Source organism: Pseudorhodoferax aquiterrae (assembly GCF_014652235.1).
Classification (GTDB): domain Bacteria; phylum Pseudomonadota; class Gammaproteobacteria; order Burkholderiales; family Burkholderiaceae_C; genus Pseudorhodoferax; species Pseudorhodoferax aquiterrae.
In genome coordinates this window covers 1-112,001 of the sequence record NZ_BMYK01000017.1, presented here as the reverse complement: position 1 = coordinate 112,001, position 112,001 = coordinate 1, and the positions used below count along the sequence as shown (strand labels likewise).

Annotated in this window: 104 protein-coding genes and 2 pseudogenes (1 of these 106 running past the window's edge); 57 read left to right on the top strand and 49 right to left on the bottom strand. The window is 71.1% G+C overall.

The window, feature by feature from the left end; translation table 11 throughout:
* A protein-coding gene (locus IE209_RS22355) for a sensor domain-containing diguanylate cyclase (RefSeq protein ID WP_189689117.1) crosses the window boundary here: on the top strand, positions 1-917 show its 3' portion. The gene continues 109 nt to the left of window position 1, outside the view; the window shows 917 of its 1,026 coding nt (coding positions 110-1,026); its start codon lies off the left edge, out of view; its stop codon occupies positions 915-917.
* 12 nt (positions 918-929) lie between these two features.
* Here IE209_RS22355 and IE209_RS22350 read toward each other — a convergent pair whose 3' ends face one another.
* Positions 930-1,907: a tripartite tricarboxylate transporter substrate binding protein gene (locus tag IE209_RS22350; RefSeq protein ID WP_189689116.1), complete on the bottom strand. Its 978-nt coding sequence runs from the start codon at positions 1,905-1,907 to the stop codon at positions 930-932.
* Between the two features lie 130 nt (positions 1,908-2,037).
* Here IE209_RS22350 and IE209_RS22345 point away from each other — a divergent pair, with 130 nt between their 5' ends.
* Complete coding sequence (locus tag IE209_RS22345; protein ID WP_189689115.1) at positions 2,038-2,796, top strand: SDR family NAD(P)-dependent oxidoreductase; 759 nt, start codon at positions 2,038-2,040, stop codon at positions 2,794-2,796.
* A complete protein-coding gene (locus IE209_RS22340) occupies positions 2,793-3,578 on the top strand; it encodes an alpha/beta fold hydrolase (protein WP_189689114.1) in 786 nt (261 codons plus the stop codon). The genes IE209_RS22345 and IE209_RS22340 overlap by 4 nt, the downstream gene beginning before the upstream one ends.
* A gap of 1 nt (position 3,579) precedes the next feature.
* On the opposite strand, the gene IE209_RS22335 is transcribed toward IE209_RS22340, so the two are convergent.
* The 8 genes from IE209_RS22335 to imuA form a co-directional block, all read right to left on the bottom strand.
* The gene (locus IE209_RS22335; RefSeq protein ID WP_189689113.1) at positions 3,580-4,920 is read right to left on the bottom strand and encodes an NAD(P)/FAD-dependent oxidoreductase; all 1,341 of its coding nucleotides are present in this window, start codon (positions 4,918-4,920) and stop codon (positions 3,580-3,582) included.
* 73 nt (positions 4,921-4,993) lie between these two features.
* Positions 4,994-7,438 carry a TonB-dependent siderophore receptor gene (locus tag IE209_RS22330; protein WP_189689112.1) on the bottom strand — a complete coding sequence of 815 codons (2,445 nt, stop codon included), beginning with the start codon at positions 7,436-7,438 and terminating at the stop codon, positions 4,994-4,996.
* Positions 7,439-7,508: 70 nt separating this feature from the next.
* Positions 7,509-8,471, bottom strand: coding sequence for a FecR domain-containing protein (locus IE209_RS22325; protein WP_189689111.1), 963 nt, complete (start codon positions 8,469-8,471; stop codon positions 7,509-7,511).
* Positions 8,468-8,968, bottom strand: a complete 501-nt coding sequence (locus IE209_RS22320; RefSeq protein ID WP_189689110.1) for a sigma-70 family RNA polymerase sigma factor — start codon at positions 8,966-8,968, stop codon at positions 8,468-8,470. Before IE209_RS22320 ends, IE209_RS22325 begins: the two co-directional genes overlap by 4 nt.
* A gap of 57 nt (positions 8,969-9,025) precedes the next feature.
* Positions 9,026-9,901, bottom strand: a complete 876-nt coding sequence (locus tag IE209_RS22315; RefSeq protein WP_189689109.1) for a S1 family serine peptidase — start codon at positions 9,899-9,901, stop codon at positions 9,026-9,028.
* 75 nt (positions 9,902-9,976) lie between these two features.
* On the bottom strand, positions 9,977-13,285 hold the full coding sequence (locus IE209_RS22310; protein WP_189689108.1) for an error-prone DNA polymerase: 3,309 nt from the start codon (positions 13,283-13,285) through the stop codon (positions 9,977-9,979).
* Positions 13,278-14,573, bottom strand: coding sequence for a DNA polymerase Y subunit UmuC family protein (locus IE209_RS22305; RefSeq protein WP_189689107.1), 1,296 nt, complete (start codon positions 14,571-14,573; stop codon positions 13,278-13,280). Before IE209_RS22305 ends, IE209_RS22310 begins: the two co-directional genes overlap by 8 nt.
* Positions 14,545-15,276, bottom strand: a complete 732-nt coding sequence (gene imuA, locus IE209_RS22300) for a translesion DNA synthesis-associated protein ImuA (protein ID WP_189689106.1) — start codon at positions 15,274-15,276, stop codon at positions 14,545-14,547. Before imuA ends, IE209_RS22305 begins: the two co-directional genes overlap by 29 nt.
* Positions 15,277-15,689: 413 nt before the next feature.
* Here imuA and IE209_RS22295 point away from each other — a divergent pair, with 413 nt between their 5' ends.
* The 9 genes from IE209_RS22295 (at position 15,690) to rrtA (ending at position 26,473) form a co-directional block, all read left to right on the top strand.
* Complete coding sequence (locus IE209_RS22295) at positions 15,690-17,972, top strand: TonB-dependent receptor (RefSeq protein WP_189689147.1); 2,283 nt, start codon at positions 15,690-15,692, stop codon at positions 17,970-17,972.
* A gap of 58 nt (positions 17,973-18,030) precedes the next feature.
* A complete protein-coding gene (locus IE209_RS22290) occupies positions 18,031-18,711 on the top strand; it encodes a Fe2+-dependent dioxygenase (RefSeq protein ID WP_189689105.1) in 681 nt (226 codons plus the stop codon).
* A gap of 20 nt (positions 18,712-18,731) precedes the next feature.
* Positions 18,732-19,016, top strand: coding sequence for a PepSY domain-containing protein (locus tag IE209_RS22285; protein WP_189689104.1), 285 nt, complete (start codon positions 18,732-18,734; stop codon positions 19,014-19,016).
* Positions 19,000-19,545, top strand: a complete 546-nt coding sequence (locus IE209_RS22280) for a cytochrome b/b6 domain-containing protein (RefSeq protein ID WP_229882998.1) — start codon at positions 19,000-19,002, stop codon at positions 19,543-19,545. The genes IE209_RS22285 and IE209_RS22280 overlap by 17 nt, the downstream gene beginning before the upstream one ends.
* A 276-nt stretch (positions 19,546-19,821) precedes the next feature.
* A complete protein-coding gene (locus IE209_RS22275; RefSeq protein WP_189689103.1) occupies positions 19,822-21,984 on the top strand; it encodes a M14 family zinc carboxypeptidase in 2,163 nt (720 codons plus the stop codon).
* A 68-nt stretch (positions 21,985-22,052) separates the two neighbouring features.
* Entirely contained in the window at positions 22,053-23,855 is a 1,803-nt protein-coding gene (locus IE209_RS22270) for a hypothetical protein (protein ID WP_189689102.1), read from the top strand.
* 94 nt (positions 23,856-23,949) lie between these two features.
* Positions 23,950-24,843: a transporter substrate-binding domain-containing protein gene (locus tag IE209_RS22265; protein ID WP_189689101.1), complete on the top strand. Its 894-nt coding sequence runs from the start codon at positions 23,950-23,952 to the stop codon at positions 24,841-24,843.
* Between the two features lie 67 nt (positions 24,844-24,910).
* Entirely contained in the window at positions 24,911-25,816 is a 906-nt protein-coding gene (locus IE209_RS22260) for a transporter substrate-binding domain-containing protein (RefSeq protein WP_189689100.1), read from the top strand.
* 21 nt (positions 25,817-25,837) lie between these two features.
* Positions 25,838-26,473 (top strand): rhombosortase, encoded by a 636-nt coding sequence (gene rrtA, locus IE209_RS22255; RefSeq protein WP_189689099.1) that lies wholly within the window; start codon positions 25,838-25,840, stop codon positions 26,471-26,473.
* Here the strand turns inward: rrtA and IE209_RS22250 are convergent.
* Together IE209_RS22250 and IE209_RS22245 are read right to left on the bottom strand one after the other, a co-directional pair.
* Positions 26,439-27,812: a sigma-54-dependent transcriptional regulator gene (locus IE209_RS22250; RefSeq protein ID WP_189689098.1), complete on the bottom strand. Its 1,374-nt coding sequence runs from the start codon at positions 27,810-27,812 to the stop codon at positions 26,439-26,441. The genes rrtA and IE209_RS22250 overlap by 35 nt on opposite strands.
* Positions 27,813-27,822: 10 nt before the next feature.
* Positions 27,823-29,724, bottom strand: coding sequence for a sensor histidine kinase (locus IE209_RS22245; RefSeq protein WP_189689097.1), 1,902 nt, complete (start codon positions 29,722-29,724; stop codon positions 27,823-27,825).
* Positions 29,725-30,004: 280 nt separating this feature from the next.
* Here IE209_RS22245 and IE209_RS22240 point away from each other — a divergent pair, with 280 nt between their 5' ends.
* The gene (locus IE209_RS22240; RefSeq protein WP_189689096.1) at positions 30,005-32,011 is read left to right on the top strand and encodes a peptidase U32 family protein; all 2,007 of its coding nucleotides are present in this window, start codon (positions 30,005-30,007) and stop codon (positions 32,009-32,011) included.
* A 6-nt stretch (positions 32,012-32,017) separates the two neighbouring features.
* On the opposite strand, the gene IE209_RS22235 is transcribed toward IE209_RS22240, so the two are convergent.
* The gene (locus IE209_RS22235; RefSeq protein WP_189689095.1) at positions 32,018-33,193 is read right to left on the bottom strand and encodes an MFS transporter; all 1,176 of its coding nucleotides are present in this window, start codon (positions 33,191-33,193) and stop codon (positions 32,018-32,020) included.
* A gap of 142 nt (positions 33,194-33,335) precedes the next feature.
* Here IE209_RS22235 and IE209_RS22230 point away from each other — a divergent pair, with 142 nt between their 5' ends.
* The 14 genes from IE209_RS22230 to IE209_RS22165 all read left to right on the top strand — a co-directional run bounded on the left by IE209_RS22230 (position 33,336) and on the right by IE209_RS22165 (position 50,421).
* The gene (locus IE209_RS22230) at positions 33,336-34,130 is read left to right on the top strand and encodes an AraC family transcriptional regulator (RefSeq protein ID WP_189689094.1); all 795 of its coding nucleotides are present in this window, start codon (positions 33,336-33,338) and stop codon (positions 34,128-34,130) included.
* A gap of 119 nt (positions 34,131-34,249) precedes the next feature.
* Positions 34,250-35,383, top strand: a complete 1,134-nt coding sequence (locus IE209_RS22225) for a branched-chain amino acid ABC transporter substrate-binding protein (protein ID WP_189689093.1) — start codon at positions 34,250-34,252, stop codon at positions 35,381-35,383.
* Between the two features lie 187 nt (positions 35,384-35,570).
* Complete coding sequence (locus tag IE209_RS22220; RefSeq protein WP_189689092.1) at positions 35,571-36,506, top strand: 4-hydroxyproline epimerase; 936 nt, start codon at positions 35,571-35,573, stop codon at positions 36,504-36,506.
* Positions 36,507-36,513: 7 nt separating this feature from the next.
* Positions 36,514-37,617, top strand: a complete 1,104-nt coding sequence (locus tag IE209_RS22215; RefSeq protein WP_189689091.1) for an NAD(P)/FAD-dependent oxidoreductase — start codon at positions 36,514-36,516, stop codon at positions 37,615-37,617.
* Entirely contained in the window at positions 37,614-37,865 is a 252-nt protein-coding gene (locus IE209_RS22210) for a (2Fe-2S)-binding protein (RefSeq protein ID WP_189689090.1), read from the top strand. The genes IE209_RS22215 and IE209_RS22210 overlap by 4 nt, the downstream gene beginning before the upstream one ends.
* Entirely contained in the window at positions 37,862-39,145 is a 1,284-nt protein-coding gene (locus IE209_RS22205; protein ID WP_189689089.1) for an NAD(P)/FAD-dependent oxidoreductase, read from the top strand. The genes IE209_RS22210 and IE209_RS22205 overlap by 4 nt, the downstream gene beginning before the upstream one ends.
* An 80-nt stretch (positions 39,146-39,225) precedes the next feature.
* On the top strand, positions 39,226-39,795 hold the full coding sequence (locus tag IE209_RS22200) for an isochorismatase family protein (RefSeq protein WP_189689088.1): 570 nt from the start codon (positions 39,226-39,228) through the stop codon (positions 39,793-39,795).
* Positions 39,789-40,403: a DJ-1/PfpI family protein gene (locus IE209_RS22195; protein ID WP_189689087.1), complete on the top strand. Its 615-nt coding sequence runs from the start codon at positions 39,789-39,791 to the stop codon at positions 40,401-40,403. The genes IE209_RS22200 and IE209_RS22195 overlap by 7 nt, the downstream gene beginning before the upstream one ends.
* The gene (locus IE209_RS22190) at positions 40,400-41,395 is read left to right on the top strand and encodes a GlxA family transcriptional regulator (RefSeq protein ID WP_229882997.1); all 996 of its coding nucleotides are present in this window, start codon (positions 40,400-40,402) and stop codon (positions 41,393-41,395) included. The genes IE209_RS22195 and IE209_RS22190 overlap by 4 nt, the downstream gene beginning before the upstream one ends.
* Before the next feature lie 97 nt (positions 41,396-41,492).
* Positions 41,493-42,491, top strand: coding sequence for an alpha/beta hydrolase (locus IE209_RS22185; protein ID WP_189689086.1), 999 nt, complete (start codon positions 41,493-41,495; stop codon positions 42,489-42,491).
* Between the two features lie 10 nt (positions 42,492-42,501).
* Positions 42,502-43,983: a metallophosphoesterase gene (locus IE209_RS22180; RefSeq protein WP_189689085.1), complete on the top strand. Its 1,482-nt coding sequence runs from the start codon at positions 42,502-42,504 to the stop codon at positions 43,981-43,983.
* 488 nt (positions 43,984-44,471) lie between these two features.
* Positions 44,472-48,155, top strand: a complete 3,684-nt coding sequence (locus IE209_RS22175) for an alpha/beta fold hydrolase (RefSeq protein WP_189689084.1) — start codon at positions 44,472-44,474, stop codon at positions 48,153-48,155.
* Between the two features lie 415 nt (positions 48,156-48,570).
* Positions 48,571-49,356: a hypothetical protein gene (locus IE209_RS22170; protein ID WP_189689083.1), complete on the top strand. Its 786-nt coding sequence runs from the start codon at positions 48,571-48,573 to the stop codon at positions 49,354-49,356.
* Positions 49,357-50,421: a TAXI family TRAP transporter solute-binding subunit gene (locus IE209_RS22165; RefSeq protein ID WP_189689082.1), complete on the top strand. Its 1,065-nt coding sequence runs from the start codon at positions 49,357-49,359 to the stop codon at positions 50,419-50,421. It begins immediately after the preceding gene.
* A 47-nt stretch (positions 50,422-50,468) separates the two neighbouring features.
* Here the strand turns inward: IE209_RS22165 and IE209_RS22160 are convergent, their stop codons facing one another.
* From IE209_RS22160 to IE209_RS22150, 3 genes are all read right to left on the bottom strand, one after another.
* Positions 50,469-52,997 (bottom strand): ATP-binding protein, encoded by a 2,529-nt coding sequence (locus tag IE209_RS22160; RefSeq protein WP_189689081.1) that lies wholly within the window; start codon positions 52,995-52,997, stop codon positions 50,469-50,471.
* A 197-nt stretch (positions 52,998-53,194) separates the two neighbouring features.
* Entirely contained in the window at positions 53,195-53,818 is a 624-nt protein-coding gene (locus IE209_RS22155; RefSeq protein ID WP_189689080.1) for a c-type cytochrome, read from the bottom strand.
* Positions 53,815-55,029: a PQQ-dependent sugar dehydrogenase gene (locus IE209_RS22150; protein ID WP_189689079.1), complete on the bottom strand. Its 1,215-nt coding sequence runs from the start codon at positions 55,027-55,029 to the stop codon at positions 53,815-53,817. The genes IE209_RS22155 and IE209_RS22150 overlap by 4 nt, the downstream gene beginning before the upstream one ends.
* A 155-nt stretch (positions 55,030-55,184) precedes the next feature.
* Here IE209_RS22150 and IE209_RS22145 point away from each other — a divergent pair, with 155 nt between their 5' ends.
* On the top strand, positions 55,185-56,282 hold the full coding sequence (locus tag IE209_RS22145) for a metallophosphoesterase family protein (protein WP_189689078.1): 1,098 nt from the start codon (positions 55,185-55,187) through the stop codon (positions 56,280-56,282).
* Between the two features lie 445 nt (positions 56,283-56,727).
* A complete protein-coding gene (locus tag IE209_RS22140; protein ID WP_189689077.1) occupies positions 56,728-59,382 on the top strand; it encodes an AAA family ATPase in 2,655 nt (884 codons plus the stop codon).
* Positions 59,383-59,421: 39 nt separating this feature from the next.
* Here IE209_RS22140 and arsH read toward each other — a convergent pair whose 3' ends face one another.
* The 6 genes and pseudogenes from arsH to IE209_RS22110 all read right to left on the bottom strand — a co-directional run bounded on the left by arsH (position 59,422) and on the right by IE209_RS22110 (position 63,195).
* Positions 59,422-60,138: an arsenical resistance protein ArsH gene (arsH, locus tag IE209_RS22135; protein WP_189689076.1), complete on the bottom strand. Its 717-nt coding sequence runs from the start codon at positions 60,136-60,138 to the stop codon at positions 59,422-59,424.
* Positions 60,125-60,556, bottom strand: a complete 432-nt coding sequence (gene arsC, locus IE209_RS22130; RefSeq protein ID WP_189689075.1) for an arsenate reductase (glutaredoxin) — start codon at positions 60,554-60,556, stop codon at positions 60,125-60,127. Before arsC ends, arsH begins: the two co-directional genes overlap by 14 nt.
* A 20-nt stretch (positions 60,557-60,576) precedes the next feature.
* A pseudogene (locus IE209_RS22125) lies at positions 60,577-61,789 on the bottom strand (arsenic transporter).
* A gap of 75 nt (positions 61,790-61,864) precedes the next feature.
* Complete coding sequence (locus IE209_RS22120; protein WP_189689074.1) at positions 61,865-62,350, bottom strand: arsenate reductase ArsC; 486 nt, start codon at positions 62,348-62,350, stop codon at positions 61,865-61,867.
* A 1-nt stretch (position 62,351) separates the two neighbouring features.
* Positions 62,352-62,849, bottom strand: a complete 498-nt coding sequence (locus IE209_RS22115; RefSeq protein ID WP_189689073.1) for an arsenate reductase ArsC — start codon at positions 62,847-62,849, stop codon at positions 62,352-62,354.
* Between the two features lie 22 nt (positions 62,850-62,871).
* Positions 62,872-63,195 carry an ArsR/SmtB family transcription factor gene (locus IE209_RS22110; protein ID WP_056665711.1) on the bottom strand — a complete coding sequence of 108 codons (324 nt, stop codon included), beginning with the start codon at positions 63,193-63,195 and terminating at the stop codon, positions 62,872-62,874.
* Between the two features lie 163 nt (positions 63,196-63,358).
* On the opposite strand from IE209_RS22110, the gene IE209_RS22105 reads away from it, so the two are divergent.
* The 6 genes from IE209_RS22105 to IE209_RS22080 are packed head-to-tail and all read left to right on the top strand — an operon-like array spanning position 63,359 to position 66,846.
* Entirely contained in the window at positions 63,359-63,634 is a 276-nt protein-coding gene (locus IE209_RS22105; RefSeq protein WP_189689072.1) for a DnaJ domain-containing protein, read from the top strand.
* Positions 63,635-63,639: 5 nt separating this feature from the next.
* The gene (locus IE209_RS22100; protein ID WP_189689071.1) at positions 63,640-64,215 is read left to right on the top strand and encodes a hypothetical protein; all 576 of its coding nucleotides are present in this window, start codon (positions 63,640-63,642) and stop codon (positions 64,213-64,215) included.
* A gap of 1 nt (position 64,216) precedes the next feature.
* On the top strand, positions 64,217-64,966 hold the full coding sequence (locus IE209_RS22095; protein WP_189689070.1) for a hypothetical protein: 750 nt from the start codon (positions 64,217-64,219) through the stop codon (positions 64,964-64,966).
* Complete coding sequence (locus tag IE209_RS22090) at positions 64,966-66,180, top strand: hypothetical protein (RefSeq protein ID WP_189689069.1); 1,215 nt, start codon at positions 64,966-64,968, stop codon at positions 66,178-66,180. The genes IE209_RS22095 and IE209_RS22090 overlap by 1 nt, the downstream gene beginning before the upstream one ends.
* A 59-nt stretch (positions 66,181-66,239) precedes the next feature.
* Positions 66,240-66,515, top strand: coding sequence for a YlcI/YnfO family protein (locus IE209_RS22085; RefSeq protein ID WP_189689068.1), 276 nt, complete (start codon positions 66,240-66,242; stop codon positions 66,513-66,515).
* Between the two features lie 19 nt (positions 66,516-66,534).
* The gene (locus tag IE209_RS22080; RefSeq protein ID WP_189689067.1) at positions 66,535-66,846 is read left to right on the top strand and encodes a type II toxin-antitoxin system RelE/ParE family toxin; all 312 of its coding nucleotides are present in this window, start codon (positions 66,535-66,537) and stop codon (positions 66,844-66,846) included.
* A 3-nt stretch (positions 66,847-66,849) separates the two neighbouring features.
* On the opposite strand, the gene IE209_RS22075 is transcribed toward IE209_RS22080, so the two are convergent.
* The gene (locus IE209_RS22075; protein WP_189689066.1) at positions 66,850-67,992 is read right to left on the bottom strand and encodes a citrate/2-methylcitrate synthase; all 1,143 of its coding nucleotides are present in this window, start codon (positions 67,990-67,992) and stop codon (positions 66,850-66,852) included.
* Positions 67,993-68,101: 109 nt separating this feature from the next.
* Here IE209_RS22075 and IE209_RS22070 point away from each other — a divergent pair, with 109 nt between their 5' ends.
* Genes IE209_RS22070 through IE209_RS22055 form a run of 4 tightly spaced genes read left to right on the top strand, consistent with a single transcriptional unit; the run spans position 68,102 to position 71,841 of the window.
* Positions 68,102-69,055, top strand: coding sequence for a 2-hydroxyacid dehydrogenase (locus IE209_RS22070; RefSeq protein ID WP_189689065.1), 954 nt, complete (start codon positions 68,102-68,104; stop codon positions 69,053-69,055).
* Positions 69,056-69,080: 25 nt separating this feature from the next.
* Positions 69,081-70,046, top strand: a complete 966-nt coding sequence (locus tag IE209_RS22065) for a Bug family tripartite tricarboxylate transporter substrate binding protein (RefSeq protein ID WP_189689064.1) — start codon at positions 69,081-69,083, stop codon at positions 70,044-70,046.
* Positions 70,047-70,074: 28 nt separating this feature from the next.
* The gene (locus IE209_RS22060; protein WP_189689063.1) at positions 70,075-70,839 is read left to right on the top strand and encodes an SDR family oxidoreductase; all 765 of its coding nucleotides are present in this window, start codon (positions 70,075-70,077) and stop codon (positions 70,837-70,839) included.
* A gap of 27 nt (positions 70,840-70,866) precedes the next feature.
* Positions 70,867-71,841, top strand: coding sequence for a Bug family tripartite tricarboxylate transporter substrate binding protein (locus IE209_RS22055; protein ID WP_189689062.1), 975 nt, complete (start codon positions 70,867-70,869; stop codon positions 71,839-71,841).
* Between the two features lie 3 nt (positions 71,842-71,844).
* Here IE209_RS22055 and IE209_RS22050 read toward each other — a convergent pair whose 3' ends face one another.
* Positions 71,845-72,633: a TerC family protein gene (locus IE209_RS22050; RefSeq protein ID WP_189689061.1), complete on the bottom strand. Its 789-nt coding sequence runs from the start codon at positions 72,631-72,633 to the stop codon at positions 71,845-71,847.
* A 172-nt stretch (positions 72,634-72,805) separates the two neighbouring features.
* On the opposite strand from IE209_RS22050, the gene IE209_RS22045 reads away from it, so the two are divergent.
* The 4 genes from IE209_RS22045 to IE209_RS22030 all read left to right on the top strand — a co-directional run bounded on the left by IE209_RS22045 (position 72,806) and on the right by IE209_RS22030 (position 75,896).
* A complete protein-coding gene (locus IE209_RS22045; protein WP_189689060.1) occupies positions 72,806-73,924 on the top strand; it encodes a serine hydrolase domain-containing protein in 1,119 nt (372 codons plus the stop codon).
* Between the two features lie 51 nt (positions 73,925-73,975).
* Positions 73,976-74,368 carry a nuclear transport factor 2 family protein gene (locus IE209_RS22040; RefSeq protein WP_189689059.1) on the top strand — a complete coding sequence of 131 codons (393 nt, stop codon included), beginning with the start codon at positions 73,976-73,978 and terminating at the stop codon, positions 74,366-74,368.
* 47 nt (positions 74,369-74,415) lie between these two features.
* On the top strand, positions 74,416-74,769 hold the full coding sequence (locus tag IE209_RS22035) for a DUF1294 domain-containing protein (protein ID WP_229882996.1): 354 nt from the start codon (positions 74,416-74,418) through the stop codon (positions 74,767-74,769).
* Between the two features lie 170 nt (positions 74,770-74,939).
* On the top strand, positions 74,940-75,896 hold the full coding sequence (locus IE209_RS22030; RefSeq protein WP_229882995.1) for an AEC family transporter: 957 nt from the start codon (positions 74,940-74,942) through the stop codon (positions 75,894-75,896).
* Positions 75,897-75,899: 3 nt separating this feature from the next.
* On the opposite strand, the gene IE209_RS22025 is transcribed toward IE209_RS22030, so the two are convergent.
* Positions 75,900-76,829, bottom strand: coding sequence for a LysR family transcriptional regulator (locus IE209_RS22025; protein WP_189689143.1), 930 nt, complete (start codon positions 76,827-76,829; stop codon positions 75,900-75,902).
* A 106-nt stretch (positions 76,830-76,935) separates the two neighbouring features.
* On the opposite strand from IE209_RS22025, the gene IE209_RS22020 reads away from it, so the two are divergent.
* Positions 76,936-78,021 (top strand): tartrate dehydrogenase, encoded by a 1,086-nt coding sequence (locus IE209_RS22020; protein ID WP_189689057.1) that lies wholly within the window; start codon positions 76,936-76,938, stop codon positions 78,019-78,021.
* Between the two features lie 104 nt (positions 78,022-78,125).
* Positions 78,126-79,088 carry a Bug family tripartite tricarboxylate transporter substrate binding protein gene (locus tag IE209_RS22015; protein WP_189689056.1) on the top strand — a complete coding sequence of 321 codons (963 nt, stop codon included), beginning with the start codon at positions 78,126-78,128 and terminating at the stop codon, positions 79,086-79,088.
* 49 nt (positions 79,089-79,137) lie between these two features.
* On the opposite strand, the gene IE209_RS22010 is transcribed toward IE209_RS22015, so the two are convergent.
* Genes IE209_RS22010 through IE209_RS22000 form a run of 4 tightly spaced genes read right to left on the bottom strand, consistent with a single transcriptional unit; the run spans position 79,138 to position 80,145 of the window.
* Complete coding sequence (locus IE209_RS22010) at positions 79,138-79,350, bottom strand: hypothetical protein (RefSeq protein WP_189689055.1); 213 nt, start codon at positions 79,348-79,350, stop codon at positions 79,138-79,140.
* Between the two features lie 2 nt (positions 79,351-79,352).
* Positions 79,353-79,541, bottom strand: a complete 189-nt coding sequence (locus tag IE209_RS33970; protein WP_229882994.1) for a sigma factor-like helix-turn-helix DNA-binding protein — start codon at positions 79,539-79,541, stop codon at positions 79,353-79,355.
* Positions 79,517-79,939, bottom strand: a complete 423-nt coding sequence (locus IE209_RS22005) for an RNA polymerase sigma factor (protein WP_229882993.1) — start codon at positions 79,937-79,939, stop codon at positions 79,517-79,519. Before IE209_RS22005 ends, IE209_RS33970 begins: the two co-directional genes overlap by 25 nt.
* A complete protein-coding gene (locus IE209_RS22000; RefSeq protein WP_189689054.1) occupies positions 79,936-80,145 on the bottom strand; it encodes a YgaP-like transmembrane domain in 210 nt (69 codons plus the stop codon). The genes IE209_RS22005 and IE209_RS22000 overlap by 4 nt, the downstream gene beginning before the upstream one ends.
* On the opposite strand from IE209_RS22000, the gene IE209_RS21995 reads away from it, so the two are divergent.
* The gene (locus IE209_RS21995; protein ID WP_189689053.1) at positions 80,144-80,311 is read left to right on the top strand and encodes a hypothetical protein; all 168 of its coding nucleotides are present in this window, start codon (positions 80,144-80,146) and stop codon (positions 80,309-80,311) included. The two genes, IE209_RS22000 and IE209_RS21995, sit on opposite strands and share 2 nt — an antisense overlap.
* On the opposite strand, the gene IE209_RS21990 is transcribed toward IE209_RS21995, so the two are convergent.
* Complete coding sequence (locus IE209_RS21990; RefSeq protein ID WP_189689052.1) at positions 80,295-80,912, bottom strand: NAD(P)-dependent oxidoreductase; 618 nt, start codon at positions 80,910-80,912, stop codon at positions 80,295-80,297. The genes IE209_RS21995 and IE209_RS21990 overlap by 17 nt on opposite strands.
* A 123-nt stretch (positions 80,913-81,035) precedes the next feature.
* Here IE209_RS21990 and IE209_RS21985 point away from each other — a divergent pair, with 123 nt between their 5' ends.
* On the top strand, positions 81,036-81,983 hold the full coding sequence (locus tag IE209_RS21985; RefSeq protein WP_189689051.1) for a LysR family transcriptional regulator: 948 nt from the start codon (positions 81,036-81,038) through the stop codon (positions 81,981-81,983).
* A gap of 79 nt (positions 81,984-82,062) precedes the next feature.
* A complete protein-coding gene (locus tag IE209_RS21980; protein ID WP_189689050.1) occupies positions 82,063-82,647 on the top strand; it encodes an RBBP9/YdeN family alpha/beta hydrolase in 585 nt (194 codons plus the stop codon).
* Here the strand turns inward: IE209_RS21980 and IE209_RS21975 are convergent, their stop codons facing one another.
* The 8 genes from IE209_RS21975 to IE209_RS21940 form a co-directional block, all read right to left on the bottom strand.
* Complete coding sequence (locus IE209_RS21975; RefSeq protein ID WP_373305401.1) at positions 82,648-83,196, bottom strand: peroxiredoxin; 549 nt, start codon at positions 83,194-83,196, stop codon at positions 82,648-82,650.
* A 56-nt stretch (positions 83,197-83,252) separates the two neighbouring features.
* Positions 83,253-84,767, bottom strand: coding sequence for an L-piperidine-6-carboxylate dehydrogenase (gene amaB, locus IE209_RS21970; RefSeq protein WP_189689049.1), 1,515 nt, complete (start codon positions 84,765-84,767; stop codon positions 83,253-83,255).
* 63 nt (positions 84,768-84,830) lie between these two features.
* Entirely contained in the window at positions 84,831-85,700 is an 870-nt protein-coding gene (locus IE209_RS21965; RefSeq protein WP_189689048.1) for an ABC transporter permease, read from the bottom strand.
* Positions 85,697-86,563 carry an ABC transporter ATP-binding protein gene (locus IE209_RS21960; protein WP_229882992.1) on the bottom strand — a complete coding sequence of 289 codons (867 nt, stop codon included), beginning with the start codon at positions 86,561-86,563 and terminating at the stop codon, positions 85,697-85,699. Before IE209_RS21960 ends, IE209_RS21965 begins: the two co-directional genes overlap by 4 nt.
* Positions 86,564-86,570: 7 nt before the next feature.
* On the bottom strand, positions 86,571-87,584 hold the full coding sequence (locus tag IE209_RS21955; RefSeq protein ID WP_189689047.1) for an ABC transporter substrate-binding protein: 1,014 nt from the start codon (positions 87,582-87,584) through the stop codon (positions 86,571-86,573).
* Position 87,585: 1 nt separating this feature from the next.
* Positions 87,586-88,596 carry an ABC transporter substrate-binding protein gene (locus IE209_RS21950; RefSeq protein ID WP_189689046.1) on the bottom strand — a complete coding sequence of 337 codons (1,011 nt, stop codon included), beginning with the start codon at positions 88,594-88,596 and terminating at the stop codon, positions 87,586-87,588.
* 77 nt (positions 88,597-88,673) lie between these two features.
* Entirely contained in the window at positions 88,674-89,570 is an 897-nt protein-coding gene (locus IE209_RS21945) for a TauD/TfdA dioxygenase family protein (protein WP_189689045.1), read from the bottom strand.
* A gap of 165 nt (positions 89,571-89,735) precedes the next feature.
* A complete protein-coding gene (locus IE209_RS21940) occupies positions 89,736-92,369 on the bottom strand; it encodes an excinuclease ABC subunit UvrA (RefSeq protein ID WP_189689044.1) in 2,634 nt (877 codons plus the stop codon).
* 206 nt (positions 92,370-92,575) lie between these two features.
* On the opposite strand from IE209_RS21940, the gene IE209_RS21935 reads away from it, so the two are divergent.
* From IE209_RS21935 to IE209_RS21925, 3 genes are all read left to right on the top strand, one after another.
* Complete coding sequence (locus IE209_RS21935; protein WP_189689043.1) at positions 92,576-93,070, top strand: hypothetical protein; 495 nt, start codon at positions 92,576-92,578, stop codon at positions 93,068-93,070.
* On the top strand, positions 93,067-93,774 hold the full coding sequence (locus tag IE209_RS34375) for a cupin domain-containing protein (protein WP_308433205.1): 708 nt from the start codon (positions 93,067-93,069) through the stop codon (positions 93,772-93,774). Before IE209_RS21935 ends, IE209_RS34375 begins: the two co-directional genes overlap by 4 nt.
* Positions 93,775-93,847: 73 nt before the next feature.
* Positions 93,848-95,443: a rhodanese-like domain-containing protein gene (locus IE209_RS21925; protein WP_189689042.1), complete on the top strand. Its 1,596-nt coding sequence runs from the start codon at positions 93,848-93,850 to the stop codon at positions 95,441-95,443.
* Here IE209_RS21925 and IE209_RS21920 read toward each other — a convergent pair.
* Entirely contained in the window at positions 95,440-97,029 is a 1,590-nt protein-coding gene (locus tag IE209_RS21920; protein WP_229882991.1) for a gamma-glutamyltransferase family protein, read from the bottom strand. The two genes, IE209_RS21925 and IE209_RS21920, sit on opposite strands and share 4 nt — an antisense overlap.
* Positions 97,030-97,067: 38 nt before the next feature.
* A complete protein-coding gene (locus IE209_RS21915) occupies positions 97,068-98,048 on the bottom strand; it encodes a Bug family tripartite tricarboxylate transporter substrate binding protein (protein WP_189689041.1) in 981 nt (326 codons plus the stop codon).
* Positions 98,049-98,383: 335 nt separating this feature from the next.
* Here IE209_RS21915 and IE209_RS21910 point away from each other — a divergent pair, with 335 nt between their 5' ends.
* A complete protein-coding gene (locus IE209_RS21910; protein WP_189689040.1) occupies positions 98,384-99,055 on the top strand; it encodes a GntR family transcriptional regulator in 672 nt (223 codons plus the stop codon).
* 73 nt (positions 99,056-99,128) lie between these two features.
* Here the strand turns inward: IE209_RS21910 and IE209_RS21905 are convergent, their stop codons facing one another.
* Entirely contained in the window at positions 99,129-100,061 is a 933-nt protein-coding gene (locus tag IE209_RS21905) for a sterol desaturase family protein (protein WP_189689039.1), read from the bottom strand.
* A gap of 93 nt (positions 100,062-100,154) precedes the next feature.
* On the opposite strand from IE209_RS21905, the gene IE209_RS21900 reads away from it, so the two are divergent.
* From IE209_RS21900 to IE209_RS21885, 4 genes are read left to right on the top strand one after another with little or no spacing between them, the layout of a single operon-like run.
* Entirely contained in the window at positions 100,155-100,433 is a 279-nt protein-coding gene (locus IE209_RS21900; protein ID WP_189689038.1) for a VF530 family protein, read from the top strand.
* Positions 100,430-100,795, top strand: coding sequence for a TfoX/Sxy family protein (locus IE209_RS21895; protein ID WP_189689037.1), 366 nt, complete (start codon positions 100,430-100,432; stop codon positions 100,793-100,795). Before IE209_RS21900 ends, IE209_RS21895 begins: the two co-directional genes overlap by 4 nt.
* A gap of 5 nt (positions 100,796-100,800) precedes the next feature.
* On the top strand, positions 100,801-101,112 hold the full coding sequence (locus IE209_RS21890; RefSeq protein WP_189689036.1) for a hemagglutinin: 312 nt from the start codon (positions 100,801-100,803) through the stop codon (positions 101,110-101,112).
* Between the two features lie 25 nt (positions 101,113-101,137).
* A complete protein-coding gene (locus tag IE209_RS21885) occupies positions 101,138-102,181 on the top strand; it encodes a patatin-like phospholipase family protein (RefSeq protein ID WP_189689035.1) in 1,044 nt (347 codons plus the stop codon).
* Between the two features lies 1 nt (position 102,182).
* On the opposite strand, the gene IE209_RS21880 is transcribed toward IE209_RS21885, so the two are convergent.
* The 5 genes from IE209_RS21880 to IE209_RS21860 form a co-directional block, all read right to left on the bottom strand.
* Positions 102,183-103,001, bottom strand: a complete 819-nt coding sequence (locus IE209_RS21880) for a THxN family PEP-CTERM protein (RefSeq protein WP_189689034.1) — start codon at positions 102,999-103,001, stop codon at positions 102,183-102,185.
* 250 nt (positions 103,002-103,251) lie between these two features.
* Positions 103,252-104,112 carry a copper chaperone PCu(A)C domain-containing protein gene (locus tag IE209_RS21875; RefSeq protein ID WP_189689033.1) on the bottom strand — a complete coding sequence of 287 codons (861 nt, stop codon included), beginning with the start codon at positions 104,110-104,112 and terminating at the stop codon, positions 103,252-103,254.
* 16 nt (positions 104,113-104,128) lie between these two features.
* The gene (locus tag IE209_RS21870; protein WP_189689032.1) at positions 104,129-106,420 is read right to left on the bottom strand and encodes a TonB-dependent receptor; all 2,292 of its coding nucleotides are present in this window, start codon (positions 106,418-106,420) and stop codon (positions 104,129-104,131) included.
* Positions 106,421-106,505: 85 nt separating this feature from the next.
* Positions 106,506-106,871 carry a DUF2946 family protein gene (locus IE209_RS21865; RefSeq protein WP_189689138.1) on the bottom strand — a complete coding sequence of 122 codons (366 nt, stop codon included), beginning with the start codon at positions 106,869-106,871 and terminating at the stop codon, positions 106,506-106,508.
* A 195-nt stretch (positions 106,872-107,066) separates the two neighbouring features.
* Positions 107,067-108,254, bottom strand: coding sequence for an MFS transporter (locus IE209_RS21860; protein WP_189689031.1), 1,188 nt, complete (start codon positions 108,252-108,254; stop codon positions 107,067-107,069).
* A 213-nt stretch (positions 108,255-108,467) separates the two neighbouring features.
* Here IE209_RS21860 and IE209_RS21855 point away from each other — a divergent pair, with 213 nt between their 5' ends.
* Positions 108,468-109,040 carry a helix-turn-helix domain-containing protein gene (locus IE209_RS21855; RefSeq protein WP_373305400.1) on the top strand — a complete coding sequence of 191 codons (573 nt, stop codon included), beginning with the start codon at positions 108,468-108,470 and terminating at the stop codon, positions 109,038-109,040.
* Here IE209_RS21855 and IE209_RS21850 read toward each other — a convergent pair.
* From IE209_RS21850 to IE209_RS21835, 4 genes and pseudogenes are all read right to left on the bottom strand, one after another.
* Positions 109,037-109,711, bottom strand: coding sequence for an HAD family hydrolase (locus IE209_RS21850; protein ID WP_229882989.1), 675 nt, complete (start codon positions 109,709-109,711; stop codon positions 109,037-109,039). The two genes, IE209_RS21855 and IE209_RS21850, sit on opposite strands and share 4 nt — an antisense overlap.
* Positions 109,712-109,847: 136 nt before the next feature.
* Positions 109,848-111,002 carry a c-type cytochrome gene (locus tag IE209_RS21845; RefSeq protein WP_189689029.1) on the bottom strand — a complete coding sequence of 385 codons (1,155 nt, stop codon included), beginning with the start codon at positions 111,000-111,002 and terminating at the stop codon, positions 109,848-109,850.
* 3 nt (positions 111,003-111,005) lie between these two features.
* The gene (locus tag IE209_RS21840) at positions 111,006-111,797 is read right to left on the bottom strand and encodes an ABC transporter ATP-binding protein (protein WP_189689028.1); all 792 of its coding nucleotides are present in this window, start codon (positions 111,795-111,797) and stop codon (positions 111,006-111,008) included.
* Positions 111,791-111,952 (bottom strand): annotated as a pseudogene (locus IE209_RS21835) (ABC transporter permease); the annotation flags it as partial. The pseudogene IE209_RS21835 and the gene IE209_RS21840, both read right to left, overlap by 7 nt.
* Positions 111,953-112,001 lie beyond the last annotated feature (49 nt).

Here is a 112,001-nt window from a genome sequence, read left to right as displayed (position 1 = left end):
CGACCTACCTCACGACGGTGGACCTGCAGAACAGCGTGCAGCAGATCCTGTATGCGCGCAACGCCGGCACGATGCAGCTGCCCGAAGGCCTGTCCGTGCCCTGGGGCGATACGCTGTGCAAGCGCGCGCTGGACGCCAAGCTGCCCTTCGCCAACGACGTGGACCAGCGCTGGGGCGACTCCGCGGCGGCGCGCGCGCTCGGCATCCAGACCTACCTCAGCACGCCCGTGCGCAAGACCGACGGCGCGCTGTACGGCACCCTGTGCGCGGCCAGTGCGGCGCGGCATGAACTGCCGGCCAAGGCGCAGCGCATGCTGGCGCTGTTCTCCACGCTGATCGCGCAGCAGGTGGAACGCGAGGAACTGCTGCAAAAGCTCCTGCATGCGAACGCCCGCCTGACCGCGCTGGCCACGACCGACCCACTGACCCAGCTGGCCAACCGCCGCGCACTCAAGCAGGAGCTCCAGCGCCTGCTGGCGCTGGGCGTGCGGCAGGGCACGCCGGTGCTGGTGGCCTTCATCGACCTGGACGGTTTCAAGGCCATCAACGACACCCATGGCCATGACGCCGGCGACCAGTTTCTCGTCGCCCTGGCAGACCGGCTGCGCGCGGTGCAGCGCAAGGAAGACCTGGTCGCGCGCTGGGGCGGCGACGAGTTCGTGCTCGTCGGCCTGGGCCCGGAGCGCCCCGAGGAGCTGCCCGCCGCACGCGAGGCCTTGCAGCAGCGCGTGCTGCAGGCCACGGCGGGCGAGTACCGGCTCGACAAGATCAGGCTGCACTACCCCGGCGCCAGCGTGGGCGTGCTGGGCGTGCTGCCGGGCACGCAGGACGTCGATGCCGCGCTGCAGGCCGCCGACGCGCTGATGTACGGGGTCAAGCAGGCGCGCCGGGGCGCGGCGCACAGGCGGTCTGGCTGACCGCCGCGGGCCTCAATCCACGCGCGCACCCGAGTCCTTGACCACCTTGGCCCAGCGCGTGAGTTCGGCGTCGATGTGCGTGCCCAATGCCGCCGGCGTGGATCCGACCAGCTGGTAGCCGCTGGCCTCGAGCTGGGCGCGGATCTCGGGCTGCGCCACCACGGTGGCGATCTCGCGGCTGAGCCGCTCGGTGATCTCGGCCGGCGTGCCGGCCGGCGCCAGGATGGCGTACCAGCCATTGACCACGAAGTTGGGCACGCCGAGTTCCTGCATGGTCGGCACATCCGGCAGCATGGGCATGCGGCGCTCGCCGGTCACGGCCAGCGGGTGCAGCTTGCCGGCCTTCACGTGCGGCAGCGAGGTCGAGGCGCTGTCGAAGGCCAGGTCCACTTCGCCGCCCAGCAGCGCGTTGACCATGGGCGCGCTGCCCTTGTAGGGCACGTGCGTCATCTTCACGCCGGCCGCCGTGCTGAAGTACTCCGCCGCCAGGTGGCTGGTGTTGCCGTTGCCGGCCGAGGCAAACGTGATCTTGCCCGGGTTGGCCTTGGCCTGCGCGATGAGCTCGGGCACCGTGCGCGCCTTCAGCGCACTGCTGCCCGTGACCAGCAGGGGCAGGTTGGACACCAGCGAGACCGGCGCGAAGTCCTTGCGCGTGTCGTAGGGCAGCCTGGGATACAGACTTGCGTTGATGGCGTGCGCCGCCAGCACCATGATGAAGGTGTACCCGTCGGGCTTGGCGCGCGCGGCGTACTGCGAGGCCAGCGTGCCGCCCGCGCCGGGCTTGTATTCCAGCACCACGGGCTGGCCCAGGCGTTCCTGCAGCTTGATCGACAGCGGCCGGGCCACGAGGTCGGCGCTGCCGCCGGGCGGGTATGGAATCACCAACTGGACCGGTCGGTCGGGCCAGGCCTGGGCGAACGCGGACGGTGCCGTGGCGGCGCCGAGGGCGAGGCCGGCGGCGGTGATCAGGTGGCGGCGGAATGCGTTCATGGTGTGTCTCCTTGCGTCTCGGCGCTGCGGACGCGCAGCGCGTCGCGGCACAGTGTCGTTGCGGACGGCCTGCGGCGCTGTCACCACCGCGCTGGCCTAACATGTCCGCCTCCCCGCTCACGACCTTGCCATGACCCCCTCCTCCCACCTCACCATCCTGACCGGCGCCTCGCGCGGCATGGGCCTGGCCATGGCCCGGCAACTGCTGCAGGCGGGCCACCACCTGCTGTGCATCGCCCGCCAGGCCAACGCCGAGCTCGCGCAGCGGGGTGGCGTCCACTGCACGCAATGGCAAGCCGACCTGGCCGACGGGGCGGCCGTGGCCGCGCGCCTGGACCACTGGCTCAGCGGCCACCACGGCGCGCGCTGGGCCAGCGCCACGCTGATCAACAACGCGGGCGTGATTCCCGCGCTGGTGCCGCTCAGCGAGGCCGACCCGGCCGACCTGGCCCGCGCGCTGCGCGTGGGTCTGGAGGCCCCGATGCAACTCAGCGCAGCCTTCCTGGGCGCCACGGGCGGCTGGAGCGGCCAGCGCCGCGTGCTCAACATCTCCTCGGGCCTGGGCCGGCGCGCCCAGGCCTCGCAATCGGCCTACTGCGCGGCCAAGGCCGGCATGGACCACTTCACGCGCTGCCTGGCGCTGGACGAGGCGGGCAAGCCCAACGGCGCCAAGGTCTGCGCGCTGGCCCCCGGCGTGATCGACACCGACATGCAGGCCCAGCTGCGCGGCGCCGACGTGGCGCGCTTCCCGGACCAGGGCAATTTCGCCAAGCTGCACGCGGGCGGGCAGCTGACCTCGCCCGAGGAAGCCGCCGCGCGCGTGCTGGCCTACCTGGCGCGGCCGGACTTCGGCGCCAACCCCGTGGCGGACGTGCGCGATCCGGCATGAGCGGCGCGCAGGACCATGCCATCGCCACGCCGGCCGGCCGGCTGTTCGCGCGCAGCTGGACGCCCGAGGGCGCCGGCGACGCCGCGCCCGTGCTGCTGTTCCACGACTCGCTGGGCAGCGTGGACCTGTGGCGCGACTTCCCGGCCGCGTTGGCGCAGGCCACGGGCCGGCGTGTGGTGGCCTACGACCGGCTCGGCTTCGGCCGGTCCGACGCCTGCGGCGAGACGCTGACGCCGGCCTTCGTGCGCCACGAGGCGCAGGCCAACGTGCCGTCCCTGGCCGAACAGCTGGGCATGGCGCGCTTCGTGGCCTTCGGCCACAGCGTGGGCGGGGCCATGGCCGTGGAAACGGCGGCCGCGTTCGGCGAACGCTGCACGGCGCTGGTCACCGAGTCGGCCCAGACCTTTGCCGAGGACCGCACGCTCGAGGGCATCCGTGTGGCCAGGGCGCAGTTCGCCGAACCCGGGCAGCTGGACCGACTGGCCCGCTACCACGGCGACAAGGCGCGCTGGGTGCTCGCCGCCTGGACCGACACCTGGCTGTCGCCTGCCTTCGCGGACTGGTCCATCCACGGCGTGCTGCCGGCCGTGCGCTGCCCGGTGCTGGCCATCCATGGCGAGGACGACGAATACGGCTCGCCCGTGCACCCGCGCCGCATCGCCGCCGGCGTGTCCGGCCCGGCCGAGACGCTGCTGCTGCCCGGCTGCGGCCATGTGCCGCACCGCGAGCAACCGCAGCCGGTGCTGGCGGCCGTGGCGCGGCTGCTGGCCGGCGTCGGCTGAGCTACTTCGGTGGCGCCTGCACGTCGTGCACCACGCGTGCATGGCGGCGGAAGGTCCAGTAGGCACTGGCCCAGTCCATCAGCACGATGAGCCGGTTGCGAAAGCCGATCAGGAAGAAGATGTGCACGAACAGCCAGAACAGCCAGGCGAAGTAGCCCGAGAAGCGCAGCGGGCCGAACGGCGTGGGCACGTCGGCCACGGCCGAGTGGCGGCCGATGGTCGCGAGGTTGCCCCAGTCGCGGTAGCGGAACGGCTGGGTGGCTTGGCCCGCGATGCGCGCCAGCACGTTGGCCGCCGCGCAGCGCCCCATCTGCTTGGCACCCGGTGAGACGCCGGGCACCGGCTTGGGCGGCTGGCCCGGTACATGGCTCATGGCGGCCGCGAGGTCGCCGACCACGCTGATCTCGGGGTGACCCGGCAGGCTCAGGTCGGGCTGCACCTGCACGCGGCCCGCGCGGTCCAGCGTCGCGCCCGTAGCCCCCGCAACCAGCCGGCCCAGCGGCGAGGCTGCGACACCCGCGGCCCAGGTGATGCAGCGGCTCGCGATGCGCTCGGTGCGGGCCTGCGGCGTGTTGGCGTCGAGCGTGATGTCCAGCCCCTCGGCATCGATGCGCGTGACCAGCGCCGCCAGCCGCACGCGCACGCCGAGCGCCTGCAGCTGCTCGCGCGCGCGCTCGCTGAGCGCGGGCGGCATGGCCTGCAGCACGCGGGCGCCGCCCTCCACGAGCAGCACCTCGGCATCGGCCGGCGTGATGCGGCGGAACTCACCGGTCAGCGTGTGGCGCGCGATCTCCGCGAGCGTGCCGGCCATCTCCACGCCCGTGGGGCCGGCGCCGATCACGACGAAGGTCAGCAGCGCGCGGCGCCGGGCCGGATCGTGCTCGCGCTCGGCCGCCTCGAAGGCCAGGAGCACGCGGCGGCGGATCTCGAACGCATCGGCCAGGGTCTTGAGCCCGGGCGCGTGCACGGCCCAGTCGTCGTGGCCGAAATAGCTGTGCGTGGCACCGGCGGCCACGATCAGGTGGTCGTAGGCCAGGCGCTCGCCGTCGGCCAGCTGCACGCTGCGCGCCGCGGCGTCGATGCCGGTGACCTCGCCGAGCAGCGTGGTCACGTTGGGCTGGCGCCGGAACAGCAGCCGCGCCGGCGCCGCGATCGAGGGCGCGGCCAGGCCGGCCGTGGCCACCTGGTAGAGCAGCGGCTGGAACAGGTGGTGGTTGGTCTTCTCGACCACGGTCACGTCGACGGGCGCGCCGGCCAGCGCACGCGCGGCTTCCAGGCCGCCGAAGCCGCAGCCGACGATGACGACGCGCACCCGCGCGCCGGCAGGGGAAGGTGCTTGCATGCGCGGCATCATAGGCAGCGCCGCGCCGCCCGCCGCGCGCATGCCCATGCGGGCGGCGGGCCTTCGGCCCCGCTCAGAAGTCGTAGCGCGCGCTCAGGTTCACGCTGCGCGGCATGCCCCAGGTGTAGAACAGCCCCTGGCTCGTGAAGTTGGTGACGCCCGCGAAGTACTTCTTGTCGAAGGCGTTGTCCACGTTGAGCGTGAAGCTCAGGTGGCGGTCGAGCTGGTAGCGGGCCATGAGGTCGAACAGCCAGTAGGCGTCCTGGCGCAGCGTGGCCGTGCCGCGGCTGGTGGCGATGGCGCTCTGCCAGCGCATGCCGCCGCCCAGCGTGAGGCCTTGCAGCGCGCCACCGGCGAAGCGGTAGCTGCTGCCGAGCTTGAACTGGTGCCTGGGCGTGGTGGAGGCGCTGTCCAGGTTGCTGCTGTTCATGACCCAGCTGCCCTGGGCCTGCCAGCCGCGTGCGAGTTCGCCCGAGAGCTCGAGCTCGTAGCCGTGCCGCATCGCGCCCTGGACGGCCCGGTAGATGCTGTCGCCGTTGTCGTTCAGGCCCACTTCTTCGGCCGTGTTGTCGGTGCGCATCCAGAAGTGGGAGATGCTGGCGTTCAGGCGCCTGTCGAAGAGCTCGCCCTTGGCGCCGAGCTCGTAGGTCTTGCCCTCTTCGGGCGGCAGCGTGCGTTCGGCCGCGTCCTTCGCGCTCTGCGGCTTGTAGATGCTGGCGTAGCTGCCGTAGACCGACACGTTCGGGGCCACGTCGACGACCAGTCCGGCATAGGGCGTGACCACGCCGCGCTCGCGCATCTGGTAGTTGTACCAAGCGACATCGGTCACGTCGCGCTGCGTGTAGTTGCTGACGCGCGCGCCGACGATCAGCTTCACGGGGTCGGCCAGGTTGAAGCGGCCCGTGGCGTAGACGTAGCGGTTCTTGCGGCTGAACAGGTCGTTGGAATAGGCCACGCCGCGCCAGTCGGGCTCGGTGATGCCGCCGCCCTCGGCATAGACGATGCCGGCCGCCGCCAGCGAGGCGCCCGCGGCATTGCCGCGCAGCAGCGTGGTGCGCGCGCGCGCGCTGCCCATGCCCACGAGCAGATCGTGCGTGCGGCCGAACAGCTGGAACGGGCCCTGCACGTCCAGGCTGATGCTGTCGTTGCGGTCGTCGATGTCGGCATAGCGGCCGTACTGGACCTGGCCGGGCAGCGCGTACTGCAGGTAGCCGATCAGCAGCTCGGGTGTGTCCACCGTGTCGCGCGCCAGCTGCAACTTGGCCGTCCAGCCGCCGGCGAAGCGGTGCTCCAGCCGCGCGAACAGGCCCAGCGATTCCTGGTCGTAGCCGCCCCAGGAAGCGCCGTTGCTGTAAGAGCGCGAAGTCAGCGGCACGGCCACGCCGGCGCCCGAGTAGGCCTGGATCGGCGTGGTACCCGAGCTGCCGCGCAGCGTGCGTTGCTTGTAGGTCAGGCCACCGCTGAGCTGGGTGTCGGGCGTGAGCTCGGCCTCCAGCGTGCCGTACAGCGTGCTGTTGCGGTTGTGCTGCCGGTCGCGGAACGAATCCGCGTCCTTGTGCGCGGCCACCAGGCGGCCGCGCAGCGTGCCGGCGGCGTTGAGCGGGCCGCTGATGTCAGCGTCGGCCCGGGTGCTGCTCCAGCTGCCCACGCCGGCCTTGACGCTGGCCTGGAACTCACGCGTCGGGCGCTTGCGCACCAGGTTGATGGTGCCGCCGTAATTGCCGTCGCCGCTGACCAGGCCGGAGGAGCCCTTGAGCACCTCGATGCGGTCGATCTCGGCCATGTCGTCCAGCGTGTACAGGATGTGGGTGTTCCAGCCCCAGCCCGTGGACAGCAGGCGGTTGCCGTCGACCTTGAGGTTGGCCGTCGAACCGCGCACGTGGAAGGTGGTCATGTCGCTCTGGCGGCTCACGGTCACGCCGGGGGTCTGCACCATCGCGTCGGCCAGGGTCTCCAGATGGAAGTCGTCCATGCGCTGGCGCGTCATGACGGTGACCGACTGCGGCGTCTCGCGCAGCGTGAGCGCCAGGCCGGTGGCGGCGGCGCTGGGGCCGGTGGCGGTGTAGCTCTCCGTGCCCTCGGTGCGGCCGTCGCGCTCGGCCTGCGCGGTCACGCGCACTTCGGGCAGCGCGGTGCCAGCGGCACCGTTGGACGCGGGCGGGCGCACGGCGGCCGCCGGCCCGGCGGCGCGGCGCAGCGTCCAGGTGCCGTTGTCGGCCACCGCGGCCTGCAGGCCGGTGCCGGCCAGCAAGGCGGCCAGCGCCTGCGCGGGCGGCAGGCTGCCCTGCAGGCCGGGGCTGTCCAGGCCGCGCACGAGTTCGGGCTGGTAGGCCAGCAGCACGCCCGCGCTGCGCGCGAAGGTCGCCAGCGCCGCATCGAGCGGGCCGGCAGGGATGCTGTACGCCACGGGCCGGACTGCGGGAGCCTGGGCCCGGGCTGCGGGCGCTGCCAGCGGCCCGGTGATGGCGAATGCGGCCGCGAGTGCGGCGGAAAGCGTGGTGGCGGGAAATGCGTGCATGGTGCTCGGGACGGAGGAAGAAAAGGGGTTCTCCCCTCCTTGTCGCGTGAGACGCGAAAAGGTACAGACCCTAGGCCGGGCCGATGCGCACCCAGTAAGGCACCGGCACATGCACCTGCACCGGCAGCACCTGCACCAGGGCCTGCAGGATGCGGTCGGTGTCGGCCAGCGGAAACACGCCCGACAGGCGCAGGCCCGCCACCTCGGGCGCCAGCTGGACCAGGCCCGGGCGGTAGCGGCGCAACTCGTCGATGAAAGCGTCCAGCCGCATGTCGGAAGCCACCAGCACGCCGTCGGCCCAAGCCGGCGCCTGGGGTGGCGGCAGGGCCATGGGCGTGCCGCCGGCCGGCAGCCGGGCGGCCTGGCCGGCATCGATGCGCAGCACGGAGGCCGCGCCGCGCAACTCCACCGCGCCTTCGAACACCGCGACGCGCGTGGCCTCGCCGGCCGGGCCGTCGGTGTCGTGGCGCACCGTTAAGCGCGTGCCGAGCGCCTGCGCGCATCCGGCCGGCGTGTCGACCACGAAGGGGCGCGCGGGCACTTGCGGGTCGGGCGCCGTGGCGATCAGCAGCTCGCCGCTGTGCAGGCGCAGCCGGCGCAGCGTGGGACCGAAGTCGATGTCGAGCGCGGTGGCGGTGTTGAGCAGCAGTTCGGTGCCATCGGGCAGGTGCAGCCGGCGCTGCTCGCCCTTGGCCGTACGCAGCCCGGCCAGCCAGCCGCGCATGGCCATCTGCTCGCGGCCGGCATAGACCGCCAGGCCGGCCACGGCCAGCGCCGCCATGCCGCCCAATGCGCGGCGCCGGCCCGCGGCCCGCGCCGGACTGGCGATGGCGGCGGCCAGGCCCGGCGCACCCGTGCGCCAGCGCGCATCGGTGGCTTCGACATGGCGCCAGGCCTGCTCGTGCAGCGGATCGGCCGCTCGCCAGCGCTGCCATTGCGCGCGGCTGGTTTCGGTGGCCTCGCCGGACCACAGGTGCACCAGCCAGTCCACGGCGGCATCGACCACGGCCGCCGGCAGTGGCGGCGCCGTCATGGCGCGCCCTGCGGGAAATAGCACTGGCGCACCGCGCGCGCCATGTACTGCTTGACCGAGCTCAGCGAGACGCCCAGCCGCTCGGCGATCTGGGCATAGGACAGGCCGTCGAGCTGGGCCCACAGGAAGGCCTGGCGCACCTTGGCCGGCAGCCCGTCCAGGACGCGGTCGATCTCCAGCAGCGTCTCCAGCACGATGGCACGCTCCTCGGGCGAGGGCGCGAGGCACTCGGGCCGGTGGGCCAGCGCATCGAGGTAGGCGCGCTCGACCTCGCGCCGGCGCAGGTGGCTGACCATGACGCGCCGCGCCACGGTGGTCAGGAAGGCACGCGGCTCGCGGATGTCCTCCAGCACCTGGCGCGACTCGATCACGCGCAGGTAGGTGTCGTGCGCGAAGTCGGCCGCGTCGCCCGCATGGCCCAGCCGGCGCTGCAGCCAGGCGCGCAGCCAGCCGTGGTGCTGCTGGTAGAACTGGATCAGGGGCTGCTGCGGGTTCACTGGATGAGAAGAATTCTTATTCCTCTCATTGTAGGCCCCGCCCCGCGGGCGGTCTGCTCAGAACTTACTGACGAAGCCGTGGATCATCGCGCGCACCAGGGGCTCGAAGTCCAGGATCTTGTCGGTGCCCAGCACCACGCCCAGCGGCGCCGGCCCGGGCAGCGCAGGCGGCGGCACCGGCCGGCCCGCGCGCATGCGTCCGACCAGGGGCTCGACCCCGGTCTCGCCCTGCAGGTGGGCATGGCGCTGGGCGTACAGCACGCCCAGCAAGGCCACGCCGGGCGAGCGCTGCCCAGCGGCCCCCACTTCGCCGGCTTGCGCCGGCATGCACAGGAACACCGGCGCGCCACCCAGCCCGGGATGGCAGGGTGCATCGACCAGGAACACGGGCGCGCCGCCGTACGGCAGGTTGGCGTGGGTGGCGGTGATGCCCATGCGCGCCACGGGCTGCAGCTGCTGCGGATCCCACAGGCCGAGCGGATAGCCCAGCACGGCCACGGACTCCAGGTGCGCCAGTTCGGCACGCTGCTCGCGCGGCAGGATGGCCGAGCGCGACAGGTAGGTGATGTGGTAGTCGTCGCCCGCGGCCTTGATGGCCTGCAGGCTGGCCCCGGCGAAGATCAGCACCAGATCGACCGACGGGTCGGGATGCGGATGGCACTTGTCCTCGAAGTCGGGGATGCGGCATTCCAGCGGCTGGTGCGGCTGCAGCCGGCCGTCCGCGTCCTTGCGCGTGATGAAGAAGCGTCCGCTGCGCGCGCCCTGGACCACGTGGCGGCTGGTGATCAGGCAGGGGCTGCGCTTGCCGTTCTCCAGCAGGAAGGCGAAGAAGAAGCCGGTGCCGCACTGCACGCCGGTGGGCGTGTCGCACTCGATGCGCGCGACGCAGTAGCCCAGCTCCTCGGTCAGTTTCTGCGATCCGGCAAGTGGCATGGGGCTGCGCGCAACAAATGTGTCATCCGATGATTCGGATGCTAACCGAGCAGATGGGGCGGCACTTTCCGTTGTTCAGTGGAAATCCCTGCTGCGGCTGCGCAGCTGCCCGAGCCGGCCCAGCAGAGGCGTCAGATCGCGCAGCCGTTCGGCCACGAGGTGGCGCACCTGGCCGCCGCTGTCCACGTCGCGCTGCCACAGCCCTTCCACGGCCAGCAGGCGCGCCTTGAGCAGGGGCTCGCGCTGTTGCTCGCGCACGCGCTTCCAGACGATCACGTTGACGGGGCCGGTCTCGTCCTCCAGCGTCACGAAGATGGTTTCCTTGGCCGTGCCGGGCTGCTGGCGCACCGTGACCAGGCCGCAGGCGCGCACGCGCCGGCCGTGCGGCAAGGCGTTGAGCTGCTCGGCATTGAGGATGCGCCAGCGCGCCAGGCGCTCGCGCAACAGCGCCAGGGGATGGCGGCGCAGCGTGAGGCCGGTGGCGTCGTAATCGAACAGGATCTCCTCGCCCTCCCGGGCCGGCAGCAGCGCCAGCTGGGCCTCGTGCACGGGCGCGCCGCGCAGCAGGACCGGGGCGCGGTGGCGCGCAGCGGCCTCCCAGACCTGCTGGCGGCGGTGGCCGGCCAGGGAGTGCAGCGCATCGGCCGCGGCCAGCGCGTCGAGCTCGCGCCGGTCCAGCGCGGCGCGCAGCGCGAGGTCTTCGACATCGGCGAAGGCGCCGGCGGCGCGGGCCTGCACGATGCGGTCGGCCGCCGGCTTGTTGAAGCCCTTGACCAGGCGCAGGCCCAGGCGCACGGCGGGCTGGCCTTCGCTGGCGGGACGGGCGCGCACGCCGGGCGCGTCCTCTAGTGCGGCGTCCCAATCGCTGAACGACACATCGGCGGCGCGCACGTCGATGCCGTGGCGCACGGCATCCTGCACGAGCTGCGAGGGCGCGTAGAAACCCATGGGCTGGGAATTCAGCAGCGCGGCCAGGAAGGCGGCCGGCTCGTGGCACTTGAGCCAGCTGCTGGCGTAGGCCAGCAAGGCGAAGCTGTAGGCGTGGCTTTCGGGAAAGCCGTATTCGCCGAAGCCGCAGACCTGTTTGTAGATGCGTTCGGCGAATTCGGCGCTGTAGCCGTTGTCCAGCATGCCCTGCACCAGCTCGTCGTGCCAGGGCGTGATGTCGCCCTCCTTCTTCCAGGCCGCCATGGAGCGGCGCAGCTGGTCGGCCTTGCCGGGCGTGAAGCCGGCGGCATCGACGGCCAGCTGCATGACCTGTTCCTGAAAGATGGGCACGCCCAGCGTGCGCTTGAGGGCGGGCTCGAGCGCGGGTTTCTCATAGTGGATGGGTTCGCCCCTGTCGCGTTGCGCACGCGCCTTCAGGTAGGGGTGCACCATGCCGCCCTCGATCGGCCCGGGCCGCACGATGGCCACCTCGACCACGAGGTCGTAGAACACCCTGGGCTTGAGCCGCGGCAGCATGGACATCTGCGCCCGGCTCTCGATCTGGAACACGCCCACGGTGTCGGCCTGGCAGATCATGTCGTAGGTTTTCGGGTCGTCGATCGGGATGCCGGCCAGATCCCATTGCCGGCCGCGCAGCGGGTTCACGAAGTCCAGGCAGCGGCGCAGCGCGGTCAGCATGCCCAGGGCCAGCACGTCCACCTTCATGAGGCCCATGCGCTCCAGGTCGTCCTTGTCCCACTGGATCACCGAGCGGTCCTTCATGGCGGCCTTCTCGATGGGCACGAGGCTGGTGAGCCGGCCTTCGGTCAGCACGAAGCCGCCCACATGCTGGCTCAGGTGGCGCGGAAAGCCGCGCAGCTGCTCGGCCAGCAGCACCCACTGCAGCACGCGGCGCGGATCGATGCTCAGGCCCAGCTGGTCCAGAAGATCCGGCAGGCGTTCGTCGATCAGGCCTGGATCGAACCAGTGGTGCTCCTTGGCGAAGGCATCGACGAGTGCGGCCGGAATGCCCAGCGCCGCGCCCACATCGCGGATCGCACTGCGGCGCCGGTAGCTGATGACCACGGCGGCGATGGCGGCACGGTCCTGCCCGTACTTTCGGTAGATGTACTGGATGACGTCTTCACGGCGTTCGTGCTCGAAATCGACGTCGATGTCGGGCGGCTCGTGCATGCGCTCCTTGCTGATGAAGCGCTCGAGCAGCGGGCTGGAATGCTCCGGATTGGCCGCGGTGATGCCCAGGCAGTAGCAGACCACCGAGTTGGCGGCCGAGCCGCGGCCCTGGCACAGGATCCCTTGGCTGCGTGCGTGGCGCACGATGTCGTGCACGGTCAGGAAGAACATCTCGTAGCCGCAGTCGGCGATGAGCGCGAGTTCCTTCTCGACCAAGGCGCGGATGCTTTCGGGCATGCCATGGCGGTACCGCGCGCGCGTGGCTTCGGCATAGGTCAGTTCGCGCAGGGCCTGCGTGGGCGTGAGGCCCGGCGGCAGCACTTCCTTCGGATAGCGGTAAGCGATCTCCTTCAGATCGAAATTGCAGCGTTTGCGCACCGTCTCGGTCGCCGCCAGCAGCTCCTGCGGATAGACCTGCCTGAGCGTGACGCGCGAGCGCAGCCGCCGTTCGGCATTGGGTTCCAGCGCGAAGCCGCACTCGGCCACCGTCTTGCCCAGGCGCACGGCGGTCAGCACGTCGTGCAGCCGCTTGCGCGAGCGGGCGTGCATGAGCACGCCGCCGGCGGCCACCGGCGCCACGCCGGTCAGCACGGACAGCTGGCGCAGTTGCGACAGCCACAGCGCATCGTCGGCCGCGCCCACGAGTTCGACGGCCAGCCACAGGCGCTCACCGAACAGCGTGCGCAGGTGGCGCAGCGTGGCGCGCAGTCGCAGTGCGTCGGGTTCCGGATGGCGTTCGGGCACGCAGAGGATCTCGCAGTCGGCCAGCGACGCCCAGTCATCGTCCCAGCCGATGCGGTAGTCGCCCTTGTCCACGTCCTGGTGCCGGCGCGCATGCGAGATCAGTTCGCACAGCTGCCCCCAGCCCGCGAGGTCGTGCGGCAGCACCACGAGGCGGCAGCCGGGCAAGGCGAACGCGCTGCCGGGCACGAACGCGAAATCCCGCTTGTAGACCTGACCGGTCTTGCGCTGGGCCTCCTCCAGCATGGCCTCGTAATCCTGGAGCGCCATGTAGGCCCGCACCACGCCCGCCACGGAGCATTCGTCGGTCAGCGCCAGTCCGCGGTAGCCCAGGCGGTAGGCCTGCACCACGAGTTCGGCAGGGTGCGATGCGCCGCGCTGGAAGCTGAAATTGCTCAGGGCATGCAGCTCGGTGTAGTGGCCCAGCGGGTCGGCCAGCCCGGACACCGGCTGCGGCAAGGGCCATTTCCAGGGGGCGAGCTCCTCGTCCTTCTCCTGGGCATTGCGCGAGGGATCAGGCATAGGCGCCCTGCAGGAACCAGCGCGGTTCGGCCTGGCCGCTGTGCGGCCGCTCGCAGTACAGCCACAGCAGGCCGAGCTGCGCGCTGCGGGCCAGGCGGTAGTCGCGCACCGCGGGCTTGTCCGCTTCCAGGTCCCACCAGCCCGCCCCCTCCACGCGGCGCGGCCTGGCCAGCAGTTGCAGCGGGCCGTGGAACAGCGGCTGGCCCTGGGCGTCCATGTCCAGCGCCAGCGGCTCGCGCAGCAGCCAGGCCGGGTACAGCGCGGCATCGGGCGCGAGCTCCTCGGCGGGGGGCTGCGCCTGGTTGACAGGATCCTGCGCGGGCACCCAGCGCTGCATGCGCTCGGGCCGGTGGTCGGCCACGAGCCGCGGCACCAGCACGCGGTCCGCCCCCAGGCGCGCGGCCAGGCGCTCGACGAGCGCGTGCAGCGGCTCGCCGGTGTGCTGCTCCTCGGGCAGCAGGCTGGCGCTGGCGCCGGGCAGCGGCGCCACCTCCAGCGTGCGCAGGCGCAGGTGGTTGGCCGGCGCGGCCAGGCTCTGCTGCTGCAGATGCTCGTGCAGCAGCCGGCGCAGGTGCGCCATGTCCTGCGTGGGCCGGGCCGTGCGGATGGGCAGCCTGGCCTGGCGCGGCAGTTGGCGGCCGTCGATGCGGCGCAGGTCGTGCGTCCATTCCAGCTCCAGCGCCAGCACGCCGCGCTGGCCGGCGCGCAGCCAGGTGTGCAGCGCGTCCAGCAGGCGCTGGCCGGTCCACAGCAGTTCGGGCGCGGCGGTGGCGATGGCGGGCAGTTCCAGGTTCTGGTCGAACACGGGCGGCAGCCGGCACCAGTCGTACGCGGCCGGGCGCTCGCCGTAGGCCTGGTCCAGCGCCTCCAGCAAGGCGGCGCCGAAGCGGCGCGCCACGCCCGCCCGCGGCAGCGCGCGCAGTGCGCCGAAGCTGCGGCAGCCGGTGCGCTCGAGCACGGCAAGCGCTGGCGCGGCCGCCACAAGCGTGTCCAGCGGCAGGCCGTCCGGCACCTGCTGCGGCGGCGCACGGTGCTGGCATTTCAGCAGCAGCAGTGCCAGCGCGACCGGCGCCGTGCGGCCGCGCGCCCAGGCCCGGCAGGGTTGCAGGGCACCCGGCTGCAGCAGTTGCTGCAGCAGCGCGCGCAGGCCGCCCCACAGCCGCAGCGTGCTGGAGACCTCCAGCAGCACGCAGCCCTGCTCCACGGCCACGCGCGGCGTGAAGCGCAGCGCCTGCCAGCACCAGGCCTGCAGTTGCTCCTCAGGCGGTGACAGGGCGATCCAGGCCATGGCGGATCTCGGCCAGCACGGCCGGCGCAGCAGCAGGGACGCGCCGGCGCAGTGCCAGCAGCGCAGCCAATGCCGGCGCCTCGGCCGGCAACGCGAGCGGCCGGGCCATGGGCGGGCCGCGGCGCTTGAACACCAGCACCTGCAGCGGCGCCCCGCCCTCCAGCCGAAGCCGCAGCGGCGCGGGCGAGGATTCGGCCTGCGCCGCGGCCGGCCGGAAGCCGAACAGCGGCTTGCCATGGTCGAGCGCCGCCAGGTGCAGCCGGCGCAACCCGTCGGCCCGCACGCGCGGCAGCCAGGCCAGCACGGCCGGCACATCGGCGCAGCGCACGGCCTGCTCGGCAGCCCACAGCCGTGCCTTGTCTTCCTCGGCCCGCACCCACAGCAGCCGTGCCGCCGGCAGGCCCTGCGCAGCCAGTGCCGGCGCGAAGGGCTGCAGGCCCTCGGGCGCCCCGACCAGGGCCACGGGGCCGCGCGCGCTGGCAGCCAGGCGCGCCAGCGCGGGCAGCAGCAGCCGCCAGTCGTGGCAGGCCGGCCGGAGCTGCAGCAGCTCTGAAAGCCCCGCCGCTGGCCAGCCGCCGCCCGGAAGCTCGGCATCCAGCGCCGGGTGGCCGCTGGGCAACGCCGCGGCCGTGGCCTGGCCCAGCGCGTCGCCGCGCCAGACATCGGCCCGTTCCGGGAGGGAGGTGGACGGCATCGCAAACATGAATTACTGGTGATTTGTACAGCATTATGCGGCGACCGCCATCGCGGTCAAGCCGCCACAAGGTGTGGGGCGGATGACACACCTGGTCACGAATGGACCCGAAGACCGTACTGTGAAACATAGAATCGAATGAGAAATGTTCTTACTACGTTTGTCGCTGGCAAACCGCTGCATGCGGAATGCCGCGGCAACGGGGTAGTCGCTGCTGCGCGGGGGAGCGCAGCCCATTTCGAACCTGCGGGCCGGGCCATCGCACGCCCTGCCCCTGTCAACCACCGCATCGCACGACAACACGAACGCCCATGCACCGAGCCAAGCCGACCGCCAAGATTCCACGCAGCCTGCGCACCGCCGCCCGCCCTGCTGTCCTGTCCAGGGGACGTGCCGGCGTGGCCCTGGGCGTTTCCACCGCGATGCTGCTGCCGCTGGGAGCACTGGCGCAGACCGCCACCGCCAGCGGCGGCACGCTGAACGAAGTCAAGGTGCAGGCCACCAAGATCGACCCCAATCCCAATGCCGAGGTCGGCGCGCCCTACAAGGCCAAGACCTCGGCCGACACACGCCACACGCGCCCGCTGGCCGAGACGCCGCAGACCATCTCGGTCATCACCAAGAACGCCATCGACGATGCCGGCGTGACCGATCTGAAGCAGATCCTGGCGGCCCAGCCCGGCATCACGCTGGGCACGGGTGAGAATGGCAACGCCTTCGGCGACCGCTACATCATCCGCGGCCAGGAAGCCCGCAGCGACGTGTTCGTCGACGGCCTGCGCGACCCCGGCATGACCACGCGCGAGAGCTTCGCGATCGAGCAGATCGAGATCACCAAGGGCCCGAACTCCAGCTTCGCGGGCCGCGGCAGCGCCGGCGGCGCCATCAACGCCATCACCAAGCAGGCCACGCTGGACTACGACTTCGCGCGCGCCTCGGTCGGCCTGGGAACGGACAAGCACCGCCGGCTGACGCTGGATGCCAACAAAGGCTTCACCGATCAGTTCGCGCTGCGCGTCAATGCGCTGGTCGGCAGCGAGGGCGTGCCCGACCGCTCGCCCTCCAAGCGTGAACGCAACGGCCTGGCCCTGTCCGGCTTGTGGGAGGCCAGCGCCGACCTGTCGTTCACGCTCGACTACTACGGCTTGCGCGCCAAGGACAAGCACCCCGACCTGGGCAGCTACCTGACCGGCACCCTGCCCAACCGCTGGCCCGCCAGCGGTGTGCCGGTCTACGCCCAGTCGCAGGACTTCCTGAACTCCGACGTGGACACGCTGACGGCCCGCATCAAGTGGAAGCCGGCGCCCAACATGACCGTGAACAGCCTCACGCGCTACGGCGAGTCGAGCAACGGCTACCTGGTCACGGGCGCCAATGCGGCTACACGCTACGCCTCCCCTGCCGACCCCACAGGTTTCAACACCGCCTCGCTGAGCACGCACAACGGCTGGCAGGAGGTGAAGTACTTCGCGCACCAGACCAACCTGCGCTGGGACACCCAGCTCGCCGGCACCAAGAACGAGTTCATCTTCGGCCTGGAATACACCGACCACAAAGTCAAGCGCGGCAATTACACGAGCACCAACACCGGCGCCACGAACTGCTTCTCGCGCACCACACAGACGAATGCCACGACTGGCGTCGTCACCGTGACCAACACACCCGCCTACTGCATGTTCGACGCTGGCGGCAATCTCGTCGCCAACCTGAACAACCTGCTGGGTCGCAACATCACCAAGGGCGACTGGGGCAGCGACTGGCAGGTCAAAAGCTTCGCGCTCAGCGCCATGGACACCGTGGACCTGACCGACAAATGGACGGTGTTCGGCGGCGTACGCGCCGACTACACCGACTTCAGCCTGCTCACGCGCAACCCCACGACGGGCGCACAGACCGGCGACTACGCGTACAACAAGACACTCTTCAACGGCCACCTGGGCGTGACCTACAAGATCAACCCGATGGGCATCGTCTACGCGGCCTACGGCACGGCGCAAGACATCAACGGCGGCGAATCGGACACCGGAACCAGCAGCGGCTACGGTGGCCTGGTCACCTACAACGGCAACGCGGCCGGTGCCAAGCCCGAGACCTCGCAGAACTTCGAGCTGGGCACCAAGTGGAACCTGCTGGACGACAAGCTGCTGGCCACGGTCGCGTTGTTCCAGACCACCAAGAAGGACGTCATGGAAGGGGCCAATTACGACTCCCTGGGCACCTTCAACACCGGCAAGAACCGCGTGCGCGGCATCGAGTTCGGCCTGTCGGGCAACGTGACCGAGAAGTTCCAGGTGCAAGCCGGAGTGGCGATCATGAAGTCCAAGGTGCTGGAGTCGGCCACCGCGACCAACCTGACGCGCCCCCTGTCCAACTTCGCCGACCGCGCCGTCACCGTGCAGGGCAAGTACCAGCTGACGCCTGACCTCTCGGTCGGCGCCATCGCCCGCTACGAAAGCAGCCGCTGCGGTGGCCAGCCCGACACCGGTGCCGGCTTCAACGCCGCCGGACAGTGCTCGCAGCCCGTACCGTCGTTTACCGTCTACGACATGTTCGCCAGCTACCGCGTGAACAAGAACATCGATGTGCGCCTTAACGTGCTCAACGTGTTCGACAAGGACTACTACACCGCGGTCTACCGCTCTGGCGCCTTCCTGTACAAGGGCGACGCCCGCGCCGCCCGCGTGACGCTGGACTACTCGTTCTGACCCTGCACCGATGGAACAATGCCGGGCCCGCCCGGCATTTTTCGTTGGAGTCATCCGCATGCTTCTCGCCATCGACCAGGTCCTGAGCCCGGACGAAGTGCGCCAGTTCCGCACCCGCCTGGACGCGGCCGCCTGGCAGGACGGCGCCGCCACCGCCGGCAGCGCGGCGCGCCTGGTCAAGCACAACCAGCAGCTCGACGCGCAGGACTCGGTCGGCCTGCAACTGGGCGAACACCTGCTGCGCCGCCTGGCCGAAACGCCGCAGTTCGTCTCGGCCGCGCTGCCCAAGCGCATCCACCCGCCCCGGTTCAACCGCTACGCCGGCGGCGGCCAGTACGGCGCGCACGTGGACGCGGCCATCATGCAGTTGCCGGGCGGCCAGAGCCTGCGCACCGACCTGTCGGCCACGCTGTTCCTGGCCGAGCCCGAGGAGTACGAGGGCGGCGAACTCGAGATCGAGGACGCCTACGGCGTGCAATCGGTCAAGCTGGCCGCGGGCGACATGGTGCTCTACCCCTCCACCAGCCTGCACCGCGTGACGCCGGTGACGGCAGGCGCGCGCGTGGCGGCCTTCTTCTGGGTCGAGAGCCTGGTCGAGGACGACCGCGCGCGCACGCTGCTCTACGACCTCGACCAATCGATCCAGGAGCTCGGCGCCACGCTGTCCGCGCAGGACCCGCGCGTGCTCAAGCTCATGGGCATCTACCACAACCTGGTGCGGCGCTGGGCCGTCACCTGATCCCCGCGAAGGAGTTCTCCATGAAGTCTTCCATCACCCGCGCCCTGCCGCTGGCCCTGGCCATTCCCCTGGCACTCATGGCCGGCAATGCACTGGCCCACGGCAACGTGCAATGTCCCAAGTACCCCAAGGCCGAATGGCGCCCGCACACCGAACTGCAGGAAAAACTGGTCAAGGACGGCTGGACCGTGCGCCGCATGGAGAAGACCGACACCTGCTACGAGGTCTACGGCAAGGACCCGCAGGGCAAGCGCGTCGAGGCCTTCTTCGACCCCAAGACCTTCGAGCGTGTCGAAGAGAAGTGAGCTGAAGATCTGGGACTGCCCGGTGCGCCTGCTGCACTGGGCACTGGTCCTCTGTGTCACCACGGCCTGGTGGACCGGCGGGCGCACCGACGGCTGGCACGAAAACTTCGGCTACGCCGTGGCTGCCATCGTCGCGCTGCGGCTGGCCTGGGGCTGGGGCGCCAGCCGCCATGCCCGCTTCGCCCAGTTCGTGCGCGGGCCGCGCGCCACCTGGGCCTATGCCTTGAGCGTGTGGCGCGGCACCGCGCCGCGTTACCTCGGCCACAACCCGCTCGGCGGCTGGATGGTGCTGGCGCTGCTGGGCAGCTGCGCCGCACTGTGCCTGTCGGGCTGGCTCTACACCACGGACTGGCTGTGGGGCTACGGCTGGCTCTACTGGACGCACTTCGTGCTGGGCTGGTGGCTGGTCGGCCTGGTCGTGCTGCACCTGGCCGGCGTGGTGTTCACCAGCTGGCAGCACCGCGAGAACCTCGTGCGTGCGATGGTCACGGGACACAAGCCCGCACCCGGCGAGCACGACATCGCCTGACGGCCGGCCGAACGCGCCGTCGCCCCGCGTTCGGTTTCCCGAACACCGAACGCGGCATACCCCGCATCTGTCTCCTTGCAAAACAAGCACTTGCCGGCGTTCTTGCGCCGCGCAGGTGCTGGCACGTGAACTGCCTTGTGTTCCGTGTGCCCCTGGCCGCTGCCCTTCCAAGACGCAGCCGGGGTCGCCAAGAGCTCGAGGCCCGCACCGGCCTGCAGGCGCCGCAGCGCCTGCGGCGGGCGGTCCAAACGTCCACTGTTGAGGAGTTAGCGTTCGATGAAACGAATCCATCCGCCCCGCCTGACGCCGGTTGCAGCCATCGTGGCCTCCGTCGTCCTCGCCTGTGCCGCCGGGGTCATCCATGCCCATGGCGGTGACCCGGACCAGGTCTACGCGGTCAAGATCCCCTACGCCTCGCAGGACCAGCTGTCCCAGCTCACGGGCATGCTGGACCACCCCTACGTGGACCAGAAGACCCGCACCGTCCATGCCGAGGTCAGCGACGCGGAAATGCACGCGGTCGAGGCCCTGGGCATCGGCGTGCAGATCGACGTGGAGGAAACCCAGCGCATCAAGAGCTGGATCGATTCGCGCAGGCGCGACGAGGCGTCCGGCGCCATCAAGCGCTCCTCGCGCGACCAGCCTTCTTCGATCGCCGACGGCACCCACTCCTGCTACCGTACCGTCGAGCAGACCTACTCGACCTTCGACGAGCTCAAGACCAAGTACCCCGACCTTGTGCGGCTGGAGAACCTGGGGCCGGCCTGGATGAAGACGAAGATCAAGCCGGCACCCGATGTGGTCGGCGGCCAGTACGACAACTCCTGGTCCAGCTACGCCAGCCTGCTGGCCAAGTTCATTCCGGCCAGCCTGCTGCAGCGCTTCAACCTGTCGCTGTTCCCCGAGCAGCCGCACGACGTGCGCGCCATCGTGGTCGGCAACTTCAAGAAGCAGGAAGGCAAGGAGGTGCCGCGCATGGTCTGGACCGGCGGCATCCATGCGCGCGAGTACGCGCCGCAGGAAGTCGGCACCAAGTTCATCGAGTGGCTGCTGGACAACTACGGCAAGGACCCCAATGCCACGATGATGCTGGACAACAACCAGTACCACTTCATCATCCACAACCCCGACGGCCGCAAGCTGGCGGAGCAGGACATTGCCGCGCGCCAGCGCAAGAACACCAACTTCGAGACCGCGCTGTGCACCACGGGCACCACCGGCGCGCTGAACTCCGGCGTGGACCTGAACCGCAACTACCCGTTCGGCTGGGCCACCGGCGGCGCCGGCGGCTCGGACGGCAGTGTTTGTGGCCAGACCTACCGCGGCATCGGCCCGGCCTCCGAGCCCGAGACCCAGGCCGTGCTGGACTACGTGCGCGGCACCTGGAACCAGGCCCAGTGCCGCTGGGAAGGCGGCGCGCTGCCCGATGGTCGCCACAAGTGGGCCAAGGACCTGCAGGGCAACCCGATCGTCGGCACGCCAGGACCGTACTGCAACGAGGATAACCGTGACAACGGCGGTAAAGGCGAGCTCGACTGGCAGACCGGCGCGTCCGAGGACTATGCGGGCGGCATGTTCATCGACCTGCACAGCAACGCGCGCGCCATCCTGTGGCCCTGGGGCGTGGAGCGCACCGAGAACGGCTTCAACACCCACACGCCCAACAACAAGGGCATGGCCGTCATCGCCCAGCGCCTGGCCTACCACAACAACTACTCCTCGCAGCAACTGCTCAGCTACAACACCGAAGGCACGACCAAGGACGCGTTCTACGGTTTTCTGGGCGCGCCCTCGTACACGGTGGAAATGGGCCGCTCTTTCTACGAGGACTGCGGCGTGTTCGACCGCGAGACCTATCCGGAGAACTTCAACGGCTTCCACTACATGAGCCGCGCGCTGCACCGCGTCTACAAGCTCCCGTTCGGCCCCGACACGGTCGACGTGAAGGTCGAGCAGACCGCCGCCGTGCCCGCCGGCACCAAGGTCAACGTCTCCGCGCTGGTGGACGACAACCGCTACCGCTACAGCAACGCCGGCCAGTCCAACATCCTGCCGCCGCCCTACCCGGTGGTCTACAACATCAAGTCGGCGACGGTCTACATCGACCGCATGCCCTGGGAGCCGGCCAAGCCCAACGACTCGTTCACGATGACGCTGGAGACCTCCGACCAGGCGCGCTCCGACTTTCCGGATGCCACCAAGCGCGCTGTCGGCCAGATCGACACCTCGACCTTGACACCGGGCCGCCACATGGTCTACGTGCAGGGCACCAACAGCGACGGCAAGCCCGGCGCCGTGTCGGCCGCGTTCCTGGACATCGCCGAAGCCAAGAGCAGCGGCGGCGGCGGTGCCGTTGGCGGACTGGCCGCCGCCCTGGCCGGCCTGGCTGCCGTGGCCCTGCAACGTCGCCGCAAGCAGGCCGCGTCCAGCAGCCTCTGAGCCCCGTCCATGCGCCGGTCCCGCGCCGCGGGCCCGGCAGACCACCAGAACGATTTCGAGGACACCACATGCATTCCCGCAACACCTGCGCGCTCTCGGCCCTGGCCCTGGCCGCGTCCACCTTCCTGGTCGCCTGCGGTGGCGGCGGCGGCGATGACGAGCCCGCCCCGACCGAACGCCAGGTCACCGGCACCGTGCTCGACCGCGCGCTCAACAACGCGACCGCCTGCCTGGACCTGAACGACAACCGCGCCTGCGACGCCGGCGAACCCTCGGCCATGACCAGCAACGGCAGCTTCACGATCAGCACCACGCAGGCCGCCGACGCCATCGTGCTGGTGCAGGCGACCACCAGCAGCACCACCTCCGAAGGCCCGGTCGTCGCGCCCTACGTGCTGACCGCACCGCTGGGCCGCCATGCCGTGATCTCGCCCTACACCACGCTGCTGCAGTCCGAGGTCGACTCCGGGCGCTCGGCCAACGTGGCGCAGGCCGAAGAGACGCTGCTGTCTTTCCTGGTCGGCACGGCCGGCCAGGTCGGCGGCATCCAGCTCTACGACAACTACCAGGCCGCCGCCGACACCACGCCCAGCGCCGCCCAGCAGAAGATGCTGGCGCTGGGCCAGCTGCTCACGCGTGGTTTCGCCGAGACCGCGGCCAGCGTGGGCGGCGGCAGCCGCGCCGCCTTCGAGGCCTACAGCGCCGTGGCGCCGGGCTCGCTGCAGCAGCTGCTCTACCAGATCCCCACCACGCTGACGCCCGAGCAGCGCGAAGCGCTGTTCCTGGCCACGCGCGACAGCATGGTGCCCAGCGCCGCCACGCTGGCGGGCGTGGCCAAGGCCAAGGCCGCCACGGCGGCCCAGCCCATCGAAGGCGCCTGGGTGCGCACCGACGGCACGACGCGCGAGGTCTTCCTGTTCGGCGGCGACGGCACGTTCGTGCACCAGGTCGTGGCCACGCCGGTGGGCGCCGACTACGCCTTCGACAACGGCCTGGGCTACCGCTACGGCCGCTACAGCCTGAGCGGCTCCACGCTGACGCTGGAACTGATCGAGGCAGCCAATGCGCGCGGCCCGGCCGCCGGCACCCACAGCGCCACGGTCTCCGGCAACGCCATGACGCTGGACGGCACCACGCTGACCCGCGTGGCCAGCGCCAGCAACCCGCTGGTCGGCGGCTGGGTGCGGCCCCAGGGCCTCGCCCGGCCCGAATACATGGTGATGTTCGACGACGGCAGCTACGCCCACAGCGGCTTCTACTACCAGAACGACCGCCAGACCGGCAGCGCCACGGCGCTGGAAACGGCCCGCAACGTGGGCGTGCAGATCGGCAGCTACGCCGTCAGTGCCGGCAATGCCGACGTGGTGGAGTTCGGCGCCACCACCATCGACTTCAACGGCAACCTGTCGGTCCCCAGCAACCCGGGCGTGGCCCACATCCAGTCCGACGGCAGCATCTCGCTGTCGGGCCTGCGCCTGGTCAAGCTGGGCAGCACGCTGGGCGCGCAGGCGGTCACGGGCTTCAGCGAGGCCACGCGCTCGCGCATCTGGTCGGGCCGCTACTTCAGCCTGACCCAGGGCACGGGCGCCGGCGCGACCGTCCAGTACCTGTACGTGAAGGGACCGGGCACGGTGGTCGCATTCGACCGCCCCGCAGCGGTTAGCGCCGCTGCGTGCGTCACCAAGGACGCTCCGTTCACCAACATCGACCCGTCCGACGGCATCTTGAAGCAGCTCGTGCTCGGAACCGGCACCACCGGCACAGCCTACGCGCAGCGGCGCATGGTCTACGGCACGCCGGCCAGCTTCGTGACGATGCTGCCCATCGCCCGTCCGACCGACGCGACCGCGCGCTGCGTGGTGCCTTTCTGAGCGCCTGAGGACGCACCGCTTGCGCGGTGCCTGGCCCGGCCGGTGCGCAGCCTGCGCGCCGGCCGGGTATTCCGATCCGCTTTCACGCCCTTCCATGCGACCCACCACCCTGATTGCGCTGTTGCTGGCCACGGCGGCGCCGCTGTGCGCCGCGCCCGCGCAGGCCAGCGAGACGCTGCGCAAGATCCAGCAGACCGGCACCATCACGCTGGGGCATCGGCAGTCGTCCGTGCCCTTCTCCTACTACGACGCGCGCAAGCAGGTGGTGGGCTATGCGCACGACCTCTCCACGCTGGTCTCGCAGGCGATCCGGCGCGAGCTGCAGCTGCCGGCGCTGACCACCAAGCTGGTGCCGGTGACGGCGCAGAACCGCATCCCCATGGTGGTCAGCGGCAATGTGGACCTGGAGTGCGGCTCCACCACGCACAATCTGGAACGGGCGCGCCAGGTGCTGTTCTCCACCTCGTTCTTCGTCATCAGCACGCGGCTCATGGTGCACCGCGATGCCGGCATCCAGGACTTCAAGGACCTTGGCGGCAAGCGCGTTGTGGTGACGGCCGGCACCACCTCCGAGCGGCTGATCCGCACCTTCGCCGAATCCTCCGGGCTGAAGTTCCAGATCCTCACCGCGCGCGAGCACGAGGAATCCTTCGGCGCGCTGGAGCACGGCCAGGCCGACGCCTTCATGATGGACGACGCCCTGCTCTACGGCGAGCGCGCCAAGGCCCAGCAGCCGCTGGACTGGATCGTCGTCGGCCAGCCCATGACGCGCGAGGCCTACGGCTGCATGATGCGCAAGGACGATCTGCAGCTCAAGCGCATCGTCGATGGCGAGATCGCCCGGCTGATGCGCTCGGGCGAGCTGCTGGCGCTCTACCGCAAGTGGTTCGAGCGGCCCATCACCGCCAAGGGCCTGAACCTGAACTGGCCGCCGTCGCAAGACGTGCTGGAGCTGTTCGGCAACCCCAACGACAGGCCGCTGCAATGAGCCGTGGCCCCGTGTCCCCCGTTCTTTCCATCGGCGCGCCCGTGCGCCACCAACCCCAGAGGAAACCATGAAGCTCTCCACCCTCACCCTGGCCTGCGCCCTGCTGGCCGACGTGGCCGGCGCCCAGGCGCAGACCACCGACACGCTGGCCAAGATCAAGAGCTCCGGCACCATCGTGCAGGGCGTGCGCGAGTCCTCGGGCGCGCTGGCCTACACGCTGGGCACCGGCGTCTACACCGGCTTTCACTACGACGTGTGCAGCAACATCATCAGCGACGTGCGGCGCCAGCTCGGGCTGACCGAGCTCAGCATCCAGTACCAGCCGGTGACCTCGGCCAACCGCATCCCGCTGCTCAAGAACGGCACCATCGACATCGAGTGCGGCTCCACCACCAACGATGCCAACCGCGCCAAGGAAGTCGCCTTCGCCAACACGCTGTACGTGGAGGAAGTGCGCATCGCCGTGCGCGCCGACTCGCCGATCAAGTCCATCGCCGACCTCAACGACAAGACCGTGGTCACCACCACCGGGACCACCTCGGTGCAGCTGCTGCGCCAGAACAAGCGCGCCCAGGGCATGAACTTCCGCGAGATCGCGGGCAAGGACCATTCGGACAGCTTCCTGCTGCTGGAGTCCGGCCGCGCCGACGCCTTCGTGATGGACGGGCAGATCCTGGCCGGCAACATCGCGCGTTCCAAGAACCCCAAGGGCTACAAGCTGGTCGGCGAGCCGCTGTCGGTCGAGCCCATCGCCATCATGCTGCGCAAGGACGACCCGGCCTTCAAGAAGGCGGTGGACGCCAGCATCGCGCGCCAGGTGGCGGACGGCACCGTGGCCAAGCTCTACGACAAGTGGTTCGTGCAGCCGATCCCGCCGACCAACACCGCGCTGAACATGCCGGCCTCGGCCGCCACGCGCGCCGCCTGGGCCAATCTGAACGACAAGCCCAAGGAAGCCTACACCGTCGACTGACCCCGACACCGGAGCCCGCCCATGTCCACCGACCTTGCACGCGCCCGGCGGCGCACCCTCCTCACCGTGGCAGCGGCCGCCGTGCTGCTGGGCGCGTTGCAGGCGCTGCCCGAGGCCTGGCTGCAGGCGCTGCGCTACGAGCGCGGCGCCGTGCTGCAGGGCGAGCTCTGGCGTCTGTGGACCGGCCACTTGGTGCACCTGGGCTGGGCCCATTGGGCCCTCAATGCGCTGGGCCTGCTGGTCTATGCGCTGCTAGCGGATGCGCCACCGGCACCGCGCGCGCTGCTGCGCCAGGCGGCCGCGCTGGCGCTGGGCATCTCGCTGCTGTTCGTGCTGCTGCTGCCGCAGCTCGCCCACTACGTCGGGCTGTCCGGCGTGCTGTACGGCCTGTTCCTGCTGGGGCTGTGGCCGGGCGTGCGCCGGCTCGATCCGGTGGCCATCGCGGCGCTGTGCACCATCGCGGCCTGGCTCGGCGCGCAGCTGGTCCGCGGGCCGGACCGGCACGAGGTGGCGCTGGTGGGCGGCGACATCATCGTGCAGGCCCATGTGTTCGGCCTGGCCTGCGCCGCGCTGATGCTGGCCGCGCCCCGGCGCCTGCGCAGCTGGCGCCACGACAAGCGCGTCAGCCCTCGCGCGGCTCCGCCGGCGCCACGCTGATGCCGTAGCGCCGGATCTTGTCGTTCAGCGTGGTCTTGGCCACGCGCAGCGCGCGCGCGCTGCGGGCCAGGCTGCCGTCGTTGCGCTGCAGTTCCTCCAGGATCAGCTTGCGCTCGTACTCCTCCACCGACTCGGCCAGCGAGCGCGGCGAGGCCAGTTCGGTCGAGGCGTACTGCAGCGTGGCGCCGAGCAGCGGTGTGGACACGCCCAGCGCGATGCAATCAGCCAGGTTGCGCAGCTCGCGCACGTTGCCGGGCCAGGCGTAGCCGGCCAGGCGCTCGAGCAGCTCGGCGCCGACCGGCGGCACCGGCCGGGCGAAGCGCTCGGCCGCCAGCACGAAGAAGTGCGCGAGCAGCTCGGCGATGTCCTCGGTGCGCTTGCGCAGCGGCGGCAGGTCCACGGTCACCACGTTGAGCCGGTAGTACAGGTCGAGCCGGAACTGACCGGCCTTGGCCTTCTCGACCAGGTTCTCCTTGGTCGCGGCGACCACGCGCACGTCCACCGGGATGGCCGTGTTGGAGCCCAGCCGTTCGAGCTTGCGCTCCTGCAGCACGCGCAGCAGCTTGACCTGCATGCCCATGGGCATGCTCTCCAGTTCGTCCAGGAACAGCGTGCCGCCGTTGGCGTGCTCGATCTTGCCGATGCGCCGCTTCTGTGCACCCGTGAAGGCGCCGGCCTCGTGGCCGAACAGCTCGCTGTCGAGCAGGTTGTCGGGCATGCCGCCACAGTTGAGCGCGACGAAGGGGCCCTTGCTGCGGCCCGACAGCTCGTGCAGCGACTGCGCCACGAGCTCCTTGCCGGTGCCGGTTTCGCCGTGCACGAGCACGTCCACGGGCGAGCCGGCGATCTCGGCGATCAGCCGCCGCACGGCCTGCATGCGGGCCGACGAGCCGACCAGCCGGTCCAGGCCCGCGCCGCCCTGGCCGGTCGGCGCCGCAGGCCGGGCCTGGCTGGCCTGCAGCGCGAGGCGGCGCTTGTCCAGCGCGCGCCGCACCGAATCGACCAGCTTCTCGGGCGAGAACGGCTTGGTGATGAAGTCGTAGGCGCCCTCGCGCATGGCGTCGACGGCCAGGTTGATGTCGCCATGGCCGGTGATCATGATGCAGGGCAGTTCCGGGTCGACGCTGCGCGCGTACTTGACCAGGCTGATGCCATCGCCCTGCGGCAGCCGCATGTCGGTGACGACCACGCCGCGGTAGCCCGGCGTGATGATGGGCAGCGCGGGCTCGGCCGCGTCGAGCGCGCGCGAGCGGATGCCCGCCAGGCTCAGCGCCTGGCGGCACGCCATCTGCATGTCCGGGTCGTCCTCGACCAGCAGCACGGTCATCTCGTCGTTCATGTTGTTCTCCTCAGGTGGGTGCGCAGGGCAGGTAGATGCTGAAGCAAGCGCCGGGCCCGTCGCGGTCCCAGGCCCGCAGCGCGCCGCCGAAGTCCTGCACGATGTCGCGCGAGATCGTCAGCCCCAGGCCCAGCCCCTTTTGCTTGGTGGTGTAGAAGGGTTCGAACAGGTGCGAGGTGAAGTCCGGCGGCAGGCCGCAGCCGGTGTCTTCCACGTCGATGCGCAGGCCGTAGGCGCGGCCGTCGGCAGCCAGCGCCTCCTCGGCCGCCGGCGCGCGCTCGGCCGACAGCAGGAGCCGCTTGCGCGGCGCCTCGGCCATGGCGTCGATGGCATTGCCGATCAGGTTCACGAGCACCTGCTCGAGCCGGGGCGCATCGCACCAGGCCGCCAACTGCTCGCCGGTGGTGCGGTTGTCCACCACCACGCCCAGATGGGCCAGCTGCGTCTGGTACAGGAACAGCGCGTTCTCGATGCACTGGCCCACGTCGACGAAGCTCAGCTCGGGATCGGTGCGCCGCGCGAAGCTGCGCAAGGGGTGGATGATGGTGCCCATGCGCTCGGTCAGCCGCGCGATGATCTCCAGGTTCTGCTGCACGCTTTCCAGATCCTGGCGCTTGGCGAACTCCATGGCATTGCCAGCGAAGGTGCGCACGCCGCCCAGCGGCTGCGTGAGCTCGTGCGTGATGCCGGCCGCCATGCGGCCCAGCACCGCCATCTTGCCGGCATGCACCAGTTCGCCCTGCGTGGCGCGCAGCGTGGCCTCGGTCTGCTTGCGTTCGGCGACCTCCTTGACGAGCTGCGCGTTGGCCAGCGTGAGCGCCGCCGTGCGTTCGCCCACCTTGTGCTCGAGCGAGAGGTTGGCCTGCTCGAGCAGCCGTTCGGACTCGCGCCGGTGCCGGTGGATGCGCCGGCGCTGGGCCACGAACAGCACCAGCAGGATCAGGAAGGCCGCGCCGGTGGCCGAGACGGCGCCGGCCAGCACCGCGTCGCGGCGCGCGCCGTCCACGTCGGTGAACAGCATCACGCGCCAGTCCATGCCGTTGATGCTGCGGCCCGAGACGATCTGCGCGACCTCCCGGAAGCCGAGGTAGCGGTTGCTGCGCTGCAGGCTGCCGTAGATCGACAGCGTCTCGGGGTTGACCTGGAGCTGCACCTGCAGCGGAAAGCGCGGGAGCGGCATGCGGTTGTACATGCGGCTGAGCTGCAGGTCCACGCGGCGCTCGATCGGCAGCTCCTGCAGCGTGGTGTAGGTCCAGGCGGGGTCGGACGACAGGATCACGACGCCGTTGGTGTCGGCCAGCAGCGCGGGCGCGCCCAGCATGTCCCAGATCTGGTTGATCGGGTCCAGGTTGATCATGATCACCGCCACGCCCACCACCTTGGCGCCGTCGCGGATCGGGTGCGACACGAAGTAGGCCGGCCGGTTGGCGACCAGGCTGATCGCGAAGTGCCGGCCGACCCGGCCCGACAGTGCCTCCTGGAAGTAGGGGCGGAACGAGAAGTCGTTCTCGGGCAGCGCCTGCAGCTGGGTGCGGCCGCTGGAGGCCACGATCACGCCGCGCTCGTCCAGCACGTAGATGGCGATGCCGCCCATGAAGGCGTTGAGCCGCTGCAGGTAGCGGTCGGCCCGCTCGCGGGCCGCGGCCGCGCGCGGCGCATGGAACAGGCGCTGGATTTCCTCGCTGAGCTGCACCGTGGCGGGCACGTCCTCCAGCCGCTGGATCATGCCCTCCACGGCGGAGGAGAACAGCTCCAGCCGGTGGCGCACGTCGGTCTGCAGCTTGTCCAGCCCGCGGCGCTCGAAGCTCTGGTAGCCGAGCGCGCCGCTCAGCGCCACGAAGGCCAGCGCCAGCAGCCAGGCCGCGCTCTTCCAGGCGGCACGGCGGATCGAGGATTGCAGCGGGGAGGTCACGGTCCCTGCACCGCGGAGGCTTCAGCCCAGGGGCTTGTCATGTTCACTGTCGCGTGGTGCCGTGTGTGGTTCGCCCGCATGGAGTTCGCACAGCAGCAGCAAATCGTGTGCCCGGTTGGCACGCAAAGGAGGCAACTGGACCACAGCCCGGGCGCGCACGCTATTGGTGCACATACCGATATACCGCCAGCGCCCAGCCGGCTGCGCGGGCGCGGCACCGATAAAATCCGCGCCTTCCAACCTTCAGACCGCCGCCACCGCCGGTGTGCGCTGCTTCGCCATGTCCCTGCTCGCCCACCAGCTCGAACTGCTTGCGCCTGCGCGCGACGCCGACATCGGCATCGCCGCCGTCGACCACGGTGCCGATGCCGTCTACATCGGCGGCCCCGGCTTCGGCGCGCGCGCCTCGGCCGGCAATTCCATCGCCGACATCGAACGGCTGGCGCGCCATGCGCACCGCTTCCACAGCAAGGTGTTCATCACGCTGAATACCATCCTGCGCGACGACGAACTGGAAGGCGCGCGCAAGATGGCCTGGGACGTCTACCACGCCGGTGCCGACGTGCTGATCGTGCAGGACATGGGCCTGCTGCAACTCGAGGGCATGCCGCCGATCCAGCTGCACGCGAGCACGCAAACCGACATCCGCACACCCGAGAAGGCCCGCTTCATGCAGGACGCCGGCTTCTCGCAGATCGTGCTCGCGCGCGAACTCACGCTGCAGCAGATCCGCGCCATCCACGCCGTGCTGGATCCGGCGCGCAGCCAGCTGGAGTTCTTCGTGCACGGCGCACTGTGCGTGGCCTACAGCGGCCAGTGCTACATCAGCCATGCGCACACGGGCCGCAGCGCCAACCGTGGCGACTGCTCGCAGGCCTGCCGCCTGCCCTACCAGGTGGTGGACAGCAAGGGCCGCTTCGTCGCGCACGACAAGCATGTGCTGTCGATGAAGGACAACAACCAGTCCGCCAACATCGCCGCGCTCGTCGATGCGGGCATCCGCAGCTTCAAGATCGAGGGCCGCTACAAGGACATGGCCTACGTCAAGAACATCACGGCGCACTACCGCAGGCTGATCGACGAACTGATCGAGGCGCGCGAGAACGATCCGCTGCAGGCGCCGCTGGCGCGCGCCTCGAGCGGCCGCACCACCTTCAGCTTCACGCCCGACCCGGACCAGAATTTCAACCGCGAGTTCACCGACTACTTCGTCAATGGCCGCCAGGACGACATCGGCGCCTTCGACACGCCCAAGAACCCGGGCCGCACGATCGGCTGGGTCACCCAGGTGGGCCCGAACTGGGTGGAGCTGGAAACGGCGGACGCGGCCACCATCCTGCACAACGGCGACGGCCTGTGCTACTACGACCTGCACAAGGAACTGGTGGGCATGCCGATCAACCGCGCCGAGCCGGCCAGCCCGACCAGGCTGAACCGCTGGCGCGTGTTCCCCAAGGACGATGTGGCCGGCCTGCGTGACCTGCGCAAGGGCACGGAGCTGAACCGTAACCGCGACATGGACTGGGTGCGCATGCTGGAGAAGAAGTCCAGCGAGCGCCGCATCGGTGTCTGGGTGCGCTTCGGCGAAACGGCCCAGGGCTTCACGCTCCAGCTGACCGACGAGGACGGCCACCAGGGCGTCGCCACGGCGCGCCATGCGCACGAGCCCGCGCGCGATGCCGAACGCGGCCTCGCCAGCCTGCGCGAGCACCTGGGCCGTTTCGGCGCCACCGACTTCGCGGCCATCGACATCGCGATCGACCTGGCCCAGCCCTGGTTCGTGCCGGCCTCGCTCGTGAACCAGCTGCGCCGCGAGGCCTGCGAGCGGCTGGTTGGCGCGCGCCTGGCGGCCTACCAGCGCCCGCAGCGCGCCGTCCCGGTGGAGCCGCCCACGCCCTACCCCGAGGACACGCTGACCTACCTGGCCAACGTGTTCAACGACCAGGCCCGCCAGTTCTATGCGCGCCATGGCGTGAAGGTGATCGCCGCGGCCTACGAGGCGCACGAGGAGGAAGGCGAGGTCTCGCTCATGATCACCAAGCACTGCGTGCGCTTCTCGCTCTCGCTGTGCCCCAAGCAGGCCAAGGGTGTGACGGGCGTGCAGGGCCAGGTCAGGGCCGAGCCGCTGGCGCTCATCAACGGCAAGGAGAAGCTGACCTTGCGCTTCGACTGCAAGCCCTGCGAGATGCACGTGGTGGGCAAGATCAAGCGCGCCGTGCTCAACGAGGCCCAGGCCCAGCCCATGACCTTCTACAGGACGCGGCCCGACGCGCAGGCCGCGCACTGACGCGGTTCAAGCCCGTGCGACGCTGCCGGCCGCGCCCGGCATCGCGCTGCGCCGGTCGCGCAGCCGCAGCGCCAGCGCCGTGCCCCCGCACAGCACGCACAGGGCCGCCACCAGGCTGGCGCGCAGGCCCTGCGCGTCCGACAAGAGGCCCAGCAGCGGCGCCACCATGCCGCCCACCGAGAGCGCCAGGCCCAGCGTGATGCCGCTCGCCGTGGCCGGGTTGCGCGGCAGGTAGTCCTGCGCCAGCGTTACCTGCGGCGCGAACGGCAGGAACATGGCCACGCCCAGCACGAGCGCGCAAGGCCAGGCCCAGGCCGCGGACGGTGCGAGCACGAGCCCGGCCAGGGCCGGCACGGCGAGCAGGTAGCCGATGCGGATCGGCCGCATGCGGCCCAGGCGGTCGCCGAGCCAGCCGCCCAGCAGCGTGCCGGCCGCACCGGCCGCCGTGAAGGCCGTCAGCAGGCCGGCGCCGACCACGGGTGCGGCACCCAGTTCGCGCGTGGCCAGCAGCGAGAGCATGGACAGCACGGTCACGTAGGGGATGGACCAGCCCACCACCACCGTCGTCAGCAACGCGAACGCGCGCCAGTCGTTGGCCGCGCCATGCTGCACGGCCGCGCGGCGCGCGGCGGCGGCCGGCGCTGCATCGCGGCGCGTCGCGAAGAACCACAGCGCCAGCATGGCCAGCGCCGGCAGCGCGAGCAGCCAGCTGCGGTGCAGCGCGCCACCACCGACCACGCCGGCCGCCAGCAGCGGCGCGCAGGCCGAACCGCAGGCGCCGCCGACCGAGAACACGCTCATGGCCTTCTGCGAACCGCCGCCGGCCTGGCGTGCCGCCACCGTGGCGGGCGGGTGGTAGGCCGCGATGCCCAGCCCGCACAGCGCGGCAGCGCACCAGGTGGCGGCATAGCTGCCGGCCAGGCCCGCCAGTACCAGGCCCAGCGCTGCGATGGCGAAGCCCAGCGGCACCAGCCAGGGGCGCGGCGCGCGGTCGGCGTACAGACCGAACAGTGGCTGCACCACGCTGGACAGCCCCGTGGCCGCCAGCACGAGGCCGCTGGCTGCCGTGTAGCTGTAGCCGCGCTCGGCCACCATGAAGGGCAGCAGCGCGGGCACCAGGCCCTGGTAGAGGTCGTTGACGGCATGCGTGCCGGTCAGGAGGCCGAGCCGGGCGCGGTTCACGGGGCGGCTCCGGCGCCGCAGGGGCGAAGCTTGGAATGCATGATGTCCTTGGAATGGTTGCGGAGAAGGCATGCTAGGAAGCCCCGTGGTGCGCTTCCCGCGATGAACTGGCATGTATCGTCGCGAAATGGACAATCCGCGCATGGCCCGCCAGCTTTCCGACCCGCACACCGACCTGCGCCCCATCCACGGCGAACAGACCGCGCGCCCTGTCGTCGTGCATGCGCAGGACATGGCCATGGACGCCGAGATCGCGGCCCACAGCCACCGGCGCGGCCAGCTGCTGCATGCCACCGAGGGGGTGATGCTGGTGCGCGCGGCCGCGGGCAGCTGGGTCGTGCCACCGGGCTGCGCGGTCTGGGTGCCGCCGCGTGTGGTGCACCAGATCCGCATGGGGCCCAGCGCCGTAGCCATGCGCACGGTGTTCGTCGAGCCTGGCACACGTGGCGGCCTGTGGCCGCATTGCCAGGTGATCGCGGTCGTGCCGCTGCTGCGTGAGCTCATCGTGCGCGCCGCGGCGCTGCCGCTGGACTACCCGACCGGCGGGCGCGAGGAACGGCTCATGCAGCTCATCCTCGACGAGATCGAGGCCGCGCCGCCGCTCGCGCTGCACGTGCCCATGCCACGCCACGCCCGGCTCGCGCGGCTGTGCCGCAAATTGGTCAGCGATCCGTCGCTCGCGGCCACGCTGGTCGATTGGGCCGCGCAGCTGCACATGCACCCGCGCACGCTGGCGCGGCTGTTCCTGGCCGAGACCGGCATGAACTTCGGCGCCTGGTGTCGCCACACAAGGCTGTTGCTGAGCCTGCCGCGGCTGGCGGCCGGCGAGTCGGTGCTCGCGGTCGCGCTGGCCCACGGATACGACAGCCCCAGCGCCTTCAGCGCCACCTTCCGCCGCGCCTTCGGCGCGCCGCCCAGCGCCTACCTGCGGCGCTGAACCCGGCGCTGCATACCCCTCCTGGCAAACCCGGAGCTGCGTACACCGCAGTACGATGGCGCCCGCGCCGGGGCGGCATGCCCGGGCGCCGCTCACAGCACACCGAAGGAGACCAACGCATGCCGTTCGCATTCCACCCCACCACCCTCCTCACGCTGGCCGGCCTGGCCCTGGCCGGCAACGCCCTGGCCCAGGAACAGGTCGTCAGGATCGGCCACAGCGGCCCGCTGTCCGGCCCCAACGCCTATGCGGGCAAGGACAACGAGAACGGCGTGCGACTGGCCATCGAGGACCTCAACGCGAAGAAGCTCACGGCCGGCGGCAAGACGCTCAAGTTCGAACTCGTCTCCGAGGACGACCAGTGCGACCCCAAGCAGGGCGTGAGCGTGGCGCAGAAGTTCGTCGACAGCAAGGTGCAGTTCGTGCTCGGGCCCTACTGCTCGGGCGTGGCGATCCCGGCCTCGCGCGTCTACGACAGCGGTGATGTGGTGGTCTCCACCGTGGGCACCAACCCCAAGGTCACGCAGGGCGGCTACAAGAACCTGTTCCGCATCATCGCCAGCGACAACCAGATCGGCTCGTCCATGGCCGTCTACGCGGCCCAGGTGCTCAAGGTCAAGAAGGTCGGCGTGATCGACGACCGCACGGCCTTCGGCCAGGGCCTGGCCGACGAGTTCGTCAAGGAGGCCGAGAAGCAGGGCCTGACGGTGGTCGGCAAGGAGTTCACGACTGACAAGGCGACCGATTTCTCCGCCATCTTGACCAACCTCAAGGGCAAGCAGCCCGACGTGATCTTCTACGGTGGCTACGCGCCGCAGGCCGCACCCATGGTGCAGCAGATGAAGCGGCTGGCGATCCCGGCCAAGCTGTTGGGCGGGGACACGCTGTGCAGCCCCGAGATGGGCAAGCTCGGCGGCGATGCCGTCAACGACACCGTCTACTGCGCGCAGGCCGGCGCCATGGTCAAGGACGGCAGCCCGGCCGCGGCCTTCCGCACGAAGTTCAAGGCCCGCTTCAACGCCGACGCCGACGCCTACTCCGCCTCCTACTACGACCAGACCATGTTCCTGGGCGAGGCCATGGCCAAGGCCGGCAGCACCGACCCGCTCAAGGTCTCGGACTACCTGCACAAGAACAGCCACCAGGGCGTGGCGGCCAGCTATGCCTACGACGCCCAGGGCAACCTGCAGAAGGCCCCGGTCACCGTCTCGACCTTCAAGGGCGGCAAGATGGCGCCGCTCGCCAGTTATTGACCCACCCCCAGGCGGCGGGCTGCGCGCGCCGCTCCCCCTCGAGGGGGCACATCCTGCGGTCTGGCAAGCCAGTCCCGCGGATGTTGCTGGCATGGCCTGCTCCGCGGCCTTCGGCGCCGCGGCATGCAAGGAAGCGCTGTGACAGTGGAAACGGCGTGCCGGACTAGGGCAGCATGGAAGGATCGACATGAAGCGCATCGACGTCATCGACTCCCACACCGGCGGCGAGCCCACGCGCGTGGTGCTGGCCGGCTTTCCGGACCTGGGCCGCGGCAGCATGGCCGAGCGGCGCGCGCTGCTGGCGGCCGAGCACGACCGCTGGCGCGCCGCCACGGTGCTGGAGCCGCGCGGCAGCGACGTGGTCGTGGGCGCGCTGCTGTGCGAGCCGCAGGACCCCACGGCCGCCGCCGGCGTAGTGTTCTTCAACAACACGGGCTATCTGGGCATGTGCGGCCACGGCACCATCGGGCTGGTGGCCACGCTCGCGCACCTGGGCCGCATCCGGCCTGGCGCGCACCGCATCGAGACGCCCGTGGGCACGGTCACGGCCACGCTGCACGACGACGGCAGCGTCAGCGTGCGCAACGTGCCGGCCTACCGGCTGCACAAGCAGGTGGCCGTGGACCTGCCGGGTCACGGCACCGTGCGGGGCGACGTGGCCTGGGGCGGCAACTGGTTCTTCCTCGTGGCCGAGCATGGCCAGCCGGTGGACGGCGGCCACCTCGCCGCGCTCACGGCCTACTCGGCCGCGCTGCGCCAGGCGCTCGCGGCCCAGGGCATCACGGGTGCCGACGGTGCCGAGATCGACCACATCGAGCTGTTCGCCGACGATGCCGAGGCCGACAGCCGCAACTTCGTGCTGTGCCCCGGCAACGCCTACGACCGCTCGCCCTGCGGTACCGGCACCAGCGCCAAGCTGGCCTGCCTGGCGGCCGACGGCCTGCTCGCGCCCGGCCAGATCTGGCGCCAGGCCAGCGTGATCGGCAGCCAGTTCGAAGCCAGCTACGAGCCCGGCGCGGCCGGCCAGATCATCCCCACCATCCGCGGCCGCGCCCACCTGAGCGCCGAGGCCGTGCTGCTCATCGAAGACGACGACCCCTTCGGCTGGGGTATCCGCCTCTGAACACCCCGTGGACGCCGACTGCATCGTGATCGGCGCCGGCATCGTCGGCGCCGCCTGCGCCCGGGCGCTGGCCGCCGCGGGCCTGGACGTGCTGGTGCTCGACGAGGGCCGACCCGGCGCCACGGCGGCCGGCATGGGCCACCTGGTCGCCATGGACGACAACCCGGCCGAACTCGCGCTGAGCAGCGCTTCGCTCGCGCAGTGGCGCGACTGGGCGCCGCGGCTGCCCGCAGCCTGCGAGGCGCGCGCCTGCGGCACGCTGTGGATCGCCGCCGATGCCGAGGAAGCGGCCGAGGCCGAACGCAAGCAGGCCCGTCTGGCCGTCGCGGGCGTGGCGAGCCGCTGGCTCGACGCCCCGGCCCTGCGCGCGGCCGAGCCCGCGCTGCGACCCGGCCTGCTCGGCGCCCTGCAGGTGCCCGGCGACGGCCTGGTCTACGCACCCGCCGCGGCCGCCTGGCTGCTGCGCGAAGCCGGCCCGCGCCTGCGCCGCGAACGCGCGCGTGCCGTGGCGCTGGCGGGCGACGCCGTGCAGCTGGCCGATGGCAGCCGGCGCCGCGCACCGCACCGCTTGCTGGCCTGCGGCCTGCACGCGGCCGCGCTGTGCCCGGACATCGCGCTGCGGCCCAAGAAGGGCCATCTGCTGATCACCGACCGCTACCCCGGCACGGTGCAGCACCAGCTCGTGGAGCTCGGCTACGTCCAGAGCGCCCACCATGCCGAGGGCGAGTCGGTGGCCTTCAACGTGCAGGCCCGGCCCACGGGCCAGCTGCTGGTCGGTTCCTCGCGCCAGTTCGACACCGTCGACCCTGCGGTGGAGCCGTCCATGCTCGCGCGCATGCTGCGCCGGACCATCGCCTACCTGCCGGGCCTGGCGGACCTCAATGCCATCCGCAGCTGGACCGGCCTGCGCGCCGCCACCGCCGACGGCCTGCCCCTGCTGGGCGCCCACCCGCGCCACCCGGGCCTGTGGCTGGCCCTGGGCCACGAGGGCCTGGGCGTGACCACGGCACCGGCCAGCGCGGCGCTGCTGGCCGCGCTCGTCACCGGCGCAGCCCCGCCGCTCGACCCGCTGCCCTACGCGCCCGCGCGCCTGCTCGGAGGCTGCGCATGACGGCCCGCGTCGCGCTCTGGGTCGATGGCCAGCCGTTCGAGGTGCCGGCCGGCATCTCCGTCGCCGCGGCACTGCGCCATGCCGGCGGCGGCGCCACGCGGCGCAGCGTCGCCGGCACGCTGCGCGCACCGCTCTGCGGCATGGGCGTGTGCCAGGAATGCCGCGTCGCCATCGACGGCCGGCGCCGGCTGGCCTGCCAGACCCCGGTGGCCGCCGGCATGCGGATCGCCACGGGCACGGCGCCATGAGGCTGGAGCACTGCGACGTGGCCATCGTCGGCGCCGGCCCGGCCGGCCTCGCCGCGGCCGATGTGGCGGCCGCCAGCGGCGCCCGCACCGTGCTGCTGGACGACAACCCCGCGCCGGGCGGCCAGATCTGGCGCGACGGCCCCGGCGTGCGCCTGCCGGCCGTAGCGCGCCGGTTGCGCGCACGCGTGCAGGCCCACGCGCAGTTGCAGATGTACTGCGGCGTGCGCGTGGTGGCCGCGCCGGCCGACGACGAACTGCTGCTCGAAGACGCCGAGCAGGCCTGGCGGCTGCGCTGGGGGCGCCTGGTGCTGGCCACGGGCGCGCGCGAGTTGCTGCTGCCCTTCCCGGGCTGGACCTTGCCCGGCGTGACCGGCGCGGGCGGCCTGCAGGCGCTGGTCAAGGCCGGCATGCCCGTGGCCGGCGAGCGCATCGTCGTCGCCGGCAGCGGGCCGCTGCTGCTGGCCGCGGCGACCACGGCGCGCCAGGCCGGCGCCCAGGTGCTGCGCGTGGCCGAGCAGGCCGCGTGGCCGGCGCTGGCCCGCTTCGCGCTGGGCCTGCCGCGCTGGCCCGGCAAGGCCTGGCAGGCGTTGGGGCTGCGCAGTGCGGGCTACCGCGCAGGCTGGCATGCCGTGGCCGCGCTGGGCGAAGGCCAGCTGCGCGCCGTGCGCCTGCAAGGTCCCGGCGGCCAGAGCGAGGAGATCGCCTGCGACCGCCTGGCCTGCGGCTTCGGCCTGGTGCCCAACACCGAGCTCGGCCGCCTGCTCGGCTGCGCCACGGTGGAGCGCCACGGCCTGCCCGCGCTGTCCGTGGACGACTGGCAGGCCACGAGCCGGCCGCGCATCCACGCGGCCGGCGAGTGCACGGGCGTGGGCGGCAGCGAACGCGCGCATGTGCAGGGCGCCATTGCCGGCCATGCCGCGGTCGGCCAGAACCGGCAGGCGCAGACACTGCGCCACGTGCTCGCGCACTGGGACCGCTTCGCCGAGCGGCTGCACCAGGCCTTTGCGCTCGGCGCGCCGCTGCGCCAGCTGGCCACACCCGAGACGCTGCTGTGCCGCTGCGAGGACGTCCCGCTGGCCGCGCTGGCCGGCTGCACGGACTGGACCGAGGCCAAGCTGCAGACGCGCTGCGGCATGGGCGCCTGCCAGGGCCGCGTCTGCGGCGCCGCCGCGCAGCTGCTGTTCGGCTGGGCGCCGCCGCAGCCGCGCGCACCGCTCGTGCCGGTCCGCGTGGGCACGCTGGCCGATCTCGGCGACCGCGGTGACGATGTCCTGATCTGATCGAAACTGGTCCGCAGCGACATGGCGCAACCCCTTCGTACAGGGAAGAATTGCGCCATTCCATTGCCACAGAGCACGCCATGAAGACCTGTCTGATTCTGATCGACGCCCAGGAGTCGTTCCGCCACCGCCCGTTCTACGACCCGGCCACGCTGGCGGCCTGGCTCGCCGCGCAGAACGCACTGATCGCGGCCTGCCAGCAGCGCGGCGTGCCCATCGTGCGCGTGCTGCACGTGGCTAGCCCGCAGACGGCCGACAACCCGTTCGCGCTGGCTTCGGGCCATGTGCGTCCCATCGCGGGCCTGGCCGAGTTCACGCCGGCCGCCAGCTTCCACAAGAGCCGCCACAGCGCGCTGGTCAGCACGGGCCTGGAGGTCTGGCTCACGCAGCAGGGCATCGGCCGGCTGCTGATCAGCGGCATCCGCACCGAACAGTGCTGCGAGACCACGGCCCGCCATGCGTCCGACCTGGGCTGGGCCGTCGACTTCTGCGCCGAGGCCACGCTGACCTGGGACATGCGCAACGCCGACGGCTCGGTGCTGTCCGCGGCCGACATCCGAACGCGCACCGCCACGGTGTTGCAGGACCGCTTCGCCCAGGTCGTCGGCGTCGACCAGGCCATTGCCCGGCTGGAGGGCGCCGCATGCTGAACGTCGGCATCCTGGTCTTCGACGAGGTCGAGGCGCTGGACTTCGCCGGCCCCTACGAGGTGTTCACCACGGCCGCGCGCATGCACGCGCGGCTGCATCCGGGCCAGCCGGACGCGTTCGCGGTGCGCTGCATCGCGCGCGACCTGGCCCCCGTGCGCGCCCGCGCCGGCCTGCGCGTGCTGCCCGACGCCGACTTCGCCAGCGCTCCGGCCAGCAACCTGTTGGTCGTGCCCGGCGGCGTGGTCGACGGCGCGCTGGCCTGCCCCGCCACCGTGGCCTGGATCGCGCAGGCCGCCGCCCGGGCCGGCACCGTGGCCTCGGTCTGCACGGGCGCCTTCCTGCTCGCCCGGGCCGGCCTGCTGCAGGGCGACGGCCCGGTCACCACGCACTGGGAAGACCTGGACGACCTGCGCCGCGCCTTCCCGGCCCTGCAGGTGCAGGGCGGCCCGCGCTGGGTCGCGCACGACAGGGCCGGCCGGCTCTGGACCAGCGCCGGCATCAGCGCCGGCCTGGATCTGAGCCTGCACCTGGTCGCGCGCCTGGCCGGCCCCGCCCTGGCCGAGCGCACGGCACGGCAGCTGGACTACGCCTGGCAGCAGACGCCGTGACCGAGGCACCCGTCCACGTGGTGTTCGCGCTGCTGCCCGGCAGCCTGATCCTGGACTGGGCCGGCCCGGCCGAGGCGCTGCGCATCGCCAACCAGTGCCTGCGTGCACAAGGCCGGGCCGAGCGCTTCCAGCTGCGCTTTGCCGGCCCGCAGGCCGAGACCGCCTCCTCGGTCGGTGCGCAGATCGCCGGCCTGCTGCCGCTGGCACAGGCACTCCCGGACGACCCGGCGGCGTGCACCTGGCTGGTGCTGGTCGGCCTGCCCGGGCAACGCATCGCCGTCGACGCCGCGCCCGCCCGCGCGCTGCTGCACTGGCTGCGCGGCCTGCGCCTGGCCAGCGGCCGGCTCGAGCTGCTGACGGTCTGCGCCGGCACGCTGCTGGCCGCGCACGCCGGCCTGCTGCCGGGGCGCCGCGTGACGACGCACCACCACCACCTGGACGAGTTGCGCACCGTGGAGCCGGCCTGCGAGGTGGTGGACAACCGCGTCTTCGTCGAGGACGCGCCGGTCTGGAGCAGTGCCGGCGTGACCACCGGCATCGACCTCGTGCTGCACCGCATCGCCGAGGCTTGCGGCGAGGCCATCGCCGCCCAGGTGGCCCAGGCCATGGTGGTGGCGCTGCGGCGCGGCCCGCACGACCCCGAGCTCTCGCCGCTGCTGGCGCACCGCAGCCACCTGCACCCGGCGCTGCACCGCGTGCAGGACGCCGTGAGCGGCGAACCGCAGGCCGCCTGGAGCGTGCCGCGCATGGCCGCCGTGGCCCATGTCTCGCCGCGCCACCTGACGCGGCTGTTCATGCAGCACGCCCAGGTGGCGCCGCTGGACTACCTGCGCCGCATCCGGCTGGCCGTGGCGCAGCGTGCGCTGCAGAACGGCCAGGACGTGCAGCGCGCGGCCGAGCTGGCCGGCTTCGCCTCGGACACCCAGCTGCGCCGGGCCTGGCACCGTTTCGAGGCGCCGGGCACGCCGTCGACGCTGCGCGCAACCCGCTGACACCGAAGTTTCAGGCAGTTTTCAGGCGCGTTTCAGGACTTCCGCGCGGGTTTTCCCGACAGTAGCGGCCTGCCCGTCTTCACCGGAGCACCGCGCCATGAACCTCTCCGATTTCGCCCCTCCGCTGGCCAGCCTCGCGTTGTTCGCCCTGCTGGCCCTGGCCTATGCACTGGCCTGCACCTGCATCGCCCACCGTTTCACGCGCGTGCGCCCGGACCGCCGCTCGCCGCAGCAGAGCCATCCGCAGCTGCGCGAGCATGCCGTGCAGTTCGCCGCGCGCGACGGCCGCGCCCGCATCGACGCCTGGTACCTGCCGGCCACGCCGCGCCAGGGCGCCGTGATCCTCGTGCATGGCAAGGACGCCTGCCGCGGCGAGCAGGGCAAGGCGCCCTCGCTGGCCCTGGCCGAGCGGTTGCGCGATGTCGGCATGTCGGTGCTGCTGATCGATCTGCGCGGCCATGGCGGCAGCAGCCCGGCGCGCCTGAGCTACGGCTGGCACGAACGCCACGACGTGCTGGGTGCGGTGGACTTCCTGCTGGCGCGCGGCTATGCGCCGGGCCGCATCGGCGTGCTGGGCGTCTCGCTGGGCGCCGGCACCGCGGCCCTGGCCGCCGTCGACGAACCGGCCATCGGCGCGCTAGTGCTGGACAGTGCCTTCGCCAGCTTCGAGCAGATGCTGGGCCGGCAGTTCTCGCGCCTGTCGCGGGCGCCGGGCTGGTTCCTGCCCGGCACGCTGGCGGCGGCCCGGCTGCTGCTGGGCGTGGACGTGCGCCGCGTGCAGCCGCTGTCGTGCATGCCGCGGCTGCGCGGCCGGCCCGTGCTCGTGATCCACAGCCAGGGCGACCGCTTCGTGCCCGCCACCGACGCCCACGCGCTGGCCACGGCCTGTGGCGGAGAATGCTGGCGCACCGACAGCGAGGGCCACAGCGGCTCCTACCGCGCACTGCCGCTGGCCTACGAGATCCGCGTGGCCAGCTTCTTCGCCCGCCACCTGGACGTGCTGCCGCCGCGCCACCACATCAGCGCCCACCTGCCTGCCGCCGACGCCGCACGCGCGCCGCGCCCGGCGCCGCGCTATGCCCCGCAGCCCGCCTAGAACGACAGCCATGCCCGCACTGCGCTACCTCTGCCTCTCCGACCTCCACCTGGGTGCGGCCTACAGCTGCCTCGTCGGCACCGACGCCGCCGGCCAGCCCGACCCCACGCGCTGCAGCGACACGCTGTCCGCCTTCGGCGCCGCGCTGCGCCAGCTGCTGCAGCGCCTGGTGCCGCCCGGTGCCGAGCGCCCCACGCTGATCCTGCTCGGCGACGTGCTGGACATGGGCCTGTCGCCCATGGGCGCCGTGGCCCAGTCCTTCGCCCAGTTCGCACGCGCGGCGCTGGTGGACGCCGACGGCGAGCCGCTGTTCGCCCCGCGCGTGCTGTGCGTTCCCGGCAACCACGACCACCACCTGTGGCGCGCCGCCCAGGACCAGCAGTTCCAGGCCGCGCTGGACGCCGGCCGCATCCCGCGCGACCTGCTGCAGCACACCGCGCTCACCGACCAGCCCGACGCCCCGCTGCCACCCTCGCCGCTGCTCACGCGGCTGCTGCGCAGCGTGCCGGGCCTGGACGGCATGCGCTGCGACATCGCCTACCCCAACCTCGCGCTCGTCGACGCCACCACCACGCGCTGCCGCGTGCTGCACCACGGCCACTACGTGGACCCCATGTACCGCATGGTGTCCACGCTCAACGCCCAGCTGCCCGGCCTGGCGCGCACGCCGCGCCCGGCCGATTCGCTGACGGTGGCGCAGCTGGAGGCCGAGAACGGCGCCTGGGTCGACTTCCTGTGGTCCGACCTGGGCAGCGCCGGCAGCACCGGCCACACCGCCATGCGGCTGTACGACATCATGCGCGACGGCGGTGCCTCGCACAGCTTCTCGCGCAAGCTCGCGACCAAGCTCGTGGCCTGGATCGGCAAGACCTTCGAGACCAGCGGCCGCGCCGCGCTGGTGCAGGGCATCACGCTGGACCAGCTGGTGCTGGGCGCGGTGGACGCCACGCTGGGCCAGGTGGCCCAGTCCCAGCGCGCCAGCTACGCCCAGACCATGACGGCCGCCGACACGGCCGACCTCGCCTGGTACATCGGCGGGCCGACCCGGCGCCAACTGCGCCGCAGCGGCATCCTGCACCCCGAAAAGCTGGACCTCGGCTTCGTGTTCGGCCACACCCACAAGCCCTTCGAGGACAGCCTGCCCGTCGCCGGCTTCGAGCGCCCCGTGGCCGTCTTCAACACCGGCGGCTGGGTCATGGACCAGCCCACGCTGACCCCCACGCAGGGCGCCTCGATGGTGCTGCTCGATGCCGACCTGAACATGGCTGCGCTGCGCCTGTTCAACGACCCGGTCAACGGCCGCATGGCGCCCGTGCGCGCCGCAGGTAGCGGCGATTTCAGCGACGCGGCCAACCCCATGCTGGCTGCGCTCTCGGACGCGCTGGCCCAGACCGCGGGCGCCTGGCAGCAGTTCTCGGGCTGCGCCCAGGAAGCGCTGGAGCAGCGCGCGCGCCAGCTGCTGGACGACTTCTTCGACGCCGAGGCGGCGTGACCCTCGACGAGACGGCCCCAGGCCGAGCGCAGCGATGGCCCGAATGGCTCTTTCCCCTGTGCCCCTGCCGAGGAGCGCAGCGCCATGGGCTGCGCGGGGAACCACGCGCTTTGTCATCTGACTCATTGCGCTTGTTCGAATGCAGTGAACGAAGTGAACAGCATGAGTTGCGCAATGCAGCCCATGGCGCGAGCACCGCAGGGTGCCCGGAGCGCCAGCGCAGGGACAGGGGCACCGGGGTCGCCTTCTCTTTGCTTACTTTCTCTTGGCGAAGCAAGAGAAAGTAAGTCGGGGTGTGGGGGTGAAGCCCCCACCTCCTCACTCCGATCAGACGTCGTGTTTCCTGCTGGCACCGGAGGCCGGGATGTGCCCCCGGCAGTGCACAGGGGCCCCAGGAGCGGGGTCCCACACGGGCCATTGCTGCGCTCGGCCACGTCCGTTTTGAACTTGTCGCATCGACCCACACCACAAGACCCCGAGGAGCCCCTTTGAACCTGCAACCCATCGCCCGCCCCCTGCACACCATCGGCGCGCGCTACACCGCCGTCGTGGTCGGCTCGGGCTACGGCGCCGGCGTGGCCGCGGCGCGGCTGGCGCGCGCCGGCCAGTCGGTCTGCGTGCTCGAACGCGGCCGCGAGATCCTGCCCGGCCAGTTCCCCGACGGCCTGGCCAGCGCGCGCGCCGACATGCAGATCGACACCGCGCGCGGCCGGCTCGGCGCGGCCGACGGCCTGTACAACCTGCACCTGAACGACGACATGCTGGCCATGGTCGGCTGCGGCCTGGGCGGCACCTCGCTGATCAACGCCAACGTGGCGCTGGAAGTCGATCCGCGCCACTTCGCCACCGAGGCCTGGCCCCAGCCCTTCCGCGACGACCCGACCCTGCTCGCACCCTATGTGGAACGCGCCCGCCAGGTGCTCGCGCCCACGCCCTACCCCGAGCACTTTCCGAAGCTCAACAAGCTGGAAGCCCTGCGCAAGTCGGCCCAGGTGCTGGGCAAGCCGTTCTCGCGTCCGCCCATCACGGTCAATTTCGAGAACCAGACCAATCCCTTCGGCGTGCCGCAGCCGGCCTGCACGCTGTGCGGCGACTGCACCAGCGGCTGCAACGTGGGGGCCAAGAACACCACGCGCATGAACTACCTGCCCGATGCGCATGCGCACGGCGCGCAGATCTTCACGGGTGCGCGTGTGCGCCATGTGGCGCGCGAAGGCCAGGGCTGGCGCGTGTTCTTCGAGGCCGTCGCGCTGCGCGGCGCCGGGCCGGTCACCAAGGCGCCCGACAGCGTCTACGCCGACCTGGTGCTGCTGGGCGCCGGCGCGCTGGGCTCCACCGAGATCCTGCTGCGCTCGCGCGAACAAGGCCTGGCCCTGTCCGACCGCCTGGGCCAGCGCTTCTCGGGCAACGGCGACGTGCTGGCCCTGGGATTCGATGCCGACTGGGATCCGAAGCCTGCCAGCCCAGACGGCAAGGACCAGCGCCGCAACATCAACGGCGTGGGGGCAGGCACCAACCCCGTGCCCAAGGACCAGCTGCCCGGCCCCTGCATCACCGGCCTGATCGACATGCGCGCCACGCCGGCGCTGGCCGACGGCCTGGTGATCGAAGAAGGTGTGATCCCCGGTGCGCTGGCCACGCTGCTGACGCCGGCGCTGTTCTTCAACACCGCGCTGAACGGCGGTGAGTTCAGCTACGGCGCGGGCCAGGCCAAGGCCCGCCTGCTCGACGCCCAGGCCATGGCCGACGCCGTGCAGCACCCGGGCGAACTGGCGGCCACGGCCTATGCCGGCGCCGTGGCGCGCACGCAGACCTACCTGGTCATGAGCGTGGACGAGTCGGCCGGCGAACTGCGCCTGCAGAACGACCGCCTGCGCATCCACTGGCCCGGTGCGGGCAGCAGCCCCGCCATCGTGCGCGACAACGACTGGCTCAACCTGGCCAGCCAGGCGATCTCGGGCCAGTTCGTCGCCAACCCGCTGTGGAGCCAGGCACTCGGCAAGAAGCTCATCACCGTGCACCCGCTGGGCGGCTGCGGCATGGGCGACGACGCCGCGCAGGGCGTGGTCGACCACCTGGGCCGCGTGTTCGCGGGTGCCACCGGCACGGCCGTGCACGAGGGCCTGTTCGTCTGCGACGGCGCCATCCTGCCCGGCGCCGTGGGCGTGAACCCGCTGCTGACCATCTCCGCGCTGGCCGAGCGCGCGCTGCAGCACCTGTGCGAGGCGCGCGGCTGGCGCGTCGACACCACGCTGCATCCGCGCCAGCCCCTGCCCGCCCCGGCCCCGCCGCCCGGCAAGCACCGCCACTGGTGGCAGCGCGCGCTCGATGTGGTCGAGGACGGCCTGCTCGATGCCGCCAAGAAGGCCGTGGCCGAAATGATCGCCCACGACCCCTCGCGCCTGTCGCCGAGCTTCGAATTCACCGAAACCATGTCGGGCTGGATCAGCACGCAGGCCGTGACCCCGCGCAGCAACACCGAGCAGCGCCTGGCGAGCGACTACGCCGTGGCCGCCGCCTGGGGCCGCGCGGCGGGCCAGTCCATGGCCTTTCAGCTGACCATCCACACCGACGACCTGGCGCGCCTGCTCGACGACCCCACGCACCCGGCGCAGATCCGCGGCACGGTGACCTGCCCGGCCCTGAGCCCCGCGCCCATGGCCGTGCAGAGCGGCGTGTTCCACCTGTTCCCGGTCGACCCGCAACAGGTGGAGACCTGGACCATGGGCTACGAGATGGTGCTGCAGCGCGAGAACGGCAGCCGCTTGCGCTTCAAGGGCCACAAGGTGCTGCGCCAGCGGCCCGGGTCCTCGCCCTGGACCGACACCACCACGCTGATGGTCAAGGTCTACGACCTCGACGAAGCCACCATGCCGCTGGTGGCCCAGGGCCTGCTCACGCTGGGCCTGGAAGACCTGGCCTGGCAGGCCGCCTCGATCCGCCTGGAACCGCCGGCCAACTGGATCGGCCAGATCGAGAACGCCGTGCCGCGCGCGCGCGAGGCGATCGCACAGGCCTACCTCGCCAAGTTCGCGGGCTTCTTCGGCACCACGCTGATGCGCGCCTACGGGGGGCTGCTGGCCGACCTCAACAACTTCCCGGCGCAGGACGCGCCGCTGCTGCCGCGCCGCAAGCTGCGCGCGCCGCAGCCCGAGGTGGTGCAGGTGCCGGTGGGCGACGCGGCGCGGGGCTTTCAGGTCCGGCTCACGCGCTACCGCGGCGGCACGCGCGGCCCGGTGGTACTGGCGCCCGGCTTCTCGGTACGCGCAAGCTCGTTCGCCACCGACACCGTGGACCAGAGCCTCGTGGAGGCCCTGTGCGCGCGCGGCTACGACTGCTGGCTGTTCGACTACCGCGCCAGCAGCGATTCGGGCAGCCCCGTCGCGCCGTTCACGGTCGACGACATCGTGCGCGAGGACTGGCCCGCCGCCATCCGCACCATCCGCGAAGCAACGGGTGCGCCCTCGGTGCAGGCCATGGCCCACTGCGTGGGGGCGATGAGTCTCTTGATGGCGCTGCTCGACGGCATGGAAGGCGTGCGTTCGCTGATCGCCTCGCAGCTCACGCTGCACCCCGTCACCAACTGGCTCAACGCGGCCAAGGCCGACATCGGCCTGGCCCGGCTGCTCGAGGGCTACGCGCCGCTGCAGGGCCGCTTCGACAGCGTGCCCGGCACGACGGACCTGGACCGCACGATCGACACGCTGGCCTACAAGCTGCCCGTGCCCGAGGGCGAGGCCTGCAAGAACCCGCTGTGCCGCCGTGTCTTCGCGGTGTTCGGCCCGTCGTGGACGCACAGCCAGCTCAACCACGCCACGCACACCGCGCTGGCCGGCATGTTCGGCACGGTGTCGCTGCACCCCTTCGAGCAGCTGAGCCTGATCATGCAGCGCGGCAAGGCCGTGGACGCCGCTGGCAACGACTGCTACGTGACGCCGGCCAACGCGCCGCGGCTCGCGCTGCCGATCAGCTTCATGGCGGGCGCGGACAACCAGCTGTTCTTCCCCGAGACCTCGTTGCGCACGCAGGCCTGGCTGCAGCGCCACAACGACCCGGCGCTGTACCGGCGCCAGGTGTTCGAGGGCTATGCGCACATGGACTTGTTCGTGGGGCGCGGCGCGGCGAAGGACGTGTATCCGTGGGTGGTGGGGGAGTTGGATCGGTTCAACTGACGGAATCTCTGGCAAGCCCGGCGAACCGGCGCCTTGCCGCACCAGGTGGCGCACGGCCCGATCCGGTTCCATCCGGAGCTTCAATCCCGTCTCCACACGAAGGTGACGCCCGTGCTTTACGAGAATCGTCCCGGGGGATTCATTCCCACGGCGGCCAATTGGCGACATTCTCGAAACGAGCAAAGTCGCGTATCGCGGTCCACCACCCGGAATGGAAAACAAGCTCCTGGTGCAGGTCCGCTTCGAGAGCCGGTGACGACCGCTCAGATAGGGTGAAACAGCTTGTGGGAAGGTAGCTACCGTCGGGAATACGACCACCCAGAGCTCTGATCAGCACCCACATAATGGCACCGTTTTATTGAACAATGCCGCAATTTTGATCACCGCCCATGCCGCGTTACCCGATAAGCCGCAGATGTCCACGCTCAAGTGCCTCTTCTGTCAGCATCTCAATCCGGCGGATGTAGATTATTGCAACAGTTGTGACGGTCAGTTAAATCTTCAGCCTTGTTACCGATGTGGCGGGGTGGATCTGCGAACCGCGACGAAATGCCACAAATGCGGCGGCGCATTTTCTCTGACAGTGCCCCCGGAACGCGATTTCCAGTTTCGGCCGTCCAATTTTGATTTGGCGGGCGGCGACGGCACGCCGCAGAGATTGGAAGCGCCGCCATCCGCCGCCCTGTTCCAGAGCAAGCATCCGACGGATGGGCACGTGGACCGCCCATCGGCCGACGCAGCCGCGCCGCCGGAACTTTCGCTCCCTGGCGCCCGCTCGCAGCGGGGCACGCGCATGGCGGTCCTAGTGCTCGCGCTGCTGCTGGTGGTCGGGGCGATTTCCGCCTATGTGTACCAAGGTGCTCGGTCCCGCGCCGATGGGTCGCAAGGCCGGGAAGAGGCGGCCGGCGATTCGTCGAACGCGCGCCGTGGCCAGGAATCCGTGGGCTCCGAACGCCCACCCGCGCGGGATGCCACTGCCATGCCGAACGAAGCGGTTCAGTCGCCCCTTGCCATGGAGAACGACGCCGTACGGCAGCGATCGGCTGCGGCACCCGCTACAGAAGCGGCCACGAGCTCGAGCCTTCCGGCCACCGGTACCGATGCAGTCCCCCTTCCAGAGTCATCGACGGGCAAGCCATGTCCACCGGCCGTCGCAGCGCTGGGGCTGTGCAATCTCGATATGCCACAGGAGAAGCGATAAATGACAAACCTCGTGCTGCGCGTGCTGGTCGCCGCGGGAATGCTCCTTCACATGTCCGCGTTCGCCGCGGCGGAATACAAGATCGTGACGGCGTCCTCGCGGGGAACCTACATCAAGATCGGGCAGGATCTCGCCCAGTTCGCCGCGCCCGCAGCGGACGTCAAACTCGAGGTCCTGCCTTCGGCCGGTTCCGCCGAAAATGTGCGCCGCTTGCGTTACGACGCCGGCGTCAAACTGGCCCTGGTGCAGTCGGACGTGTACCAGGCCTTTCTCGACATCGCCGCGGGCGGAAACGCGGAAGCCCGCGACATGATTCGCCCCTTGCGGGTGGTCATGCCGCTGTACAACGAAGAGATCTATTTCATCGTCCGGGCCGACTCGGAACTGAACTACATCCACGACATCAAGAACGCCAGAATCAGCGCGGGCGAATCCGGCAGTGGAACGGCGTTGACTTCGGCCACGCTCTACCGCCTGATGTTCGGCGAGCCGATGCCGCAAGCCAACGCGAGTTTCGCCTCCAACGAGCAGGCGCTGATCAAGCTGGTGACCGACAAGACCGTCGATGTGGTGGCCGTCGTTGCCGGGCAGCCCGCCAAGCTGCTCGTCGACATGAAGCCCGAATCGCGCAAACTCATCAAGCTGCTCAAGTTCGACCGCGACCATCCGAGCAGCGCAGCGGTTCTCAAGACCTATTTCCCATCCGACGTGCTGGCCAGGAATTACCCCAATCTGCTGGCAACGGACATTGCGGGCTTGGCGGTCAAGGCGTTTCTGGTCACCTACGACTTTCGGCTCAAGGAAACCGAAGGCCACCTGCGCAACCTGACGCGGTCGCTGTGCCAGAACTTCGCGACGCTGCAGGAAAAAGGACATCCGAAGTGGCGCGAGGTCCAGATGGCGCTTCCTAACCTCGGCCGCGGCTGGTTCTACTACCCTCCGTCCGCACAGGAGATCCGTGCCTGCATGGCCGGCCCCGCGAAGGCAGCGCTGCCCGTGCCATCGAAACCGGCGAAGGAATGCCCGCAGCAGGAGCAGATCCTGGGCCTGTGCAAGCCTGGCTGACCGCCACCCCGTGGCGGACCGTTGCGGCTGAAGACGAACCGCGACCGCTACCCCAGCGCCAGCTCCGCCGCCTCGCCCTCCTCCAGCGCGCCGCCCTGCACGCGCCACACCACCACGCGCTCCTCGCCGTGCTGTGCTCCCACGAGGGCCAGCACGGCCTTCATGGTGCGCAGATCGAACGGCGTACGCACCTCGCCCCGCCGTTGCCGCGCCGCATCGTCGCAACCGAGCAGCAAGGCCGCCTCGCGCAGCTTGCCGCGCCGCGCTGCCAGCAGCGCCAGCATGCCGGCGAAGTGCCGCAGGCCGACCGAACGCCGGCAGTACGGCAGGCTGCGCCGCACCTGCTCCAGCGCCTCGTCCAGCGCGCCCTGCGCCGTCAGCGCATGGGCGTACCAGACCAGCGCGAAAGACATCATCTGCGCGTCGGTGCGCGGTGAATCCTCGAGCGCCGCGATGGCGCGGCGGTACTGGTCCACGGCCTCGTCCAGGTGGCCCATCTCGTGGTGCACGGCGGCCATGTTGCTCTGCAGGTAGAACAGCGTGCGGCCGTCGCCGTGGCGGCGCACGTAAGGCAGCGCCTCGGTGAAGGCGGCCAGGGCCTCATGCGAGCGGCCCTCGAAACGGCGCACCATGCCCTCGATGTACAGCGGCAGGCCGCGCAGCGGTGCGAAGGGGGCGGGCTGCGTCAGGGCGTGCACGCGGTCCAGCGTGCTGCGCGCCAGCGCCAGGTCGCCGCAGATGCCAGCCACGTAGCCGCGCATGCACAGCGCGTAGACCAGCACCATGGAGGGCGGGTGGCGCTCCAGGATGGCCAGCGCCGCGTCCAGCAGGCGCAGCCGCTCCCGCCCTTCCACGCCGCCGTGCAGGCCGACCATGGCCAGGCCGAACTGGAAGCGCGCGAGCACAAGCTCGGGCGTGTCGGCATCGATCAGCGGCTCGACGCGGCGCATCCAGGCCACGCATTCGGGGTAGCGGCCGGCCTCGTACATGAACTCGGCAGCCGTGTTGGCCAGATCCAGCGCGAGCGCGCGCTCGCCGGCCGCAACGGCCCAGTCGATGGCAGCGCGCAGGTTGTCGGCCTCGCCCTGGCAGGCCTGCATCCACTGGTCCACGGTTTCCAGGCCCAGGCGCTCCATGCGCGTGCGGCGGTCGAACATGGCCAGCATGGCGCGCGCATGGGCGAGCTGCAACGCGGGCCGCTCGCCGGCCAGCGCGAGCTGGTCCCAGGCGTAGGCCCGCGCGGTCTCCAGCAGGCGGTAGCGCGGCTGGGCGCTGGCGGTGTCCACCACCACCATGGACTTGTCGACGAGGTTGCCCAGCAGTTCCAGCACATCCCAGGCGTCGGTGCTGTCGTCCGCTGCCAGTTGCTGGGCCAGTTCCAGGCCGAAGCCGCCGACGAACACGCCCAGGCGGCGGAACACCTTCTTCTCATCCTCGCGCAAGAGCGCATGGCTCCAGTCCAGCGTGGCGCGCAGTGTGCGGTGGCGTTCGGGCGCGTCGCGCGCGCCGCGGCTCAGCACGCGCAGGCGCTGGCCCAGGTGCTGGCGCACGCCTTCCACGCCCAGGAGCGGCACGCGTGCGGCGGCGAATTCCAGCGCCAGCGGCACGCCGTCGAGCGCGCGGCAGATCTCCACGACGGCCCCCTCGTTGCCGGCCTCGAGCATGAACCCCGGTTGCGCGGCCTGGGCGCGCGCCAGGAACAGGGCCACGGCACCGTGCGACTGCGCCGCCTCACGCGCACCTGGCTCGGGCACGGCCAGTGCCTGCAACCGCACCTGCTGCTCGCGCGCCAGACGCAGCGGCTCCTGGCTGGTGGCCAGCACGTGCAGTCCGGGGCTGGTCTGCAGGAGGCGCTGCACGAGTTCGGCCACGGCGCCGGCCAGATGTTCGCAGTTGTCCAGCACCAGCAACGCCTGGGGTGGCAGCCGCTCCGCCAGGGCGGCGAGCGGGTCGGGCCCGGGCAGGTTGATCTGCAGCACGCGCGCCACGGCCAGCGGCAGCGCCGCGGCTTCGGCCACATCGGCCAGCGGCACCAGCCAGACGCCATCGGCGAACGCATGGCCCAGTTCCCAGCCGACCGCGCGGGCCAGGCTGGTCTTGCCGATGCCGCCGGCCCCCAGCAGACTGACCAGACGCTGCGAGCGCACGAGCGCGGCGACAGCCGCGAGGTCTGCGGCCCGGCCCACCAGCGGCGGCCCCTGGCGCAGGTTGCCGACATGGCCGCGCGCGGTGGGCGGCGCCGCCACGCGCTGCGGCGCCGCCGGCACCGGAGCTTGGTCGATCAGGGGCGCTGCGAAGCGGTAGCCACGCCCCGGCACGGTGGCGATCGCCTTGCTGCCCAGCAGCTTGCGCAGCGTGCTGACCTGCACCTGCAGGTTGTTCTCCTCGACGACCAGCTTGGGCCAGACCATCTCCATGAGTTCGTGCTTGGTCAGCAGCCGGTCGCGGTGGGTCACCAGCGCCTGCAGCAGGTCGAAGGCGCGGGCGCCCACGGCCACAGGGGCGCCATCCACGCAGAGTTCGCGCGTGTCCAGCCGCAACTCGGCCCGGTCGAATCGAAAAACAGTCTCAGCCATGTCCCAAGGTGTTGCCCAGGCCTCCACGCGCGTGCCGCGACGGCAGCCCCCGGCCTGCAGCGGGATTGTGCCGCGCTAGCACATATTTGTGCGGTAAGTCGACAGAAGGCGTCCGATATTTGTTCAGAACTGTATCGGATGCGGCCGCGGACGCGGGAAAAAACCCGCCGGGATCAGGTGCTGGCCGCGGTCGCGCGCTATTTGCGTGCCGCAGCAGGCGGCGCGAAGCGCGCCACGAAGTAGGCCAGCGTGTCCAGGTCTTCGACCGGAATGCGGCCCACGGCCTCGCCCATGGCCATGGTGTAGCCGGGGCGCTTGCCGGACTTGAACTCCTGCAGCGTCATCTGCAGGTAGTCCTCACGTTGCTGCGCGATGCGCGGCACCTGCTGGCCTCCGGACAGGTCGGCGCCGTGGCAGGCGAAGCACTTGTGCTCCTGCGCCAGCGCCTGGCCGCGGGCCATGCGCGTCGCGTCGGCCGGCTGTGCCGGTGGCGGCGCCGGAACGGCCGGCAGGGTGGCGATGTAGTCGGAAAAGCCGCGCAGGTCGGCGTCGGTCAGCGTCTTGGCCACGGCCGTCATCGCCTCGTTGCTGCGCCGGCCTTCGCGGAACAGGAACAGCTGCGTGATGGCGTAGAAGGAGTGCTGGCCGGCCAGGGCCGGCGTCAGCGCCACGTCGTTGCGCCCGTTGGCGCCGTGGCAGGCCGCGCACAGGCTGGCGAAGCGCTGGGCGTAGGCGTTGCCGGCGGCGGGCGGCTGCTGCGCGGCCGTCGCCAGGGGCAGCAGCACAGTGGCGGCGAAAAGCCCGCGCAGGCGCAGCTTCATTTACCGGCGTAGGTGATGCGGTAGATCGCGCCAGCGTGGTCGTCGGAGACCAGCAGCGAGCCGTCCTTCATGACCATGAAGTCCACCGGCCTGCCCAGGTAGGTGTTGTTCTCGACGAAGCCCGTCATGAACGGCTCGACCTTGGCGCCGCCCTTGCCGTCGGGCCAGGCGACCGAGACGTCGGCGTACTTCACGGTCCGATTCCAGGGGCCGTGGCGCGCGATGAACATGGCACCCTGGTACTTGGCCGGGAACATCTTGCCGGTGTAGAACTTCAGGCCCAGCGAGCCCGCGTGCGGGCCCAGCAGAGCGGCCGGCTTGGCGAACTCGCTGCCCAGGCAGTCCTTGCCCCAGCCGAACTCGGGATCGGAGATGTTGCCCTGGTGGCAGAACGGGTAGCCGAAGTGCTGGCCCGGCTTGCTGACCACGTTGAGCTCGTCGTTGGGGATCTCCTCGCTGAGCCAGTCGCGCCCGTTGTCGGTGAACCAGAGCTGGCCGCCCTTGGGGTTGAAGTCGAAGCCCACAGTGTTGCGCACGCCCGCAGCCACGGTCTCCATGCCGGTGCCGTCCAGGTTCATGCGGTAGATCTTGGCGTACTCGCCCGGGTCGCAGATGTTGCAGGGCGCGCCGATGGCGAAGTAGAGCTTCTCGTCGCGGATGCGCAGGTACTTCCAGCTGTGGTCGCCGCCACCGGGCAGCTTGTCGTAGAGCACCTTGGGCTCGCCCAGGTTGTCCAGGTTGGCCTCGGCGTTGTCGTAGCGCAGGATCTTGGTGTTGGTGGCGACGTACAGCGCGCCCTTGTGGACCTCGATGCCGGTGGCGAACGGCATTTTGTCGATGATGGTCTTGGCGGGGCCCTTGCCGTCGGCAGGCAGCGCGTAGACCTTGTTGCCCACGAACAGCGTGCTCACGAAGATCGTGCCCTTCTCGCCCTGGCGCAGACCGCGCGCGTCGAGCAGGCCGGAGGCGAAGGTCTCCACCTTGAAACCGGGCGGCAGCTTGAACTTCCTCGTGGGCAGCTGGTCGGCCGCCGTGGGGATCGGAAAGGCCGGCACCGGCGCCATGCGCATGGCGGTGTCGGTCTTGGGCCGGCCCTTGGCCCAGCCGGGTTCCTCCTCGGCCTTCTGCTGGGCCCAGCCGGCCGTGCCGGCCAGCAGCAGTGCGGCGGCGCACACGGTGCGAACCGTGGCGCGGATCTTGGTGTTCTCCATGGTCTCCTCTCGTTGGTGGATCGTGCGTTCGCGGCACAGAACATGACACACGGACCTGTTCGCCACGTAGTCGTGTATTCCCCTAGATTTGTAACGTTCAGTGCACAAATGTCGCGTGGCGGACAGGCCAGGCCTGCCGGGCACAATCCGCGCCCATGCCCCGCTTCCTGCACACGGCCGACTGGCAGATCGGCCGCCAGTTCGCCACCCTGTCCCCTGACAACGCCCCCATGCTGGCCGAGGCCAGGCTGCAGGCCGTGGAGCGCCTGGCGGCGCTGGCCAGCACCGAGCGCGTGGACGCCGTGCTGGTGGCCGGCGACGTGTTCGATGCGCAGACCGTCTCCGAGCGCACCGTGCGCCGGCTGTTCAACGCGCTGGCCGGCTTCGCCGGCCCCTGGCTGCTGCTGCCCGGCAACCACGACGCGGCGCTGGCCGAAAGCGTCTGGAGCCGCGCCCAGCGCCTGGGCGCGGTGCCGCCCAACGCGCATCTGTTGCTCGATGCCGGCGTGCGCCTGTTCGAGGCCCAGGGCTTTGCCGCCCTGCCCGCGCCGCTGACGCAGCGCCACACCCACCACGACCTCACGGCCTGGTTCGACAGCGCCGACACGCCGGCCGGGCTGCTGCGCATCGGCATCGCGCACGGCAGCGTGCAGGGCATCCTGGCCGAGGGCATCGATTCGGCCAACCCGATCGCGCCGGACCGTGCCGCGCGCGCCCGGCTCGACTACCTGGCGCTGGGCGACTGGCACGGCACCAAGGGCGTCGATGCACGGACCTGGTACGCCGGCACGCCAGAGGCCGACCGCTTCCGCGCCAACGACGCCGGCAACGCGCTGCTGGTGGACATCGCCGCGCCCGGCGCCATGCCGCAGGTGCGCAGCGTTCCGGTCGGCCAATTCCGCTGGCAGCAGATCGACGCGGCCCTGCAGGTCGACAGCGATCTGGACCTGCTGCTGGACCAGCTCGCTGCACTGACACCGCAGCACGTGGTCGACCTGCGCCTGCGCGGCCAGCTGGACCTGACGGCGCGCCAGCGGCTGCAGGCCGGCCTGGGCCAGGCCGAGGCGCGCCTGCGCCACCTGCAGACCGACCTGGCCGCGCTGCGCCTGGTGCCGACCGATGCGGACATCGCCGGCCTGCAGGCCGATGGCTACCTGGGCGAGGTGATCGCCGAGCTGCGGGCCGAGGGCGAGAGTGAGACGGCGCAGGATGCGCTGGCCTTGCTGGCGGGCGTGTTGGCGGAGCGGGCATGAGGCGCATCTCCCATCGCATCAGGGGCCGAGCGAAGCGATGGCCCGAATCCCAGGCCGAGCGCAGCGATGGCCCGGATCGAAAAATCCCCTGTGCCCCTGCCGAGGAGCGCAGCGCCATGGGCTGCGCAAGGGCACCTTGCGCTTCGTTAACTGACTCATTGCGCTTGTCCGAATGCAGTGAACGAAGTGAACAGCATGAGTTGCGCAATGCAGCCCATGGCGCGAGCACCGCAGGTTGCCCGGAGCGCAGCGGAGGGACAGGGGCACCGGGGTCGCCTTCTCTTTGCTTACTTTCTCTTGGCGAAGCAAGAGAAAGTAAGTCGGGGTGTGGGGGTGAAGCCCCCACCTCCTCACCTCGATCCACCGTAGTGTCATTTGCAGGCACCAGAGGCCGGGATATGCCCCCAGCTGCGCTCGGCCACCGCCTTCCTGCAGGCGCATTGACATGACCATGCAGATCACCCGCCTGCGCGTCGAGCAGCTGCGCCGCTTCCGCGCCCCGCTCGAACTCACCGGCTTCACACCCGGCCTGAACATCCTGGCCGGCCCCAACGAGGCCGGCAAGAGCACGCTGGTGCGCGCCATCCGCGCCGCCTTCTTCGAGCGCCACAAGTCCAGCATGGTCGACGACCTCAAGCCCTGGGACGAAGGCAGCGGCGCCGCGCCACGCGTGGAGATCGACTTCGTACTCGCCGGCCAGCCGCACCACCTGGTCAAGAGCTTCCTGGGCAAGAAGCGCTGCGTGCTGGCCATCGGCGCGCGCCAGCTCGAAGGTGCCGAGGCCGAGGACCACCTGGCCCAGCTGTTCGGCTATGCCTACTCCCCCAAGGGCGCGAGCAAGACCGAGCACCAGGGCATCCCGGGCCTGCTGTGGGTGGAACAAGGCAGCGGCCAGGAACTGGACGTGCGACACGCGCGCGAGCACCTGCACGACGCCTTGCACGGCCAGGGCGAAGCCGCCAGCGCACTGGCCGCCACCGGCGGCGATGCGCTGCTCGAACGCCTGCGCAAGGACCGCGCCGAGCTGCTGACCGGCACCGGCAAGCCCACCGGCGAGCACAAGCAGGCCATCGACGCCGTGGCCCAGCACCAGGCCGACATCGCCGCGCTGGACGCGCAGATCGCGCAGTACCGCGATCAGGTCGACCGGCTCGACCAGCTGCGCCGCGCGCACGCGGCCGACAGCAGCCAGCGACCCTGGGAGGCGCTGGAGCACGACCTGGCCCGGGCGCGCGCGCTGCAGACCACGCTCGACGCCAGCGCGCGCCAGCTCGGCGAAGACCGCCAGCGCCTGGCCGACCTGGTCCGCACGCGCGAACTGCTGGGCCAACGCCTGGCCGCGTTCGGCCAGCAGGAGGACGACCTGGCCCGGCGCCAGGCCGCGCTGAACCAGGCCGAAACCGCCGCGCAGGCGGCAGACGCCGCCACCAGCCAGGCCCAGGCCGCAGCCGCAGCCGCCCAGGCCCAGGCGCAGGCCGCCCAGGAGCAGGCCCAGGCGGCCCAGCAACAGGCGCTGCGCGACAGCCTGCAGCAGCAGCTGGCCCAGGCCCAGGCCGACGCCACCAGCGCCAGCCAGGCCTTGCAGCGCGCCCAGGCCGCCCACGCCGAACTCGCCAAGCAGCGCGCCCAGGCCGCCGCGTTGCCGGCCATCACGCCGCGCCAGCTGCAGCAGCTGCGCACGCTGGTGCAGGCGCGCGAGCAGGCGGCCCTGCGCCACCAGGCCGTGGCCACGCGGCTGGCCTGGCAACTGCCGCCCGGCCAGGACCTGCGACTCGACGCGCAGCCGCTGCAGGACCAGGGCGAGCTGCTGCTGACCGCCCCCGCGCTGCTGCACCTGCCCGGCGGCGGCGCGTTGCGCATCACGCCCGGCGGCCAGGACCTGGCCGCGCTGGCCCGTGCCGACCAGCAGGCCAGCCACCAGCTGCAGCAGGCCATGGCCGCGCTCGGCCTGGCCGACCTGGCAGAGGCCGAAGCCCGGCTCGCCGCCTGCAGCGCGGCGCAAGGGGCCGTGCAGCTGGCCGAGCAGGCACTGGCCATCGTCGCGCCGCAGGGGCTGGACGCGCTGCACACCGCCTGCACCCAGGTTCAGGCGCGCATCCACACGGCCGATGCCGCCCTGGCCCGCCTGCCAACTGCGCGGCAGGACGTCATGCCCGCGGCACAGGCTGCGGCTGCCGACCAGTCCGCGCAGCAGGCCCTGGCCATCGCACGCGAGGCCCTTGCCAAGGCCCAGGCCCTGCAGGCGGCGGCCGGCAGCCGGCGCGATGCCGCGCGCGCCGAATGGCAGGCTGCGCAGGCCCGGCTCGCCGCGCCCGAGCGCGCCACCCAGCAGGAGGCCGCGCAACAGCAGCTGCTGCAGGCCCAGGCCGAGCACCAGGCGCTGTACGCACGCGTGGCCCAGACGGCGGCCAGCCTGCAGTCGGCCCGCCCCGACATCGTGGCCCAGGACATCGCGCGGCTGGCGCGCAGCATCGAGCAGCTGCGCGCCAGCCACCAGCAGCGCCACGAGCAGATCCTCGTGCTGCACAGCGCGCTGCAGCAGGCCGGCGCACAGGGCCTGGAGGAGCAACGCGCCGCGCTCGATGGCGAACTGCAGCGCGCGCTGCGCCGCCAGCACGAGCTGCAGCGCCGCGCCGCCGCGCTCGACCTGCTCTGCGAACGCCTGCAGGCACGCCGCCAGGCCACGCTGGCGCGGCTGCAGGCGCCATTGGCGCAGCGCCTGCAGCACTACCTGCCGCTGCTGCTGCCCGGCGCCAGCGTGCAGATCGACGAGCAACTGGCGCCCGCGCTGCTGACGCGGCCGCGCAGCACCGGCGCAGCCGAATCCGGTGCCGTGCAGGCACTGAGCTTCGGCGCGCGGGAACAGCTGGGCCTGATCAGCCGCTTCGCCTACGCCGACCTGCTGCAGCAGGCCGGCCGGCCCACGCTCCTGATCCTGGACGACGCGCTCGTGCACAGCGACAGCGAACGCCTGGGCCACATGAAGCGCGTGCTGTTCGATGCTGCCCAGCGCCACCAGGTGCTGCTGTTCACCTGCCACCCGTCGCTGTGGCGCGACATGGGCGTGCCCGTGCGCACGCTGGACGGCGCGGCGGCCTGAACCGGGACGGGCCCATGCCCCGGGCCGCAGCGGCCGACTTCAGATGCTGCGCTGGTTCACGCGCCGCGACAGCGCCTCGGCACTCTCGCGCCGCTCGCTGTAGCGGTCGACCAGCACGCCGGCGCAGTCGCGCGTGAGCAGCGTGAACTTCACGAGTTCCTCCATCACGTCGACCACGCGCTCGTAGTACGCCGAGGGCTTCATGCGCCCGTCGTCCTCGAACTCGGCGAAGGCCTTGGCCACGGAGGACTGGTTCGGGATGGTCAGCATGCGCATCCAGCGGCCCAGCACACGCAGCTGGTTCACGGCATTGAAGGACTGCGAGCCGCCCGAGACCTGCATCACGGCCAGCGTCTTGCCCTGCGTCGGCCGCACCGCGCCGCTGGACAGAGGGATCCAGTCGATCTGCGACTTGAGGATGCCGCTCATGGCGCCATGCCGCTCGGGCGAGCACCAGACCATGCCTTCGGACCACTGCGCCAGCGCGCGCAGTTCCTGCACCTTGGGGTGCCCGTCGGGCGCGCCGTCGGGCTGCGGCAGGCCGCGCGGGTCGAAGATGCGCGGCTCGGCGCCCATGGCCTGCAGCAGCCGCGCGGCCTCCTCGGTCAGCAGGCGGCTGTAGGAGCGCTCGCGCACCGAGCCGTACAGCAGGAGGATGCGCGGGGGATGCGTGGCGCGCGTGGCGGGCAGCAGCTGCTGCAGGTCCGGCACGCGGAAGCACGCCGCGTCGAGGTGGGGCAGCTCAGGGCTTGGCAACGCGCTGGCCTTTCGCGTCGACGACGGCTTCGCCGTCTTCCTTGGCGAACGCGCCCTGCTGCGGGCGCGGCAGCAGGTCGAGCACGGCCTCGGAGGGCCGGCACAGCCGCGTGCCCAGCGGCGTCACGACGATGGGCCGGTTGATCAGGATGGGATGCTGCAGCATGTGGTCGATCAGCTGCGCGTCGGTCCACCCGGGTCGGTCCAGCCCCAGCTCGGCATAGGGCGTGCCCTTCTCGCGCAGCAGTTCGCGCGGCGTGATGCCCATGGCCGCGATCAGGCGCTGCAGCGTCGCGCGGTCGGGCGGTGTCTTGAGGTACTCGATGACCTGCGGCTCTTCGCCCGTGTTGCGGATCAGGGCCAGCACGTTGCGCGAGGTGCCGCAGGCCGGGTTGTGGTAGATCGTGATGGTGCTCATGGTCGGTTCCTTGTTGATGTTCAGGCCAGGCTGAGGCGCAGTGCCAGAGCGGCCAGCGTCACCAGCAGCACGGGCAGCGTCAGCACGATGCCCACGCGGAAGTAGTCGCCCCAGGCGATGGTCGTGCCCTTCTTCTGCAGCACGTGCAGCCACAGCAGCGTGGCCAGGCTGCCGATGGGCGTGATCTTGGGGCCCAGGTCGCAGCCGATCACATTGGCGTAGACCATGGCCTCCTTCACCACGCCGCTGGCCTGCGAGGCGTCGATGGACAGCGCGCCGATCAGCACCGTGGGCATGTTGTTCATGACCGAGGACAGCAGCGCCGTGAGCACGCCCGTACCCAGCGCCGCGCCCCAGACGCCGCCCTGCGCGAACCAGTCCAGCAGCGTGGCGATGCGGTCCGTCAGCCCGGCGTTGCGCAGGCCGTAGACCACCAGGTACATGCCCAGCGAGAACACCACGATCTGCCAGGGCGCACCGTGCAGCACACGGCGCGTGCTGATGACACGGCCCCTGCCCGCCACCGCCAGCAGCAGCACCGCGCCCCCCGCCGCCACCGCGCTGACCGGCACGCCCAGCGGCTCCAGACCGAAGAAGCCCACCAGCAGCAGCACCAGCACCACCCAGCCGGCGCGGAAGGTGGCCGCATCGCGGATCGCGGCGGCTGGCGCTTTCAGCTGCGCCATGTCGTAGCTGGCCGGAATGCTGCGCCGGAAGTACAGCAGCAGCACCAGCAGGCTGGCCAGCACGGCGGCGATGTCGACCGGCACCATCACGGCCGCGTACTGCGTGAAGCCCAGACGGAAGAAGTCGGCCGAGACGATGTTGGGCGGCCGGCGAGAAGCCCAGCGCCACCAGCATGGCCATCACGATGGGCGTGAGGATCAGCGCCGCGCCATCGTTGGCGAACAGCGCCGCCACGGCCGCGCCCAGCAACACGATGAAGGCGAACAGCCGCGTGCCGCGCCCGCCACCCCAGCGCGCCACGTGCAGTGCGGCCCATTCGAAGAAGCCGGCCTCGTCCAGCAGCAGGCTGATGACGATCACGGCCACGAAGGTGGCGGTGGCGTTCCAGACGATCCGCCAGACCACCGGGATGTCGGCCAGCTGCACCACGCCGAACAGCAGCGCGAGCACGGCGCCGAGCGAGGCGCTCCAGCCGATGCCCAGCCCGCGCGGCTGCCAGATGACGAGCACCAGCGTGAACAGGAAGATGAGGATGGCAGCGGGCATGGTGCGTGGCGAAGAAGATGACGTGGCGCAGGACGGCCGCCGTGGCGGCGCCACGGCAGGCCGGCCGAAGAAGGTTCAGAGGCGTTGCAGCGCGGCGCGCAGCTGCGCGTCGTCCAGCGTGTCGAACGGCAGCTGCGCCAGTGCGCGCATGCGTTCACCGATGGCCCGGCGCGTGGCCTCGAAGGCGGCGCGCTTCTCGTCGGCGTTGCTGCCGGCGTTCGACGGATCCGGGTAGCCCCAGTGGACCTGCACCGGCGACCCAGGCCAGTACGGACAGGTCTCGTTGGCCGCGCTGTCGCACACGGTGATCACCACGCGCATGCGCGGCGCGGCATCGCCGGTGAATTCGTCCCAGCTCTTGCTGCGGTGGCCGGCGGTGTCGATGCCCGCGGCCTGCAGCACCTCGGTGGCCAGCGGGTTGATGCGCCCGCTGGGGGCGCTGCCGGCGCTGTGGGCGCGCAGGTCGGCACCCAGCTGCCGCGCCCAGTGGTTGAGCATGCCTTCGGCCAGCACGCTGCGCGCGGAGTTGTGGGTGCACAGGATCAGGATGTTCGTCGTCATCTCAACGTTTTCCGATGTCGCGCACTTCGCGCTGGATGGCCAGCGTCTCCAGCTTGGCCAGCGGCAGCGCCAGCAGGAACTCGGTGCGTCGCTTGAGCGTGACGGCCATGTCCAAGAAGGCATGCCGCTTCGCATCGTCCGAGCCTTCCACCGCAGCCGGATCGGCCACACCCCAGTGCGCCGTGATCGGTTGGCCTGGCCACACCGGACAGACCTCACCGGCGGCCTGGTCGCAGACCGTGATCACGAAGTCCATGCGCGGCGCATCGGGCTCGGCGAACACGCCCCAGCTCTTGCTGGACAAGCCGGTGTCGTCGAAATGCAGGTGGCGCAGCGTCTGCAGCGCCAGCGGATGCACGCGGCCCCTGGGCTGGCTGCCGGCCGAGAAGGCGCGGAAGTGCCCGCGGCCGAGCTGGTTGAGCATGGCTTCGGCCAGGATGGAGCGGGCCGAGTTGCCGGTGCAGATGAACAGCACGTTCAGGGCAGGAGGGGTGGTCATGGCGTGGTCGGTGCTTGGTTGCTCAGCAGCGGCAAGGCGCCGCTTCGGTGACGGCGCAGGCCGCCCCCTCGCAGCAGTTGTCGGTGAGGTAGGCCAGCAAGCCGTTCATGGTCTCGAACGAAGCGCGGTAGACCAGGTTGCGGCCCTGGCGCTCCTGCGTCACCAGGCCGGCGTGGCTCAGCTCCTTGAGGTGGAACGACAGTGCGTTGGGCGCCACCTGCAACTGCCCGGCCAGTGCGCCCGGCACCAGGCCATCGGCGCCCGCCACCACCAGGGCGCGGAACACGCGCAAGCGCATGCCATGGGCCAGGGCTGCGAGGGATTGCACGGCATCGGTTTCGTCCATACATCGACTATACAACGATTGTTGAAGTGTCAGCAGATCTGCGCAACCGCCCCACTGGCCCCGGGCCTGCTGCGGCGCTGCGCGCCACGGCATGCCGCGCGCCCTTCTACAATTGCCGCCTTTTGCCGTTCGCAGCCCTCGGCGGACCGCAACCAGCCACCGCATGCAAGACCACTATCTCGCCCTGGGTGTCAGCCCTGGCGCGAGCCTGGCGGACATCAAGAAGGCCTACCGCCACCAGGCCGCCCTGCACCACCCGGACCGCAGCACCGCACCCGATGCCGCCGCGCGGTTCCGCGCCGTCCAGGAGGCCTACGAGGTGCTGGGCGACGAGGCCAGGCGCGAGGCCTACGACAACAACCGCAAGCGCAACCTGCTCGACGACCCGCTGGAAACGGCGCGTGGGATCTGGGCAGAGTATTTCCAGAAGCTCATTTAGCCCCGATGCACGTTTCTCCTTTCTTCCGCAACCTGCGCACCGCCTACCTGGCCGAACTCGACGACATGCGCCAGGACTCCGAGGGCGCCAATGTGCTGGACCGGCGGCTGGCCGAACGGCGCAAGGAAATCGGCTTCCTGGTCGCCATGCTCGAGCTGAGCCCCGAGATGGTGGCCGTGGTGCTGCACAAGGCCTTCCAGTTCCGCTCCGGCCCGGCCATGGAGCGCCTGCTGGCCTGCGAAGCCGGCAACCTGACCGCCTGGGACAGCCTGCAGCAGAACATCGTGATCGCCCCCTGGGCGCAGGCCACGGTGCAGCAGCTGCGCAAGCACCCGGCCGGCGACAACTTCCTCAGCGTGGCCGCCGCGCTGGAATACATGGTGGGGAGCACCCGGCAGGCCGCCGGTGGCGCGGACCAGGGCGACGACGCGGACGACGTGGATGCCGAGCACGACGACGACCGCGACGACGAAGAACGCCAGCCCCTCTCGGCCGACGACCTGGACGATGCCGACGCCCAGACCCGCGAAGACGCGCGCGCCGACTGGATGGCCGAGCAAGGCTTCGACCGCAAGGAGTGACATGAGCAACCACCTCGCCCTGATCGAGAAAACCCAGAGCCTGATCGCCGCAGGCGACATCGCCGGCGCCGAATCGGCCCTCACCGAGCTGGCCGACGCCGAGGGCGACCGCGCGTTGATGGTGGTGCTGGACGAGCTCGCGCCCAAGGACGTGCTGGCCATCATGCGCGAGTACGACCCCTCGCGCGAATCGGTCGTGAACCTGCTGGTCACGCCCGAGCAGTTCGCGCGCGCCATCGTCATCGAGAAGCGCTACAAGGACCTCACGCACACGCACCTGCGCGGCATGGTGAACTCCATCGTCTTCCGCGAGGACGCCGACCCCGTCGCCTTCCTGACCGCCGTGGGCGACCTGGAAGGCGGCAGCGAGGCCATGGCCAACTACTTCGCCGAGAAGTGGGCCCGCATCGAAGCCTTCGCGCGCACCGGCACCTTCGACACCGTGGAGGAAGACGGCGAGATGCTGTCCGAGCAGGCGCTGCTGGGATCGGCCTACGCCAGCCCGCGCGTCGAGCGCGAGGAAGTGGCCGACCAGGACTGGATGGAACTGGCCTGGCTGATGCGCTACGAGTGCCCCGACCTGTTCACCGAGATGCTGCTGGTGCTGCGCGCCCAGGCGCGCGCCCACCACCTGGGCACCGAGGACGAGGAAGAGGCCGGCGACGAGGACGCGCGCGTGGAAACCAAGGACACCGACCGCGGCCGCAGCACCCCCGCCGCGCGCGAGGACGACGAAGAGTCCGCGATCTGATGGAACAGGCTGCCCAAGCCATCGCGCTGTTCGACGAGCGCCCCTTCTTCGAGAGGGCGCTGCAGCATGGCGTGCGCCACGGCATCCTCGTGCCCGAGAAGCTGGCCGCGATGTGCCAGGAGGCGCCCAAGGGCATGGTGCAGATCGCGCGCTACTTCGGCACGGAATACCTGCGGCCCGACCTGGAACTGGCGCGCACGCGCCTGGTCAACCTCGTGAGCCTGTACCTGGAGGATTCCTGCGACGGCGACCTGGACCGCGCGGCCCAGTCCCTGCGCGACCACAGCCTGCTGTCGCGCTCCAAGGGCGGCTCGGACATGCTCAAGGCGCTGATCGTGATGCCGCAGAGCAGCCACTTCGGCATGCAGGAAGAGCGCGTCTTCGAGGACAAGCACATCCCCTTGCTGGCCAAGTGGTCGCTGCGCAGCCTGACCGAGGTCCAGGCCGAGCGTGCCGCGCGCAGCCATGCCGCGACGCTGGTGGAGGCCGCCGTCTGGATGGCCGCGCAGTTCGGGCTGGACGCCGACGACCTGGAAGACGCCGGCAAGGATGCCGAGGCCGTGCTGCGCACCGCCCTGCTCGTGCGCGCCTGCCGGCGCAATGCCATGCCGGACTGGCCCGCCTTCGAGAAGATGGTGCAGGGCCTGCGCAAGAAGTACGCGGCGCCGGCCCAGGTGCCCCTGGGCCCGCCCAGCGACCTGCCGGCCCCCTATGCTGCGGTCGTTCGGTCCGTGCTGGACTCCATCGTGCAGGACCTGCCCCGGATCCTCGACGCCTCGGTCGGCGTGCGCAGGCTGTTCGACCAGACGCCGGCCTTTCTGGGCCGCTACTTCTGGTCCGAGGACCCGCTGGCCGAGATCGAGCACCACGCCCGCAGCACCAGCGCCGTGTGGGACAAGGCCACCGAGGGCCACGGCGACGACAGCGCGCTGCTGACGCTGTTCCTGCGCATCGCCACGGGCGGCAGGCACGCCACGCTGATCAGCGAGAAGACCGCGCTGGCCCTGGTCAAGAAGATCCAGAAGTCGGGGCTCGATGCCGACCTGCCGCGCCGGTTCATCGCCGAGCATGCGCCCGCAGATCTGCGCGGCGACTACCTGCAGCTGTGGAATGCCTTCATCGCCGAAGCCGAGCCCGTGCTGCGCAGCGACCAGGTGCATGCCACGGCGGACGCGCTGGCGCTGCTGCGGCGGGAATGCAACGTCGGGGGCTGATGCTGCGTCACGCGGGTCCTGAACGGGCGCACGCATAGCAACTGCTATACGATCAGCCCATGAAAACCGCTCAACTTCCCCCTGTGCGGGTCACGCCTGCGGTGCGCGAGGAGATTGAACGCGTGCTGCACGAGGGCGAATCCCTCACGCAGTTCGTCGAGAAAGCCACGCTGGACGCGGCACGTCGGCGCCAGGCCCAACAGGCGTTCATCGCGCGCGGCCGTGCGTCGTTGGCCAAGGCCCGCAAGACGGGCGAGCTGTACGCTGCGGAAGACGCGCTTTCCGCCATGCGCGAGCGGCTGAACGCACGCATTGCGGCCCTGCGAAAAACCTGAGTTACCACCGCAAGCTGCCGTGCGTTACATCGTCCGTCTGACGGCTGAAGCGCTGGCGGATTTGCAGCGCCTCGAAGACTTTCTGATCGACCAGGCACTGCAGCACGGCGATGTCGACCTGCCCGACAGGGCCATGGACGCCATCCAGGAAGAGTTCCGCATTCTCCAGCGCAACCCGTTCACCTGTCGCATGGCCTGGGAGGATCCGCTGGAGCGGGAACTGGTCATCCCCTTCGGTGCCACGGGGTATGTGGCCCTGTTCCACATCGAGAGCGACAGCCTCGTGCTCGTCTCGGCCATCCGCCACCAGCGCGAGGACGACTACCACTGAAATTCACGCCGGTAGGGCGCCCACATAACGCCCGCGCGGACGGATCACCTGCGTCACGCCCAGCTGTTCGATGCTGTGCGCCAGCAGCCCCACGCTGCGCGCCGTGGCCATGATGCCGAAGGCGGCATCGGGCGGCAGGCCGTGGTGCGCGACCAGCGCGGCCAGCGCCACGTCCACATTGGGCCGCAGGCCCGTCAGCGCAGTCACGCGTTCGATGAAGCGCGCGATCACGGGCGGCGCCTCGAAGCGCGCCAGCAGGGCCGCCGCGCGCGGGTCGCCGTCCGGGTACAGGAAGTGGCCGAAGCCTGCGAAGGGCTGGCCCGTCGACAGGTAGTGCGCCAGCACCTGCTCCTCGCCCAGGCGCTCGACCTCGGCGAACAGCGCACGCACGCGGCCCGAGGCGTCGCCGTGCAGCGGGCCTGACAGCGTGGTGAGCCCGGCGAGCAAACAGGCCGGCAGCGAGGCGCCGTTGGACGAAGCGATGCGCGCCGCGAAGGCCGAGCTTGTGAGCTCGTGGTCCAGCAGCAGCACCAGGGCCGTGCGCAGCAGCCCGGCCACGGCCGGCGGCTGCTTCCAGCCGCGCGCCAGGCGCTCATGCAACGGCCCCTTGCCCGGCGCGGCGCCGAAGGCATCGGCCACCAGGCCCACGAGGCCCTGCCCTTCCTGGTGCAGCACGCGCGTGAGGCGCCCGCGCGTGGAGTGACCCGAGGCGGCCAGCTGTGCCAGTGCCGTGAACGCGGCAGCGCGGCCGGCCGGGCCGGCGGGCTTGCCCCCGACCGAAGCGAAGTCCACCGGCTGCTCGGCCTCCCACATCCACTGTGCGGCCTCTTCCAGCGTGGCCGATTCGGCCAGCGCCACCGCGTCGCGCCCGCGGTAGTGCGGCCGCCCCTTGAAGAAGGCCGTCAGCGCCGTGGGAATGCTGGGCTCGGCACCGAACAAGGTGTTGGTGGCCAGCGTCTCGTGCTTGCGGCCGGCCTGCTTGCGCTTGGCCAGGGCCGCCACATGCTCGGCGCGGTACAGGCTGCGCCGCGTGTCGGCCGGGTCGGGCATGACCTCCAGCTTGCCGCGGCTCACGTAGGCGTACACGGTCTGCGCGCGCACGCCGAGCTGGCGGCAGGCTTCGTCCATCGAGATCCAGGAGGCCATGGTCTGGGTTGTTGTGCTGCTTATATATTGATTTTATACATCAATATTTACATGTGGATCAATATAAAACTAGGATGCGCCAACTTCCGCCACCCCGCACCGACAGCCCATGAAACCGCGCGTCCTCCAACTGAACCCTATCCTGATCCCGGCCATCAACGAGGCGCTGGCGACGCGCTACGAGGTGCACCGCTACTACGAATTCAAGGACCCGGCCGGCTGGATGCGCGAGCATGGCGCCAGCATCCAGGCCGTGACCACGGGCGGCCACACCGGCATCTCGCGCGCGCTGCTGGAGCAGATGCCGAACCTCCAGGTGGTGGCCGTCAACGGCGTCGGCACCGATGCCGTGGACCTGGCCTACTGCCGCGCCCGCGGCCTGCCGGTGACGGCCACGCTGGGCGCGCTGACCGAGGACGTGGCGGACCTGGCCATCGGCCTGTTGATCGCGGCTTGCCGCAACCTCTGCGCGGGCGACCGCTTCGTGCGCGCCGGCCTCTGGGAGACCAACCCCTCGCCCGGCGCCATCCCGCTGGCGCGCCGCTTCTCGGGCATGCGCGTGGGCATCGTCGGCCTGGGCCGCGTCGGCCGTGCCGTGGCGGTGCGCGCCGCTGCCTTCGGCTGCCCCATCAGCTACACCGACCTGCGCGCCATGGGCGACGTGCCTTACGACTTCGTGCCCAATCTGGTGGACCTGGCACGCGCGTCCGACGCGTTGGTGCTGTGCGCAGCGGCCGACCAGGCCGAGGGCATCGTCAACGCCGCCGTGCTCGACGCGCTGGGCCCGCGCGGCTTCCTCGTCAACGTGGCGCGCGGCCGCCTCGTCAACGAAGCCGACCTGACCGAGGCCCTGGTGGCCGGCCGCATCGCCGGCGCCGGCCTGGACGTGTTCGTCGACGAGCCGCGCGTGCCGCAGGCGCTGCGCACGCACGAGCAGGCCACGCTGCAGGCGCACCGCGCCAGCGCCACCTGGGAGACGCGCACGGCCATGGCGCAGATGGTGCTCGACGCCGTCGACCAGGCCCTGGCCGGCCAGCGCCCCGCGATGAGCCTCACGACCTGACCCCTTTCCCTTCCGGAGACAAACCATGAGCACCAAACGCCACTTTCTTGTCGCCCTGGCCCTGGCCTGTGCCGCCCCCGCGTTCGCGCAGGGCTTCCCCAACAAGCCCGTCACGCTGGTCGTGCCCTTCCCGCCCGGCGGCGGCACCGACACCGGCGGCCGCGTGATCGCCGAGCAACTGGGCCGCCGCTGGGGCCAGCCCGTCATCGTGGAGAACAAGGGCGGCGCGGCCGGCCAGATCGGTGCGGACTTCGTCGCCAAGTCCAAGCCCGACGGCTACACGCTGCTGCTGGGCAACATCGGCACGCAGGCCATCAACCCGCTGCTGTACCCCAAGATGCCCTACGACGCGGACAAGGCCTTCGCGCCGGTCTCGCTCGTGGCCGAACTGCCCCTGGCCATGATGGTCAACCCCGCCGTGCCGGCCAAGACCGCGGCCGAGTTCGTCGCACTGGCCAAGGCCCAGCCCGGGCAGCTGAGCTACAGCAGCTCGGGCGCGGGCGGCGCGCCGCACCTGGCGGCCGAGATGTTCAAGGACCGGACGGGTGCCTTCATCCTGCACGTGCCCTACCGTGGCGGCGGCCCGGCCATCGCCGACCTGCTCGCCGGCCATGTGCAGCTGTCGTTCATGACCGTGCTCGAGGCCTCGGGCCACATCAAGGCCGGCAAGCTGCGCGCACTGGCCGTCACGGGCGACAAGCGCGTGCCCGCGTTCCCGGACGTGCCCACGCTGGCCGAGAAGACGCTGCCGGGCTTCAACGCGATCTCCTGGATCGGCCTGCTGGCGCCCGCCGGCACTCCGCAGGACGTGCAGGACAAGATCGCCGCCGACGTGCGCGCCGTGTTGGCCGACGAAGCCGTCAAGGCCCGCTTCGTGGCCCTGGGTGGCGTGCCGCGCGCCACGACGCCGGCCGAGTTCGCCAAGCTCATCACGGACGACCGCGCGCGCTACGCCCAAATCATCCGCAGCCGCAACATCACCATCGATTGACGGCCGGGCCACATTCCCTCGAACCGCCATGAACCACAATGCCTCCCCCCGCATCGCCCTCGTCACCGGTGCCGGCAGCGGCATCGGCCGCGCGGCCGCGCTGGGCCTGCTCGAAGACGGCTTCACCGTCGTGCTGGCCGGCCGCCGCGCCGAGCCCCTGCACACCCTCGTGGACCAGGCCGCGACCCGCGGCCAGACCGCACTGGCCGTGCCCACCGACGTGACAGTCCCGGCCAGCGTCGAGGCCCTGTTCGCCACCATCGAGAAGACCTACGGCCGGCTCGACGTGGTCTTCAACAACGCCGGCGTGAACGCGCCCGCCGTGCCCATGGACGAGCTGCCGCTGGACAAGTGGTTCGCCGTGCTCGACACCAACGTGACGGGCGTGTTCCTGTGCGCGCGCGCCGCCTTCGGCCTCATGCGCCGGCAATCGCCGCAGGGCGGCCGCATCATCAACAACGGCTCGATCTCGGCCCACGTGCCGCGGCCCTTCACGGCGCCCTACACCGCCAGCAAGCATGCCGTGAGCGGTATCACCAAGTCGCTCGCGCTGGACGGCCGCGCCTTCAACATCGTGGCCAGCCAGATCGACATCGGCAACGCGCTGACCGATTTGTCCGAGCGCATGACGCGCGGCGTGCTGCAGGCCAACGGACAGACCGCGCCCGAACCCATGATGGACGCGAAGCACGTGGCCGATGCGGTGCGCCACATCGCCGCGCTGCCGCTTTCGGCCAACGTGCTGAACATGACCGTGATGGCCAGCGCCATGCCCTTCGTCGGCCGCGGCTGACCGACAACCCCCCCGAGGAGACAGACCATGCAGCGCAAAACCCTGCTCAAGACCCTGGCCGCCGGCGCGGTGCTGGCCCTGGCGCCCACACTGGCGTCCGCCCAGGCGTACCCGACGCGGCCGATCAAGATCATCGTGCCGGCCCCGCCTGGCGGCGCCATCGACCTGATCGCGCGCGTGGTCGGCGACAAGCTCACCACCTCGATGGGCCAGCCCGTGATCGTGGACAACCGGCCCGGCGCCTCCAACAACCTGGGCACCGACGTGCTGGCCAAGTCGCCGGCCGACGGCTACACCATCGGCATCGTGGGCGGCAGCCACAACATCAACAAGTTCCTGTTCAGGAACCTGGGCTGGGACCCCGAGAAGAGCTTCGAGCCCATCGTCTACACCCACGTGGTGCCGCTGGTGTTCGCGATCTACCCGCAGATCCCGGCCAAGACCCTGCCCGAACTCGTGGCCTGGATGAAGGCGCATCCGGACCAGGCCAAGGTCGCCACCTCGGGCCGCGGCAGCGCGCAGGAGATGGCGGCCGAGATGTTCCGCATGGCCGCCGGCATCGACATGCTGCTGGTGCCCTACAAGGGCTCGTCGGCCGCGCACCCGGACCTGCTGGGCGGGCGCACGGCGCTGTACATCGACACCATCAGCGCCATCGGGCCGCAGGTGAAGGGCGGCAACGTGCGCGCGGTGGCGGTCTCCACGCTCAAGCGCACGGCGGCGCTGCCGGACGTGCCCACCGCCGACGAACAAGGCCTCAAGGGCTACGACGCGAACACCAACGGCGGCTTTCTGGCGCCAGCCGGCACGCCCAAGGCCATCGTCGACAAGCTCAACGCCGAGATCAACGCGGCCCTCAAGCTGCCGGACGTGCGCAGCAAGCTCGAAGCCGCCGGCATCGAGGTCCAGGGCGGCACGCCGCAGGACTATGCGGCGCTGATCAAGTCGGACCTGGCCAAGTGGGCCAAGGTCGTGAAGGCGGCGAACATCCAGCCGGACTGAATCTCAGGCCCCCGCGCTGCGCTGCTTCGCGCGGCGCGAGAACATGTTGAGCACCTCCACCAGCGTGGAGAACGCCATGGCGGCGTAGATGTAGCCCTTGGGCACGTGCACGCCGAAACCCTCGGCGATCAGCACGGCGCCGATCATGAGCAGGAAACCCAGGGCCAGCATCACCACCGTGGGGTTCTTGTGGATGAAGTTGGCCAGCGGCTCGGCCGCCAGCAGCATCACCGTCACGGCGACCAGCACGGCGATGACCATGACCGCGAGGTTGTCGGTCATGCCCACGGCCGTCAGGATGGAGTCGATCGAAAACACCAGGTCGAGCAGGATGATCTGCACGATCACCGAGGAGAACGACAGCGCCGCCGTCTGCTTGCCCTTCTCGAACACGCTGCCCGTGGGCACCGGGTCCACGGCATGGTGGATCTCCTTGGTGGCCTTCCAGATCAGGAACAGGCCGCCGGCGATCAGGATCATGTCCTTCCACGAGAACTCGGTCTCGAAGCTGGGCAGTCCGCTCGGGCCGACGTCGCCCTGCCAGCCCAGGTCGAACACCGGCGCCGTCAGGCCCACGAGCCAGGCGATCATGGACAGGAGGCCGAGCCGCATGACGAGCGCCAGGCCGATGCCCAGGCGCCGCGCCCGCGCGCGCTGGTTCTCGGGCAGCTTGTTCGACAGGATGGAGATGAAGATCAGGTTGTCGATGCCCAGCACGACTTCCATCACGACCAGCGCCGCGAGCGCGGCCCAGGCGGCGGGGCTGGTGAACAAGGCCTGCAGGCTTTCCATGGTGTGTTCCGGTCGGTGCGACGCGCCGCATCATGCGCCGCGCCGGCATCGGGCCTGCAATAGCCGGTCGCTGCGGCGGGCTTTCGTCGGCTGGCTCCGTAACGCCCGCATACAGGTGCCGCCGCCAGGCAACGCTACAGTGCCCCGACACCCACCCTCCAGAGAACACGCCATGCACTCCGCGAACCCGCCCGCGTGCGGCCGCCGCACGCTGCTGCAGGCCGCCGCCGCCCTGGCCTGCGCGCCCGCCATCGCCGCCCCGGTCGTGGACCCCTTCGCCTGGCCACGCGCCGATGCCAGCTTCGCCGCCGGTCTCGGCACCCAGCTCGACGAAGGTGTGCGCAGCGGCCAGTTCGCCGATCTGCACGCGGTGGTGGTGGTGCAGCGCGGCGCCATCGTGCTGGAGCGCTACTACACCGGCCCCGACGAGCGCTGGGGCCAGCCGCTGGGCCGCGTGGCCTTCGACGGCCGCACACGGCACGACCTGCGCTCGGTCAGCAAGAGCATCGTGGGCCTGCTCTACGGCCTCGCGCTGGCCGAGGGCAAGGTGCCCACGCCGGACCAGCCCGTGCTGGACGCCTTTCCCAACTACGCCGACCTGGCCGCCGAGCCGGCGCGCCGCGCCATCACCATCGCCCATGTGCTGTCCATGACCATGGGACTGGCCTGGAACGAGGACCTGCCCTACACCGATCCGGCCAACAGCGAGATCGCGATGGAGCGCAGCGCCGACCGCTACCACTACGTGCTGTCGCGGCCCATCGTCGGCGCGCCGGGCGCGGCCTGGCGCTACAGCGGCGGCGCCACCGCCCTGCTGGGCCACCTGATCGCGCGCGGCACGGGCATGCCGCTGCTGGAGTACGCGCGCGCCAGGCTGTTCGCGCCGCTGGGCATCGAGGACGTGGAATGGACGCCCGGCCTGAACGGCGAGGCCGCCGCAGCCTCGGGCCTGCGCATGCGCGCGCCCGACCTCGCGCGCGTGGGCCAGCTGGTGCTGGACCAGGGCCGCTGGCAGGGCCGCAGCGTGGTGCCGGCCGAGTGGATCGCGGCTTCGCTGACCCCGCGCACCGCTGCCTTCGAAGGCGTGCAGTACGGCTACCACTGGTACCTGGCGCGCGGTGCCGACGGGGCGCCCTCGGTCACGCTGGGCATCGGGCTGGGCGGGCAGCGGCTGGTGGTGGTGCCGGGCGCAGAGCTGGTCTACGTGGTCTTCATGGGCAACTACTACCGCAAGGACCAGCTGGGCCCGGTGTTCGCGGTGCAGCGCCTGATCCACGGCGCCGTCCGCTAGGGTCGGTGTCGGCTATCGTTCATGCCCGCACACCCCTGAAACGGACATCCCATGGCCATCGCCACGCTCGCCACCTGGCACCACCTCGTCTCCACACGCGACACCCGGGGCCTCGCCGACCTGCTGGCCGACGGGGTCGTATTCCACTCGCCCGTCGTGCACACGCCGCAGGTCGGCAAACCGGTGACGAGCCAGTACCTGGCGGCCGCCTTCCACGTCTTCTTCAACGAGAGCTTCCGTTACGTGCGCGAGACCACGGGCCCGTCGTCCGCGGTGCTGGAGTTCCAGGTGGAGATCGACGGCATCGCCGTCAATGGCATCGACAGCTTCCAATGGGACGCCGACGGCCGGATCACCGAGTTCAAGGTCTTCATCCGCCCGCTCAAGGCCATCAATCTGGTGCACCAGAAGATGGCGGCCATGCTGCAGGCGCGCCAGCCCTGATGCGCGTCCACGCCCCGCGCCGCCGCGACAGGCCCGCCCCTTGGAGCATGGCGAGCGCGCTGGCCATTCCGGTCTTCGTCCTGGTCTACGCGGCCGTGGCCCTGCTGTGGCATGTGCCTGCCTGGGTCGCTGGCCTGTACCTGGCGGCAAGCGCCGTGTGCTTCCTGGCCTATGCCCGCGACAAGTCGGCCGCCACCGCGGGCGGCGGGCGCACCTCCGAGCGCGCGTTGCTGCTGCTGGGCCTGGCCGGCGGCTGGCCAGGCGCGATCCTGGCGCAGCAGCGGTATCGCCACAAAACGAGCAAGGCCGCGTTCCGGCTGGCGTTCTGGGGCACGGTGGTGCTCAATGCGGCGGCCTTCCTCGCCCTGCATGTGCCCCTATTGCAGGCCTGGCGCGCATGAACCCGCGCGCCCGCGCCATCCGGCAGATGACCGAGCGCCTCTCGCGCGATGCCTTCCCGCGCTTGCAGATGGCGCTGATCGTGGCGCGGCGTTGAAGCCAGCGGGCCCGGAATCGGCACACGACTTGCGTGGTGCCCTCACCGGTCAGAATCCCGCCTGTTCACGATGATGTGCGCCGCCCCTTTCCCTACCAGATGACCGCTGTCGGCAATGTGCTCGCGGCCACGGGTCCGATCTACCTGCTGATCCTGGCCGGCTTCCTGTGCGTGCGCCTGCGCGTGTTCGACGCGACGCAGGTGCGCGTGCTAGGCCGCTTCGCCACGCTGATCGCGCTGCCGGCGCTGCTGCTGCGCGCGCTGGCCAGCCGGCCGCTGGGCGAGGTGCTGAGCCCGCGCTTCCTGGCGGCCTACGCGGCCGGCTCGCTCGCCGCGCTGGCGCTGGGCTTCGTGTGGGCACGCCGCGTGCGGCGCGAAGGCGTGACCAAGGCTGCGATCATGGGCATGGGCATGTCGGGCTCCAACAGCGCATTCTTCGGTTACCCGATCGCCTCGCAGCTGCTGGGGCCGGCGGCCGGCGTGGCGCTGGCGCTCGTGATGCTGGTGGAGAACCTGCTCATGATCCCGCTTGCGCTGTCGGTGGCCGACAGCGGCGGCGGCTCGGGCAGCGTGCTGCGCCGCCTCGCTGGCCTGGCCCATGCCATGGTGCGCAACCCGCTGGTCGTGGCCATCGCGGTGGGCATCACGGTCTCGGCGCTGGATCTGCCCGTGCCGGCCGTGCTGCACCAGACCATCAACATCGTCGCGGGCAGCGCGAGCCCGCTGGCGCTGTTCGCGATCGGCGGCGCGCTGGTGGGCCTGAAGCCCGGCGGCATGCTGGCCGACGTGGCCGCCATCACGTTGGGCAAGCTGGTGCTGCACCCGCTCATGGTGCTGCTGGCGGTGACCCTGCTGCCTCCCGTCGACACCGAGTTGGCCAAGGCCGCGCTGGTCTACGCCTGCGTGCCCATGATGAGCGTCTATGCCGTGCTGGCGCAGAAGTACCAGCTCGAAGGGGTCTGCGCGGCCGCGCTGCTGGCCACGATGACGCTGTCCTTCCTGAGCATCAACCTCTGGTTGGCGTGGATCTGAGACTCAGGCCCCTGGGCCCTGCTGCGTGAAGGCCTGCGCGAGAAAGTCGACGAAGCTGCGCACCCGGGCCGAGGTCTGGTGGCGCTGCGGGTAGACGGCGTAGATGTCGGCGTCGGGCGTGGCGTACTGCGGCAGCACCTGCACGAGGCGGCCGCTGCGCAGGTGGTGCTGCACGTCCCATTCGGCGCGCATCACGATGCCATGGCCGTCCAGTGCCCACTTCACCGCGATCTCGCCGTCGTTGGTGGTCAGGCTGCCGCGCGTCTTCACCGCCTCGGGCCGGGCGCCGCGGCCCTTGCCCTTGGCGGGCGTGAGGCGCCACACGCCGTAGGCCTCCTCGCCCTGGCGGATGCCGATGCAGTTGTGCGCCGTGAGGTCGTGCGGCACCCTGGGCATGCCGTGGCGCGCCAGGTAGGCCGGCGCGGCGCACAGCAGGCGGCGGTTGGCGCCCAGGTTGCGCGCGACGACGCGGCTGTCCGGCGGCGCGCCGAAGCGCACGCAAACGTCGTACAGGTCCTCGGTCGGCGCCGGCGGGCTGACCGACAGCTGCAGTTGCACCTGCACCTGCGGGTTCCTGCGCACGAAGCGCGAGACCAGTGGCGCCACATGGCTGCGGCCGAAGCCCAGCGTGGCGTTGACGCGCAGCAGGCCCTGCGGCGTGGCCTTGGACAGGCCCAGCAGTTCGCCCAGGCCGTCGATGTCCGCGAGGATGCGCCGCGCATGCTCCAGGGTGAGCTCGCCCTCGGGCGTGAGGCCCATGCGGCGCGTGGAGCGGTTCACGAGCAGCACGCCCAGGCGTGCCTCCATCTGCGCCAGCCGCTTGCTGACGGCCGGCAGCGTCACGCCGAGCTCGCGCGCCGCCGCGCTGAGGCTGGCCGCGCCGGCCAGGGTGGAGAAAAAGCCCAGGTCGGCGGGCTGGATGCCGTGGCCCATGGTGTTGAACACAAGTTAAGAATGGATTCACTTTAGCGCCGATCCAGCACCTGCCATCGTTCTTACAGTCCGTCCATCCCACCACTGTTCCCCAAGGAGACGGACCATGAAGACCTACAAGATCGCCACCATCCCCGGCGACGGCATCGGCAAGGAGGTCGTGCCGGCCGGCCGCGAAGTGCTCGAGGCCGTGGCGGCCAGCAGCGGCCTGCGTTTCGAGTTCGAGGACTTCGGCTGGGGCGGCGACTGGTTCCGCGCCCACGGCGAGATGATGCCGGCCAACGGCCTGGAAGCACTCAAGGGCAAGGACGCCATCCTGTTCGGCTCGGCCGGCGACCCGCACATCCCCGACCACGTCACGCTGTGGGGCCTGCGCCTGAAGATCTGCCAGGGCTTCGACCAGTACGCCAACGTGCGGCCCACACGCATCCTGCGCGGCATCGACGCGCCGCTCAAGCGCTGCGGCCCGGACGATCTGAACTGGGTCATCGTGCGCGAGAACTCCGAGGGCGAATACTCCGGCGTGGGCGGCCGCGTGCACCAGGGCCATCCCATCGAAGCCGCGACCGACGTGTCCATCATGACCCGCGTGGGCGTGGAGCGCATCCTGCGCTACGCGTTCCAGCTGGCCCAGAGCCGCCCGCGCAAGCAGCTGACCGTGGTGACCAAGAGCAACGCACAGCGCCACGCCATGGTGATGTGGGACGAGATCGCCGCCGAGGTGGCCGCCGGCTTCCCCGACGTGCACTGGGACAAGGAACTCGTGGACGCGATGACGGCGCGCATGGTCAACAAGCCCGCCACGCTGGACACCATCGTCGCCACCAACCTGCATGCCGACATCCTGTCGGACCTGGCGGCCGCGCTGGCCGGCAGCCTGGGCATCGCGCCCACCGGCAACATCGACCCCGAGCGCCGCTACCCGTCGATGTTCGAGCCCATCCACGGCTCGGCCTTCGACATCATGGGCAAGGGCCTGGCCAATCCGGTCGGCACCTTCTGGTCGGTCGTGATGCTGCTGGAGCACCTGGGCGAGCACGCAGCGGCCCAGCGCGTGATGGCCGCCATCGAGCAGGTGACGGCCGACCCCCAACTGCACACGCGCGACCTGGGCGGCCGGGCCACCACGGCCCAGGTCACGCAGGCCGTCTGCGCCCTGGTGGCCGGCAGCGCCCAGCGCAAGGCCGCCTGAGCCCGGCGGGCTCTGCGCCCGCGCCCTTTCCGCCCGCCCCCTTTGCGAAGCAGCCGCCAGCGCTGCGGGGGACGGTCTTTGCCCGCTGATTCCTGGAGACACGCATGAACCGCCGCAACACCTTGGCCACGCTGGCCTTGTCCCTCGCCTGTGGCCTGGCCTCCGCCCAGACCTTCCCGACCAAGCCGATCACGCTGATCGTGCCCTTCCCGCCCGGTGGCAGTTCCGACGCGCTGGCCCGTGCGCTGACCATGCCGCTGTCGCAGGCGCTGGGCCAGAGCGTCATCGTCGAGAGCCGGCCTGGCGCCGGCGCCACCATCGGCGCAGACTTCGTCGCCAAGTCCAGGGCTGACGGCCATACCTTGCTGATGGGCGCCGTGCACCACACGATCGCCACCAGCGTCTACAAGAAGCTGCCCTACGACTTCGAGAAGAGCTTCACGCCCATCACCACGGTGGCGCTGGTGCCCAATGTGCTGGTGGTCAACGCCAAGTCCAGCGCCACCGATGTCAAGGGTCTCATCGCGTTGGCCAAGGCCGCGCCGGGCAAGATCGCCTACGGCTCCAACGGCAACGGCACGGTGCAGCACCTGATCGGCACGCAGTTCGCGGGCCTAGCGGGCGTGGAACTCGTCCACGTGCCCTACAAGGGCAGCGCGCCGCTGACGACCGACCTGCTGGGCGGGCAGATCGACCTGTCGTTCGACACGCTGACACCACTGGTACAGCACATCCAGGGCGGCAAGCTGCGCGCGCTGGCCGTGACCACGGCCAGGCGCTCGAGCACGCTGCCCGATGTGCCCACGCTGGCCGAGTCCGGCATGCCGGGCTTCGACCAAGGGACCTGGTTCGGCATCCTCGCGCCTGCGGCCACGCCCAAGGACGTCGTGGCCCGACTCAATGCCGAGATGACCAGGATCATCCATTCGCCGGAGTTCAAGAAGCGCATGGAAGAGATCGGCGCCGAGCCCGTGGGCGACACGGCCGAGCAGATGGCCGCGCGCATCAAGGATGACACGGCCAAGTACGCCAGGCTCGTCAAAGACGCCAAGGTGGCGATCGAGTGAGGTGCCGGGTCGGCCCCCTGGCGAACGCCGTGAGCAGCTGCGCCGGGGTTTATCCGGCCGGCGGCCGGCGGCGCGCGGCCCAGGCCTGCGCCAGCCCCAGCAGCCAGCACGCAGGGCAGCCGCGCAGCAGCAGCAAAGCGCCGATGCCCGCGGCCATGCGCAAGGGCGCAGGCCATGTGGCTGCCAGCAACGCCAGCGTGACGAACGCGACCGCGGCCAGGCCGCGCAGCAGGTGCACGGTGATGGAAGAGCTGCAGAACATGCTCAGTCCCTCTGTTGGCGCGCAGGGCCATGCGGTTCGGCTGCGGTCCCGTTGAACCAGTAGCCGCTGGCCATCAGGACGGTGCGCACCTGCATGCGGGCGCGGTGCAAGCGGCTCTTGACCGCGTCCACGCTGATGTCCAGTTGTGCCGCCACCTCCGGTGCGGTCAGTTCGTGCAGGTCGCGCAGCACCAGCACCTCCCGGTACGGTGGGGCCAGCGCCTCCACCGCGCGCGCCAGGTCCAGCCGAAGCGCCAGCGGTACGGCGGGCGCCGCGGGATGGTCAGCCTCTGGCAGCGCCTCGAGCGGCTGGGTGCGGCCACGCCCACGCAGCAGGCGATGGCACTCGCCTCGACGATGCGAAAGAGCCAGCTCACGAACGTGGCGGCGGTGCGCAGCGCGCCCACGTGGCGGTACAGCCGCCAGAGCGCCACTTGCACAGCGTCTTCGGCGTCCTCGCTGGTGGAGCAGGTGCGGCGCGCGAAGCGGCGGATGTCGGGCAGGCTCACCCGCATCAACTCCAGCACCGCACCGGGCGTGCCGTTGCGGGCGGCCTCGACCAAGGCCAGGCGGTCTGCGGTCAGGCTCATCGCGCCACGGGCTTGCGCCCCAGCAACGCGCACGCAGGACAGAAGCCCACGATTGCAGTCCCTGCCAGCGTGCACGCGCTGACCCCGGCGGCCCAGGCCAGCGGGGCGATGTCGGACCAGACGTAGGCGACGGTCAGCGCAGCCGCCGCCAGGGCGAGCCGGGCAGCACGCTCTGCCAGCGGCAGGTTGCGTTTCAGGTAAAACATGTTCGGTTCCTCATGGGTGATGGTGACCGATGCCAAGAGTCACCAGCGCAGCCAAAGGATTCGCGCTGACCTGAAAAAAGTGCTCGATGTGCCGATGAAGGCTCCCAACTTCACCCGTCAGCAGGGGTGCGCGCTGGCCGTATGGGCGCTCAGTAGCCGACCGTGAAGCGCTGCCGCGCGTGCGCGGGTCGCTCGATCTCGTCGGCCAGCGCGATCGCGAAATCTTCCATCGAGATGTGACTGTTGCCCTGCGCGTCGACCAACAGTTGGTCGCCACCCAGCCGGAACTGGCCAGTGCGCTCGCCCGGCGCGAACAGCGCCGAGGGCGACAGGAAGGTCCAATCCAGATCCTTCTCGCTGCGCAGTGCCTGCAGGAACACGCGGCCGGCACCGGCCTCGGCCTTGTAGGCGTCCGGAAACTGCGGCGTGTCGATCAACGCCACGCCGGGCGCCACCTCCAGGCTGCCGGCGCCGCCGACCACGGCGATGCGCGGCACGCCGGCCTGCCTGGCCGCCGCCAGCAGCGTGGCGGCATCGATGCCGCCGACGAAGCGCGTGGCGCTGACCACCACGTCGTGGCCCCGCAGCAGCGGCGCCAGCTTGGCGGCCTGGGTGGCGTCGGCCGCGGCCAGCGTGAGGCCGGGGCGCGCCGCAGCCTTGGACGGATCGCGGGCGATGCCAGTCACGCTGTGGCCGCGCGACAGCAGTTCGTTGGCGATGCGGGAACCGGCGTTGCCGGTGATGCCGAGGATGGCGATCTTGGACATGGATGAATCTCTTTCCTGGGAATGAACATGCGGGACACGGCCCGTGGTGGGCATCGTAGGTTGCTTCGTTCGGCGGAAAAACCGCCTACCATGCAATGCTTTGTTGCTTCGTTCGATGAAATCATGGACCGCCTGACTGCCGCCGAAGTCTTCGTGCAGATCGCCGAGCGCGGCAGCATGGCGGCTGCCGCCACGGCGCTGGACATGTCGCGCGCCATGGTCACGCGTTACCTGGCGCAGATGGAGCAATGGGCCGGCGCCCGGCTGCTGCACCGGACCACGCGCCGGCTCAGCCTCACCAGCGCGGGCGAGCAGGCGCTGGCCCACAGCCGCCAGCTGCTCGCGGTGGCGCGCGAGCTGCCGCGCGTGGCCGAGGACGAGCGCCAGGCCGATCCGGTGCGCGGCCTGCTGCGCCTGGCCTGTGCGCAATCGCTCGCGCAGGAGGTGCTGGCGCCCGCGGCGGCGGTGTTCCTGCAGCGCCATCCGCTCGCGGCCATCGATTTCCGCGTGGATTCGCGCGCCGTGAACCTGGTCGAGGAGCGCGTGGACCTGGCCATCCGCATCAGCAACCAGCTGGAGCCGGGCCTCGTCGCGCGGCGGCTGGGCGATTGCGCCTCGGTGGTCTGCGCCTCACCCGACTACCTGGCCCGCCACGGCACGCCGCAGCGGCCCGAGGACCTGGCCGCGCACCGCTGCCTCACCTACTCCTACTTCGGCCGCAGCGTCTGGGAATTCGCCGACGCCCAGGGCCGGCCCGTCGGCGTGCCCGTGGGCGGCCCGCTCAGCGCCAACGAGACCCAGGTGCTGCTGGCCGCTGCGGCGCAGGGCGTGGGCATCACGCTGCAGCCGGTCTATGCAGCGGCTCCGCTGCTGGCGGCAGGACGGCTGCAGGCCCTGTTGCCGCTGTGGGTGCCGCAGGCCCTGGGCGTGCATGCGCTGTACCAGCCGCAGCGCCGGGTGCCACCCGTGCTGCGTGCGCTGCTGGACTTCCTGGTCGACTGGTTTGCCGCGCCAGGGCACTGGCCCGCGGCACCGGCCGGCCCTGCCCGCAGCCGGAGACCGCGCGTCTAAGCTTCCTCGAAAAGCTTCGTTGGCCCGGCCCGGGCCGGCTCCCAGAATGGGGCGCTCCTTCTTCTGGACGACGACGCGCATGCGCACTTTGATCATCCCGGGCTGGCGCAATTCCGGCCCCGGCCACTGGCAGAGCCTGTGGGAGGCCCGGCTGCCCGACGTCACGCGCGTGCAGCAGGACGACTGGGTCGCACCGCGGCGCGCGGCCTGGTTGGAGAACACCGTGCGGGCCATCCTGGCCCGGCCCGATCCGGTGCTGCTGGTGGCCCACAGCCTGGGTTGCATCGTGGTGGCGCACCTGCCGCCCGAGGCCCAGGCGCGCGTGCATGGCGCGCTGTTGGTGGCGCCCGCGGACCCCGAGCGCCGCGCCGTGCTGGTGGACTTCGCGCCCGTGCCGCACGCGCGGCTGCCGTTCCGCAGCACGCTGGTGGCCAGCACCAACGATCCCTACTGTCCCGTGCGCCTGGCCGGCGCCTATGCGCGCGCCTGGGGCAGCCAGCTGGTGCGGCTGCCCGACGCGGGGCACATCAATGTGGATTCGGGCCATGGCGAATGGCCGCAGGGGCTGGAATTGCTGCGGGCGCTGGAACAGGCACCGCCGCGCCCGGCGGAGCAGCCCACGCCCCGCCTGCGCCGCGCCACGCTCGCGCTGGCCGCGCGCTGATCAGCGCGCGGGCTTGGCCAGCTGCTCGACGGCCTGCAGCGTGCGCGTCACATGCGCCTCGGGGTCGGAGCCGTGGTGCGTGAACACGATCTTGCCGTCCTTGGCGATCACGTAGGAGATGCGGTCGGCCATGTCGGCGCGCCAGGACGAGCGCGCGTCGTAGTCTTCGATGGTCTTGGGATTGGCGCCGGCCACGGCGAACTTGTCGCGGCAAGCCTCGACCGAGAAGCGCTTGAGCGTGTCGATGTTGTCGCCCGAGACACCGACCACGGTGGCGCCCAGTGCGGCGAAGCGCTCGCTGGCCTCGGCGAACAGGTGCGCCTCCACCGTGCAGCCCTGGGTGAAGGCCTTGGGGAAGAAGTAAAGCACGACCGGACCCTTGGCCAGCGCCTCGGTCAGCTGGAAGCGGAAGGTCTTGCCGCCCAGCGCGGCCTCGGCCGCGAAGGACGGTGCCGCGTCACCGGGCTTGAGCGCGGCCTGCGCGGCGGACAGGGACAGGGCGCAGGCGGCGAGCACAAGCGCGCGGCGCCGGGACAGTCTCAGGTTCACGTGCTTCTCCGTTGGACGAAGCGGCGAGTGTGCCAGCCCGGCGATGCCCCTTGTGCTCACACGTCGAACTTCACGCCCTGCGCCAGCGGCAGCGCGCGCGAGTAGTTGACGGTGTTGGTGGCGCGCCGCATGTAGGCGCGCCAGGCATCCGAGCCGGACTCGCGGCCACCGCCCGTCTCCTTCTCGCCACCGAAGGCACCACCGATCTCCGCGCCCGAGGTGCCGATGTTGACGTTGGCGATGCCGCAGTCCGAGCCGCTCGCGGACAGGAAGCGTTCCGCCTCGCGCAGGTCGTTGCTGAAGATGGCGGACGACAGGCCCTGCGGCACCTCGTTCTGCAACGCGATGGCTTCGTCGAAGTCGGTGTAGGCCAGCACGTAGAGGATGGGCGCGAAGGTCTCGTGGCGCACCGTGTCGGTCTGCGCCGGCATCTCGACGATGGCCGGGCGCACGTAGAAGGCCTGCGGAAATGCATGGTCCAGCACGCGCTCGCCGCCCGTCACGGTGCCGCCCTCGGCGCGTGCTGCGGCCAGCGCGGCCTGCATGGCCTCGAAGGCCTGGCGGTCGATCAGCGGGCCGACCAGCGTGCCGGCCTCCAGCGGGCTGCCGATCGGCAGCCTGGCGAAAGCCGTCTTGAGCCGCCCGACCAGCGCATCCTTGACGCTGGCGTGCACGATGAGCCGGCGCGTGCTCGTGCAGCGCTGCCCGGCCGTGCCCACGGCCGCGAAGGCGATGCCGCGCACCGCGAGGTCCAGATCGGCACTGGGCGTGACGATCACCGCATTGTTGCCGCCGAGCTCCAGCAAGGAGCGGCCGAAGCGCTGCGCCACGCGCGGCCCCACTGCGCGGCCCATGCGCGTGCTGCCCGTGGCAGAGACCAGGGCCACGCGCGCATCGTCGACGAGCACCTCGCCCGTCTCGCGCAGGCCCACGATGACCTGGTTCAGCTGCGCGGGCGCCTGGCCGAAGCGCCGCGCCGCCCGCTCGAAGATGGCCTGGCAGGCCAGCGCGGTCAGCGGCGTCTTCTCCGAGGGCTTCCAGACCACGGCATTGCCGCAGACCAGCGCCAGCGCCGCGTTCCAGGCCCACACCGCCACCGGGAAGTTGAAGGCCGTGATGACGCCGACCACGCCCAGCGGATGCCAGGTCTCCATCATGCGGTGGCCGGGCCGCTCCGAGGCGATGGTCAAGCCGTACAGCTGGCGCGACAGGCCGACCGCGAAATCGCAGATGTCGATCATCTCCTGCACCTCGCCCAGGCCTTCGGTCCCGATCTTGCCGGCCTCGATGGAGACCAGCTCGCCCAGTTGCGGCTTGGCCGCGCGCAGCTCCTCGCCGAGCAGGCGCACGAGTTGGCCGCGCTGGGGCGCCGGCACATCGCGCCAGGCCAGGCTGGCGGTCCGGGCCATGCCGATGGCGCCGGTCACCTGGGAGGGGCCTTCGATGGCCAGTTCGGCCAGCAGGCTGCCGTCCACCGGCGAGCGGACCGCCAGCGGGCCGGCGGCCAGCTGCGCGGGGTCCACGCCCAGCGCGGACAGGAGGGAGAGGCTGCGTTGTTTCAGGTCGGACATGGTGCGGCAACAAGGCGGTGGTGGTCCCGCACTTGTACCCGACCTCGGCCCGCCCTTGCAGACTCAGCGCTGCTGGCCCCAGCGGCGCACGGTCAGCCGCTCCAGCGTGGCGAAGCCCAAGGTCTCCACTGCGAGGCCGATCAGCACCACGGTCACGAGACCGGCGAACACCTTGTCCGTGTACAGCTCGTTGCGGTTCTGGAAGATGTACCAGCCGAGGCCGCCCTGCCCCGAGCTCGCACCGAACACGAGCTCGGCGGCGATCAGCGTGCGCCAGGCGAAGGCCCAGCCGATCTTCAGGCCCGACAGGATGGCCGGCAGCGCGGCCGGCACCAGGATCTGCAGCGCATAACGCAGGCCGCGCAGGCCGTAGTTGCGCCCGGCCATGCGCAGCGTCTCGGGCACGCCCTGGAAGCCCGCGAAGGTGTTGAGCGCGAGCGGCCACAGCACCGAATGGATCAGCACGAACACCAGGCTGCCGCGGCCCAGGCCGAACCACAGCAGCGCCAGCGGCAGCAGCGCGATGGCCGGCAGCGGGTTGAACATCGAGGTCAGCGTGGACAAGAGGTCGCGGCCCAGCTGCGTGGACACGGCCAGCAGCGTCAGCGCGAAGGCCAGCAGCACCCCGGCCACATAGCCCTGCAGCAGCACCGACAGCGAGATGCCCACGCGGCCCAGCAGTTCGCCGCTGGCGAAGCCCTCGAGCAGCGCGCGCATGGTGGCGCTGAAGGTAGGCAGCAGCAGGTCGTTGTCCTGCCAGCGCGCGAGCAGCTCCCAGAGGATGGCCAGCACCGCGAGGATCAGGCCCTTGCGCAGCCAGGCCTGCTGCCACAGGCGCGTGCCCAGGGGCAGCGCGCGTTCGACGCTGCCCTCGGTATAGGGCTGCAGCGGCCATTCAGCTTCGGGCCGCACCGGGGGATTCAGCGCACTCATGCGGTCTTCTCTTCTTCAAACAACAGGTGGTGGATGCGCTGCGCCGTCGCCTGGAACTCCGCGCCGCCCGTGCTTTGCAGATCGAAGGCGTGGCTGTTGATCTCGGCGCGCATGCGGCCCGGGTGCGGCGACAGCAGCGCGATGCGGCTGCCCACCACCAGGGCCTCTTCGATCGAGTGCGTGACGAACAGCAGCGTGAAGCGCACCTCGTCCCACAGCGCGAGCAGTTCCTCCTGCATCTTGCGGCGGGTGAGCGCGTCCAGCGCCGCGAAGGGCTCGTCCATGAGCAGCACGCGCGGCTGCATGGCCAGCGCGCGGGCGATGGCCACGCGCTGCTTCATGCCGCCCGACAGCTGGTGCGGGTGCACGTCGGCGAACTTGGACAGGCCCACCTTGTCCAGGTAGTGCAATGCGCGCTCGCCGGCCTCCTTGCGGCCCAGCGTGCGGGAAGCCAGCAGCGGGAACATCACGTTCTCGCGCACGGTCTTCCAGGGCGGCAGCTGGTCGAACTCCTGGAACACGACGATGCGGTCCGGTCCCGGCGCCGTGACGCGCTTGCCGTCGAGCCGGATCTCGCCTTCCACGGGCGCGATGAAGCCGGCGATCGCCTTGAGCAGCGTGGACTTGCCGCAGCCCGAAGGCCCCAGCAGAACGTAGCGCTCGGCCGCATGCACGTCGAAGCCCACGCGGTGCGTGGCGCGCACCACGCGCTCGGGCGTGCGGTACTCCAGGCTCACGCCGTCGACCTGCAGCAGCGCGCTGCCATCGGTCTGGCGCGCGGCCTGCGCGGGCGCCACCGGGCCAGGTGCGCGCAGCGGGTTTCCCGGCACGGCATGGCGCAAGGTGGGGGCGGCAAGTTGCATGGTCATCTCACGATCCAGGGCGCGCCCAGGCCTCCTCGAAGAAGTAGTCCTTCCAGGAACCGGCCTGGTTCTTCAACACGCCGAGCTTGTGCAGCTCCTGCGCGTACACGATGCTGCGTTGGGGCGACACGGTGAAGTCGTTCTCGGGGTCCTCCACGATCTGGCGCACCAGCGCCGGGGCCAGCTTGGACTTCTGCACGCGGATGAAGATGTCGGCCGCCTTGGCCTTGTCGGCCTTGACGATCTGCTCGGCCTCCACCAGCGCGTTGTAGAAGGCCTGCGTGGTCTTGGGGTTCTGCTCGCGGAACTTCTGCGTGGTGTAGAGCACGTTGAAGGTGGCCGGCCCGCCCAGGATGTCGTAGCTGCTGGCGATCTTGCGCACCTTGGGGTTCGCGGCCAGCGCCTGGTAGTAGAACGGCGCGCTGGAGAAATGCGTGCTGATCTCGGTGCCGCCCGAGACCAGGGCGGCCGTGGCCTCGGGATGCGGCAGGCTCACCGAGATCTCGTCGAAGCGCTTGAAGTCGTCCTTGCCGAACAGGCGCGCAGTTTCAATCTGCAGCGTGCGCGACTGGAAGCCCACGCCGGCAGCCGGCACCGCGATGCGGTCCTTCGGCCCCAGGTCCTTGAGCGATTGGACCTCGGGGTTGTTGGTCAGCAGGTAGTTGGGCAGGGAGCCCAGCGCGGCCAGCGCTTTCACGTTCTGGCGCCCCTTGGTGCGGTCCCACAGCGTGAGCATGGGCGGCACGCCGGCCGAGACCACGTCGAGCGAGCCGGCCAGCAGCGCCTCGTTCATGGCCGTGGCGCCCGAGATGCTGGCCCACTCAACAGCGACCTCCTGGCCCAGCGCCTTGCCGTGCTTCTCGATCAGTTGCTGGTCGCGTGCCACGTCCAGCAGCAGGTAGGCGATGCCGAACTGCTGGGCGATGCGGATCTTTCCCTCGGCTTGGGCGGGCCCGGCGGCCAGGCCCAGCGCGGCGGCCAGCGCCGCGGCAGCGGCAAGCGTTCTTCTGCGCAGCGCCATCTCAGTTCGCCTGGGCGCTGTGCGCGTCGTCGAAGAAGTAGTCGCGTGCGGACGCGGGCTTGTTCTTGATGGCGCCCACGCGGTGCATGAATTCGGCCAGGGTGTAGGTGTTCTGCGGCGCGGTGGTGAACTGCACCTCGGGGTTCTTGAGGATCGACAGCAGCAGCGCGCGGTCGGTCTTGGCGCCCGAGACCTTGAGGTAGATGTCGGCGGCCTGCTCGGGCTTGGCGGCGATGAACTGCGCGGCTTCGTTCAGCGCGTCGATGAAGGCCTTGTAGGTCTTGGGGTTCTCGCTGCGGAATTTCTCGGTGGCGTAGAGCACCGTGGCCGACGAGGGGCCGCCCAGCACGTCGTAGGACTTCAGCACCACGCGGGCCTGCGGGTTGCCCGCCAGCTCCTGTTCCTGGAACGGCGGGTTGCCGAAGTGGCCCGTGATCTCGGTGCCGCCCTTGATGATGGCGGCGGCCGCGTCAGGGTGCGGCACGGCCACGCTGATCTTGTCGAGCTTGGCGAAGTCCTTGTCGCCCCACAGCTTGGCGGAGGCCAGCTGCAGCACGCGCGACTGCACCGAGACGCCCACGGCCGGCACGGCGATGCGGTCCTTGTCCGTGAAGTCGGCGATCGTCTTCACGTTCGGGTTGTTGGTGACCAGGTAGTACGGGAAGTTGCCCAGCGAGGCCACGCCCTTGACGTTCTGGCGGCCTCGGGTGCGGTCCCAGATGGTCAGCAGCGGGCCCACGCCGGCGCCGGCCACCTCGATGTTGCCCGACAGCAGCGCGTCGTTGACGGCCGAGCCGCCCGAGAGCTTGACGAACTCGACGTTGATGTCCACGCCGGCCGCCTTGCCGTGCTTTTCGATGAGCTTTTGCTCCTGCGCCACGTTGAGCAGCAGGTAGACGATGCCGAACTGCTCGGCGATGCGGATGCGGCCTTCGGCGTGGGCGGCCAGGCTGCCGGCGAGCAGCGCGGCGCCGGTGGCGAGCGCGGCGAGGCGACGGGTGATGCGGTGCATGGTGGGGACAATCTCCAGGGTGAGCGAAGCCTGCCCACGCCGCGGCGTGGGCAGAAAAAAGACGGGAACAGACAGGATCAGAAGGGCTGGTCGCCCTCGATCGTGGTGCGGTAGAGCTTGCGGCGTTCGCTGTCGGGCGTGCCGGCCGCCAGGTGCAGCACCGAGCGGTTGTCCCAGAACACGATGTCGTGCGGCAGCCAGCGGTGGCGCAGCTGGAATTCAGGCTTCGTGCTGGCCGCGAACAGCAGCTCCAGCAGCGCGCGGCTCTCGTTCTCGGGCAGGCCGACGATCTTCGTCGTGAAGTGCTCGCTGACGAACAGCGCTTTGCGGCCGGTCTCGGGATGGGTGCGCACGACCGGGTGCACGACCGGCTTCACCTCGTCGAGCTGGGCCTGCGTCAGCGCCGGACGCCAGGGGCTGCGCGCGCGCAGTTCCTCGTACTTGGCCAGGTAGCTGTGCTCGGCCTTCAGCGTGGCGATGCGCGCCTTGACGGGCTCGGGCAGCGCCTCGTAGGCCGCGTGCTGGTCGGCGAACAGCGTGTCGCCGCCGGCGTTCGGCAGTTCCTGCGCGTGCAGCAGCGAGCCCAGGCTGGGCTTTTCCTTGTACGACAGGTCCGAGTGCCAGTAGTGGCCCGCATCGCCCAGGCCGATGGGCTGGCCGTCCACCTTGATGTTGGAGACGATCAGCACCTCGGGATGGCCTTCCAGCTGGAACTTCTTCTGCACGTGGATCTGCAGCGGGCCGAAGCGGCGTGTGAAGGCCACGTGCTGGGCAGGCGTGATGCGCTGGTCGCGCAGCACGAGCACGTGGTGGTCCAGGTGGGCGCGGTGCAGGCGTGCGAAGTCGGCGTCGTTGAGGGGCTGGGCCAGGTCCAGCCCCAGCACCTCGGCACCGAAGGGCGCATCGAGGCGGCGCACCTCGAAGGCCTGAGCGGGTGCGTCGGACAGGGCGGGAGAATCGAGCAAGGCGGACATGGATGGGCAACAAGAGGCTGCAGCGTGCAGCGATGCGCCGCACTGTAGGCCGCCCATGCACGCCGACCAACGATTGTTTATTTGCTTGCTTATGCAAAAAACTTCTGTGCAAGCCCTCTTGAACGCACAAGCGTGTTTTGCGCATGCGCACATGCGCAGAACGCGCTATGCCTTCGCGTCGGGGCGCAGGGCCTGCGCCAGGTAGGGTGCGGTGGCGCTGCCACGCTGTCGAGCCACCTGCTGCGGCGGGCCGGCCGCGACGATACGCCCACCCTGCGGCCCTGCCCCCGGCCCCATGTCGATCAGCCAGTCGGCCGCTGCGGCCACGCGCATGTCGTGCTCCACGGCGACCACGGTGTTGCCTGCGGCCACGAGCTTGTCCAGCTGCGCGAGCAGCCGGTCCACGTCGGCCGGGTGCAGGCCGGTGGTCGGTTCGTCCAGCACATAGAGCGTGCCGCCGTTCTGCGGCCGGTGCAGTTCGGTGGCGAGCTTGATGCGCTGGGCCTCGCCGCCGCTCAGCTCGGTAGCGGGCTGGCCCAGCCGCAGGTAGCCCAGGCCGATGTCGCGCAGCACTTCCAGCGGGCGCAGCACGGCGGGCTCCTCGGCAAAACGCGCGCAGGCCGCGTCCACGGTGAGGTCCAGCACGTCGGCGATGGTGAGCCCTTCCCAGGTCACCTCCAGCGTCGCCGCGTTGTAGCGCTTGCCCTGGCAGTCGGGGCATGGCGCGTAGACGCTGGGCAGGAACAGCAGTTCCACGCTCACGAAGCCCTCGCCCGCGCAGGTCGCACAGCGGCCCTTGGCCACGTTGAACGAGAAGCGGCCGGCATCGAAGCGGCGCCGGCGGGCCTGCGGCGTGGCCGCGAACAGCTTGCGCACGGCGTCGAACAGGCCGGTGTAGGTGGCCAGGTTGGAGCGCGGCGTGCGGCCGATGGGCTTCTGGTCGACCTGGACCACGCGCGCGACATGTGCCATGCCCTCGTCGATGCGGCCCTGCACGGGCGGCAAGGCGGCCTGCGCCGTGTCCTCGCCCTCGGCCGCGGCACCGTCCTCCTCCGGCTCGGCGGGCAGGTGCAGGTGGCGGCGCGCCAGTTCGAGCAGGCCCTGGCTGACCAGGCTGGATTTGCCCGAGCCCGAGACGCCCGTGACCACGCTCAGGCAGCCAACGGGCAAGTCGGCGTCGACACCGTCCAGGTTGTGGTGCCGCAGGTCGCGCAGCCGCAGCCAGGCACGCGGTGCGCGCACCTGGCGTGGCGCCGGCACGTGCGCCGGATCCGGGAACAGGTAGGGCCGCGTCTGCGAGCGCGCGACGCCCGCCAGCCCGGCAGGCGGGCCGCTGTAGAGCACCTCGCCGCCTTGGCTGCCGGCCGCCGGCCCCACGTCCACGAGCCAGTCGGCCGCGCGCATGGTGGCCACGTCGTGCTCGACCACGAACAGCGTGTTGCCGGCGGCCTTGAGCCGCCCCAGCGCCTCGTGGAGCGCCACGCCATCGGCCGGGTGCAGGCCCGCGGAGGGCTCGTCCAGCACATAGACCACGCCGAACAGCTTGGAGCCGATCTGCGTCGCCAGGCGCAGGCGCTGCAGTTCGCCGGCCGACAGGCTGGGCGTGGCGCGGTCCAGCGAGAGATAGCCCAGGCCCAGGCTCTGCAGCGTCTGCAGCCGCGCGAGGATCTCGCCGGCCAGGCGCTGGGCCGCCAGGACCTTCTCCTGCGAATCGTCCGGCGTGCGCAGCACGTCGTCCGCGCCGGCGTGGCGCGGGTTCGCGGGTGCAGGCCGGTGTGCGCCGCGGTGGGTGGACGCGGTGGCCGGGTGCCCCTGGCCTGCGGGCGCCAGGCATTGGGCCAGGTCGGCCAGCGGCATGGCGCCCAGCGCTGCGATGTCGTGCCCGGCGAAGCGCACGGCCAGGGCCTCGGGCTTGAGCCTGCGGCCCGCGCACAGGCTGCAGGGCGCGCTGACCATGTAAGGAGCGACACGCTTGCGCATGGCCGCGCTCGGGCTGTTCGCGAAAGTGTGCAGCACGTGGCGCCGCACGCCCGTGAAGGTGCCCATGTAGCTTGGCGCCATCTTGGCCTTCACGGCCGCGCGCACTTCGTCGCGGTCGAAGCCGGCATAGACGGGCACGGTGGGCTGCTCGTCGGTGAACAAGATCCAGTCGCGCGTGCGCTGCGGCAGGTCGCGCCAGGGCTTGTCGACGTCATGGCCCAGCGTGGTCAGGATGTCGCGCAGATTCTGGCCCTGCCAGGCACCGGGCCAGGCCGCGACGGCGCGCTGGCGGATGCTCAGGCTGTCGTCGGGCACGGCCGAGCGCTCGGTCACGTCGTAGACGCGGCCCAGGCCATGGCATTGCGGGCAGGCACCCTGCGGCGTGTTGGGCGAGAAGTCCTCGGCGAACAGCATGGGCTGGCCGGCCGGGTAGTGGCCCGCGCGCGAGAACAGCAGCCGCAGCAGGTTGGAGACGGTGCTCACGCTGCCGACCGATGAGCGCGCCATGGGCGTGCCGCGCTGCTGCTGCAGTGCGACGGCGGGCGGCATGCCCTCGACCGCATCGACCTGCGGAATGCCGGCCTGGTCGACGAGCCGGCGCGCGTAGGGCGCGATGGAATCGAGGTAGCGCCGCTGCGCCTCGGCGAACAGCGTGCCGAAGGCCAGCGAGGACTTGCCCGAGCCGGAAATACCCGTGAAGACGACGAAGGCGTTGCGCGGGATGTCGACGTCGACGTTCTTGAGGTTGTGCTCGCGCGCACCGCGCACGCGCACGAAGCCCTGGCCGTCTTCGGCGGGCGCGCCAGCGCGCGGCGACATGGCTTGGGATGGTCTTGCCAATGGATGGATCCTCGGGTCTGGAAGCGCACAGTGTGACCGGCTGCCCCGCCCGGTCCAGCCCACGCCAGGCCGAACTGCTGTCGGCCGGCTTCCCGCTGCGGTGGACAAGCGGCTGCGAATTTGTCCTGCATGGCGACCGCGTCCGGCCCCGTACGGTGGACCCCAACGCATTTCAGGAGCAGCACATGAGCGACAGGAGCAAAGCGGCCACCGGCGTGGGCGCGGTGGCGGGTGGATTGGCCGGCGGGGTCGCCGGGGCGGCCGCTGCAGGAGCGGCCGTGGGCGGCGTGGCCGGTCCGGTCGGCGCCGCAGCGGGGGCCGTGGCCGGCGCGGCGCTGGGTGCGCTGGCCGGCAAGGGCGTGGCCGTGGCCGACCCCACGGTGGATCCGGCCGCTGAAGAGGCCTACTGGCGTGCCCACCATGCCAGCCGGACGGAGGACACGGGCAGCTTCGACGACTACGGCCCCGCCTACCGCTACGGCGTGAACGCCTATGGACGCCACCCGGGCCGCAGCTTCGAAGAGGTCGACGAGGAACTTGCGCGCGACTGGAACCGTGCGCGCGGCCGCTCCACGCTGGACTGGGAAAGTGCGCGCCACGCCTCGCGCGATGCCTGGCAACGGCTCAGCGACGCAAGCGTGCGCGCGGCCGCGTCGGGCGCCCCGCGGGACGGCCTTTGAACCAGCTGGTGCACCCCGCAGGCCCCGCCGCGCACGGCGCCTACGACCAGGCCGTCGCCGGCCTGCTGGCGCTGCTGCCGCGCCGCCTGCGGCGCATGCTGCGCTGGCTGCTCTCGCGCCGTGCCCGCTGGGTGCGCATTCCGACGGCGCTGCTGTGTCTGGTGTTCAGCATGCTCTGGTTCCTGCCGGTGGTCGGCCTGGAGTACCTGCCGATCGCGCTCGTGCTGATCGCACGCGATGTGCCGCCGCTGCAGCAGCCCGTCGGTCGCCTGCTGCTGTGGGGCGGGCGCCGCCTGCGCTGGCTGCTCGACCGCTGGGCCGCACGCTTCGCACGGCGGCGCCGGCGCCGCGCGCCTCCGGCCGCCATGCGCGCTAGCGTCTCGCCCCTGCCCGCCGACATCCCCACCCTGCGCCCGGTGCTGGCCGCCGCCAGGACGCTGGACGACTTCCGCGCGGCGGCGCTGGCCGAAGGCTTCGACGAGGCCATCGCGCGCAGCTGGGCGCCGCACCAGGTGGTCGAGGACCACCAGCATCCCTTCGACGCCGAAGCCCTGGTCGTGCAGGGCGAGATGTGGCTCAGCGCTGCCGGTGGCACGCGCCACCTGCGGCCGGGCGACGGCTTCGCGCTGGCCCGCGGCACCCCGCATGCCGAGCGCTACGGGCCCGAAGGCGCGACCTACTGGGTGGCGCGCCGCGGCGCATGAGGCCAAGCAGGTTTTCCGCAGCTGCTGATGCGGGCACCGCATAAGCGCCTGCGCGGGCGCCTATGCTCGCCCCATGCCCCTGCCCTTGCTGACACCTGCCGAGGTCCGCGCCGCGCTGCTCGCGCGCGACGAGATCGCCCTGCTCGACCTGCGCGAGGAGGACCCGTTCGCCCAGGCGCATCCGCTGTGGGCCGCCAACCTTGCGCTCTCGCGCATCGAGCTCGAGGCCTGGCGCCGCATCCCGCGGCGCGACACGCGCATCGTGCTGTACGGCGAGCACGATGGCGAAGACCTGATGCCGCGCGGTGCGGCCATGCTGGCCGCCTTGGGCTACACGCAGGTGCATGCGCTGGCCGGCGGCCTGGCCGGCTGGATCGCCGCGGGCGGCGAGGTGTTCCGCGATGTCAACGTGCCGAGCAAGGCCTTCGGTGAGCTCGTGGAGCACGAGCGCCACACGCCCTCGCTGGCGGCCGAGGAGGTGCAGGCGCTGATCGTCTCCGGTGCCGACGCCGTGGTCGTCGACGCGCGCCGCTTCGACGAGTACCAGACCATGAGCATCCCGGGCGCGACCAGCGTGCCCGGCGCCGAGCTCGTGCTGCGCGCGCGCGAGCTCGCGCCCGACCCGGCCACACGCATCATCGTCAACTGCGCGGGCCGCACGCGCAGCATCATCGGCACGCAGTCGCTGGTCAACGCCGGTGTGCCCAATCCCGTGGCGGCCTTGCGCAACGGCACCATCGGCTGGCTGCTGGCCGGCCAGCAGCTGGACCATGGCGCGGCGCGCCGCGCGCCGCAGCAGGTCGCGCCCGGGCGGCTGGCCGAGGCACGGCAGGCCGCTGCCGAGACGGCCGGGCGTGCCGGCGTGGGCCGCGCCACGCCGCAGGCGCTGGCGCGGTGGCGCACCGAACCCCGCCGCACGCTCTACGCCTTCGACGTGCGCACGCCCGAGGAGTACGCGGCCGGCCACCTGCCCGGCTTCGCCAACGCGCCCGGCGGCCAGCTGGTGCAGGAGACCGACCACAGCGTGCCGGTGCGCGGCGCGCGCATCGTGCTCGTGGACGACGATGGCGTGCGGGCGAACATGACGGCCTCGTGGCTGGCGCAGATGGGCTGGGAGGTGCACGTGCTCGACGGAGCCGGGCCGTTCGCCGAACGCGGCGCCGCGCCGCCCGCGCTGCCGCCGGCACCGGACACCGATGCCATCGACGCAGCGCAGCTGGCGGCCGCGCTGGCAGACAGCGTGGTCATCGACCTCGGCCCGGGCCAGGCCCATGTGCGCGGCCACGTGCCGGGTGCCTGGTTCGCGATCCGTGCCCAGCTGCGCCAGGCGCTGGAGCGCTTGCCGGCCGCGCCGCAGTACGTGCTGACCAGCGCCGACGGTGCGCTCGCCCCCTATGCCGTCCCCGAGCTGCGCAGCCTGCTCGACGCACGCGGACGGCCGACCAGCCGCGTGCGGGTGCTCGCGGGCGGCACGGCCGCCTGGGCCGCCGCCGGCCTGCCGCTGGAAGCCGGCGCGCCGCGCCTGGCCACGCCGCGCACCGACCGCTACCGCCGCCCCTACGAGGGCACGGACGCGCCGCGCGCGGCCATGCAGGGCTACCTGGACTGGGAGTTCGGGCTCGTCGCGCAGCTCGCGCGCGACGGCACGCACGGCTTTCGCGTGCTTTAGAACCCGACGGCCTGGCCGTCCCGGCGCGAGTCGCTGGCCGCGAGGTAGCCGCCGTCCACGCGGTGGATCAGCTGGGCCGAGCCGAACTCCAGGCTGTCGCTCGGGGCCACCTGCACGTCATGGCCGCGCGCGCGCAGTTCCTGCGCCACGGCGCCCGGCAGATGGGCCTCGACGTTGACGACCGGGCCGTTCTCGACCCGAAAGCGCGGCGCGTCGCTCATGGCCTGCGGGTTCTGGCGGAACGCCGCCAGGCGCATCAGCATCTGCAGGTGGCCCTGGGCCTGCATGGAGCCGCCCATCACGCCGAAGGCCATCAGCGGCTGGCCACTGCGTGTGACGAAGCCCGGGATGATGGTGTGCATGGGCTGCTTGCCCGGCGCCACGCAGTTGGGGTGGCCGGCCTGCAGGCTGAAGCTTTCGCCGCGGTTGTGCAGCGCGATGCCGGTGCCCGGCACCACCACGCCCGAGCCGAAGCCGCGGTAGTTGGACTGGATGAAGGACACCATGCTGCCCTGGGCATCGGCTGCCGCCAGGTACACGGTGCCGCCCGGCTTGGGCACACCGGCCATGGGCACCGAGGAGCGGTCCATGCGGATCGTCGCAGCGCGCGCCGCGAGGTACTGCGGGTCCAGCAGCGCCGCGGGCGCCACCTGCATGTGGGCCGGATCGGCCACATGCGCGTGCAGGTCGGCGAAGGCCAGCTTCATGGCCTCGATGGCCAGGTGGTAGAAGTCCGGGCTGTCCAGGCCCATGGCCTCCACGTCGAAGCGCTCGACGATGCCCAGCGCGATCAAGGCCGCGATGCCCTGGCCGTTGGGGGGCAGCTCGTGCAGCAGATGCCCGCGGAAGGCCTGGGCAATCGGCTCCACCCAGGCGACCTGGTGCTGCGCGAGGTCCTGCGCGGCGAGCACGCCGCCGGTCTTGCGTGCATGGTCCACGATGCGCTCGGCCAGCGGGCCCTCGTAGAAGCTGCGCCCGCCCGTGGCCGCGATCTCCGCGAGCGTGCGCGCCTGGTCGGGGCAGCGCCAGCGCTCGCCCGCGCGTGGCGCACGGCCGTCGACGAGGAAGGTCTCCTTGAACCCCGGTTGCTCCACGAGCACCGGCACCTGGGCCGCCCATTGCCGCGCGATCTGCGGCGAGACCAGGAAACCTTCCGCCGCATAGGCGATGGCGGGTGCGAACAGCTGTGCGAACGGCAGCTTGCCGAAGCGCTCGGACAGCGCGCGCCAGCCCGCCACCTGGCCGGGCACCGTGACGGTGTCCCAGCCGACCTTGGGCATGGCGCTGCGGCCCGCGAAATGGTCCGGCGTCCAGCGCGCCGGCGCGCGGCCGCTGGCGTTCAGGCCGTAGAGCTTTCCTTCGTGCCAGACCTGGGCGAACAGGTCGCCGCCGATGCCGTTCATGACCGGTTCCACCACCGTGAGCGTGATGGCCGTGGCGATGGCCGCGTCGATGGCGTTGCCGCCTTCGCGCAGCATCTGCAGGCCGGCCTGCGCGGCCAGCGGCTGGCTGGTGCTGACGGCGTTGGCCGCGAGCAGCGGCATCTTTTGCGAACGGTAGGGAAAGGACCAGTCGAAGTCTTGCATGGGCTTGGCGTGGGTGGGAAGGAAGGCAGCGCAGGCTGCTACTGCATGGTGATGCCGGACTGCTGCACGAGTTTCTCGGTGCGCGGCACCTCGGTGCGCACGAAGGCCTCGAAGTCGGCGACGGAGCCGCCGCGCGGCTCGGCGCCAGTGGCGGCCAGGCTCTCGCGGAAGGCGGCGTCCTGCAGCAGCTTGTTGATCTCGGTGTTCAGGCGGGCCACGATGGGCTGCGGCGTGCCCGGGCTGGCGACGATGCCGTACCAGGGCGCGATGTCGTAGCCCGGGTAGCCCTGTTCGGCGATGGTGGGAATGTCGGGCGCCATCGCGGAGCGCGTGGCGCTGGACACGCCCAGCGCGTTGAGCTTGCCAGCCTTGACCTGCGGCAGCGCGGTCATGATGGTGTCGAAGTACATGGACACTTGGCCCGACAGCAGCGCCGGGATGGCCTCGCCCGCGCCCTTGTAGGGCACGTGCACGATGTCGATGCCGGCCTGCTGGCGCAGCATCTCGCCGGCCATGTGCGAGGTGGTGCCCGCGCCGAACGAGGCGTAGGTCAGCTTGCCGGGGTTGGCCTTGGCGTAGGCCACCATCTCGGGCACGGTCTTGAACGGCAGCGAGGGGTGCGACAGCAGCACGTTGGGCGTGATGGCGACCACCGCCACCTTCGCGAACGCATCGGGGTCGTAGCTGAGCTTCTTGTACAGGAAGCGGTTGGTCACCATCGAGGCCGGGCCGCTCATGAGCAGCGTGTAGCCGTCGCCGGGGGCGCGTGCGGCCGCATCGCTGCCGATCATGGCGGCGGCACCGGGCTTGTTCTCGACGACGAAGGCCTGACCCAGGGCCTTGGCCAGGCCGGTGCCGAGATGCCGGCTGATGAGGTCCGTGGCGGCCCCGGCCGAGAACGGCACCACGATGCGGACCGGCTTGGTGGGCCAGGCCGGCGCGGGCGTTTGCGCGCTGGCGCTGCCCGCTGCCAGGACCACGGCCGCCAGGATGGACGTGCGCAACGACTCAAGAAGCATGGAAGAAATCCCCGTCTGACGAATGAAGGTCGGTCTGGCGGCCGCGAGCCCGAGGCCGCCGCGAGTATCCCGCAGTTTTTGGATTTTTGGATATTTGGATCCAATCTGCGAGACGCGGGCGATGAAGCAATAGCCAGGCCAGCTTTTACGGAGCGGCTGACGGCGTAAGGCGCTGCCGCTGCACGGGAAAGCGCCCGCGCATGCGCAGCGCACGCACCGGGCCGAGGCCTGCGTCGCAGGTCGCGCACCGCAGTGGGGCATGCACCGCGTGCGCTGCATGCGCAGTCCCACCCCTAGAATCGCGCGGCTGGCCGCGCAAATCCCCTGCTTCCCTGATGCTCACGCAACGCTCTTCCTCGTTCGAATCCCCGCACTCGACCGCCCAGGAAGAGGCCTACCAGCACATCCGCCATGCCATCCGCATGGGGCTGCAGCGGCCGGGCGCGCGCCTGGTGCCCGAAGAGATCGCCAGCGCGCTGGGCATGAGCCGCATGCCGGTACGCGAGGCCCTGAACCGGCTGGCCGCCGAGGGCCTGATCGTGATGCGGCCCAATCGCGGCGCCGTGGTGCGCGACCTCACCGAGAAGGAAGTGCGCGAGGTGTTCGAGATGCGCGCCGTGCTCGAAGGCCTGGCCGCCGCGATGGCAGCCCGGCGCGTGAGCGCCGACGACATCCACGACCTGGAACAGCTGCTGGCCAAGATGCAACGCAGCGCGGCCAACACCTCGGACTGGATCACCGTGCACCGGCAGTTCCACGAGCGCCTGTGCGCGGTCAGCGATGCGCCGCGGCTGATGCACCAGATTTCGGCGCTGCATTCGGTGATCGAGCCGCTCATGCGCATCTGGATGGAGGCCCGGCCCTCGGTCGACTACGTGCAGGACGTGCACCGCGAAATCCTCGCGGCGCTCAAGGCCGGCGATGCCGAGGGCGTCGAAGCCCTGGTGCGCGCCCACATCCTGCGCACCATCGCCGGCATCACCGCGCCACGCCCTGCCGCTGCATGAGCCAGCCCGTGCCGCCCGTGCTGACGGGCCCGCTCCGACGCCGCGGCCGCCCTGCCGCGGGCCGGGCGCGGCTTCAGGGATCCGTTCGCAGGCGCGGCGCCTGGGTCGCGCTGAGCGGCGCGCCCGCAGGGACGGCCGCCCGCGCCCGCAGCGCCTCGGTGGTCTCGTGCGCGCCCGTCGGCGACCAGCCCGGCGGCATGGCCAGGTGCCCCAGCAGCGCGCGCAGGCTGCGCACCCGCGCCAGGTCGCGCGCGAGCGCGCGCCACTGCGCCAGCTCCACAGTGAACGGGTTGCGGCTGGTCATGGGATGCACCAGGCCGTAGCGGCAGGGCAGGTCCTCGCGCTCGGCGACATAGGTGCCGAACAGGCGGTCGAACACGATCAGCACGCCGCCGTAGTTGGCGTCCAGGTACTCCAGGTTGGCCGCATGGTGCACGCGGTGGGCCGAGGGGGTGTTGAGCCAGTGCTCCAGCCAGCCCAGCTTGGGGATCCAGGTGGCGTGCAGCCAGAACTGGTAGAGGAGGTTCAGCGTCAGCGCGGCCGCTACCTGCCGCAGCTCGAAGCCCAGCCAGACCAGCGGCAGCAGGAACACCACGTTGCCGGTCAGCTTGCCGAACATGCCGATGCGCAGCGAAGCGCCCAGGTTCAGCTGGTTGGGCGTGTGGTGCACCGCGTGGTTGCACCAGAACCAGCGCACGCGGTGGCCGGCGCGGTGCAGCCAGTAGTAGAAGAACTCCAGCAACAGGAACAGCGCGAGCGCCGCGCCGGCCGAATCCACCGGGATCGTCCCCAGCCGGTGCTGCTCGACCCAGCGCACGAGCGGCGCGGCGATGGTGAAGGGCACGAACACGGTGAGCGCGATGCGCCCCGCATAGTCGAACAGCGAGACGCCGTAGGCGCGCCAGTCGTAGCCGCCGCGGCGCGACAGCAGCACGCCCTCCAGCAGCGACAGCGCCAGCACGGTGGGTGCGGCGCCGAACAGCAGGATCTTCTCGAGGGTGTTCATGGTACGGGCATCGAAGGGGGGGCCGATTCTGCGCCCGTGTGCGCGCCAAGGCGAGGCAGGCAAACCCGCGGCCGTCTGTGGCAGCATCGCCACGTGAACGACAGCCTGCCCCCCTCCCCGCCCGCGCAACCGCGCAATCCGCTGCACGGCCTCACGCTGGAGCGCATCCTGACCGCGCTCGTGGCCCATTTCGGCTGGCCGGGCCTGGGCCAGCGCATCCCCGTGCGTTGCTTCACGCACGATCCCAGCATCGCCTCCAGCCTGCGCTTTCTGCGCAAGACGCCCTGGGCGCGCGAGAAGGTCGAGGGGCTGTACCTGTTCATGCTGCGCGAGCAGCGCCGCGCCAGCCGGGACCGAACCGCGGCCCCATGAGCGAATTCAGCGACAACCTGCACGAGGTGTTCGAGCGTTTCGGCCGCATTGCGGTGCGCCGCATGTTCGGCGGCCATGGCGTGTTCCACGGGGGGCGCATGTTCGCGCTGGTCGCCGGCGGGCGGCTGTACCTCAAGACCGACGCGCAGAGCCGCGCCACGTTCGAGGCCCGCGGCCTGCCCCCCTTCGAATACGCGCGCCAGGGCCAGACCGCGCGCATGAACTACCACGAGGCGCCGGCCGAGGTCTTCGAAGACCGTGAGGAGGCCGCGCGCTGGGCCCGCCTGGCCTGGGACGCAGCCTTGCGCGCGGCCAGGCCGGCCCAGCCCCCGGCCGCGGGCAAGCGCGGCGCGCGCCGCTGAAGACCATGGCGGAGCCGCTGCGCGTGCAGTACGAAGCCGAGGTCGCCGCGCTGCGCACCGCGGCCGCGCAACGGCTCGCCGCGGGCAACAGCGCGGAGCAGGTGGCGCGCTGGATCGTGGCGCAGCGCAATGCGCTCAAGCTGCGCTTTCGCGCCGGCACGCCGACGGACGAGCTGGCCCGCCTGGAGGCCTGGACCCGCGCGCGCTACGGCAACGCGCTGGGCCCTTCGGCCGAGCAACTGCAGGCGGCCGGCAAGTCCTGGCACGAGATCATCGAGGGCGCCGCACGCCCCGGCCGCTACCGCGGCAAGCCTTGACAGCCGGGCATGGCATGCTGCGGGCATGCGCTGGCCCACCCTGCCCTTTCTCGCCCCGCACCGTCCGGCCCTGAACCTGGCCCTGCAGGGCGGCGGCGCGCACGGTGCCTTCACCTGGGGCGTGCTGGACGCGCTGCTGGAGGCCGACCGCTTCGCCCTCGCGGGCATCAGCGGCACCAGCGCCGGCGCCATCAATGGCGTGCTGCTGGCCCATGGCCTGGTGCAAGGCGGCCCCCCGGCCGCGCGCGCGGCGCTGGCCGGTTTCTGGAGCGCGATCGGCACGCGCGTGCCCTTCGAGTGGCTGACAGTGGGCCAGGACGATGCGCTGGCCTTCAACCCGCTGGCGCGGCTCATGCTGCAGTGGTCGCAGCTGTTCGCGCCGCACGAGCTCAACCCGCTGGGCCGCGATCCGCTGCGCGAACTGCTGGCCGAGCAGCTGGACTTCACGGCGCTGCGCCGCGTGGGCGCGCCGCGGCTGGCGATCGCAGCCACGCATGCCAACAGCGGTCGGCTCAGGGTGTTCGACAACGCCGCACTCACGCTGGACGCTTTGCTCGCCTCGGCCTGCCTGCCCACGCTGCACCACACTGTGGACATCGCGGGCGAGCCTTACTGGGATGGCGGCTACAGCGCCAACCCGGCGCTGCTGCCGCTGCTGGCCGATGCGCGCTGCGCCGCCGACACCCTGCTCGTGCTGCTGGCGCCGCGCCAGCACGCGCGCACGCCGCGGCAACGCGCCGAGATCGCCGAGCGCGCCACGGACATCGCGTTCCAGGCGCCCTTCCTGCGCGAACTGGAGCTGCTGGCCACGCTGCAGGCCGACGCCGGCCAGCGTTGGTGGCCCGGCGGCGGCGTGGCTGCGCGGATCGCCCGCGCGCGCTGGCACCTCGTGGACGGCGCGCCGGTGCTGGCCGCGCTGCGCGGCGAGACGCGGCTGATCGCGCACCTGCCCTTCCTCGAGCGCCTGCGTGACGCGGGGCGCGCGGCCGCGCAAGAGTGGCTGGTGGGCCCCGCGCGCCATGTGGGCCAGCGCAGCGGCACGGCGCTGCGCGCGGTGGCCCAAGGTTGAATCAGCCCGGCTGCCGGCCCTTGCGCCGGCGAATGCCGGCCAGGCCCAGCAGGCCCAGGCCGACCAGCGCGACCGAGGCCGGCTCCGGCACCTCGGTGGCGACCAGGCGGAAGGCGAAGTTCACCGTGTAGTCCTGCCCTTCGGGCGTGGCAAAACCGTAGCAGCCGGCCTCGTAGCCGGCCGCCACGCATTGCGCGTCGGTCAATTGCGTGAACGAGGGATCGGAGACGAATTCGAAGCTGTATTCATAGCCGTTGTAGACGAAGGATTCACCGAAAGAACCCACCAGGACGAAAATGTCGCTGCAGGGGTTGGTTTCCTTCACAGGGCAGGTGGCGTTGGTGTTGGGCGTCTCCAGGAAATAAACACTGTAGGCCGTGGAAAATGCCTGCTCGAAGCCATCGGCGTAGAGCGTCAGCACCGAATCGATCTTGGTGGTGGAGAGCGTGTAGCTGTTGGCACCCAGCGCGTTGTTGTTGTAGTGCGTGTAGCTGTTGGCGGCCACGAAGACGCCGTTGGTGTCCACCGTGCCAGTGGCCGGCGTGTTCGTGATCTCCAGGCCGCTGCGCGTGCCGGCCGCGATGCTGCCGCTCTTCTGGCCCCACTGCAGCAGCGTGTCGCTGACCCAGTAGCTGGTATTGCTGTTGACGGGGTTGGCGGGGTTGGTGCCCGAGCTCACGAAGGTCGTGACCGAGGGATCGGTGTCGAACGCGCTCGTGATGCTGTAGGTCCAGGTGGTGACAGGCGCCGCCGAAGCCGCCGCACCGGCCAGGGCCAAGGCGGCCGCCAGGCCGATACGGGTGAATGTGATGGGTCGCATAACAGATCCTCAAATGCTGGAACAGAGAAAAGCCAACCAGGGTTGACCCCGGATAATCAGCAATCCGCGTGCCCTTGCAGCGATTTTTCATCGCCGTCATGGACCTTCCATTCCGGCGGAAAAAATGAGAATCTCGAGCTGTCAGATATTCCGACGATCGTTCTTGATATTCGGTGATTTCCCAATGTCAACCGAATATCTGGAAATCACCGGAATGCATCGGGCAGCATGCGGCATCACATTCGGTGGATCAATGCACGTGGCCACCTGCGGGCGCGGCGGCCCCTTCGGGCACGCCCACCGGCACCTGCAGCACGCGCTGGCTGGCCAGGCCCTGGGCATCGACGAAACGCAGCGTCAGCGGCAGCTGCGTGCCCTTGGCCAGCGGCTGTTTCAGATCCATCAGCATCAGGTGGTAGCCGCCGGGCTTGAGCTCCACGGTCTGGCGCGCGGGCAGCGCCAGGCCGTCCTTGAGTTCGCGCATGCGCATGGTGTTGTCGTCCATGCGCATCTCGTGCAGTTCGGCCACGCCCGCGAGCGGCGTCGAAGCGCCCACCAGACGCAAGCCCTGCGGCGCGCTGAGCTGCATGAAGGCGCCCGTCCCGCTCTGGCCTGGAACGCTGGGGCGCGCCCAGGCGTTCTTCACGTCGACGGCGGCCACGCCGGGCGCGAGCACCTCGAGCCGCGCGGCCGGGAACGGCCGCTTGGCGCTGGCGTCGGCACCGGGCAGCTGGGCCCAGTCGGCGCTTTGCGTGCCGCAGTCCTGGCGCACCGGGAACCACAGCGTGCCCGGCGTGGCCGTGAGCTTGCCGCGCACGACGAACTCGGCGCGCTCCTTGTCGGGCAGCGCACTGGCGGCGTCTGCCGTCCAGCGCACCTCGCGGGCGCTGCTGCTGAGCTGCCAGCCCGCACGCGGCAGCGCCTCGGTCAACGTGAAGCCTTCAGGCAGGCGCACGGTGACGGCCGTGGTGGCCGGCGTGTCCTTGCAAGCGTGGCCGACGCGGAACGCGGCCTCGTAGTCGCTTCCGGCGGCGGCACCGCCGGGTGGCAGCGTGACGTGGGCGAAGGCCGGCGCGGCGGCGGCGATCAGGGGCAGGAGCAAAGAGCGCATGACGGTGATCCTTGTGTCACAGGTCGAACTGGAGTTGCGCGTGGTAGGTGCGCTGCGGATAGGGGTGGAAGGCCCAGAACTGCTGGTTGTTGAGGTTGTCGATGCCGAAGGCAGCCGACCACTGCCGGTCGATCTGCCAGCGCAGGCGCAGGTCCAGCGTGAGGTAGCGGCTGGCGCCGAAGTAGGTGAAGGGGTTGGTGTCGCTGTTGTCCAGGTTGCTGTACTGGCGGCCGCTGTAGCGCGCGGCCAGCGTGGCCGACCAGCGGTCGTCGGCACGCCAGGTGGCCAGCGCCGTGGCGCGCCAGCGCGGCACGCGCGGCTGCCACTTGCCGACGCTGGCCGGGTTGGCCGCATTGGCCACGGTCTTGCTGTTGGCAAAGGTCAGGCTGCCGCCAAGGTCCAGGCCGCGCAATGCCACGTCGCTCGCGTTGGCGGCCAGTTCCACGCCGACCGTGCGCACCTTGTCCACGTTCTGCACACGCGAGACGGCGCTGCCCGGGATCAGCTGGCTGATGAGGGCGTCGCGCGTGGTCTCGCGGAACAGCGTGGCGCGCACCAGGCCCGTGCCCAGGTCGCGCTCGGCGGTGAGTTCGCTGGTCCAGGACTTCTCGGGCCTGAGGTTCGGGTCGTTGACGAAGTCCAGCGCGCCGCCCGAGGTCGCGCCGTAGAGCTCGCCCACGGTGGGGTAGCGCACGGCGCGGCCGAGCGAGGCCTCGAGCACGGTCTGCGGCGTCAGCTGCCAGGCCAGCGCGGCCTTGGGCGAGACATCGGACTGGCTGCGCTGCGCGTAGGCCAGCCGGCTGCTCGCGCTGGCACTCAACCCGTCCTCGGCCTGCCAGTGCTCCCAGCGCGCGCCCAGCACGGCCTTCCATTGCGGGGCGAAGGCCCAGGCGTCCTGCGCCCAGGCGAACCAGGTGCTGGTACGGCCGCCGACCTGGCTCTGCAGCGCGCCGCCCTCGCCGCTGCGCCAGTCGCCGGCCACGGCGGTCTTCACGATGTTGAGTTCATAGGCATCGCGCCCCACGCCGAAGTCCACGGTGTGCGCGCCGCCCACGCCCTGCGGTCGCCAGGTGCCCTTGGCCGCGAGCTGGTTCCAACCCGTGCCGTCCTGGGACTGCAGTGTGCCGGGCCCGCCGCTGGCCGCCTGCGGCAGCGCGGTGGTGGGCGTGCGCTGGCGGTCCTTGGCATAGTCGTACAGGCTGGCCACCAGTTCCCAGTCCCAGGTGTCCTGCGTGCGGCTCTTGAGCGAAAAGCCGTGCATCCAGTGCGTCTGGTCGTCGTCGGTCGAGGGAAACGCCGTGGCGCCCAGCGTGTAGCTGCGCCCGTCGATCCGCACCGGGCCGCTGTAAACCGGGTTGCCCGCGGCATCGCGCAACCAGCTCTGCGACCGGCCTTCGGACTGGTTCTGCCACCAGCCCAGGGTGTAGCTCGCGCGCAGCGTCGCGCTGATGTCGTAGGCCAGCTTGAGCTTGGCCTGGTCCTGCACCGTGGTGTACTGCGTGGCGCTGCCCAGCAGCCACCAGGGCTGGCCCGTGAGGTTGCGCCCGGGCACGGCACCGGTGACCGGCACGCCGTTGCCGCCGGCCTGGCCGGCCGACTGCAGCGCCGTGGCGAAGGTCTGCGGCTGGCCCTCGCTGCGGCCGCGCTGCAGCGCCAGCCACCAGGACCAGTCACCGCTCCTGCTGCCCAGCGAGGCGCTGGTCTGCCAGGACGTGAACGTGCGGTCCGTCGCATACAGGCTGTTGGGCTGGGCCGCATAGCCCAGCCGGATGTGGGCCTCCAGCTTCTTCGGCATGCGCGTCACGTAGTCGACCACGGCACCGGCCGAGTTGCCGGGGTAGGCGGCCGAGAACGGGCCGTACATCACGTCCACGCGCTCGATCTCCTCGGGCGTGACCAGGCCCCAGCGCGGCGCGTAGTTGGTGCCGTTGGCGATGCCGTTGCCCAGGAAGTTGGACAAGAGGATGCCGTCGGCATAGACGGCCGAGCGCGCGCTGTTGCCTGTGCCCGAGGCGCGCGTGGACAGGATGGCGTGGTTGTAGTCGCCGATGTAGCGCTTGCGCACCAGGAGGCTGGGCAGGTACTTCAGCGCGTCCTCGGCGTCGGTCGCGTTGACGGTGGTGGCGATCTGGGCACGCGTGACGCCCTCGATGGTGGTCGGGATCTGCGTGGGCAGCGAGGTGGGCTGGCCGCCGCTGACGGTCACGACGCCCAGGGATTTCTGGCGCTCGGGCGCATCGTCTGCGGCCTGGGCCAGGGCTGCGCCGGTCAGGGCGGCGCCCGACAACAGCACGGTGATCTTGTGCATGGAAGACTCTCTCGAAAGGCGGGCCGCGGCCCGCCGCTGCATGGCAAAACAAGGGCGCAGCGGTGCTGCGCCGTCGATGGCGATGTCAGCCGAGCGAGGGGGGGCCGCGCGCCGGCAGCGGCGCCGCGGTGGCCGCGGCGATGCGCGCGGCGGGGATGGACTGGACCGCATGGCCCAGCGGCAGCACGGGCGGCAGGGCCACCGTGGATGGCAGCGGCGGCGCACCGCCCAGCACGCACAGTGGGCAGTCCAGGTGGCTGTCGCCCAGTTCCTGCACACCGTCGTCGGTGTGGACCACGGCCTTGACGATGCCGGCGCCCGAGCAGATCAGCTCCATGGCCTGCGGTTGGATGATGGGCGAGGCGATGGCCGCGCCCAGCGACAGCAGGAACAGCGCGAGCATGGCGCGCACCAGGCCCGCGCCCGGCCGCCGGCCTGCCACCAGGGGCATGCGGGCGATCAGGCGGAGCAAGGCGTGCATGGGGTGGCGATTGTGCATGAGGGCCGGCTGCCACGCCCCTGGGCAAATCGTCTATGGATATGCGCTGCGCGTAGAGGATCCCTTCGGGCCGATGGATGCCGGTCCATCGAGGTCGAGTCGTCCCGTGCCGGGACACCACGGCGCTTTCCGCGCCCGCCCCCCCGCCTACGCAGCGCGGCCCGCAGCGGGCGGAGCTGCCGTGCGCCAACCCAACACGGCGGCAGTGCAGGCGAGCAGCCAGGCGACGGCCGCCGGAGCAGCCATCCCCGAATCGACAAAGGGTGCCACGACCGCCGTTCCCAGCGCGGTGGTGAGCAGCATCGCGACCACGATGCAGGCTGCCGCTCGGGTGTCGTCGCCTTGCGCACTTGTCAAAGCCGCGTGGAACCCGATCGGCGCCCGGAAGCCGAAACCCGTGCACAACAGGACGAACAAGACGGTGATGACCGGGGTCTGGCCCATGCCGAGCAGCGCTGCGCCGAAGATCGCTGCGCTGCTGACGGCGCTGAGCAGGCTGCCAAGCCGGAGCAGCTGCAGGGCGCCGAAGCGCTCGATGACCAGGCCGGCGCCGTTGGCGACGAGCACGAATGCGGTGATGCCGACCATCTGCATGGTGACGAAGGCCCTGACCGGGGCGTCGCTGAGCCGACTGAACACGGCCGGCGCCGCGAAGACGATGACCAGCAGCGCGGCGAGGCTGAATGCATGCGACAGCGCAAGCCGCACGAAGCACCGGTTGCGCGCCAGCCGGACGTAGCTGCCGTCGGCCGCCAGCTGCAGCCGCTCCGGCAAGCGTCCTGCCTGCCAGCGCAGCGCCAGCGCCAGCAGCGCACCCAACGCGGCCAGAACGGCGAAGCTGGCACGCCAATCCCAGCGCGCCAGCAATGCCGCGCCCGCGAGCGGCGCCAGCGCCGGGGCCATCGCTTCGATGCTGCCGAAGGCCGCCAGCGCGCGCACCGCGTGCGGCCCTTGGAAGAGCGCGCGGATCACGGCCGGCGCGAAGACCGCAGCCGCGGCGCCGCACGCACCCTGAACGAAGCGCAGGCCAATCAGCAGCCAGATCGAATCCACGCACGCTGCCGCCAGCGAAACGGCCGCGAAGCTGGCCGCCGACACCATCAACAGGCGCCTCCAGTCCTGCTGCGCGCCGAGCGCTCCGAACAACAACAGGCCGGCAGCGGCACCGGCCGTGAAGGCAGCGAGCACCCACTGGGCCTCGGCCGGCGTGCCGCCCAGGTCGCGGGCCAGCGCTGGAATGGCGGGCAGCACCAGATCGGTCCCGGCGAGCCCGAGCACGGTGCCGAGAACCAACAACGCGAACGGTGCGAGCCGGTCCAGGGTCAGGCGCTGCATCGTGCGCGTCCAGGTTCATGCCGCATGTGCGGCACTGGATGCGGTCGACCCGGGGCGTCCGTCCCGGACCGGGGGGCGACCATCTTCGGTGTGCCCGGGCTGCGCGGGCGCTGCGGTCCGCGACAATCGATGCGGGCTCGCCCTGCTGCGCTGCCCTTCCCGTTCGGCTCTTCCTCCGTTGTCGTCATCCTTGTCATGTCCATGTCGTTGCGAATGATGGAACCGCCCTTCGTCCAAGACCGCTCGGCGGCGCTCGGTGCTGCGCTGCGCCGCTGGCGGCTGCTGCATCGGGTCAAGCAATCGGCGGCGGCCGAGATGCTCGGTGTCGCCCAGGCCACCATATCGCGCTGGGAAACCGGCCTGCAGCGCATGGAGGCGCCGGAGCGCAGGCGGGTCGAGGCGCTGGTGTCGGCGCGGCTGGCCACCGCTGCGGACAGGGTGCTGGCCCAGCTGATCGAGGACACGACGCGGCCAGTGCACCTGGTCTGCGACCACAGCCACCGGCTGCTGGCGTGCTCGCGGGTGCGGGCACGTGAGCTGGGCCGCGACTGCAGCCAGCTGCTCGGTACCTCGCTGCTGCGCTTTGCCACGGAGCCCCTGATGGCTGTCGAGCGAGGCTTGGAGGACCGCGGTTGGTACGCCCTGGCCGTGCCCGAGCCCGTGGTGTTCGAGACCGGCAGCAACCGGTCCCAGCTCGTGCCCATCCGTGACAGCGTGTGCCGCTGGACGCGCCTCATCTTGTCGGACGGGACGGCCGCGCGCTTGGTGGAAACCATCGGCGGCTAGGCGATCTGGTCGAGCCAGGCCGGAACGTCCTGGAAGCGCTCCAGACGGGCGTAGCGCTGGTGGCCGGAAGGCTCTTGCGCACGTTCGTGAATCCAGGTGATGGCATGGGGCACGTGTGCCGCCCACCCGCCCGCTGCGAGCGCGGGCGCAATGTCCGAGCGCAGCGAGTCGCCGACCATGCCTGCCCGCGAAGGATCGACGCCGTGGCGTTCGAACAGGCGGGCAAAGGTCTGTGCGGTCTTGTCGCTCACGATCTCCACGCTCTCGAACAGTTCGCCCAACCCGGAAGCCGCCAGCTTTGATTCCTGGTGCAGCAGGTCACCCTTGGTCACCAGCACCAGACGCACCCGCTCCGAGAGCCCGGCCAATGTCTCCTGCACGCCGTCGAACAGCTCGACCGGATGGGCGCACAACGCGCGCCCCGCTTCCAGCATGGAGGCAAGCATGGAAGGCGACAGCGCTTGCCCGCACAGCAGGCCGGCCGTCTCGATCATCGACAGCGTGAAGCTCTTGGCTCCATAGCCGTAGAGCTTCAGGTTGGCTGTGCCGACGGCTTCCAGGCGCTCGCGCGCCACACCGGCTTCGACGAACGGCTCCATCAAGGTCAGGAAGGCACGTTCGGCCGCGTCGAAGTGGCGCATGTTGTGCCATAGCGTGTCGTCGGCGTCCACGCACAGAAGTTCCAGAGGCATGGCGGCAGTGTAGGCAGCGTGCATTCGCGCCGCGACGGATAAATGATGCGTGCGCTGCTGCTGGCGTAGGACCGATCGCTGGCGCACGCAAGCGCCCCGGTTCGGCCATCGGAGTTCAGTGCACGAAGCCGCCCTTGACGTAACGCACCGGCTCGGCGTCCATGGCCGCGATCAGGGCCGACAGGCCGTCGGGCGCCGCACGCTCTGCCCGCCCCCGCGGCTGGCCCTCCGTGCGGCACAGCAGGTCGTCCTCGGACCAGCCGGCCTGGCCCGGCACGGCGCGGGCGCGGGCCCAGCCATGGCGGTCGGCCAGCAGTTGCGTGCCGGCCAGGGCATCGCTGCCGGTAATCAACGCGAAGGCCTGCCAGGCCGCAGCGTCGCTGGCCACGCAATCGACCGCTGCGGGTCCAGGCGCTGCGGCCTGGCGCAGCAGCACGGTGACGAAGCGCGGGTCTTCCAGCACCGTGGCCGCAGCCCGGCCCTCGGCCACCACGCGCATGCGCTGGCCGTTCCAGCTGCGCAGCGGCCGCTCGCCCTGCCCCGCGCAGCGCACCGCCACATCGGGCAGGCCCACGGGCTGCGGCCAGAAGCCGGCCACGCGCAAGGCCTGCCCGGCCCCCTGGGCCTTCATGAAGTCGATCAGCGCCCAGGCCTCGGCACCGGAGAGGCGGTCGCCGAAGCCAGCCATCGTGGCCTCGCCCTGGCGCCCGCGCACGCCGTGCAGCACATGCCACCACAGGTCACCATCGGCGCGCCGCCACAGCAGCGGCCCGGCGAAGTTGGGCGGCCAGACCGGCTGCGCCGCCGCCAGCGGCCCCTGGCCGCGACCGTCCGCGCCATGGCAAGCCGCACAGTGCTGCGCGTAGAGCGCCTGGCCCTGCACGATGGCGCGGGCCGAGAAGCCGGTCGGCGAACGGTGGAAGCTGGCCGGCGTGGCGGGCACCAGCAGCACGCGCGAATCGGGCCAGGGCGCGGCCAGCAGCCACAGCGGCACGCTGGCCAACACGTACCAGCGCCCGCGCCGCCAGCACAGGGCCAGCAGCACCAGCAGCGCGGCCACGGCCAGCGCCGCCAGCGTCCAGCCCAGGCGGCGTGCCTGCCCCAGGTCGATCAGAAGGTTCTCGCCGGACAGGCGCCAGGCGAATGGCCAAGCCGGCTGGCCGTCCAGCGGCTGCACCAGGCCCACCGCATCGAGCAGCCGCAACAGCGCGGACTGGGCGGACTGCAGCGCGGCGATGAGCTGGTTCAGCCATTCGGCCTCAGGCGGCATCGCTCACCAGGTGGCGTCCAGCCCGAGATGGCGCAGTGCCTCGTGCCGCAGTTCGGCCAGCCGCTGGTGGCCGCGCTGGCGCGGGTACGGCAGGTCGACCTTGAGCTCGGCCGTGATGCGCGCGGGCCGGTCGCTCAGCACGATCACGCGCTGGGCCAGGAACAGCGCCTCTTCCACATCGTGGGTGACCAGCAGCGCCGAGAAGCCGGCGCGTTGCCACAGCGCGACCAGCTCGCTCTGCATCGCGATGCGCGTCAGCGAGTCGAGCTTGCCGAGCGGTTCGTCGAGCACCAGCAACTGCGGGTCGTTGACCAGCGCGCGCGCCAGCGCCACGCGCTGCGCCATGCCGCCCGAGAGCTGGTGCGGAAAGCTGGCCGCGAAGTCCGACAGGCCGACCAGCTTGAGCGCCGCATCCACGCGCGCGCGCTGGTCCTTGAGCAGGCCGCGGGCCTGCGGGCCCAGTGCCACGTTGTCCCAGACCGTGCGCCAGGGGAACAGCGTGGGGTCCTGGAACACCACGATGCGCGAGGGGTCGGGTCGGGTGATCGGCGTGCCGTCCTGCGTCAGCTGGCCGGTGGTGGCCGGCTCCAGCCCGGCCACCAGCCGCAGCAACGTGGACTTGCCGCAGCCGCTGGGGCCCAGCAGCGCGACGAACTCGCCCGGCGCGACCGTGAGGTCCACGCCATCGAGCACCTGCAGCGCGCTGCCCTTCTGTTCGAACCAGTGGCTGACCTGCTGCACCGCGATCCGGGCGCCCTTGCTGACGGCCGGTGCCACCTGCACCGCGTTCACCATTTGACCGTTCCCTTCTGCCAGGACAGCACGCGGTCGCGCACCGTGAACAGGAGCGTGATGAGGCCCGAGCACAGCGCGGCCATGACCAGCAGCGCGGCGTACATGTTGGCGTAGGCGGCCCAGCCCTGGGCCCATTGCAGATACCAGCCCAGGCCCAATGCCAGTCAGTTAAGCGCTGACTGGCATTTTCTTTGGTGGGTACTT

Coding starts and splice junctions, on each gene's coding strand:
- IE209_RS22350 (WP_189689116.1), bottom strand. CDS start 1,907: ATGAACGCATTCCGCCGCCACCTGATCACCGCCGCCGGCCTCGCCCTC.
- IE209_RS22345 (WP_189689115.1), top strand. CDS start 2,038: ATGACCCCCTCCTCCCACCTCACCATCCTGACCGGCGCCTCGCGCGGC.
- IE209_RS22340 (WP_189689114.1), top strand. CDS start 2,793: ATGAGCGGCGCGCAGGACCATGCCATCGCCACGCCGGCCGGCCGGCTG.
- IE209_RS22335 (WP_189689113.1), bottom strand. CDS start 4,920: ATGCAAGCACCTTCCCCTGCCGGCGCGCGGGTGCGCGTCGTCATCGTC.
- IE209_RS22330 (WP_189689112.1), bottom strand. CDS start 7,438: ATGCACGCATTTCCCGCCACCACGCTTTCCGCCGCACTCGCGGCCGCA.
- IE209_RS22325 (WP_189689111.1), bottom strand. CDS start 8,471: ATGACGGCGCCGCCACTGCCGGCGGCCGTGGTCGATGCCGCCGTGGAC.
- IE209_RS22315 (WP_189689109.1), bottom strand. CDS start 9,901: ATGCCACTTGCCGGATCGCAGAAACTGACCGAGGAGCTGGGCTACTGC.
- IE209_RS22310 (WP_189689108.1), bottom strand. CDS start 13,285: ATGCCTGATCCCTCGCGCAATGCCCAGGAGAAGGACGAGGAGCTCGCC.
- IE209_RS22305 (WP_189689107.1), bottom strand. CDS start 14,573: ATGGCCTGGATCGCCCTGTCACCGCCTGAGGAGCAACTGCAGGCCTGG.
- imuA (WP_189689106.1), bottom strand. CDS start 15,276: ATGTTTGCGATGCCGTCCACCTCCCTCCCGGAACGGGCCGATGTCTGG.
- IE209_RS22295 (WP_189689147.1), top strand. CDS start 15,690: ATGCTGCTGCCGCTGGGAGCACTGGCGCAGACCGCCACCGCCAGCGGC.
- IE209_RS22290 (WP_189689105.1), top strand. CDS start 18,031: ATGCTTCTCGCCATCGACCAGGTCCTGAGCCCGGACGAAGTGCGCCAG.
- IE209_RS22285 (WP_189689104.1), top strand. CDS start 18,732: ATGAAGTCTTCCATCACCCGCGCCCTGCCGCTGGCCCTGGCCATTCCC.
- IE209_RS22275 (WP_189689103.1), top strand. CDS start 19,822: ATGAAACGAATCCATCCGCCCCGCCTGACGCCGGTTGCAGCCATCGTG.
- IE209_RS22270 (WP_189689102.1), top strand. CDS start 22,053: ATGCATTCCCGCAACACCTGCGCGCTCTCGGCCCTGGCCCTGGCCGCG.
- IE209_RS22265 (WP_189689101.1), top strand. CDS start 23,950: ATGCGACCCACCACCCTGATTGCGCTGTTGCTGGCCACGGCGGCGCCG.
- IE209_RS22260 (WP_189689100.1), top strand. CDS start 24,911: ATGAAGCTCTCCACCCTCACCCTGGCCTGCGCCCTGCTGGCCGACGTG.
- rrtA (WP_189689099.1), top strand. CDS start 25,838: ATGTCCACCGACCTTGCACGCGCCCGGCGGCGCACCCTCCTCACCGTG.
- IE209_RS22250 (WP_189689098.1), bottom strand. CDS start 27,812: ATGAACGACGAGATGACCGTGCTGCTGGTCGAGGACGACCCGGACATG.
- IE209_RS22240 (WP_189689096.1), top strand. CDS start 30,005: ATGTCCCTGCTCGCCCACCAGCTCGAACTGCTTGCGCCTGCGCGCGAC.
- IE209_RS22230 (WP_189689094.1), top strand. CDS start 33,336: ATGGCCCGCCAGCTTTCCGACCCGCACACCGACCTGCGCCCCATCCAC.
- IE209_RS22225 (WP_189689093.1), top strand. CDS start 34,250: ATGCCGTTCGCATTCCACCCCACCACCCTCCTCACGCTGGCCGGCCTG.
- IE209_RS22220 (WP_189689092.1), top strand. CDS start 35,571: ATGAAGCGCATCGACGTCATCGACTCCCACACCGGCGGCGAGCCCACG.
- IE209_RS22210 (WP_189689090.1), top strand. CDS start 37,614: ATGACGGCCCGCGTCGCGCTCTGGGTCGATGGCCAGCCGTTCGAGGTG.
- IE209_RS22205 (WP_189689089.1), top strand. CDS start 37,862: ATGAGGCTGGAGCACTGCGACGTGGCCATCGTCGGCGCCGGCCCGGCC.
- IE209_RS22200 (WP_189689088.1), top strand. CDS start 39,226: ATGAAGACCTGTCTGATTCTGATCGACGCCCAGGAGTCGTTCCGCCAC.
- IE209_RS22195 (WP_189689087.1), top strand. CDS start 39,789: ATGCTGAACGTCGGCATCCTGGTCTTCGACGAGGTCGAGGCGCTGGAC.
- IE209_RS22185 (WP_189689086.1), top strand. CDS start 41,493: ATGAACCTCTCCGATTTCGCCCCTCCGCTGGCCAGCCTCGCGTTGTTC.
- IE209_RS22180 (WP_189689085.1), top strand. CDS start 42,502: ATGCCCGCACTGCGCTACCTCTGCCTCTCCGACCTCCACCTGGGTGCG.
- IE209_RS22170 (WP_189689083.1), top strand. CDS start 48,571: ATGTCCACGCTCAAGTGCCTCTTCTGTCAGCATCTCAATCCGGCGGAT.
- IE209_RS22165 (WP_189689082.1), top strand. CDS start 49,357: ATGACAAACCTCGTGCTGCGCGTGCTGGTCGCCGCGGGAATGCTCCTT.
- IE209_RS22160 (WP_189689081.1), bottom strand. CDS start 52,997: ATGGCTGAGACTGTTTTTCGATTCGACCGGGCCGAGTTGCGGCTGGAC.
- IE209_RS22155 (WP_189689080.1), bottom strand. CDS start 53,818: ATGAAGCTGCGCCTGCGCGGGCTTTTCGCCGCCACTGTGCTGCTGCCC.
- IE209_RS22150 (WP_189689079.1), bottom strand. CDS start 55,029: ATGGAGAACACCAAGATCCGCGCCACGGTTCGCACCGTGTGCGCCGCC.
- IE209_RS22145 (WP_189689078.1), top strand. CDS start 55,185: ATGCCCCGCTTCCTGCACACGGCCGACTGGCAGATCGGCCGCCAGTTC.
- IE209_RS22140 (WP_189689077.1), top strand. CDS start 56,728: ATGACCATGCAGATCACCCGCCTGCGCGTCGAGCAGCTGCGCCGCTTC.
- arsC (WP_189689075.1), bottom strand. CDS start 60,556: ATGAGCACCATCACGATCTACCACAACCCGGCCTGCGGCACCTCGCGC.
- IE209_RS22120 (WP_189689074.1), bottom strand. CDS start 62,350: ATGACGACGAACATCCTGATCCTGTGCACCCACAACTCCGCGCGCAGC.
- IE209_RS22115 (WP_189689073.1), bottom strand. CDS start 62,849: ATGACCACCCCTCCTGCCCTGAACGTGCTGTTCATCTGCACCGGCAAC.
- IE209_RS22110 (WP_056665711.1), bottom strand. CDS start 63,195: ATGGACGAAACCGATGCCGTGCAATCCCTCGCAGCCCTGGCCCATGGC.
- IE209_RS22105 (WP_189689072.1), top strand. CDS start 63,359: ATGCAAGACCACTATCTCGCCCTGGGTGTCAGCCCTGGCGCGAGCCTG.
- IE209_RS22100 (WP_189689071.1), top strand. CDS start 63,640: ATGCACGTTTCTCCTTTCTTCCGCAACCTGCGCACCGCCTACCTGGCC.
- IE209_RS22095 (WP_189689070.1), top strand. CDS start 64,217: ATGAGCAACCACCTCGCCCTGATCGAGAAAACCCAGAGCCTGATCGCC.
- IE209_RS22090 (WP_189689069.1), top strand. CDS start 64,966: ATGGAACAGGCTGCCCAAGCCATCGCGCTGTTCGACGAGCGCCCCTTC.
- IE209_RS22085 (WP_189689068.1), top strand. CDS start 66,240: ATGAAAACCGCTCAACTTCCCCCTGTGCGGGTCACGCCTGCGGTGCGC.
- IE209_RS22075 (WP_189689066.1), bottom strand. CDS start 67,992: ATGGCCTCCTGGATCTCGATGGACGAAGCCTGCCGCCAGCTCGGCGTG.
- IE209_RS22070 (WP_189689065.1), top strand. CDS start 68,102: ATGAAACCGCGCGTCCTCCAACTGAACCCTATCCTGATCCCGGCCATC.
- IE209_RS22065 (WP_189689064.1), top strand. CDS start 69,081: ATGAGCACCAAACGCCACTTTCTTGTCGCCCTGGCCCTGGCCTGTGCC.
- IE209_RS22060 (WP_189689063.1), top strand. CDS start 70,075: ATGAACCACAATGCCTCCCCCCGCATCGCCCTCGTCACCGGTGCCGGC.
- IE209_RS22055 (WP_189689062.1), top strand. CDS start 70,867: ATGCAGCGCAAAACCCTGCTCAAGACCCTGGCCGCCGGCGCGGTGCTG.
- IE209_RS22050 (WP_189689061.1), bottom strand. CDS start 72,633: ATGGAAAGCCTGCAGGCCTTGTTCACCAGCCCCGCCGCCTGGGCCGCG.
- IE209_RS22045 (WP_189689060.1), top strand. CDS start 72,806: ATGCACTCCGCGAACCCGCCCGCGTGCGGCCGCCGCACGCTGCTGCAG.
- IE209_RS22040 (WP_189689059.1), top strand. CDS start 73,976: ATGGCCATCGCCACGCTCGCCACCTGGCACCACCTCGTCTCCACACGC.
- IE209_RS22035 (WP_229882996.1), top strand. CDS start 74,416: ATGGCGAGCGCGCTGGCCATTCCGGTCTTCGTCCTGGTCTACGCGGCC.
- IE209_RS22025 (WP_189689143.1), bottom strand. CDS start 76,829: ATGGGCCACGGCATCCAGCCCGCCGACCTGGGCTTTTTCTCCACCCTG.
- IE209_RS22020 (WP_189689057.1), top strand. CDS start 76,936: ATGAAGACCTACAAGATCGCCACCATCCCCGGCGACGGCATCGGCAAG.
- IE209_RS22015 (WP_189689056.1), top strand. CDS start 78,126: ATGAACCGCCGCAACACCTTGGCCACGCTGGCCTTGTCCCTCGCCTGT.
- IE209_RS22010 (WP_189689055.1), bottom strand. CDS start 79,350: ATGTTCTGCAGCTCTTCCATCACCGTGCACCTGCTGCGCGGCCTGGCC.
- IE209_RS22005 (WP_229882993.1), bottom strand. CDS start 79,939: ATGAGCCTGACCGCAGACCGCCTGGCCTTGGTCGAGGCCGCCCGCAAC.
- IE209_RS21995 (WP_189689053.1), top strand. CDS start 80,144: ATGTTCGGTTCCTCATGGGTGATGGTGACCGATGCCAAGAGTCACCAG.
- IE209_RS22000 (WP_189689054.1), bottom strand. CDS start 80,145: ATGTTTTACCTGAAACGCAACCTGCCGCTGGCAGAGCGTGCTGCCCGG.
- IE209_RS21990 (WP_189689052.1), bottom strand. CDS start 80,912: ATGTCCAAGATCGCCATCCTCGGCATCACCGGCAACGCCGGTTCCCGC.
- IE209_RS21985 (WP_189689051.1), top strand. CDS start 81,036: ATGGACCGCCTGACTGCCGCCGAAGTCTTCGTGCAGATCGCCGAGCGC.
- IE209_RS21980 (WP_189689050.1), top strand. CDS start 82,063: ATGCGCACTTTGATCATCCCGGGCTGGCGCAATTCCGGCCCCGGCCAC.
- amaB (WP_189689049.1), bottom strand. CDS start 84,767: ATGTCCGACCTGAAACAACGCAGCCTCTCCCTCCTGTCCGCGCTGGGC.
- IE209_RS21965 (WP_189689048.1), bottom strand. CDS start 85,700: ATGAGTGCGCTGAATCCCCCGGTGCGGCCCGAAGCTGAATGGCCGCTG.
- IE209_RS21960 (WP_229882992.1), bottom strand. CDS start 86,563: ATGCAACTTGCCGCCCCCACCTTGCGCCATGCCGTGCCGGGAAACCCG.
- IE209_RS21955 (WP_189689047.1), bottom strand. CDS start 87,584: ATGGCGCTGCGCAGAAGAACGCTTGCCGCTGCCGCGGCGCTGGCCGCC.
- IE209_RS21950 (WP_189689046.1), bottom strand. CDS start 88,596: ATGCACCGCATCACCCGTCGCCTCGCCGCGCTCGCCACCGGCGCCGCG.
- IE209_RS21945 (WP_189689045.1), bottom strand. CDS start 89,570: ATGTCCGCCTTGCTCGATTCTCCCGCCCTGTCCGACGCACCCGCTCAG.
- IE209_RS21940 (WP_189689044.1), bottom strand. CDS start 92,369: ATGTCGCCGCGCGCTGGCGCGCCCGCCGAAGACGGCCAGGGCTTCGTG.
- IE209_RS21935 (WP_189689043.1), top strand. CDS start 92,576: ATGAGCGACAGGAGCAAAGCGGCCACCGGCGTGGGCGCGGTGGCGGGT.
- IE209_RS21925 (WP_189689042.1), top strand. CDS start 93,848: ATGCCCCTGCCCTTGCTGACACCTGCCGAGGTCCGCGCCGCGCTGCTC.
- IE209_RS21920 (WP_229882991.1), bottom strand. CDS start 97,029: ATGCAAGACTTCGACTGGTCCTTTCCCTACCGTTCGCAAAAGATGCCG.
- IE209_RS21915 (WP_189689041.1), bottom strand. CDS start 98,048: ATGCTTCTTGAGTCGTTGCGCACGTCCATCCTGGCGGCCGTGGTCCTG.
- IE209_RS21910 (WP_189689040.1), top strand. CDS start 98,384: ATGCTCACGCAACGCTCTTCCTCGTTCGAATCCCCGCACTCGACCGCC.
- IE209_RS21905 (WP_189689039.1), bottom strand. CDS start 100,061: ATGAACACCCTCGAGAAGATCCTGCTGTTCGGCGCCGCACCCACCGTG.
- IE209_RS21895 (WP_189689037.1), top strand. CDS start 100,430: ATGAGCGAATTCAGCGACAACCTGCACGAGGTGTTCGAGCGTTTCGGC.
- IE209_RS21890 (WP_189689036.1), top strand. CDS start 100,801: ATGGCGGAGCCGCTGCGCGTGCAGTACGAAGCCGAGGTCGCCGCGCTG.
- IE209_RS21885 (WP_189689035.1), top strand. CDS start 101,138: ATGCGCTGGCCCACCCTGCCCTTTCTCGCCCCGCACCGTCCGGCCCTG.
- IE209_RS21880 (WP_189689034.1), bottom strand. CDS start 103,001: ATGCGACCCATCACATTCACCCGTATCGGCCTGGCGGCCGCCTTGGCC.
- IE209_RS21875 (WP_189689033.1), bottom strand. CDS start 104,112: ATGCGCTCTTTGCTCCTGCCCCTGATCGCCGCCGCCGCGCCGGCCTTC.
- IE209_RS21870 (WP_189689032.1), bottom strand. CDS start 106,420: ATGCACAAGATCACCGTGCTGTTGTCGGGCGCCGCCCTGACCGGCGCA.
- IE209_RS21865 (WP_189689138.1), bottom strand. CDS start 106,871: ATGCCCCTGGTGGCAGGCCGGCGGCCGGGCGCGGGCCTGGTGCGCGCC.
- IE209_RS21860 (WP_189689031.1), bottom strand. CDS start 108,254: ATGCAGCGCCTGACCCTGGACCGGCTCGCACCGTTCGCGTTGTTGGTT.
- IE209_RS21855 (WP_373305400.1), top strand. CDS start 108,468: ATGATGGAACCGCCCTTCGTCCAAGACCGCTCGGCGGCGCTCGGTGCT.
- IE209_RS21845 (WP_189689029.1), bottom strand. CDS start 111,002: ATGCCGCCTGAGGCCGAATGGCTGAACCAGCTCATCGCCGCGCTGCAG.
- IE209_RS21840 (WP_189689028.1), bottom strand. CDS start 111,797: ATGGTGAACGCGGTGCAGGTGGCACCGGCCGTCAGCAAGGGCGCCCGG.